The following is a 115343-nucleotide window of genomic DNA, read 5'->3' as shown; positions in this document are numbered from 1 at the left end:
CAATTAAAATTTACCAACTACAGCAGCTTTTCTAACCTCTAAACGCATTACTTTAAACGCATAAGCCAAAGCGCTGGCCAATGTAGCTTTTGTAATGATGTTTGAAAGATCGATACCCAGGTGAACTACAGTTTGTGCAATTTCGGGGCGTATACCGCTAATGATACATTCGGCACCCATAAGCCTGGTGGCGCTTACTGTTTTAATTAAATGCTGCGCAACCAACGAATCTACCGCCGGAACGCCGGAGATATCCAGTATAGCAATGCTTGAGCCGGTTTCTACAATTTCCTGCAACAGGTTTTCCATCACGATCTGTGTGCGTGCGCTATCCAGCGTGCCAATAATAGGTAAGGCCAAAATGCCATCCCATACACGGATAACGGGGGTTGATATCTCGGTGATCTCATCTGTTTGGCGCAGGATCACTTCTTCACGGCCCTTAATAAAGGTTTCGAAGGTTACCACGCTCAGGTTATCCATCAGGCGGTTTATCTTGAGGCTTTCTTTAAACAAGGTCATCGCATCATCGGTGATCTCCTGCTGTAAAACATCAAGCAAAGCTTCTTTTAACGAGAATACAAAGTTACCGGTTTCGCGGGGGCTGAAGCCCTGGCGCGCGCGGGTAATGGCTATGCCGCCCAATATCTCGATCACCGGGCTCCACTCTTCCGACTGCAGATCGGTAAAGTTTTCGCTCGACAAATTGCCCACAAGGGCGTTAATTAACTCTTCGGATTGACTCCTCAGTTCTTCGTTACTGATCAGATCCTCGCGCAAGCCTTCATCAGCAAGCTGGTTTTTCATCCAGAGTTCAAGGATGTTTTTTTTCTTTTTTTGTAGCAATTTGTGAGTGTTAAAGGACATGGTTGAAGGATACAGGTTAAACGCTAAACTATACGGATCAAACTTGTGCAAGTTGAATATTGACGGAAGGTATGAAAGTGTTTTCAGAATAAGAAAATTATTTTATCGGCATAGCTATGCCAAAGTAGCGAAACATGAATAACGTACTATTACTGAGCATTGTGATAGTTAAAAGAAAAATTGAACAATTTGTTTTAATAGAATTAACCTCTTGAGAGTTCGAGTCTCTCTTAGCCCATCATTACAAATTCTAAAAAAAATAATTCCCAATTTGCATTTCTTAATCATAATACATAGATTTGTGATGCATTATAAAACGATGTAATTATATGAACAATACCGAACTATTAAAAGGTACTTTAGGTACGATAATTTTAAAACTGCTGGAGCAAAAGGGGAGGATGTACGGATACGAGATGGTGCAGCAGGTGAAAGAGCTATCGGGCGATAAAGTATTGGTAAAGGAGGGCTCGTTGTACCCGGCGCTGCATAAACTGGTGGCTGATGAGTTGCTAACGGTGGAGGAAGAGTTTATTGGCAAGCGCGTGCGTAAGTATTACAGTTTAACGCCAAAAGGTAAAGTTGCCACTAAAGAATCGGTTGATGAATTGCTGATATTTTTGCAGACCATACACAACCTGATAGCCAACCCGCAATATGGTACAGCTTAACGATGAGCAGGTTGACCTGGTGTTTGAGCGCGTTATTGCCGGCGGCGTTACTGATACCGCTTTGCAAAACGACCTGCTCGACCATTATTGCTGCTTTATTGAGACGGAACTGGACGTAGGCACGAGTTTCGAGGATGCTTATGCGAGGGCATTTATCGCCATTTCCCCAAACGGTGCCGGCGAGATAGAACATGAATTGATACTGATATTAACCTTTAAAAAGATACTGATGATGAAACGTATGATATATGGCTGCGGCTTTTTAGCCATGTTTTGCTTGTCGATGGGTTTGATGTTCCGCTCGGCGCATTGGCCAGGTGTACAGGCCTTAACACTAAGCGGTTTTGTATTTTTGATAATAACGGCTGTGGTGCTGTTATCCAGTTTTGTTAAGCATATAAAAAAGCACCCGGTGCTGTATAACGTCAGGATGTTTACCGGGTTTACGGCCATATTCCTTATTAGCGCGGGCAGCATTTTTAAAGCCCTGCTTTTCCCCGGCTCAAATATACTGGTGCTGGCAGGTATGGTGCTGCTTAACCTGGTGTTTCTGCCTATGTTTTTTTACCATTTATATAAACAGGCGCTGCAAAGCCACCTCAATAATTAACCCTTAACCAACCTTATTATGAAAATTTTTAAACGAATGGCGATTGTCGCCATCGTGCTTTTGGCTGTCTATATTTTTGGCGGCACCTGGCTGCTGCGTTCGCTGGCCGCTACCGAAACTTATCCGGAGGATTCGTTTCTCAATATAGTTAAAACCAAGAAAGCGCTTGTTATTGTAGCGCATGATGATGATGCCATTGGCTGCGCGGGCACCGTGGCCATGCTTGCCAAAAAAGGGTGGGACATACACATGGTTTGTTTTTACAGTACGGTATGGCGCCCGGAAGATAATCCCGTAAGGAAAAAGGAAGTAAAGCAAATGATCGATATTCAGCACCTTTCGGGAGTGGATATGATAAACTTTAACATTCACCGCGCAGGCTTTAAAAAGGAGTTTTGGATGCCTGTGCCATATACTCAATTTGATACCGATATGAAAACCGATTCGCTGAAAACATTAATAGGGCAGGCCATAGACAAATATCAACCCACGGTTATTTTTACTTTAGACGATGTAATTGGAGGCTACGGCCACCCTGAACACGTATTGGTAAGCAGGTGTGTTACTACGGCCTGCAGAGAGCGTAAAACAGTGCCCGGCTTTACGGTACAGCGCATTTACCAGGTGGTATTCCCGCCATCGCAAACGGAATTAACTATCGGGCATAACCCGGCTTATATCACAGCTAAAAAGGTATATAAAGCTACCGGTATGCCCGTTCCAAATGTGCAAGTAAATATTTATGACAATGCCGAACAAAAGAAAAATGTTATGACGGCTTATGTATCGCAGCAGCGCAACATCCGCAAAGTGTTGCCCTGGTATAACTGGTGCCCGTATTGGGTATATTTTAAAATAAACCCTAACGAGTATTTTAGGACGATATTAATTTAACAAGTTAGCATTTGCTGGAAGAATGGCAATGTTAGCAAGCAAAAATGATGTATATCATGTTTATATAAAAAGTACATTCAGTTAATAAATGGCATGTAAATAATTGTTAATTTTGCCCCCTTAAATCCGCAGGCGTTATATGTGCGTATTTATTAACAGTCAGTTATAAACATGGTTATCATTATAATTTTCTTTTTGTGTCATTGGTTTTTGTCACTTTTCTCACAAACGTTCTTCCTGCACAGGTACGCTTCGCATAAAATGTTCCAGATGAACAAATTTTGGGAGCGTGTATTTTATACCATCACCTTCTTGTCGCAAGGTTCATCGTTTTTAAACCCACGTGCATATGCCATTATTCACCGTATGCACCATGCTTACAGTGATACAGAGAAAGACCCGCACTCGCCGCACTTTATTAAGGATGTATGGGGTTTGATGATACAGACCAAAAATATTTACCTGTCATACCGCAACTTTCAAACCGAGCCCGAAGAGCAGTTCAGGGACCGTTACCCAAGCTGGGCTTTTTTAGATAACATTGGCGATATGTGGCTTACACGCATGTTTTTTATCGCTTTTTACATTGCATTCTATATCATCTTTGCCGATCATTGGTGGTTATATCTGTTATTGCCTATCCATTTTTTAATGGGCCCCTTACATGGAGCAATAGTAAACTGGTGCGGCCATAAATACGGTTATTCAAACTTTGATAACAGTGACCATAGCAAAAATTCTATCCCCTTAGACTTTTTGATGTTGGGTGAATTGTTCCAGAACAATCACCACATGAAACCTAACGATGCTAATTTTGCCAAACGCTGGTTTGAGTTTGATCCTACCTACCCGATAATTATCGTTTTACACAAACTGCGCATCATCCGTTTACGTAAGTTGTAAAAAGCAGCTTATGATAACAGCCCTCAAAGTAATTTTCAGTATATTATTTGTTTGGGTTTGTTATACGGTAATTACCACAAGCATTCAAAGCAATTTGTTTAAGGAATGGGATTTTTTAGGCTCCATCCCCTGGATGCGCGCTACACTGTGGGATTTTTATACCAATGTTGCTTTCATATTTGTTTGGGTTTGCTTTAAAGAGAAGAGCATTATTGCTAAGCTCGTTTGGCTGGTACTGCTGGTTTGCTTAGGTAGTATAGCTACCTGTGGCTATATGCTTATCCAGTTATTCAAACTAAAATCCAACGAAGGTTTAACAGAGTTATTTGGTAAAAAAAATGGGTAGCAGTTCACTGATATTTTTGGTTGTTATATGCCTGCTGGCTTGCAGCGGCATTATGGTACTGGTATGGATTTGGGCTTTTAAAATACGCAATGCCGGTGTGGTCGATATTTTTTGGTCATATAATTTTCCGGTTATTGCCTTACTGCTGGTTTTGTTTGCCGATGGTTTTGCACCTCGAACCATATTGGCCTGCTCTATGATAGGTATTGCCGGTTTTAGGCTGGGCACGCATTTAATGGTACGTATTGTGAGCCATATTGATGAGGAGGAAGGCCGTTACCAGCAATTGCGCAAAGAGTGGCAGCCTAACCCCGACAGGGCATTCTTCTGGTTTTTTCAGGCGCAAGCAATATCCAACGTGTTGCTGGCTATACCATTTTTTATCATCGCTATAAATACAGCGCCAAACCTCTCAGTACTTGAATATATTGGCACCGGCATATGGCTGATAGGCTTCTTTGGCGAAGCCATTGCCGACTGGCAATTGAAACAGTTTAAAAAAGACCCTAAAAATAAAGGTGAGGTTTGCGATAAAGGGTTGTGGAATTATTCACGCCACCCCAACTACTTTTTTGAGTGGATGATGTGGCTAAGCTATTTTGTTTTCGCGCTGGCATCGCCGTATGGGTATTTGGCAATTATCAGTCCGGCTATAATTTTGTACCTGCTGCTAAAAGTAACCGGTATCCCGGCAACAGAAGAACAATCGCTACGGTCAAAAGGCGATAAATTCAGGGCTTATCAGAAAACTACGAGCGTGTTTGTGCCGTGGTTTAAAAAGGGATAAACCCTATCTGTACATTTATTAAATATTTCTTCTTAGTACTTCTCTGAATAAGAAAATGCGATTATATTGCATTCTGTTCAATCCATTAAACCAATAATATCGTAAACATGAGTAAATATATAAACCCTGATTATGTGGTACGATAAGTTAGTTGAACAAGATAATGTCCCGGATTTTTTGCTTCGCCAGGGTATACGCAAATTATTAAAGCAACGTTTGGCTGATGAGAATAAAGGTGGTGTTGAAGCTCAGCAAGCCCATTTAATGGATATTATTGCCATGCTGAAGGCTTCACCAATAGCAGTAAACACAGCGGATGCCAATGAGCAGCATTACGAAGTGCCAACTCAATTTTACCAGTATTGCCTGGGTAAAAACTTGAAATACTCATCGGGCTATTGGAAACCGGGTGTTACCGATATTGATACATCGGAAGATGATATGCTGGAGATCACCTGTAACCGCGCAGAGCTGACCAACGGGCAGAATGTATTGGAGCTGGGTTGTGGTTGGGGTTCGCTGTCGTTGTACATGTCGGCAAAGTTCCCGAAGAGCACGTTTACAGTGGTATCCAATTCGCGCACACAAAAACTGCATATTGATGAGCAGGCCAAGCAGCGTGGCATTACAAATCTGACGGTGATAACCGCCGATATGAACACCTTTACCATTGATGAAAAGTTTGACCGTGTGGTATCTGTTGAGATGTTTGAACACATGCGTAATTACCAATTGTTGATGGCTAAGGTGGCATCGTTTTTAAAGCCTGACGGTAAATTGTGGATACACATATTTACCCATAAAGAGTACGCTTACCTGTTTGAGGTGAAGGACGAAACCGACTGGATGAGCAAATACTTTTTTACCGGTGGCATTATGCCGAGCGACGACCTGATGTTCTATTTTAACGATGACCTTGCGGTTGAAAAGCACTGGCATGTGAGCGGCGCACACTATGCCAAAACATCCGAAGCCTGGTTGGTAAATATGGATAAACATAAAGCCGAAATTATGCCCTTGTTCGAGCAAACCTATGGTAAAGATCAGGCTGTAAAATGGTGGGTATACTGGCGCTTATTTTATTTAGCTTGCGCAGAATTATGGAACTATAATGAAGGCAACGAGTGGATAGTCAGCCATTACTTATTCCATAAAACCAAACCATGATCCGTTTAATACTGCTTATATTTTTCTTCCTGCTGTCGTTGCTGGCTGTGTTTAAGGCCCCGGCCTACTATATATGGCTTACAGCTATTGTGGTTACCGAGTACCCACTTATACTGGTTGCTATTACTGCTTTAATTACCCTTTCGGGAATATGGATAGCACCGTATAGGTTAACCGGTAATATTATAGGTATTGTTACCATAGTGATTTACTTATCGCCTGTGGTGCGGGCCTATTGGGTATCAAAAGATGTGAATGAGGATATGAAACGTGCGTTTGCAAACGCATCTTTACCTGTAAACAAAAGTCCTTTTAGTTTTTTAAGCTTGTTTAAAGCAACACATCCTGTTGCATTTAAAACAGTTACATATGCTCAATATCCTGGCGTAAGTTTGACGATGGATTATTACGGAAATACCTTTAGCGCTAAGCAACCTTGTGTTATCATGGTACACGGTGGTTCGTGGAGCAGTGGTGATAGCCAGCAATTACCCGACCTGAATTGGTACCTGGCAGGAAAAGGATATCAGGTAGCCAGCATTAACTACCGCATGGCGCCAAAATATCAAACGCCTGCACCTGTGGAAGATATAGAAAACGCGATAAAGTATCTTTCCGCCCATGCTGTGGAGCTGAACATCGACACAACAAAGTTTGTACTGCTTGGCCGTTCGGCAGGGGCGCAGATAGCTTTGCTGGCAGCTTATACTTTGCAAAACCCGCACATAAAAGGTGTGATAGATTTTTACGGCCCGGCGGATATGGTTTGGGGATATTCTATCCCATCAAATCCGTTAATTATGGATTCACGCAAGGTAATGCGCAATTATATTGGCGGTACATACGAGGTTGTTCCTCAAAAATTTAAGGCCTGTTCGCCTTTGGAGTTTGTGAACAGGCAATCGGTGCCAACGCTTATCATTCATGGCGAGAACGATGTTTTGGTATCGCGCGAGCATAGCAGGCGCCTGGACCTGAGACTTGAAGAATATGGCATACCGCATTACTGGCTAAAATTACCCTGGGCAACCCATGGCTTCGATTTTAATTTGAACGGGCCGGGCGGGCAGCTGTCAACCTACGCCGTTGAAACCTTTTTATATACTGTTACGCAATAGCATGAAAGAAAAAATTGCCATTATAGGTACCGGTATTGCCGGGATGGGCTGCGGCCACTTTTTAAACAGCACCGCCGATATTACCCTTTACGAGCAAAACGATTATATTGGCGGCCACACCAATACGGTTACGCTGTTTGAAGATGGAAAACCCATCTACATGGATACCGGCTTTATGGTGTTCAATTACAAAACTTACCCGAACCTTTGCAAGCTTTTTAAAGAGATAGGCGCGCCCGTTAAAAAAACAGATATGAGCTTTAGCGTGCAGCATACGCCTACAGGCCTGGAATATAATGGCAGTAGCGTAAACCACTTATTCGCGCAGCGGAAGAACATCTTCAGCCCCGGATATATTAAAATGCTGCTGCAGATAGGTCGTTTTAATAAGGAAAGCGTGAAGATACTGGGCGATCCGAAATACGCGGATTGGTCGATAGGGCGGTACATTAAGGAGTTTGGCTACAGCGATGATATGCTGTGGAAATACCTGGTTCCCATGAGCAGCGCGGTGTGGAGCACGCCGATGGAGCAAATGCTGGATTTCCCGGCGGTAACGCTCATCAGGTTCTTTTTAAACCATGGTTTTTTGGGGTTGGATACCCAGCATCAATGGTATACTCCGGTAAACGGCAGCCAGAGCTATCGCGAGATACTGATCAAACCATTCAAGGATAAGATAACTGTAAATAAGAAAGTGCTGCATGTGTCCCGTGAAAATGGTAAAGCCACAGTACATGCTGTTGACGGTACATCCGAAACCTTTGATAAGGTGATCATCGCCACACATGGCGATCAGGCTTTAACGTTGCTAACACAACCAACCGCCGATGAGAAACGCCTGTTATCAACCTTTAAATACCAATACAATAAAGCGGTACTGCATACTGATGAAAGTATTATGCCAAAAGCCAAACTGGCCTGGGCAAGCTGGAACTATCGCATAGAAACAAAGAATGGTAAACCCGTGCCCAGCACCATTTACTGGATGAACAGGCTGCAGGGCGTGAGTGATAAAAAGAATTATTTTGTATCTATTAACCCGCACGATGGGATAGACCCTACGAAGATCATCCGTGAGATAGATTATGAGCATCCGCTGTTTGATGTGCCTGCCATACAGGCCCAGGATAAACTTCACAAACTAAACCACGACGGGCCTGTATATTTTTGCGGCAGTTATTTTAAGTACGGCTTTCACGAAGATGCCTTTGCCAGTGCAGTAAAGCTGTGTTCGCAATTATTGGGAAAACCTGTTTATGATGATAGTGTGGTGTTGCCGGAATTATAGATTACGGCCTGATGCTGTATGTATTATACAATATAAAAGCCACCAATACAATAATCAGCGATACTACAACAACAAAAACAATGATAGAGGAGATCAGTTTTGAAATAGAAATGTAAGAGGTAACGCTAAATAATGAAGGTTGTGCTGTGTTTGAGTTATCCGCCTTTATTTCTTGGCTTGCCGCGTGCATTGCATAGCCTGGCAGCGAATTTGTTTCCTCGGCTACTGCGCAAGAAAATACGAATACCGAAAACAAGCACAATATTATTGATTCTATTATTTTAATATGCTTCATTGTATGATAAGATACTCATGTTTACGCATTTACCATATAAAAGTTTCATTAAACTATAATAAATTTACTTTTTATTAAGCATATGATCTGGCTGAGTAAATACAAAAGGCATATTTGAATCTTACTGATAAAAAAAGCCGTATATTGATTTAAATATCCACCATCAACGGCACTGTATAACCTAAATGAACTCCTGCCTTTATAAAGCTAAAGTAATGCACCATCGCCTTGCACCTAAAGTGCACAGCTTCCATTACGAGGTGTTTATGTTTTATCTTGACCTGGATGAACTTGACATGCTGCACAACAAGCTAAAACTAATGGGCCGTAACAGGTTTAACCTGTTCAACTTTAGAGACAGCGATCATTTACAGCTACCGCGCGAGCGGCCTGATACATCTAAAACCATACGCGAGCACATCGTAACTTATCTTGAAACGCAGGATGTAAATATTGGCGAAGGGCGTATTATGGTGCTCACTAACCTGGCTACATTAGGTTATCAGTTTAATCCGGTGTCATTTTACTTTTGTTATAATGAGGAGGAGCAGTTGGCATGTTCCATTGTTGAGGTATCAAATACCTTCCACGAAATGAAACCCTATTTTTTAAGTTTGGATACCCTTAGTGGGAATACCTTTAAACTAAATACGGCCAAGTATTTTTATGTATCGCCCTTTATTGATATGGATACTAATTTCGATTTTGATTTGCAGGTGCCCGGCGAAAAGCTACAGCTCAAAATTGATGATTATGATAAGGAGGGGAACCGGTTTTTTATCAGTACGTTGAGCGGTGTGCGTAAACCCTTAACCGATGCTAACCTGCTGCTTTATTTTATCAGCTTCCCGCTCATTACAATAAAGGTTATCACGCTCATTCATTGGCAGGCTTTTAAGCTGTGGTTAAAAAAGTTGCCTTATCATAAAAAAACAGATCAAGTTGAATTACAACAGGATGTTTTTAAACCTTATCAACCGAAATAAAAAATCAATATAAATCTTTTATAAAAAAAACTACGTAGATTGTTTATAATTAAGAACCTGTATTATGCCAAATGCGTTAACACTTGTTAAAAAAAATAGCTTTTATCAAGACATTGTAATTAAGTTTTTGTCGAAAATGACCCTGGGACATTTGACATTAACATTGCATGATGGCGACGTCATAACAATTGGCGACGGGGGGAGTAACCTATCGGCAAACATTACAATTAATAACTCCGAGTTTTATAAGCGTTGCATTTTATTTGGCGATATCGGTTTTGGAGAAGCTTATGTTGACGGCCTTTGGGATACGGATAATATCACCAATGTGATCAAATGGTTTTTATTGAATGTAGAGAACGCGCCGGGCCTGTCGGGCAGCAACGTGCAGGGTGCCGCGTTAAACCTGTTAAAAATATACAACAAGCTATCACACTATAAAAGAGCAAATACGGTATCCGGTTCTAAAAAGAACATTTCAGAGCATTACGATCTGAATAATGATTTCTTTGCCAGTTTCCTGGACCCTACCATGACCTACTCTGCAGCATATTTTTATAAAGATGGCTTGAGTTTGGAAGAGGCCCAGCTGGCAAAATACGAACGCCTTTGCAGGCAGCTGCGCCTTAAACCTACCGACCATGTATTGGAGATAGGCAGTGGCTGGGGCGGCAATGCTATTTACATCGCTAAAAACTATGGCTGTAAAGTAACATCATTAACCATAAGCGAGGAGCAGGCCAAGCTTGCCCGCGAACGCGTTACCCAAGCCGGTTTAGATGGCAAGGTAGAGATATTGCTGCGCGATTACCGCGAACTTGAGGGTACTTATGATAAGATCGTTTCGATAGAGATGCTGGAAGCCGTGGGAGATGCTTTTTTAGACGTATATTTCCGTAAGGTAAATACATTGCTTAAAAAGAACGGTTTGTTAGCCATACAGGTAATTACCAGTCCCGATTCGCGCTATGAAAGCCTGCGTAAAGGTGTGGATTGGATACAGAAGCATATATTCCCCGGCTCGTTGCTGCCATCGGTAGCGGCAATTAACGGAGCTATTAACCGCACCAGCGATATGACGCTTGTTGACCTTAAAGACCTTGGCCTGCACTATGCCGAAACCCTCAGGCTTTGGTTTGTACAATTTAATGCCAGCCTTGCCAAAGCCAAAAAATTAGGTTTTGATGATACCTTTGTACGTAAATGGAACTATTACTTATGCTATTGCGAAGCCGCTTTTGCAATGCGCAATATTAACGTAATGCATTTGGTATACACAAGGCCGAATAATACGGAGTGGTAAGCCTATTTCTTTGCGGGTTTTAATTCCCGAAAACGGGTAAATACCAAAAATGCCAGCAGGCACAATACAAAGCCGCATAAGCCATTTAAACGCAGCCCATAATCATTGCCGGGGTCTTTACCATAAACGGTGAGGAAAGCGAACAGGGCGATACCTAAGGTTTGCCCGAATTTTACAAACAAATATTTCACAGCAAAGAACATTCCCTCACGGTTTTCGCCGGTTTTTTCGGCATCTGTTTGGGCTATTTCGGCAAGTATGGCATTGGGCAATATACCCAATGATGCTAATGGAAAAGCAGCACATATTACCAGCGTATAGATCTGTACGTTTGGTGATAAGTTGAACCTCCCTAAAAAGTATATCGCAACGAATATCAGCGCCAGCAACAAAAAAGAGAACAACACAATTGGCTTTTTGCCAAAGCGGATAGACATGAAATTGATAAGCGGGTAAAACAACACAGATACCAAAACCATGGTCCCCATCAATATTCCCCCGCGCGATTCGGGCAGGCCAAGCAATACCTTTATAAAGAACAACAAACCGCTGGATATGATGCTCAGCGCCATGTAGTACGAAAAATCGGATATGAGGTAGTATTTAAAATTGCGGTTAGCAAATGTTGCCCGTATGGCGGGCCACAAAGGCAGATGCGATGGTTTACTATTGGAGTATTTCTTTTCATCAATAAAAAGAACGGGTATCAGCATAATCAGCCCTGCAAAAATGCTCAGTCCCCAAATAGTGTATTGCAGGGCATTGGTACGGTTGGGTACGTTAAATAAGTGTTGTATCAGGTCGGCAAAGTTATTTACCAATGCCGAAAATATAATACCCAATACAAAGCCGATCTGTTGCCACGAGGAGAGTTTTATTTTTTCGGCTGCGGTATCCGTCATCTCGGGCAATAGCGCGTTATATGGGATGATATACGTTGTAGCGGCAATAAAAAAGCCGGCCAGGGTAACCGCTATCCAAACGGCGTTATTCAAACTTTCGGTATGCGTTAGCGGGTAAAAGGTTAGCGAGCAAAATAGTACTGCCGGGATGATGGCCTTCAGCATAAACGGGGTGCGTCGCCCTTTGGGGTTATCGCTTTTATCGCTCAGTTGTGCTAAAAAAGGATCGTAAAAAGCATCTATCATACGGCCCGATGCCGCGATAACCGACATAATGTTTAACACGCCAAATACCATTAGCTGCGGCACAAGCGGCATTAAGCCTGAGTTTGAAGGAGGAAGGTAAAAGTAGGGGAGCATTACGATGATAACATTCGTCATGATACTCCAACCCATCATACCGGCTGCATAGGCAATTTGTTTACGGAAAGGCAGCTTTATGGCAGACATGCCGCAATATGCACAATTAAAGTAAATACTGCCACAGGATATTTTTTTTTGACACGAAACCGAACAATTCTATTAAATATCGGCTTAATTTAGCGGCGCAAAAAACAGATATATTAATTACCGCAACTATAGCAATTAGGCGTTATAGAAAAACAACTGTCCTGAAATATTTGATTACTAATATATTACTAACACTTATTTGAACGGTAATTAACAATAACTTAAACTTTTGTATTGTTATTTGGTTAAACAAGCAATACAATACGCCACCCCTGATAAATGGATAAGAACACTACCGCAATAGAACCTGCACCCAAACAAGACCCGGCCATAAAACGCTGGCTGGTTAGTGTATTTATTGATTTTTATAAGGTTTTCCAGTTTGTAGCCCGGTTTTTCAGAGAAGTTTTCTTTCCGCCTTATGAGTTTAAGGAGGTGATGAAACAGTGCTACGAGGTTGGGGTACGCTCATTGACCATTATATCGGTTACGGCTTTCATTATCGGGGTGATATTCACCAAGCAGTCGCGGCCATCCTTATCAGAGTTTGGGGCAACATCATGGCTGCCGCGTTTGGTATCGATAGCAATTATGCGCGCATTGGCTCCGCTTATTACGGCCATTATTTGCGCGGGTAAAGTAGGATCAAGCATTGGTGCCGAGTTGGGCTCCATGCGTGTTACCGAACAGATAGATGCCATGGAGGTATCGGGCACTAAACCGTTTAAGTATTTAGTGGTTACCCGTGTGCTTGCTACAAGCATTACCGTGCCAATATTGGCAACCTACGCGGGTTTAATAGCACTGATAGGTGGTTATGTGAATGTGGCACAAAACGAAGGCACCAGTTATACCACTTTTATGGAGCAGGTATTTGAACCGCTCAATTTTGTCGATTTTACATCGTCACTGGCAAAATCAATTGTTTTTGGGTTTACTATTGGTGTGGTGGGATGTTACCAGGGCTATAACTCTACCAAGGGTACCGAGGGTGTAGGTAAAGCAGCAAATATGGCGGTGGTTACGGCCATGTTCCTGGTGTTTATTGAAGAGGTTATTATTGTACAGATATTTGGTTGGTTTAGATAGGTTATGAAAAAAGCGAAGGCCGCTATCGATTATAAAAATGCTGTGATCAGCATCAAAGGGTTAACAAAATCTTTTGATGGTAACGCGGTGCTGCGCGGTGTTGACCTTGAACTTTACCAGGGCGAAAACCTGGTTGTGCTTGGCCGTTCGGGCACGGGTAAATCGGTGCTGATAAAGATCATATCGGGCTTAATAAAACCTGATGAGGGTACGGTAAGCCTGTTGGGTAAGGATATGAAAAATATCACCGATAAGGAATTAAATGAGATTCGTACACGGATAGGTTTTTCATTCCAGAACAGTGCCTTGTATGATAGTATGACGGTGCGGAAGAACCTGGAGTTTCCGCTGGTGCGGAACAAAAAGAATTTGAGCCGTGCAGAAATAGATAAGGCCGTTGAGACCGTATTGGAGGCCGTTGGTTTGGAGCAGGCCATTAACCAGATGCCTGCAGAGCTTTCGGGCGGGCAGCGTAAACGTATAGGTATTGCACGTACACTGATATTAAATCCCGAAATTATGCTCTATGATGAGCCTACAGCTGGCCTGGACCCTATAACCTGTATAGAAATTAACAGCCTGATAAATGAGGTTCAGCAGCGTTATAAAACATCGTCAATCATCATTACCCACGATTTGACCTGCGCCAAAGCGACCGGCGACCGGATGGCTATTTTACTGAGCGGTAAGTTTGAGCGGCAGGGTAGTTTTGACGAGGTGTTTAATACGGATGATGACCGGGTTAAACCATTTTTTGATTATAATTTTATTAAATAAAAGACATGGAAAAAGAAGAAAGCAAACGTGCTGTCATTGTTGGGATATTCGTATTTCTCGGCGTGCTCATATTTGTATTAGGTATATTTATATTGGGCGGGCAACAAAAAAGTTTTGAAAAGAACTTTAAAGTGATCGCCATTTTTGATGATGTTGCCGGTTTGAAAAAAGGAAATAACATCTGGTTTTCTGGTGTTAAGGTAGGTACGATCAGTAATATGAAATTTACAGGAGTATCGCAGGTGGAGGTACAAATGTCAATTGATCAGAACATACAGCAATATATCCACCGCAACGCGGGTGTGCGTATCAGTTCGGATGGTTTGATCGGCAATAAGATCATTGTGATAGATGGCGGAAGCCCCCAGGCACCTATTATTGCAGATGGCGATAGGGTACAGACAGAGAAGCTCATGTCTACAGACGATATTATGAAAACCCTGCAACGCAATAACGAAAACCTGCTGGTGATCACTACCGACTTTAAAAACATTAGCAATAACATTGCAAAAGGAAAAGGGCTGGTTGGTGCATTGCTCACAGATTCGGCTATGACATACAAATTCAGGAGCATTGTAACTAACCTGAACGCCACTACCCAAAGCACACAAAAAATGGCGATGGAGCTGAACCGTTTTTCGGATAAGATGAATACCAAAGGCGGCCTGGCAGATAAAATGCTGACGGACACCAGCGTATTTAACCAATTACAGGCATCGGTAGCACAACTTAAAAAAGCTACCACAAACGCGGGTACAATGGTTGAAAACCTGAATCGCGCAAGCAACAAACTCAATACTACTGATAATGCCCTGGGAGTTTTATTAAACGACCCTAAAAGCGCGGCACAGGTAAAAAGTACGTTAGATTACCTGCAACAAAGCTCGATTAAGTTAAATGACGACCTGGAAGCTGTTCAGCACAGTTTTTTATTAAAAGGTATTTTTAAAGATAAAGCCAAAAGAGAAGCCAAAGCCAAAGAAGAAGCCGCAAAAGCTTCGGCACAATAAGGTTAGCTATTAAACTTCGGCAGGCGGGAAGTGCAGGGTAAAAGTAGTACCCTCATTTATAGTTGATGTTACATTAATATCAATGCCATGAAAATCGGCAATTGATTTTACAATAGGCAATCCCAAACCAAAACTTTCCTGCTCCATTGATTGGCGGAACTTTTTAAAGCGGTTAAAAATAAACGAGACCTGCTCTTCGGCAATACCAATGCCGCTGTCTGTTACCTGCACAATTAACCTGTCGGCTTCTTTAAAGCCTTTAATGGTAATATCGCCATTAACTTTATTGTATTTTATGGCGTTGTTTACCAGGTTAAAAAACATGTTGAACAATAAAAACCTGTTTACCTGTTCGAGGGTAAAATCTTCTGCTATCAGTATTTTAAACCCGATGTTTTTTTCTTCAAGCCTGATGGATATTTCCTGGTAAACTGCTTCAACCAGGTTTTTAATGCCAATGGTATCTTCCTTTAAAAACTGTGCGTTCTCAATCTGCGATATCAGTAGCAGGGTTTTGGTAATGCTCTTTAAGCGGTTCAGTATCTTTTGCATTTCCAGCAGGCGTACCTTTACATCGTCGCTAATCTCATCACGGTTAAACATGTTCTCTATCTTTGATTGCAGGATAGAGATAGGGGTCATTAGTTCGTGCGATGCATTTGATATAAACTCACGCTCTTTGTGGAACGCGCCCTCGATAGCCTGTATCATTTCGTGTATACTTTTATCGAGATACTGAAAATCGGAAGTAGTGGTCCGTACCTTTTTATACGAGCCAAAGTTAGGGAACTTGTTTCCTATCAGCTTGGTTTTAATAATGAGGCCCAGCGGTTTTAAAATATAGTTTGAGTAAAAAAGATCGGCCAATATGGTAAGGCATATCATGCCCAGTAAAACCTCTAATGCTATACTTTGTAAGGCAATATTGGTTTCGCCTACGGTATTTACACTTTTGCCCACCTCTAACAGGTAGTTTTTGCCGCCTGCTTTAAACGTATGGCTTAATATACGGTATTCAATGGTATCGCGCTCAACAAGCCGTTTGTGGTTACTTATGGTATCTATACTCAGTGAAGAGTCGGCCTCATCCAAACTAATGTATTCTTCTTTTAGCAGGGTATAACTACCATAACCTTCGCCGTTTTGAATGTAGTAACCAATGCCTTGGCTTTTAATTAACTGCATAACCTTGTCCTGCTGTTTACGCATGCGGTTATCGTTATAGGTTTGGTTAATGTTTTTAATAAGGGTAGGCAACAATAAAACAAACAATATCACTATTACCAGCTTCGAGATGGCATTAAACAGTGTAAGTTTGGTTTGCAGTTTCAAAATACTTAGCTCATTTTAATTTTATAACCCAGGCCGCGTACAGTTTCAAGCCAATCGGGCGGGGCAAAGGCGCTCAGCTTCTTGCGGATGTTTTTAATATGCACATCAATATAATTCGAATCGTAATCATCATTTACCAGGCTGCCCCAAATGTGCTCGCTTAGCTGCGGGCGGGTAAGCGTGCGGTTTTTATTCATGATGAGGTAAGCAATCAGGTCGAACTCTTTTTTGGTAATGGTACTTACCTCGGTACTGTTATGGCTGATGGTGCGGTCGTTCAGGTCTATCACAAAATTGCCTAAGGTTACAATGGTATGCTTTAAACCAAACTTGCGGCGTACAATGGCTTGCATACGGCTTTGCAACTCCAGCATGGAGAAAGGTTTGGGCAAATAATCATCGGCACCGAGGTCAAGGCCTTTAATACGATCGTACACTTCGGCGCGGGCCGTTAATATGATACATGCTGCTTCGGGGTTATGTTTTTTGGCTTCTTTTAACAGGTCTAGGCCTTCATAATCGGGCAGGCCAAGGTCTATCAATATAAAATCGTATAAATTAATAGCTATTTTTTCGGATGCCGTTTTGCCGTTATAACAGATCTCGCAGAGGTAATTGTTAGTCGACAGGAAAATTTCTAACTCCTTTGCCAGTGATTTTTCATCTTCAATGATAAGTACATTCATATCGTGCTTAATAAAAAAGGTAGTAGAAAGTTAAGTTAAAAAACGAGGTATTGGCATTGAACAATGAGCCCTGCACATTTACCGGGATAGAATATTTATAAGCAGCCTCCACAGTGTAATGCGGTCTGTTATAAGCCAGCGGGAACCTGAAGTTGTAGTTCAATGGGTTAAACTGTGTATTTTTTACAGAGTAATCATTAGGCAGTGGCTGTATACCGTGTGGCTTATTAGGGTCTTCTTTATAGTCAAAAAAACCATGTTGGTTGGAGAAATACTCAACAAAGTTTTGTGTGCCAAATATCATGTTAAATGATGGCTCAAAAGTGATATAGTCTTTTTCATCAAAAATGTTAAAGTTGCTTTCAAAGTAATGCGAGTGGCCTATCGAGAGGAAAAAATCATTGCTTTTACCAAATAAATAATCGGCGGTTATGCTGGTTTTAAGCAGGTGCCAATCAAAACTATTTTTAAAATTGATATCATTCGATGAGGCCGATTTAATGATCTGCGCCTTATCATTAAACGAGAAATGGGTGTAGCTTATGGTGCCTTTTATATCGTTGTTAAGCTTATAATTATAGCCGCCACCCACATCAAACTCATCAAAGGCAGGCGGCGAGCCAATCACCTTCCATGCCGAGCCGTATACAAAAAGGCCAAATTTAGTATTGTATATCACATCGGTAGTTAAATACGGATATGTTACAGGGCTTGTACGACCAAAAAAACTGGCATTAGTACCGTAGTTTACCCCTGCTGATACCGATTGTTTTTTTACCGACGTAGCCTGGCCGGTATCGGTAAGCAGATAAATACCTTTTTCATTCGAAACTGCGCCTGCAAATGCCAACCCGGTTAGCGGGCGGCAGGCAACAATAAAGAGTAGTGTTACTAAGTATTTCATAATGGTTTAGGTTTAGTTGTTGTTCCTTCTTATAATATCAGGCGGCCGCTCAACACCTTCAGGGCGCCGTTTACTGCGTGGTTTATTTTTGTTGGATGTATCAGCAGGCGCTATTATTTCGGGCTTTGGCTGGCGTTTGGTTTTGGGTACTTCTTTTATCACACCGCGGTCTAAAACATCCATGCGGTTTTGTGGGGTATGCTTAACTTTTGTGGTATCGTTATTAAAAACAGGCGTGGTAAATAAATTTTGTATACCCGGTGCCAAATCAGGGGCATAGCTACGCACCCCCGGCACAGCGGTATGAGCGTATGACAGGCGTGCTGCTAACAGCAGTGCAATAAAAATATAGGGTAACCGCCTTAACATGCCAAAACAGGAGCGTAAAATTTATTCAAATTATCATCAATTAAATAATGCCACATTATTGTTAACGCTAAAATTACTTAAAAAGCTTATAAATGCACATAGAAAAAACCCGGAGGCCCTGTAAAGGGCACACCGGGTTAACAATCAACTTCACATTTATTTAACTAACGTAATACAACGTTCTTAACAAAAGTACCCGTAGCATCAAATGCAACAGCTATACGGGTGTTATTAGCTGTTATCAAAACAACATAGCCTTGTACTGTACCGGTGCTGCTCTTTTCAACAAATGCCTTGTTGAAAACGTAGGCAGGGTAGGTGCCGGTTAAATATGTACTAACCGTTGCAGGCAAAGCGCTTTGGGCAATGGTGGTATGTTTTTCGGGATGCGGGAATAACTGTACCCTGGTAATAAATGTACCGCCAGATGTAAATGCTGTAGCAAACAAGCCTTTATTGGTGCTGATCACAACATAAGTGGCATCAAAATTTACAGCGGCATGCAGCAGAGTATCTGTTGGGTAGTTGGTAGCAAAATATGTTTTGATGGTTGCCGGCAATGCGGTTACCGCAAGGGTATCATGGTGCTCGCCATCGCGGTTGCCAAAGCAGCCGCCTTTGTGCCAGCCTTTATCATCGTTCAGGTCGTGGCCCTCGCGTTGTTCAAATACCAGTACAAAATTGCCGCTGGCGTCAAACTTTAAGCCAACAGGCTTGCCGTTAAAGTTTATTACTACTGCATAGCTATCAATAGCGCCGGCAGCGGTAGATATTTTAAACGCTTTTTGAAATGTATAACCTGCATAGTTAGCAGTTAAGTAAGTACCTATTGCAGTTGGCAGACTGGCAAAAGTTACCGAATCTTTTTTATCGCCGTTTTTATAACATTTGATTATAAAAATGCCGGTGGTGGTTATAGGTGTAGTTGTTATAGTACCGTTTAAGGCAGTAGTGGCAATGGTGGTTGTGCCCGCGAGGGAAACTTGTATGGCATTGGCAAATGCCGAATCATCAGTACTTGTTAACGATGATTGCTTTTGGCATGATGCCAGAACGGTAAGTGCTGCAAGGCCGCAGAATAACAGGGAGTGGAGTTTGGTTAACTTTTTCATGTGTGTGTTTTTAGGTTATATGAATAATTTGATTAATTGGCTTGTGATTAGATTACGATACAAACCTATTACCGTAACATGAAATGAAAATGAAGAAAGATTTATTTTGAAATAATGCGTTATTTTGATGCATGCCAGCCTCAAAACCCCAACAATTAGATTGGATAAATAACCTGCGGGTAATTGCCTTGTTTGCGGTAGTGATGCTGCACACTACATCGCCCGTGATGGAACAGTTTCATAAAGGGCCGCTATCGCTTTGGTTGGTTGGCGATCTTTATAATTCGCTCACCCGTTTCGCGGTACCTGTTTTTGTAATGATAAGCGGCGCGCTGCTGTTGGGGCGGGAGTACGAATTAGGCGATTTTTTAAAACGCCGGTTAAGCCGTATAATAATACCCTTTCTATTTTGGAGCCTGGTTTATGTAGCCTATATGTTTTATGATGAACAGGTGGATTACAGTGGCGATTGGTGGCTCACTACCAAACAGGTGTTACACTTTTTAAAGTACGAAAGCTCCTACCATTTGTGGTATGTGTATATGCTGATAGGCCTTTACCTTTTCATCCCTATACTAAACAAGTTCATTCGCGCAGCTACCGAAAAAGAGGTGCTTTACTTTTTGCTGGTTTGGTTTGTGGTGATGATGCTGGATCAGCCTTACCTGTCGCGCTTTAAGCCACAGCTTGATCTGCGGTATTTTGAAGGTTTTATCGGTTACCTGGTACTTGGGCATTACCTTGCCAATAAAGATTTTAAAATAAGGTACCTTAAAAGCTGCATGTGGATTTTATTCTTTGCTGCCCTGGGCTTAACCGCGCTTGGCACATACCTGCTGTTTGATCATTACAATGGGATAAGTACACTAATGTACGAACCGCTTAGTCCACCAATAGTGATCATATCAGTGAGTATTTTTATGGTTGCCAGGTTATCAAAGCCAAAGCTACCCGGATTTATGGTTAATATAAGGGATTTTTGCGGGAGATATTCTTACGGAATGTACCTGGGCCATGCCTTGGTTTTGACCTTACTGGATCAATACGCGGGTTTAACCTTTAAATTATTTACGCCAATATTCAGCATTCCCGTAACGGCACTTATTTGTTTTATGTTGACGTCTTTACTGGTTTATTTGGTGAATAAGATCCCGGTTATTGGGAAATGGATATCGGGCTAACGATTTTGTACGATTTTGTTGTTTCTGTTATTTTAATAATATATAATTAATAGTAATGCTGTAAAATATTTTTACCTTGTAATACCTTTTTAGACTATTGTTTTTTTTCTTGGCAGACCATTTCAACCTCAACATGAAGAGAATGCCGAAAATCTTAAAAAGAGTAGGCGATATTACTAACCAACTATTTTATGAAAAAATTATTATTATTAACTGTATTGTTTTTAACGGCTTTTACTTTTAAAAGTAAAGCGCAATTTACTTATTCAACGTTACAAGATACGTATGGGAACTACATCATGTTTGGTTCGCTGTCGTACGATAAAGTTAACGGAACAGCATCAGTTACAGGAATAAATAATGGCTCGGGCTTTTACGAAACAACTTTGATTGTGTGGGCTACCGGCAGTCTGGGCGATTGGGTAGACTTAATTAATGACGCCGCAGCAAATAATCAACAGTCATCAGCAGGTGGATCGTACAATCCCAGCAGTTCTTTTGCCGGTTTTCCGACCAATGAAGTTTGGACACTACATTACGCGTGGGGTGTTATATTAAATGATAATAACTGGTGTTATCAAGAAGTTTTAGAACCGATGTAAGATAAATCAGTTTTTAGTTGTAATGGTCTAAAGTCACCCTTGTTTTTTAAATCCAAGGGTGACTTTTTATGTGTTAATACGCATACTTCCCACCAGCCTCAAAACAACCCAGATCAGGGGCTTTACCAACATATTTAAAGCCAATATCCACACCTTTATCAATAAACTTGCTGCCGGGTTTCAGTTTCATAAAACCGTTATCGGGCAGGCTGCCGTCTTTTTGGCGGGGGGCGGTAAGCAGGGCTTCGTCGGTACTTATAAAGTCATCATCTGTAGCATCTAAATTCAGGTCGAAATAGTTGTTGGCCAGGTCGCACTTGGCTTTGTCAATTTCGGTTAACTCTTTACCGCCTTTGTAGCCCAAGTTATTACGCAGTTTATGGGCATATCCGGGTACATCGGCTTTTACATCATCTAACAGCCTGTTCAGCATGTTAAAGTTATTGCTGTTGCGATAAGCGGTATTGTTATACCAAATATTGCCGTTTACATGATGGTTAGCGTAAAAGCCACTTGCCTTATTGTGCACAGCCAAACAAAATTCGATTGTATTTTGAGGGATAGGATTCGGCAATTCGCTTGCGGGCCTGCGTGCATACCCACCGGCTTTAAAGCCATTACCATCGCCAAGGCTTTTAAAATCGCTGCCAAAGCCGTTATACATGGCCCAGCAATGATCAAATGTGGTTGCTTCGAACGAGTTGATCAGGTCATACCCGTCATCGCTGTTAAACCATGCACGGCAGCCACGGAAAACATTGTTTTTGCTGCCCGGCCTCGGGTGGCAGCCAAAACCATCGGTATTACCGCCACGGCCCGTTTCCGAAAAGTAGTCCCAGTTGCGGTAAGCATCGCAATTCAATATCAGGTTGTTCGATCCGCTTAACAGGTAAAAGCCAATGGCCATGCCATCGTGCATGCTCAGTTGCTCATAAATATTATTATCGCCATGGTTTTCAAAGCACTCGCTTTGGGTATGGCCCTTAATGGTTACCTGTACACCAATTACATCAAAACCTTTCAGGTGGATGTACGACCCCATTTGCATAAAGGCTATTACGCGCTGGTCAGCAGGTTTCACATCAGCATAATCAAAAACAGGCTTCTCTCCCGGAAAGGCGAAGTAATTTAAGTACGCACCGGGTTTTCCGCTTTTATCCAGATAGGTAACACTGGCGTAAATGCCTTGTTTATGTGCTATCTGCGCCTCGCTCATGCGGTAATTGCCGCCGCGTATGTAAACGGTATCGCCGGGGCTAATTGCGGCCTGTGCCTTTTGTATGGTGGCAAAGGGTTTTGCTTTAGTACCCGGATTGTTATCGCTGGCATTTACAGCTACATAATAAGTTGCCGAAAAAGCGAATGTGCATTGTATAATAAAAATGGAAGTAAAAAGAAGTTTTTTGATCATGATATGGTTCAATTCGATTGGTTAGAGCAAACACAGGCAATAATGGTTTAATACGGTTATTGGTATTTTCTATAAAATTAAAGATATTGGCTGATGTTAGGGTTTATTAATAAAAATGATACAATAATATGGATGTGACGCAGTTTCAATTGGAGGCGGTAAAAGATGTAATAGATGCCCAGCAAAAAGTAATTACAGCCTGGGAAGAAGTATTCAGCTCGGTTGAAAGCACAGTTGTTGGCTTGGTGAAAATAAATATCGAACTTAAATTGGTGATCATCCGCCAGCAAGACCCTGATTTTGTGTTACCCCAAAACCTGTATTCTGAAATGGATAACCTGCGGGCCAGTTACCAAAATGGGAGTGTATCGCCGCTGGAGTATTTCCAGGGACTGGATGCGATATTGAACCAGATCGTTATCTGATCTATTTAAACCAAAGTGCAATACAGCCCACAACTTCTTTAATGTAGAGGTCCCATTTGGGTAAAGTATTTACATCGGGTATTAAGCCGCTAAATGAAGGGCGACCACCGGCTAAAAAGTTGCAGGGGTAAGGCTCAACATACAATCCTGCTTTTTTAAAAGTAGCCATGGCCCTGCGCATATGAAAATCGGATGTTACGAGCAGGTATGGTGGCTCAAGGTGGCTGTTTGCCAGTAGGAGCTTAGTAAAAGCGGCATTTTCAATGGTGTTTTTTGATTTGTTTTCTATTAAAACAGCACTATCGGGTATGTTAAATTGTTTGAGCTGACCCTTTACCCAATCACCTTCCACAAAACCGTCTTTTTGGTGCATCAGGCTTGAGTTACCGCTGGTGATGAGGATATGCGATGCTTTGCGGGTTTCAAATAACCGGATGCCCTGTATAAACCTATCGGCGCTGGCATTAAAGTGTCCTGTATCGGGCCCGCCGGGACCAGAAAAGCCACCCAACACAATAACACAACTATAGGTTTTATTTGCAAAAGAACGATTAAAAGGATAACGCCACAGGTTGGCAAACTGATTTAAAAACAGCGGAATAGAAAATAGTAAGAATGTTACCACACTACCTGTTAGGAAACTTTTTTTGAGTTTTTTATTCTTCAGTACCAGGCCTGTTATCAACAGCATTAACACCCAACAAAATGGACTGATGAGGAATGCCAGTATCTTTGAAAAAAAGAAATACATATTTGCTAATATTCTATAAACCAAATATATCGGGGTAAAGCAATGCTGCTTTTAAAATAAAGTTTACCGAATCTGTGGTCCAGATATCACCGTCTTTTACTTTTTGGAGCACTTCTATAGCAGGGCAGGTTACTACTTCTATCTCTTCGGCAGGGTCTGGTTTTTGTACCGAGTTAAACTCTGCGTTGAAAACGATAAAGCCATAAACTACCTGCTTTGTTTTGGTTGGGTTGACGGTTATTTTACCTAATGATATCAATTGCCCGGCGTCAACCTTAATGCCGGTCTCTTCTTCCAGTTCGGCCATTGCCGAACCTAAAATGCCTTTGCCTGGTTGTTCAAGGCCACCTGGCAGGTCGAGCAATATCTGGCCGAGGCCATGTTTATATTGGCGCACTAAAACCACCTCGCTTTTTGCTGTTAACGCCAGTACCATCACCACATCGCCCAAGGGGGCAAGGTAATAGTCGTCCATGATCATGCCTGATGGTAGTTGCACGGTATGGCGCAGTAAAGGGAACCATGGGCTTGGGGATACGTCTTCTTCTTCGAGGATGGTCCAGGGTTTGAGTTTTGACATGGGGTAAAGATAAGTTTTTTCCACCACGTCATTGCGAGGCACGAAGCAATCCTAAACTATACTTTTCGAACTGTTACGGCTTCGATTAGGCATCATCTGGTCGCTCATAGCCGCGACGGGCTTAGTTACTTTTTGTCGCCACAAAAAGTAACCAAAAAAGGCTGTCAGCAGGAGGCTTCTTGCGCACGGGGCCATACCGCACAAGCTGGCAGAACTCGCGGGCTGCAACCTTTTGCCCTGCTGGTGCTCGCTCATGCCCTGCTTCTGCAAAAATTGCTATGCCCTTCCCACCGCACTACCCTACACGTTCTGCCCGCTTTTGGCCGAAGCTTCCCTGCTGACGTCTTCCAATCCTTCATCCCGAACTTGTTTCGGGACCTCACTTGCTAAGTGGCGAACTATCGCTTTTATAACTGTATGATGGGGTGCCGAAACAAGTTCGGCATGACGTTGATTGTTGGGGCCTGCGTTAGCGATAGTAGTGGAAACCCTGCAGCCGCTTCTATCAGCGGCGAGGAGTTGTAGCGGATAGCGCGACCCGATCCTTCATCGGGTAACGCCCAAGATCTTCTCTATACCACTATCCAATTCTCCTCATCCTGCATGATTTTGGAGAAGGCGCTTTTGGCTGGAATATCAAGGTAGGGATAGGTTACTTTGCTGAGATATAAACCCTGTGGGTGTGCGGGGGTGAGTATTTTGGGTGTTTGGTTGTGGATGAGGTAATGTTCGAACTGCTCCACGCTAAGTTTGCCCTGGCCTATCATAATGAGGCGACCTACAATGATGCGCACCATTTTGCTGAGGAAACGGTTGGCAGTGATCTCAAAACGGAACCTGTCGCCTGCCGGGTTTTGATACAGGGTGGCCCGGGCAATGTTGCAGATGGTATGCTCGTTACGGTCGGGACTTTTGCAGAAGGCGCGGTAGTCGGTGTAGCGGGTGAGTAGGGCTACGGCTTGCGCCATTTGTTGCAGGTCCCACTCGGGTTGCAGGTAGAGGGAGCTCAGTCCGCTCAGAAAAGGGTCTTTATAGGTATGAATGTAATAGTTGTAGCTGCGCTCCACGGCATCAAAACGGGCGTGGTATTGTACGTCGGCGGGGATGATATCGAAGATGGCGATATCATCGGGCAGGAGCTTGTTGAGGCGGAAGAGCAGTTCGTCTTGTAGCGGTTTAACTACATCAATGTGGAAGAAAAACTGGCTGGCGTGTACCTGCGCGTCGGTTCGGCCACAGCCGGTAATGGCTGTTTCGGTTTTCAGTATTTTGGTAAGTGCTGCTTCGAGCACCTGCTGCACGTTAATACCATCGGGGTGGCGCTGCCAGCCGCAGTAATTGGCGCCATGGTAGGCAATATGTAAAAAATAGCGCATGGTTTAAAACAAGCTATATTGCGCGGGTTCATCGGCCACATAATCAGCATGCATAATACCGGTAATGTGGTACACGGGTGTTTCTTCGTAGCGCGAGGCCACAATGATACGGGTGTTTTGGGCATGCGCGCTGAAGAGGGTGTGCACCAGTTGAGGGTCGTTATTATCCTTTGATAAGTGGGCCAGCAGCAGGTGACTCATGTGCGCGGGCCTGTGGGTAATGAATAATTCGAGCGCCTGCTTATTGGATAAGTGGCCATGCCCGCCACGGATGCGGTTTTTTAAATGCCATGGGTAGCGACCGTTCTGCAGCATATCATCATCGTAATTGGCCTCTAAAAACGCCGCGTGGCATTGTTTAAAGTGGCTGATGAGATGATCGCATGGTGCGCCGATATCGGTAAATACGCCTACAGTAATACCATTGCAACTGATGTTAAAGCTATGCGGGTGTGCGGCATCATGAAACTTGGGGAAGGCGGTGATGCTCATCTGCCCGATGTACACAGGCTGATAGCCCGTAAAGGTAATGCAGTTATCAATGAACAGGCCGCCACGTTGTTGAGTTTGCGGTGTGATGTAAACGGGGAACTTGTATTTTTTTGCCAGTACTTCTACACCACGAATATGATCGGAATGCTCGTGCGAGATGAAAATGGCTTTTACTTTTTGCATGTTGAGGCCCAGGCGCAGCATACGGCGCTCGGTTTCGCGGCAGCTTATGCCGGCATCAATCAGTACGGCCTCGTGCGCATTGCCCACGTAATAACAATTACCGTTACTGCCCGAATTTAATGATGTAATGTATAGCGACATGCTGGTACAAAGTACGGGGTTTTGCGGGAGAGTTTATTAACAAAATTGTTTTTATAGTCGAGGATTACAGCAAACCGATATTTGTCTATTGTTCGATATTAATTAAAGAAATGATGTTTTTTTGAACAATAATTAACTGTTTTTCTATGTCGCAACAATCTCTTAGTAAATCAGATATCGGTAATAGGTTTTTAGGGAATCGCTCTTCAATAGTATATGATGTATTTTGGAAATCATAATTATTGTAATCAAATTCTTCTCTGCTAATTATTTTGTAAGGGATGTTTTGTAAAGTATTATTTATCGTCTCGCTGTTTCTAAAGTTGTGTACAATTAATGATATTGCTTCAATGTCTGAATCTGACAAAAAATGTTTTGACTTTTCTCGGACACCAATATTTGTAGCGTCAATCAAAATCACTTTACTGAAATTTCTATTTTTATTAAATATTAAAATAGCTGTGCTAACACCTGTGTTATAGAACATTTTTGTTGGAAGCGAAATCACAGCTTCAAGGATGTTTTCTTCAATAATACTTCGTCGCAGAAACTCAGTCTTTCCACTCGCAGACAATATACCAGATGGTACTATTACGGTTGCTCTACCATTGTTTGAAAGGTGGTCTAATATATGAGTTAAGAAAATTATCTCTGAACGGTTGCTTCTGATCTTATTTGCCCAATGGCCTGAGTATTTTAGGTTAGGAATAAGCATTCCGAAAGGAGGATTTGAAATAATGCAGTCAAATTCTAAATTAATTTCCGGAGGACCGTCATTTTGAGTTATCCATAGTATATTGGTAAGCCCCATCATGAAAATCTTAGTTTTTGCTATTTTTAATTGTAAGGAATTTTTAACTGAAGCAAAAAACTGATTTTTTTTTGCGTTCTGGTCCTGTCCTATTTTTGATAAAAACTCACCAGTCCTGGAGTATGGGTCGTAAATTGTTTTAATCTCATTATTGATAGGTGTAACACTTTTAACTAATTGAACCAGATCTTTAGGCGTCGAAAAAGCCGCGCCAATTTTGAAATTTTCTTCTAAAAGTGATTCAAGTAACTCAAAAATATTCACCACATTTTCAGGAGTCCATGTTTGGGGTAAAACCATTTCCCACTCAAGTAACATATTATAAAATTGTCCTTCTGGTAAATTGTTAAAATCGATCATGTTAAGATCCAAAACTTCTGCAGGGATGTCGCTCATTACATCTCTGTAAATTTTAATGAGACTGACTATAGCAAGTTTAGTGTCCTTTGTTTCATTGATTATATGAAAATTAACGCCCGCTTTGTTTTTTAGTAAAAAATTAGCCTTAGAGAGATAATTTAATAATATTAGTAGTAGAAATATTTCAGTTTTTGACCTATCACCAATTCCATCTGCATTTAATCTTTGTAAGTGCTCATGTAATAGGTTATTTAAAGATTTAAGTGTATTTTTCATTTAATTAATTTAACTAAAACGCTGAAATTTTTTAAAATCCATTGCGCTGAACTCACAACCCAATTTGATCTGATTTTATCTTCCTTTTTGGAATTTATATTAATGTTGACGGTTATATTTTCAACATATTGATTCAGATAAACTGGACCTTCATTCCCTTTAATATAATTTTTGTGACTGTCCATGTTAATGAATTAAGCTCCATAAATAACTATCTCGTAGCTGCATCCTTTTAACTATAAGAGATTCCAGCAGATTACTTTCTTTTTTTATTTCCGATATTAAGTTAACACCTAAAAGTTGCTTGTCTAACGTAGGGACTGGTATGCTGAGGCTTTCAATGGCTGATTTGCTGATCGTTGGTATTGTTGTTCCTGTAGTTTTATTTAATAGATAGTCTTTGGCAGGCATTTGATTTAAATACCACATCAAAAAATCTGGAGATATTTTACTTTGATTAACTCTAATAATGAAAAAAGAGGATGAAGCAATAGTTTTTATTGCTGAATTGTGGTATATATATGTAGAAAATTTGAGCCCTTTATTTGCAATTAATATATCACCGCTCAATAATAGGTGGTTATCTATTGATTGAAAAGCATTAGGATTAATTTTAGCTATTTTGTCAATAGGCGCACCATCCGTAATATCTTTAGGCTGTAATACGTTAATTGAACCGTGCGTTTCATCGTTTTCGATTTTCCCTCTAAACGTATATCCGGTTTTTATAATTGCCATTTCCTTTAATAAAATCATACAGTATGTGGTATAGTGTACAAAGATAACTTTCTTGCTCGAGAAATGCAAATCTATATGCTATATAGTGTATTTTTTTAAATGTTTAACCTAACATTTCATAATATTGGTCAGCCCATTTGTTCAAGAATACTTCTCTATGCGGGTTGGATAATCGACCCATTCATTTTTGCTATTGATATAATCGACCGTGATAATGCCAACCTATTTCTGTCGCATCCAACACCTTTAATTATGACCACCGACATTTTTTTGCAGTTATGCCGCACCTACATTTGTTGTGATGAAACGTGTTGCGCTACTCTTGTTAACATTTGCTTACCTGGTATCTGTTACCGGGTTTAAAATAAGCAGTATGACTTGCTTAGGTAAGCTATCATCAATAAAGGCTGGCTATAGGTGGGCTGGTATGCAGGCTAAAACCTGTACCAACATGACCGGATGCTGCAGCCGCACACAACATGTTTTTAAAGTAAATGACGCCCATGTAGGTACTGTATCGCTTTCATTAAACAAGCCATACGCGGGGGGCATTTTACTTTGTTTTTCAGCCGAAAAAGTACTTGACCGGTTATCGCTAAATGTTCAGCAGTATGTTGCCGGGGATAGCGAGCCGGGGCCGCCCGCGTGTATCTACAAACTACAGCACAATTACCGCATTTGATATTGAAATGTACCTGAACATTTAACGCATTTAATTCACCTGTCAATTTTACCATTCAAATTCAAAATATCATGAAAAAGTTATCACATATCGTTGCGTTGGTTATCCTGTTTATTGTTGCTATAGCCACCGGCACATCTGCACAAAATGTTACTACATTTAAAAAAGGCGGCATCTATGCCCAAAATGGAACTCAATTGGGAACTGTTGATAAGGACGATGTTATTAGGAACGCCAAAGGCCAGGCCATGTATTTTATAGACGAGAGCGGCAACGTGGCTAACGAAAAAGGCGAGATACTGGGCAAAGCCAAAAAGAACGGATCGTACTATAAACTCACCGGTGGCAACGTGGTGCTGACTGAAGATAAAAACCATGTACAGTGCGCCATGCTTGACCCTAAGGGCCATAATGTAGGCGCCGACCATAATAACGTTAAACTACATAATTGTGCCATACATTGCGTGGCCTTAATAAAAGCAAAAGAAGCTGATGCCAAGAAACAGACAGACAGCCATAAGCAATAAAACGTTTGCCTCAAATTTGAGAAGCAGGTAGCCGGCTGAACTAACCATTCAGCCGGTTTTTTCTTGTTATTTTGGTTGGAATTGCGTATATTGTAGGAAATGTTAATTGTTGCAATGTTATAAGGTTGCAATGTTGTAAAGTTTTTGAAATACCCACTTTTACCACCTTGCTATTTGGAATAAAGAGAAAAGGAAGAGAGAGTCAAAAGTCAAAAAGAGTGGATTGGAAGATTGCTTCAGATACCATTAATACTCATATTTTTGAAAATTCGAAATTGAACATCCGAAATGCGAAATCAAAATATACCCAAGAATACCCAAGTTTTGAATAAAGTAAAAAGGAGTAAGGAGCAAAGACAGGTGATAGCTGTAGTAGATTGGAATTACGAATTTGATAATCGGTGGATCGGTTTTTAGTTGAAAACACCCAAGAATACCCAAGGTTTTGGGCGAAACACTGGTTTGGTTTTACGAAAATGATAAATGATCGATTTTTATAATTCGGTCAATCAATCATTAAAAGTATACACCGCCTCATGGTGCACCTGGAAGTTAACCGAGCGGGCTATGTTACAGAGTTTATTGGTATCGTAGTGGAGTTTTTCTAAGAGGGCCTCATCTGGTTTGCCGCTTATGGTGATCTCGGGTTTCAGGGTTACTTCGGTAAATTGCCCGCTGCCATCGGGTGTTACAGCCATGGTGCCTTCGGCTTTGTCAATGTAGGCGGTCACTATCACTTTGTTTACCGAGCATAGGTGCAGGTACCAAAGCATGTGGCAGGCAGACAGGGCAGATAGCAGCATTTCTTCGGGGTTATAACGCGTCAGGCTCCCCCGTACCGATACTTCGGAAGTGCCGGGTATTTCGGGCTTACCTGCAACTTGTATAGTATGGTCGCGCTCATAGGCGGTGTAGGCTTTAGTGCCCTGACCGGTATTGCCGGTCCATGTTATGGTGCTGAGGTAATGGTGTTCTTTCATAACTAAATATAGGTTAATTTTACAAATTATAACCATATAACGATGTACCTGGAGCTTTTAACCCACATTAAACGATATGTAACATTAACGGCGGATGAAGAGCTATTACTTTGCGAAAGCCTTGAAGTGATAAGGCTAAAAAAGAAGCAGTTTTTGTTAGAGCCGGGCAAAATGTGCAAGGGTAATTACTTTATTATAAAAGGCTGCATAAGGCAGTACTTTGTTAATGGCAAACTCAATGAGCAGATCATCCAGTTCGGACTGGAAAGCTGGTGGGTGGCCGATCAGGATAGTTTGCTGAACAAGCAGCCCTCCACAATATATATCCAGGCGATAGAGGATACGGAATTGCTGCTGCTGCCCGAAACTAAAAGGGATGAGTTATTTGAACAAATACCCAAGCTGGAGAGCTATTTCAGGATAATGATGCAGAAGGCCTTTGTGGCTTCACAACGGCGGATAGGGTTTATCTTTAACCAAACAGATGAAGAGCGGTACAGGTACTTTGCAGGGCTGTTTCCCGATTTTTTGCAGCGGGTGCCGCAGTATATGCTGGCATCGTACCTTGGGTTTACGCCACAGTTTTTAAGCCGGATAAGGGCCAGGAAGATATAGCACTTTCTTAACCACAGTTCATTTTTTTAGGGTATGATGTTGCTCAACTTTGTATCAACAAAAAACTAAAAAAGATGAACAGGATCAATATCGGGCAGGAAGACCCGGAAGCTTACAAAGCTATTATGGGGTTGGAGAATTACATTGTAAATTCGGGCCTCACCAAAACACACCGCGAACTGATAAAAATACGTGCCTCACAAATTAACGGCTGCGCCTATTGTATTGATATGCACACCCGTGACGCGCGTAAGGCAGGCGAGACCGAGCAACGTATTTATGGCCTCAGCGCCTGGCGCGATACACCCTTTTATGATGAGCAGGAGCGGGCACTGTTAGCGTTAACCGAAGAGGTTACGCTGATTACCGGCCATGTATCAGACGCTACCTATAATGCTGCTGCCGCGGTATTCGATAAGGTTTACCTGGCAAAAATTATTATGGCGATAATTACCATTAACGCCTGGAACAGGCTTGCTATAAGTACCCAAATGCAACCGGCTAAAGGATAAATAAAAAAGGCTGCCTGTTTTAAACAGGCAGCCTTCTAAGGTATTGCAGTTTGTTATTTTTGAATAATGTATGCAGTACCGTTGAACTTGTATGTTCTGGTTTGCGGTATTACAGGGTTTGCACCCGGGAAAACATAGTAAGTAATTTTATAAGGAATACCGATCACTCCATTAGGTATTTTATGCAATAATATAGCCGCCATTGCCTGTTCAACTTCAGCATTAGTCCAGGTTGTTGAAGATGTTGTAGGGGAGGTGTTAAAATCGCCAAAGGAGGCTACGTTACTACGGGCACCAGATGAACCGATAGTAGTATTATCACGTAGCCAGATATAGTCGGGTGCCAGTTTAATAACTGGTATGGTTATATATACAGTAGGATCGGGAACCCAGGTACCTAAAAGTTTAATAAAATTAAGTTTCATTTTAGGAGCCCAGGTAGTTCCATCGAAAGTTAAAGGTAATACTACCTGAGTTGTAGTGCCGTATTTATAGCTTACATAAATAACATCGCCCGCCTTTGCTGTAGCAATAACATTAGGGTCGGTGGTTAAAAATGTATTTAAGATAGATGGGATATTAGCCAGATCACCAGCAGGAGGGGTGCCGCTCAAAAAATAATTATTTGTACCGCGGTTGGCTAAAGCATATTGCGCAGCAGATACGGTATAAATTTTGTTCCATGAACCTCCAAAGTACAAAAACGAATCAGTAGTTGTTATACCTGTAGCAGGGGTAACATTGGTTAACACATATTGGTACGTAATTACTGCTAATTGATTGGTAACAGGGTTAGGGTATTTGTAGCCTAAAAAAGCTATTATGCCTGCATCATTTAACGGTGCGGCCGTATTACCTGCAACGGTATAGTCAGCAGCAACTAAAGTATAAGCATTGTGCGAAAGCAGGTTATCTGCCACCAAAGCGAAACCGCTTGCTAATGGAAAAGTAACAACAGCAGTGGAGCTATCGCCATAGTCGCTGTATTTTGTATTCAATAAGCCGGTTATGCCCGTATTTGCCAGATCAATTGATGCGTAGGTTGTAGGTACGGCAAAGGTAATTGGCGGCTGGGCCGATGGTTGTACATTGCCATCCAATTGCTTATAAATACCGCTCATTGGGTCGCAAGAGCTAATAAATACAACCGTTATAAAGGCCAGTAAGTAATATATATTTTTCATTTTCCTAATTTTAAAAATTGAACGATCAGACTAAATCTATTTAGTAAACTGTTTTACCTAAAGTTAAAACTTAATTTTCAAAGTTGTAGTGTATGTACGGCCTATACCATAATACACGCCTATTGTACCTGCTGTATTTTGCGCAGGTTGAAAGGCTGTACCGTTCTGATCGTAAGCATCTGATAAATAAGTGGTATTGAACAAGTTGTTTACGTTGCCAATAAATGAAGCCTCCAGGCCTGCAAATTTAAATTTGAAAACAGCGTTCAAATCAAACAGGCTATAGTTTGGTAATTTAAAGGGTACATATTCTACCGTGCTTGAAGTAACATTGCTTGGCGAGAAATATGCGGTATAGTTACCATAATAGTTATAGGTAGAGCCAACTTTAAGTTTAGGCGTAACATTCAGGTCGAAACCAAATGAGGCAGTAGTTTGCGCTGCATCGCCAACATTTAAGCCTTGTATGTAAAGCGTGTTTGATGAACCTGTAAATGTTGAGTTGGGTATATCGCTGGTAACAAATACCGGCCCTGCGTTAGTAAGGTAAGTCCATTTTCCTAATGAGAACATACCCCTAAAGCTAAGGTCTTTGCTTTGCCTGTATCTCATATCAAACTCAATACCCTGGTGTAACTCATTTAAACCGGTTAAGTTAATGGTTAACACTTCGGGGGTGCCGGGGTTAGTTACTTGTTTTGGTGCAACCGAGCGGTCTTTATAAGTTGAGCGGTAAAGGTTCAGGTTAGCTGTAAAATCAGCACTTCTAAAGCCATAACCAAACTCGTAACTAAACAATTTTTCGGGAACCGCGTTAGCATTTATCGTATTGTTTTTGTTTAAGAAAACACTTGATACCAGCGGCGGGCGCTGCATGTAGCCAATATTGAAAAATACATTGTTATGGCTGTCTAAATTATAGTTACTGCCACCCTTTACCTGGTAACCCAAAAAGTTAACGTATTTGGTCATCCTGTTCGGGTCGCTGTTGAGGTAGTTAAAATAATCAATACGTTTATTACCTGTATTTGATGCTGCAATTGATGCAAATGCCGAAAGTTTATTGTTGCGTGAATATTCTGCCTGTAAAAACAAACCTTCAGATGCGATATTGAACTGATAGTTATTATTAAACCTGTCGCCAACAACAGCACGGTGGTAAGGGTTATTTAAATCACCTGTTCCCACATTTGTTGTACTGCTCCGTGCATCGTAAACATATTGACCACCCATAAGGTCTTGTATCTGATAATAGTGCTGCCCTTCATAATATCTTAAATCGGCGCCTGCTAAAACATCAATATATTCACCTACTTTCTTTTTTAACGAACTTATTACTCCATATTGCTGGTGATCATTAGCCTGGTTCCTAAAATAGTTTAATGCTGATCCATCAGTACTGGTAAGGTTGTTTTTCTCTAATGCATTAAAGTCAAGCGGGGAGTAAGCATCACCTGTTCTTGGGTATGCGCCCGGCGAGTTAGGGAATAGGCTGGTGTATTGAGATCCTGATCCGCTGGTAACATACCGCGCAGCGCCTGAACCGTAAGAGGCATAAGCAACTGTAGCCAACTCGGTAGATTCATTAATTGTCCAGCTATGGTTCAATGCCGCTAAAGGTTTGTTGTAATAATTTATTTCGCCGCTTTGTACCTGTCCGTTCCAATAACCCCAGTCCGAGCTGTATCGTATTCCTTCGGGCGATGCCTTATAAGTTGATATTTTGTTATAAGTATAACGTTGACCGTGAATTTGAGAAGCTCCTAAAATATTGAACGATAAGCTTTGCGAGTTTGATAACTTTTTAGTTAAGTTAAAATAATAGCTATAGCCTGTGTAATATAAACCATCGGCATTTCCATCACCGGCTCTGCGGGCCAGCAAAAATGAGGTGGCCCAGCCTTTATCTGATAAACCCGATGAAACAGAAACACCTATTTTATTATCACCATAACTTCCTACCGATCCCAGTAATGAGCCACCTGCAACAGCATCGGCATTACGTGTTGTGATAGCTATAGTACCACCCAATGAAGGGGCTGCTACTTTAGATGCACCTAAACCACGTTGCGCCTGTATTTGCGAAGTTACATCAGCCAAACCTGCCCAATCGCTCCAGTAAATTGTGCCCGACTCAACATCATTGGCAGGTATACCGTTAATTAATAATGCAACGTTATTGCTGCTAAAACCACGGATACTAATACGTGCATCGCCAAAACCGCCGCCTGTTCTGGTAGCCATAACACCCGGGGTTTCTTTTAATACCTCCGGAAATTCCTGGCCGGCACCTTTTTCCTCAATATATTCAGCATTAACTGTCGAAACCGCTATCGGCGTTTTCCTGTCTATAACGGGAGCGTTAATAACAACTTCTTTTAATGCGCCCGAATTAGCGTCGAGCATTACATCACCAAGAGCCTTTCCGCCAACAACTACAATTTCTTTAGATACATAACCTATGTAACTAAATACTAAAGTGTTGCTGCCATCGGGTACTTTTAGTTTAAATGAACCCGTTAACGAAGCAGATGCCGCAGTGGTAGTGCCTTTAACAGCAACTGTTGCACCAATTAAAGGCTCCTGAGTTTTTGAATCGAGTAATTTACCCGTAACAAAATTTTGAGCAGAAACTGCTGTTACGGAGAAAATAAGGAGTACTAATGATAGTAAAAATAATTTCATAGTAATGAATTTGGTGATTTTAGAAAAGTCGAAATTAAGATAAGTTTTCGTTTGGATTATTATGAGCGTATTAGTTTTTGATTAAGTGATTGTTAAATATTTGGTAATTATAAAAAAAAATTTCCTATAGTTTAGTTTTTTTTGCGAATAATTCACAAAAAAAAGTTAAAATTGTATTTTTAACGTTACAATAATAAAAAAATGATTTTTTTGTCTGTTCATCCATAATTTTCCGTTAATTAGTATTTTATTGTGACATTTAACATTAAGTTAATAACATTATCATTTATTTGTACCTCATTATATTAAACATATGAAATTTAAACACTTACTTATCTATGCTGCTACGGTATCAGTTTTTATGGTATCCTGTTCTAAAAATCAAGGTGTAGATACTACAAATCTGGCATATACCACCCCACCGGCCCCGGTAGCCGATGATTCAGGTACAAGTACAGTTACCCCTCCGAGTGGCGTAACCGTAGGGGTAGATGCCCCGCCCATATCAGGCGATAACAGCAATATGCTGATGGGGAACCCATCAGGAGCGGGTAGTGTATCTAATGATAACTTTTTGTTAAACCAAGGTTATTATGTAGAAAGCTATAACGCAACCAAGCAAGAGCCAAACTGGGTTTGCTGGCATTTGGATGCTTCTAACATAGGCGGCACAAAACGTACTGACGCGTTTGCGGGATTTGCGGGTTTGCCTACAGGTGTTTTTGCAGTGCAAAGTGATAGCTATGATTATGCAACTTACGGGTTTGACAGGGGGCACAACTGCCCGTCGGCAGATAGAACAAGCTCTACCGATGCTAACAAAGCTACCTTTTTGATGAGCAATATGATACCTCAAGCCCCAAACAATAACCAACAAACATGGGGTAATTTTGAAGATTACTGCCGCTCATTATTAAGTGCCGGAAACGAGATATACATTATAATGGGTAGTTACGGTACTGGTGGTACAGGTTTGAAAGGGCCGTTTAATAGCATTAAATTCGCTAAATACCCTACCGAAAACATTAACGTTCCAAGCAATGTATGGAAGGTGGCTGTTGTATTGCCTGTTGGTAATGGCGATTTGGCCCGTGTAAGTGCCGCTACAAGGGTTATCTCAATAAATACCCCAAATGTTAACAGCATCAACTCCAACTGGAAGAATTATATTGCTACCATGGCTTCGATAGAAACGGCTACAGGCTATACCTTGCTATCGGCATTACCGCAAAGCGTGCATGATGCGTTAAAGAATAAAGTAGATCCTGGTCAGTAATCGGGCGTTGGTTATCAGTAAGATCTATCCCGGCCAAAGGCTAAGGGTGGGTATTTGAAAATTGTAAAGTAAAAGTTTTAATATCTTAATAAAATAGTACATGAAAAAAAAATTACTCTACCTGCTCTATGCGTTATTCTTTACATTAAGCAGTAGCCTTAGTTACGGTCAGGCGTTTACTGCTACCTATGCTTTCGGAAGTGTTACCTCTTCCACAGGACTTACCGACCCTACGCCTGTTCCAACAGCTACCGGGGTTACATTTGGTAGCTTTTCGGCGGTTTTAGTACAGCAGGTGTATACACCATCAGTGGCACCACCCACTAACCCTGGTGCCGGTGGACGTTTTTCTTTTTCAACCTGGCCTCCGGGTGCTACAACCCTTGTAAATACTTTTACCGGCGGTATAGACCTAAATCAATATTACCAGGTAACTATAACTCCTAACAGCGGTACATCGGTTACACTAAGCACTATGACTTTTGATTTTCAAAGATCAAGTACAGGTGTAAGACAATATGCTGTACGGAGCAGCCTTGATAGTTATGGCGCTAATTTGACAGCATCGATCAATCCGGCAAACATCGAGTTAAGTGTTGTTCCTACCAACATATTTCAAAGCACGGATAATCTTACTGTAGCACAAGTAGGCAGTACGGTAACATTTGATGCCACAGCTTTCGCAAACGTGACGGGGCCAATAACGCTGCGTTTTTATGGTTTTAATGCTGAAGGATCGGGCGGTACATTCAGTCTTGATAACGTAGTTATCAATGGAACATCACAAGCTGCTGCGGCCACACCAACGTTAACTGCCACTACAACCCCTTTAACCACTCCTACATCAATAGATTTTGGTACAACACAAACTGTAAGTACAACATCGGCAGCCAAAACCTTTTCGCTATCAGGCACTAATATACCTGCAGGCGGTGTTACATTAAGTGTTGCTGCTCCTTATTCAATTTCGACAGATAACGGTAGTACTTATGGCCTTACCGGGAGCTATACACAAGCCCAAATGGCAAGTGCGCAAACAGTTTCGGTGAAATTTAATGCGCCTGCTACGCCAGGGGCTACAACCGGTACAGTAGCCATAGCCAGCGGTACGGCTACTGCAACAGTAGCATTAACTGGTACTGCTGCCGCCGCGGCCGTGGCAACACTAACAGCCACGCCAACATCATTGGCATTTGGTAATGTTAATCAGGGTGTTCCATCTGTAAAAACATACACATTATCTGGTGCTAACCTGGGGTCAACCAATGCTGTTGTTACAGCTACAGGTGCGTACACTTTATCAAAATCAAATGCGGGGCCATTTACGGCAACGTTAACCTTTACACCTGCAGAACTTACCGCTGCAACGGCGCCAACTGTATATGTACAGTTTAGTCCCGTAGCTACAGGTGCTGCAAACAGTTCAATTACAACCGCCGATGCTGATGTAACCACGTTGCCTACAGTTACAGTAACCGGTACAGGCGTTGTTCCGGTTTTAACGGCAACAACCACACCGGCAACCACACCAACATCAATAGATTTTGGTAACCAAACAACTGCTACAAACGCAACAAAATCGTATGTATTAACAGGTGCAAATATTATTGCAGGCAGTACCACTACCGTGAGCAGTAATAACGCGATATTTACAGTTTCAAAAACAAACGGATCTGGCTATGCATCATCAATAACCTTTACAGCTACTGAAATAGCTGCAGGGCCAACCGTGTATGTGCAGTTCGCGGCGGGAACCCTAGGGCTTACCGGCGCAACTATTACCAACAGTACTACAGGTACAGGTGCTACAAACGCAACTGTTACTGTAACCGGTACATCGGTAGCGGCACCTGTTCCGTTATTCACACTTAATCCAACAAGTTTAACATTTAGCTCGCTTATTAATTCATCGCCGGCATCACAAAGCTATATTATAACGGGGGCTAATATTTCAGGCGCATCAACAATTACAGCTACGGGCCCATATAGCCTATCTAAAACCAGCGGTGGTACCTATACAACATCGTTAACATATACCACTGCCGATTTTCCATCGGGTTCTGGTACGCAAACCGTGTGGGTTAAATTTTCGCCTACTGTAGTAGCTGTTGGCGGAGTTAATAATGGTACAGTAGGTAATGCCACCACAGGCGGTACCACCCAAACCCTTAACTTAAACGGAACAGGTATTGGTATACCTGCACTAACTGTAGCGCCAACAAGTTTAGCATTTAGCCAGATAATTGGTGGAACATCAACTGCGCAAACTTATACTTTAACAGGCGCGTTTATTACCGCAACAAGTACTACTGTTACAGTTGCTGCACCATACTCTATTTCAAAAACAGGTACAGCAGGTACTTATAGCACAAGTTTATCTTATACAACAGCAGAAATGGCAACACCGCAAACTGTATTTGTTGTGTTTAGCCCAACAGTAGTTGCCGTAGGTGGTGTTAACAACGGTAGCGCTTTAAACGTAAGTACAGGCGCTACAAACCAATCGGTTACTTTAACGGGCACCGGTTTGGCAGTGCCAACATTAACCGCTACAACTACACCGGCTACCACGCCAACAACTGTGGCATTTGGTAATCAATCTATCACTGCTACTTCGGCGGGGTTACCATTTACTTTAACAGGTGCAAATATTACAACGGGTTCATCTACTACAGTAACAGTTGCCGCACCGTTTGCAGTATCAAAAACCAGCGTTGGCGGTTACGGCACATCTATCACTTACACTGCCACCGAAATGGCATCCCCGCAAACTGTTTATGTAAACTTTGCGCCGGGTACCAAAGTATTATTTAACGGCGCTGCAACAATAGCAAGCCCGGGCGCAACAAACGCAACTGTAACTTTAAGCGGAACAGGTATTGACCCGCCAAACGTAGCACCAACATTGGCTGCGATAGCCGACCCGGCAGCTGCTTGTTATACTGCAACACCGCAAACTATCGCTTTAAGCGGCATATCACCTGTTGAAAGTTCACAAATTGCGGTTGTTTCTGTAAGTTCAAGTAATCCCGCTTTATTCGCGTCAATAGGTATATTACCTATAAGTGCAACTACTGCCACGCTTACTTACACGTTTGCACCAGGCATAAGCGGCAGTGCGGTTGTAAGTGTTACCGTAAAAGATAACGGCGGCACACTTAATGGCGGTGTTGATACATTTACCCAAACATTTAATGTTACCTTAAATGGATTAGCAACTGTTGATATTACAAGCAGCGCAGGTACTGACCCGATAGAACTGGGGCAAACAGTTACCTTGACTGCCACAGGTGGTGTAAGCTATTTATGGGATGTTACCAATGCAGCTACATCTTCCGATTTTATAAACGGTAATACAGGTGCATCGGTAGTTGTAAAACCGGGCAAAACCATATTTAACCCGCAAGGTTCAGGAGGCACTTATGCAGGTAATGCCGTTTACAAGGTTACAGCATATAATGCTGCTGGTTGCCCAACAACAAAAACTATTACAATTAACACTTATACAGCCCGTAAACTGGTTACCAACAATGTTATTACTCCAAATGGCGATGGTATAAACGATACCTGGAACATTGTAAATATTGAGTTTTATAAAACTAACAATGTTAAGGTGTTTGATAAAGCCGGTAAAATTGTTTTCAGTCAATCAGGATACCTGAACACCTGGGACGGATCATACAACGGTGCACCGTTAACACAAGGCACATACCAATACGTGGTTGACCTTGGCAATGGTACAAAATACACAGGTTATATCAGCATAGTTAGAGACTAATAATAAAAAGAGCAACATGACATTACAAACATATTCATTCAATAAAGTAGGTATTATAGCGGCTTTTTTAGTTGGATCGGCAATGCTGTCGGTAACAGCGGTAAAAGCTCAGGTTAATCCTTTCGGGAGCCAGTATTACCAAAACCAATACCTGTTTAACCCTGCAATGGCAGGGTTAGATGCCGGTTTAAATGTTAACCTGTCTTACAGTAAACAAAGCTTAGGTGTTGATGGGGCGCAAAACATGCAGGCCCTGTCATTAGAGTACCAGGCAAAAAAAGTAGGTTTAGGTTTAAGTGTATATAATAACATTTCGGGTGTTTTCAGAACTACCCGTGCAGTTGTTACCTACGCTTACCATATTGATCTTGGTGGTAATAATCAAAAACTGAGCTTTGGTTTATCAGGCGGTTTTGTAAATCAGCACCTGGAAATGAGCAATGTTATAGGTACCCAAAATGATCCTACACTGGCACACTACAACGATAGTCCAACTTATTTTGATGGCGATTTTGGTGTAGCTTATACCAATAACAACCTGACCATACAAGGCGCTTTGCCTGATTTGAAATCATTGTCGAATGCTAACAGTACCGCTGAACGCGAACTGTTTTTTACATCGGCCAGTTATAAAATTGGTAACAGCGCAGATATAAGCGTTGAGCCAAAAGTAGTTTTCAGGCAAGTACGTGGTTTTGATAAGATAATTGATGCAGGCGCAAACCTTGCGTTTAGTCAGGGCGCATTTAACTTACAAGCCATGTACCATAGCTCTAAAAGCGCTACCTTTGGGTTTGGTTTACACAAAACTCAATATTCAATATTGGCATTTTATACCACCAACACATCATCGTTAAACGCATATAACAATGGTGATGTTGAGGTTAGTTTGAGGTTCAATTTATTGAAAAGCAAATAAATTACGATATTAATTTCTATTTTAAAATGCTTACTCCGGTAAGCATTTTTTATTTTAAGCAAATTATGAAGAAGAGTTTTTTAGTGCCTGTGTTATTAGTGCTGGCGTTAGTACTGCAATCATGGGGTATAATTGGGCACCGTACTGTAGCTAAGATAGCAGAGAACCACCTTACCTCAAAAGCGAAAGAAGAGATAGCAAAGTTATTGGGAAATGAATCATTACCGGATGTAGCTAACTGGGCCGATGAGATACGATCTGATCAGCGGTATAATTTCACCGCGCCCTGGCATTATGTAAATTTACCAGGTGGCTTAACATTTGAGCAATTTAAGCAAGCTGTTATCACCATGCCGGGCGATAATATTTTTAAGGTGATTGTGGATTGCGAACGTACGTTAACGAGTGATAAAAAATCGAAAGTGCAAAAGGCGATGGCACTAAAATACCTGGTACATTTTATTGGTGATCTGCATCAGCCAATGCACATAAGCCATGCTGAAGATAAAGGCGGCAATAGCATTGATATTAATTTTTTTAATGTGAGCGGTAACCTGCATAACCTATGGGATAGCGCATTAATAGAGCATGCCAAAAACAACGATTACAGTAAACTGGCCCAAGCTTATGATACCGCTACGCCCGAACAGATAAACAAATGGCAGGCAGATGATATTATGATATGGCTGTGGGAATCATACCAGATAAGCAGCATTTTATACGAAGAGGTTAAAGATAATAAGGAGTTAGGCGAAGATTATTACCAGGAACATATTGCCATTTTGCAAAAGCAGATAGATAAGGGTGGCATCAGGTTAGCCGGACAGTTGAATGCGATTTTTAAATAATCAGCGTTAAAGAGTAAACTACACAGGATGCGATCAGTATTTGTTTTTATGTTGCTATCGGGATTTTGCCTTTGTGCGAGCGCCCAAACCGTTTATGATAAGTACGTTGATTTTAACGATGCCATTATACAACACCATCCGGATAAGGCTATGGAACTGGGTACCGGAATACTAACCGGCAACGAAAAACTCCCTGCCAAAACACAAACTAAGTTTTACGCCTTTATGGCAAAGCTTTATGAGGATAGCAAACAACCAGACAATGCGATAAAATACTATGAACTGGTTGTTTTGGCTGAGCCCGATTATTATATAGCACATAGGGCATTAGGCTACTTGTACCTGGATAAGGCTAAAGTAGCGCTATTAAGCAGTAATTATGAAATAGCAATACAACACAATAAATGGTTGAAGTTAGCCATACCACACCTGGAAAAAGATGAAGCTTGTAATCCCGATAAGGAAGGGCTTGATATGATAAAAAAATTATATGGGAGCTTAAATGATAAGGAAGGCCTCAAAACTTTAGATACCCGCTTAAAGCAGATGGGCGCCGGGTGTGTTGATCTGCTAACTGATTAGTTACGTGTCGCCTTTCTTCAAACCAAAACCAATGGCTACCTTTGATATAGGATGAAGCATCTTGCCTATTTAAATAAATTTTTCTTCAAATACCGCTGGAAATTGATTCCGGGAGTATTGTTTGTAATCATCAGTAATGTATTTGGCATTTTGCCGGCACAAGTGGTTAGGCTTGCCTTTAATTTGGTTACCGAAAACATAGGCATTTTTCAACTGTTCGATGGCTTTGGCAGGCAGTCTATCGTGTCGGATATATTTGGGTCGAGCTTGTTTTTGTTTGGTGTGCTGGTGCTGGTACTTTCGCTGTTGCGGGGGCTGTTCTTGTTTTTTATGCGGCAAACTATTATTTTAATGTCGCGCCATATTGAGTATGATATGAAGAACGAGATATATACCCATTACCAGGAACTATCGCTCGCCTTTTTCCGTCGCCACAATACCGGCGACCTGATGAACCGCGTTACCGAGGATGTTAGCCGTGTGCGGATGTACCTTGGCCCGGGTATTATGTATGCGATAAATACAGTAACCTTGTTTATGCTGGCCATAGGTGTAATGGTTTCGGTAAATCCCAAACTTGCTTTTTTTTCGCTATTGCCGATGCCCGTACTGGCTTTTACCATATTTTATGTAAACAACATCATCAACTCGCGTAGCGAAAAGATACAACAGCGGCTTTCGGCACTATCAAGCTTTGTACAAGAGAATTTTTCGGGTATCCGTATCATCAAATCATACGTGCGCGAAAACTTTGTGCGTGGCAGTTTTGCAGCCGAAAGCGAAAATTATAAAACACACAGCATGGAGTTGGTGCGCGTGCAGGCCTTGTTTTACCCCATGATGTTGTTGCTGATAGGTTTGAGTAGCATCATCACCATTTACATTGGCGGGGTTGAGGTAATGAAAGGCAATATAACACCGGGTAATATTGCCGAGTTTATTGTGTACCTGGCGCAGTTAACTTTTCCGGTAATATCATTAGGTTGGGTAACATCGCTTACGCAACGTGCGGCGGCATCGCAAAAGCGCATCAATGAGTTTTTAAAAGAGCAGCCCGAAATTATATCGCCAACAAACGATCGCATCGCCGTAAAGGGTAAAATAGAGTTTAAGAATGTTACCTTCAGGTACCCTGAAACAGGCATATTGGCTTTGGATGATGTATCTTTTGTTGCAGAGCCCGGCCAATTGATCGCTATTATTGGCCGTACCGGTTCGGGTAAATCAACTATAGCTAATTTACTGATGCGGATGTACGATACCAATGTAGGGCAGGTGCTGATAGATGATAAACCTGTAGATACCATTAACCTGAACAGCTTCCGGTCGCAGGTAGGTTTTGTACCCCAGGAGGTTTTTCTGTTTAGCGATACCATTGCCAATAATATAGCCTTTAGCGCCGATACACTTAATATGAACGATGTGGAACAAGCTGCAAAAGATGCTGCTGTTTACCAGAATATTATTGAGTTTGAAGAAGGCTTTGCTACCATGATAGGGGAGCGCGGTGTTACCCTTTCGGGCGGGCAAAAGCAGCGCGTATCAATAGCACGGGCTATTTTTAAACAACCACAGGTATTGATATTTGATGATTGCCTGTCGGCTGTTGATACTAAAACTGAAGAGGAAATTTTGAATAACCTTGGCGGGATAATGCAAAACAAAACCAGCATTATTATTGCGCACCGGATATCGACCATAAAAAACGCAGATAAAATTTTAGTGTTAGACCAGGGTAGGATACTGGAGCAAGGCACACATCAACAACTGATGAATGCAAAAGGCGCCTATTTTGAACTGTACGAAAAACAGTTACTTGAAGAACAGGAAGCCCCTTAAAAACAACATTCTGTTATTAAAATGCCTATAATATTGAAGATTTTATAATATTATAACACATTTTATACTTGCACTTTTAAAATTTTTATATATTTATCCCAAACTAATCTTAATTAACGACACTAAAATATGGGAGATTTTGAGAACAGGGAGCGTGAGGAGGTTTTTTCGAAGAAGGTAAGAGCCGGTAAAAGAACATATTTTTTCGATGTGAAAGCCACACGATCAAATGATTATTACGTTACCATAACCGAGAGCAAGAAAAGATTGGAAGATGGCGTTTTTGTTAAACACAAGATATTTTTGTACAAAGAAGACTTTGAAAAATTTGCCGAAGGATTGAAAGATACGGTTGACTATATTAAAGCTAACCAGGAAGTAGTTGAAAAACGCTACGAATACAGTGAGTTTAGCGAAACCGCAAAAGCCGGTGACGATTTTTCGTTCGAGATATAAGTTAAAGTATAAAAAATATATGCCCTGCCTGTAAAGGCGGGGCTTTTTTGTTGGTTATAACAATACCCCATGCATTATGCTTACGGCTATGGTAAAGTAGATAATGAGGCCCGTAACATCAACCAGGGTAGCCACAAATGGGGCCGATGAGGTTGCAGGATCGGCGCCCAGACGTTTGAGCAACAACGGCAGCATAGACCCGGCTAATGAACCCCATAATACTACGCCTATCAGCGCTAAGCCAACGGTAAAGCCAACCAATATCCAATGCGGGCCGTATATGGTCGAAAAAAGCGTCCATGCAAATATCCTGCAAAAACCTATTATGCCTAAAGTTACACCCAGTAACAAGCCCGATATGATCTCGCGGCGCATTACACGCCACCAATCGGCAATGGTAACTTCACCCAATGCCATGGCTTGTATAATCAATGTTGAAGCCTGCGAGCCGCTATTGCCGCCACTTGATATAATAAGCGGTACAAAAAGCGCCAATACTACAGCTTTGGCTATTTGTTTTTCAAAAAAGCCCATGGCCGTAGCGGTAAGCATTTCGCCCAAAAACAAAATGATCAGCCAGCCTACACGTTTTTTTACCAGTTTGAGCAAGGGCATATCCATATAAGGCTCATCCAAAGCTTCGGTACCACCTATCTTTTGAATATCCTCGGTATATTCCTCGTTGGCTAACCACAAAATATCATCAACAGTTACAATACCGAGCAAAATATTTTCATCATCGGTAACAGGTAAAGCGGTGCGGTTGTTCATCCTGAATACATTAATGGCTTCCTGTTGCGGGTCTTTCACGTTAAGTGCTATCAACCGGTTATCCATCAGTGCGCTTACCTTGGTTTCAGGTTCAACCAATAATATTTCACGTATCCGTATATCATCCAGCAAAACACCATTACTGTCTATCACATATAAAACATCAATGGTTTCGGAGTTTTTGCCATATTTACGCAGGTGTTGTAATACACGCGTAACATCCCATGTTTTTTTTACAGTAATATAATCGGGCGTCATCAGGCGGCCTACACTATCTTCTTCGTACCCAAGCAGCATCAGCGCTTCCCGCCTGTCGGCAGCGCTGAGTGTTTGTATCATTGCCTTTACTGCATCACCATGTAACTCACTAAAAAGGGCAGTACGGTCATCGGGTGGGAGCTTGTTGATGATCTCGGCTATTTTGGCCCCCGACAACTTTTTTATCATCCGCTCCTGCGTAGGGAAATCGAGGATACGGAATACGTTTACCGCACGGTTGAGCGATAGTATCTCAATAAATTTAGGGCCATGTTCAGGGAGTTCGTCTATCAGTTGTTCAACGTCAGAAATATTGAGGTTGTTCAGATGTTCACGGAGCAGATCATCATCTTTTTTTTCCAGCAACAATTCTATTTGTTCAACCATTTCTTCCATAAGCCCGTTTTTACATATTTAGCATCGTGATTTTTTCGCTCGCTAATATGGTGAAAGTCCTTTACTTTTTTCGGATTACAAGGCAATAAATTATCTTATCTTTGCGCCAAAATTGCTGTAGTTGCTAAGTTATCGGTTATTGAGTTGTTGCATATCAATTAAGATATGCACCTTCCAAAGAACCAGTAATTTAATAACTCAAATAACTAATAACATAAAAAAAATGGGTTTACAGTGTGGTATAGTAGGTTTGCCAAATGTAGGGAAATCAACACTTTTTAATTGTTTATCAAACGCCAAGGCGCAGGCGGCTAATTTTCCGTTCTGTACCATTGAGCCAAATGTAGGTGTAATTACCGTTCCGGATGAGCGGCTTACCAAACTGGCCGAGCTGGTAAATCCTCAGCGTATTGTGCCAAACGTTATCGAGATAGTTGATATTGCCGGTTTAGTAAAAGGTGCCAGCAAAGGCGAGGGATTAGGTAACCAGTTTTTAGGTAATATACGTGCAACAAATGCCATTATCCACGTTTTGCGTTGCTTTGATGATGATAACGTGATCCACGTTGATGGTTCGGTCGATCCGATCCGTGATAAAGAGATCATTGATACGGAGTTGCAATTAAAGGACCTGGAATCGATAGAAAAGAAAATACAAAAAGTTGCTAAAGGCGCGCAGATAGGCGATAAAGAGCAAAAGAAAGCCTTTGAGGTATTAACTGTTTATAAAAACCATTTGCTATCGGGAAAGTCGGCACGTACCGCCCCGGTTGCCGATGAAGATAAGGAATATGTTGATGACCTTTGGCTGCTTACCGCTAAACCGGTTATGTATGTTTGCAATGTTGAGGAGAAATCGGTAAACACTGGTAACGCTTACGTAGAAAAGGTAAGGGAGGCTGTTAAGGATGAGAACGCGCAGGTGCTGATCATATCGGCACAGATAGAATCTGAAATAGCACAACTGGACTCATATGATGAGCGCCAGATGTTTTTAGATGACCTGGGCTTAAGCGAGTCGGGCGTTACACAGTTAATTAAGGCTGCATACAAGCTTTTAAACCTGGCTACATACTTTACTGCCGGTGTGCAGGAAGTGCGTGCCTGGACAATAACACAAGGTTTTACAGGGCCACAGGCCGCGGGTGTTATCCATACAGATTTTGAGAAAGGCTTTATCCGTGCCGAAGTAATAAAGTATGATGACTTTATCAAATATGGCTCGGAGGCGGCTTGTAAAGAGAATGGCAAACTAAGCGTTGAGGGTAAAACCTACATAGTTGCCGATGGCGACATTATGCACTTTAGGTTTAACGTATAAGAAGAGAAGCAAGAATCAAGACTTTTTAATCTTGGCTCTTGATTCTTACTTCTTGCCTCTAAAAAAGTATATTTGCATATTGCTTCCGTAGTTCAATGGATAGAATTATGGTTTCCGGTACCATCGATATGAGTTCGAATCTCGTCGGGAGCACTAAAAACGCAGTTCTAATGTATTAGGGCTGCGTTTTTTATTTGAGGTAAGATTTGGTGCATTAATATAAATTTAACATAATGGTTTTATTGCCGAAATGTAGCTAAGCCTATTTTTGTTGGCATCATGAGTACAGTAAGCATGCCTGTTTTAAATACGCTGGATGGTTTTGAAAGCATATTTAAAGAAAACTATTCACCACTGTTCAGGTATGTAAACGGACTGATAAAAAACGAAGCTCTTGCAAAGGATGTCCTGTCTGATCTTTTTCTTAATCTTTGGCAGCAAAAAGATCAGCTGCAGATAAACAACTTAAAACCCTACCTTTTCAGAGCTGCAAAATATGGTGCTTTAAAAGCCATTACTGCCAGCAGGCAAACAACCAACCTGCCTGATGATTTGTTCGATATCCCAACGGATACCTATAATCCGTTCGAAAAATTTGTAGCCAAGCAATCGATCAGGATAGTTGAGGATATGATCAATAACCTTTCGCCTTTACGCAAACAGATCATAGAGCTACGTTTGCTTGGACTTAAATATGCTGAAATTGCAGAAGCCCTGGCTATACCTGAAAAAAAAGTGGAGTATAATTTACGCGAGGCAATGGAGCAATTAACCAAAGCAATTAACCACAGCGATTTGGACAAAGCAAGTATTGCCGGTGGTATGTTACTTATCAGCTTGGTGTTTAATATTCTTAACTAACACCCATAGTTTGAGGGATAAGTCGCCTCCTTAAGTCCATTAACAAAAACTTAACAAATACTTAATTATTTCTTTTGGTGGAAAAGCCGGTTGCGTGCTCTTCTACATAAATGAACACAATAAACTGGGAACTTTTAATTAATTACATTAACGGCGATTGTAACGACGCCGAGATGTTACAGGTACAAGAATGGTGCGTCCTACAGCCCGAGCACCGTTACCTGCTTACTTACCTGGAACGCCGCCAGGCACAGTTGCTGCAACCCCTTAAACAAAGCGATATTGAGGAACAGTGGTTGCACCTGTTAAACAGGATGTTTCCGGTTACGGAATCAGTAGCAAGCCCAAAAAGCGGAACTAAACATTACTGGTTTACCGGGTTAGCGGCCAGCCTGTTGCTATGTAGTGTGCTTGGGTGGTTTTATTACAGATCGGCTGCCATAGGTGCCGATAAAATCCAGGTTGTACATACCAATACGATTAACCGTGGTAATGTTACCCTGCCCGATGGTACCATTGTTTACTTAGCCCCAAATTCTGAACTCAGCTTTAAAAACTTTAACGGGCCAAAGCGCGAAGTTAATTTAAACGGTGAAGCGTTTTTTGATGTAAAGCACCTTACCAAAAAACCTTTCATTATTTATACCGGCAATAAGCTATCGGTTACGGTATTAGGTACCTCGTTTAACGTATATGCACGTAAATACATGCCTGCCGAAGTTAAGGTTGCCACCGGCCTTGTTGGTGTTATAACCAACAATAAAACTCATTACTTAAAAGCCGGTCAACAACTCATTGCCAATGCTGATAATAATATAGCTGTTAAAACGGTAGCCGTTAAAGATGCATTGTCCCTGCAAACCGGTACGCTCTTTTTTAACAACAGTAACACAACCGAAATTGCTGTTAAGTTACAGCGCTGGTATAATATAAACGTAAAGGTTTTATCAACCTGCAAAAATGCACGCCGCTTTAGCGGCGAAATGAAAGATACCGGCATTGCCGACCTTTTAAAAGGCCTGCGTTACGCCACCGGTATCAACTACCGATTTGAAACCCCCAACACACTTATACTATTCTGATCTTCATTATGAAACAATCCCTACTTTTTAAATTTAGAAAACCCCTGGGCGTACTACTGCTCATGTGGCTGTGCTCCCTATCCCTATGGGCACAGGTTAAAATGCCCGAGCAGCTGAATTTTCAGCAAAAGCGATTAAATGTTCAAACGATAGCCGAGCGCCTGAAAAGCAAGTATGGCTTTAAGGTATCCTTTGATGCCGAAGTAAATATGTCACAGATAGTAACATTGGCTTCAGAAAATATCTCTTTTGATAACCTTGCACTAACCCTGCAACATGCCGGCATCGGCATTAAAAATATTGATGGCAATATTGTGATCAAAAAGCTTGAGATCATCTCGGTAAGCGGTACAGTAACTTCAGCTACCGATAAAGAGCCTCTGCCGGGCATTACCATAACCGATGCCGGTAAAAAATTCCTCGGTTCTACAGATATTAATGGCAAGTTTTCGATACGCATACCCCGTGCTACAACTGTTAATTTTTCGCTTATCGGGTTTACTTCCCAGGCACAAGCGTATAACAGCAGCGTTATGGGCGTTAATATCGCATTGGTGGTAAGCACTTCGGCATTAAGCGAGGTTGTAGTTACAGCATTGGGTATTAAACGCGAAGAAAAAGCCCTCGGCTATGCCGCAACGGTAATTAAAGGCGAGCAATTAACCGATGCGTTATCGGCCAACTGGACTGATGCCTTATCGGGAAAAGTTGCGGGGCTGAACCTTATACGTTCAAATAGCGGTCCCCTGGGGTCGAGTAAGATCATTTTACGTGGCGAAAATAACCTTACCGGCGATAACGAAGCCTTAATAGTACTTGATGGTGTTGTAATGAACAACAGTAGCGGTAAACGTACAGCTAACCCTGGAGAAGCCGCTTATGGTACCAGCAGCGACAATATGCCTGCTGATTACGGCAGTAATATCGATGACCTGAACCCGGAAGATATTGAAAGTGTAACCGTACTGAAAGGGCCAAGCGCTGCCGCGTTGTATGGGCAGCGGGGAGCCAATGGCGCGGTAGTAATCACCACAAAATCAGGCAATCCAAAACGTAAAGGTTTTGGTGTTAGCATTAATTCAAATACCAATATGCAAAGCGTGAACCGCTGGCCCGATCTTCAATACCAGTACGGGCAAGGTACAGGTGGTGCAAATTATTATTCGTATGGCGCAGGCCCTGACGGGGCGAGCACCAGCGGCACAAGCTCGGCTTACGGGCCAAAGTTTGACGGCCAGATGTTTTACCAGTTTGACCCTGTTACCCAGAAACAAGGGCTAACACGTACACCCTGGGTGCCATATACCGATGCCATTCACCACTATTTTGAAACCGGGCATACATTTACAAACTCCATTAGTGTTGATGGTGGTACTGATAAAACAACAGCCCGTTTTTCGGCAACAAATGTTGTAAATAAGTGGATAGTACCCAACACGGGCTACGATCGCAACACGGTAGCGATGTCGGTAAATTCCAAAGTGAACGATAAGCTTACCATATCATCAAAAGTATCTTACAATAACATGAATAGCGATAATCTGCCCGGTGCGGGTTATGGTAACCAATCTATTATGTATTGGTTTATTTTTTGGCAACCCAATGCTGACCCGAACTGGCTGAGAAACTATTGGAAGTTAGGGCAGGAAAACAGGGTTATAGAATATCCATACAGCTCATTTCCTGAAAACCCATATGCCGTATCTTACGAGTTTATTAATAAAACTAACCGTAACGCCATTACCGGCAACGTATCTGCCAATTATCAAATTACAAAAGCCCTTAGCTTATTGTTAAGAACATCGGTTGATATGAGCTATGAACAGCGCGAGCAAAACCGCCCGTATGATGCAGGTTCAAAGCTGGTGCGTGGTTCATACCGTTCACAAAACATTTACTCTCAAGAAATAACCAGCGACTTTTTACTGCGCTACAACCAAAAAATAACGCATGATATTAAACTAACTACTTCGGTTGGTGGTAGTGTGCTGGCTAATAAATATAATAAAGATGAGGTAAGGGCCGATTCTTTAACCTATCCGGGTATCTATTCGGTATCAAACGCGGCCGGCCCTTTGGTTTATCTTCCGGATAAAAGCAGGTATGCCATCAATAGTTTATATGGTGTGATAGACGGGTCGTACAAAGATTACTTGTACATTGAGTTTACAGGCCGCCAGGATTATACCAGTGTTTTGGCAACACCTTCGCGCCATTCAAACTCGGGATTTTTTTATCCGTCAGTGAGCACAAGCTTTATCCTTTCGGACTTTGCTAAAATGCCTAAAGCTATCACCTACGCAAAATTAAGGGCATCATTTGCCGGGGTTGGCAGCGGCGGTACAACAGCATACATCACATCATATAATTACAGCATCGCAGGGGGAGGTTTGTACCCCGGCGGAGCATTACAGAACCCTACATTACTACCGGATTTTGATTTGAAGCCCTTATTAACCACCACTTATGAGGTTGGTGCCGATGTGCGGTTACTTAAAGACAGGTTGAATTTTGATATTACCTTATATTCCGGCAATACCAAAAACCAGATACTATCACGTATTGTTGATCGCGCTTCGGGCTACGCGCAGGCGCTTACCAATATTGGGCAGGTGAATAACAAAGGCATCGAACTTTCATTAAATGCTACCCCTGTAAAAACAAAAAGCTTTACCTGGACTGTATTCGGTACATTCTCTGCTAACCGTAATAAGATAGCCGAGATAGCAGATAGTTCAGTTGTGTTAAGAACAGGCGCTGTAGGTGGCGGCCAGATTGTTGCTACAGTTGGCGGCAGCATGGGCGATCTGTACGGTAACGGTTACCTGCGCGCACCTGACGGGCAAGTGGTTTATGATGCAACCACGGGCTTTGCCAAATTATCGCCAAACCTGGTTTACCTGGGCAACACAGTGCCTAAATACAAAGTAAGCTGGGGCAGTAATTTTACCTATAAGCAATTCCGTCTTAATGTATTATTCGATGCGCAGCACGGTGCTGTGGCGCACTCGCTGATGAACTATAAAATGGTTGAGCAAGGAAAACTTACCAGCACATTGCCGGGCCGGTATAGTGGTATTATAGGTAATGGTGTAATTCAAAATCCTGATGGAAGCTACCGCCCTAACAATGTACTTACTTACGATGTAGATAATTACTACCGCTCACAAATGGGCTCGGATAACGCCGAAGGCAGTACATTCAGTACTGATTTTATCAAATTCCGCGAAGCAAGGATAGACTACTCTTTACCGGTGAAGTTATTAAGCAAACTGGGTTTACAAAGTGCCAGAATTGGTGTGTATGGCCGCGACCTGTACATCTGGTCGCCCTGGCCAATGTTCGATCCTGAATTTGGTACCCTGAGCGGTACAGATATCGTTACCGGCTTTGAGATAGGCCAATTTCCATCAAGCCGCACACTGGGTATCAACCTAACTGTTGGATTTTAATTTAAGAACAATGAAAAACAAGATATATAAATTCATTTATACCGCAGTTGTACTGATGGCCCTACTGCCATCTTGTACTAAAAACTTTGAGAGCATCAACACTGATCCTATCAATACGCCCAATGCTTTGCCACAGCAATTGCTGGCCCCTGCATTGGTAGCCACAGTAAGTGCCAATATGCTGCGTAACCGTAATTTTAATAACGAGTTAATGCAGGTTACGGTAAGCGAAACAGATGCCGAAGGCACAGTTTTCAGGTACGATTTTCCAAAATCAACATCTGATAACCTATGGAACAACTGGTACCTGCAACTTACCAATTTTAAAGATATCTACAACATATCGAGCCAGCCGCTCAATTTCAATAAATCCTACCAGGGCATATCATTAGTTTGCCAGGCCTGGATCTATTCGCTATTAGCTGATACCTATGGAGATGTGCCTTATTCAGAATCAAACCTGGCACGTGATAGCAGTATATTTAAACCTAAATTTGATGCGCAAAAAGATATTTACGCGGGTATCTTCCAGCAATTGGAAACTGCTAACACCTTGCTTTCTGCCAATGTAGCAATTGTAGCCAGCAGCGATCCTGTTTACAAAGGTAATATCACCAAATGGCGCAAGTTTGGAAACTCACTTTATTTACGCTTACTGTTAAAGCTATCGGCAAAAGCCGATGTTGGCCCTGCCGCTCAGGCCAAAATAGCGCAGATAGTTAATACCAATGCTTCTACATATCCTATCATGACGAGCAATGATGACGCAGCTATATTGCGATGGACAGGCGGTGCATATGTGTCACCTTATCAAACTGTACGTGAACAAGATTGGCGCAGCCCGGCAATAGGTAGTTTCTTTATTGATCACTTGATTACATGGAATGATCCGCGCATCAATATTTCTAATTATGCTACTGCAGGTTTTAACGCCTGGGGTATAGCGCAAGGTTCGGGCGGTTTTTCGGGTGTGGCCAGCGGTTATCCGGCAGGTAGTGGCGATCCTAAAGAATCATATTTTTATTCCAACACTTCGGCGGTAAGTCTTCAAACAAACCAGTTAACAGGCCTGATCATGAATTACAGCGAATTGCAGTTCATACTGGCCGAAGCTGCTGCAAAAAGCTACATCACAGGATCGGCACAAACGTATTGGCAAACCGGTATTTTAAGCGGGCTTGTATTTTGGGTACCTACCTGGCCTAACCCAACAGCTTCGGGTATCCCGGTAACGGCACCTACAATTAACAGCCCCGAATTTCAGACATATTTAACCAATGCGGGGTTGAGCTGGAACGATACGGCGCCACTTGATAGCAAAATGGAAACTATCCATTTACAAAAATACTACGCGCTGTTTTTAGAAGATATGCAGCAATGGTTTGAGTATCGCCGCACAGGCCACCCCGTGCTGCCAAAAGGTGCAGGCTTAAAAAATGGCGGCATTATGCCGGCAAGAATGGTGTACCCGGTATATGTACAATCGGCCAATCCTACCAGTTATAAAAATGCAGTTACCGTGCAAGGGCCCGATCAAATATCAACTCAGGTTTGGTGGCAAAAACCATAATTAAACATTGATCTGTATCAAATAATTAAAAAATGAAAAAAATAACTTTTTACCTGGTATTATCAGTTGTGGTTTTAACCTGGGCAGCCTGTAAAAAAGGCGGTAACTATCCCGGCGGAATAATAAGCCCATATATACCGTTGTATGACCTTCGGAATATTTATAAAGGATCTGACGTTAAACTTACAACTGATGTAATGTATGGTTCCGACCAGATCACGGGTATCGTAGTTTCTGATTATTCCGGAAATAATATGCCTGCCGGAGGATACCTTGTTGTTCAGGACCATCGTCGTTTATCGTTATTAAGAGGTATCGCTATCCCTATCGGAGCAGCGGCTGCTGCCCAATATTCATCGGGCGACTCGGTGTCTGTTACCGTTAACGGCGGCACCCTAACCAGGGCCGATGGCATATTGCAGATAAAAAATATTCCTGCAAGCGCGGTAGTAAAGATATCGAGTGGTAACGCTATTGCACCAAACCGTGTACCCAGCAGTTCGATACTTAATGATCCATCTACGTACGAAAGCACATTGGTTGCAATCGTTAAAGGAGGGTTTGATCCACTACCAACACCCACAGATCATTTTGTGGGAGATAAAACAGTGAATGATGGTTTTGAAAACATTACGCTGCATACCGATACAACTGCAAAGTTTGCCAATACAGCTTTGCCAATAACCGCTAATTTTTACGGCATTGTTTTTACCAAGGCAGCAGCAGATGGAAAACTGACACCGCAGATACGTATGCGAAAAGGCGATGACTCGCAGGTGTTGAGTTCTGTTATCGAAGTAACCTCGATCGTGATCAGCGGTTTTATTAATGACGTTGTAGGTGGCGATGGTAATTACGAATACATTCAGCTATTGGCCACCCGCGATATTGATTTTGCGGTTACCCCATACTCGGTTGTTGTTACCAACAATGCGGGGGCGTCTGTTCCGGCAGGTTACCCTGCAAACGGTTGGGCTACAGGCGGAGGTTCCGCATCGCCTGCAACCATGTTCAGAACCTTTAAATTTAACCTCACTACAGGTACAGCAAAAAAAGGTACTTTCTTTTACGTTGGCGGCGCAGGTAAAGCCATTAACGGCTCTGCATCTACAACTATGACCGCGTCAAACTGGATCAGGGCCTTTGATTACACCAAGGCAGATGGCGACGGCTTTGGCGCCCGTAACGGTGGCTTTTTTGCCAATAGCGGCAATGCCTTCGGTATGGCCGTATTTGAAGGAACAACAGTAACCAAAGATACACAGCCTATTGATGTGGTATTTGTAGGATCAGGGGGGCAGCTGTTTTCGGCAGGGCCGCCGGCTGTGGGCTATAAAATTGCCAATACAGATCTTTATGATGTGATCAATCCAATCACGCTGCAATCTCAGCCGTATTACCGCCAGGGCTCTAATACCTTGTGCTTTGCCTATACTACACCTGCCGATCTGGGCTTTTACTATAAACTTGGCGGTATTTATAACCCGCGTTTGGGTAAATGGGTAAAGGCCCGCACGCAAACCAATATTCAGTTAACCAAGCAATCAACTCTTGATCAGATAGAGGCGGAGTATCCGGCGGGTACTGTGGCTACAAGTCTTAAAAATTAAACAAAGGGCTAATCCAATGAATACACCTAACAAGCTAATAACAAGCGCTCTTGCACTGCTGCTATGCACAGCTCAAATCGCAATGGCACAAACACCCGGCAAAGTGAAAGAAAGCGGGCAGGTATTGTTGCCCAATGGCTGGAAGCTAAGCCCTGCAGGCCGACAGCTACAATTGGGCGATCTGCCACTCAATATGCAGCTTAGTCCTTCAGGTCAGCTGCTTGCTGTTACAAATAACGGGCAAAGCATTCAATCGCTGCAACTGATAGACCCGCAACAGGAAAAGGCGCTTTCTGAAATTGAATTAAAAACGGCTTGGTATGGCCTGGCTTTTAGCGGGGATAATAAAAACCTGTATGTATCGGGCGGTAATGCAAATGTGATATTAGATTTTGACGTAAGCAACCGCAAGTTAAAAACCCCGGATACCATTAAACTGGGGGAGCCCTGGCCAAAAAGCAAGATATGCCCCGCCGGAATTGCGGTAGCAAAAGACGGCTCGCGCTTATATACAGTTACTAAGGAGGATAACAGCATTTACACCGTAGATCTGAAAACCAGGAAAGTAATATCGGCAGTACAATTACCCGAACTTGCATACAGCTGTATATTATCGCCCGATGAAAAAATACTGTATATTTCTGTTTGGGGAAGCGATAAAGTAGTTACGTTCGATACACGTTCTCAAACAATTGCCGGATCGATAACTGTTGGAAATCATCCCAACGAGTTGTTGTTAAATAAAAAAGGGAGCTTGCTATACGTGGCAAACGCAAACGATAATTCAGTTTCGGTAATTAATACGGTTACGGGTAAAGTGTTAGAAACATTATCCGCTACATTATTCCCTACAAAACTTACCGGTTCAACAACAAACGGTTTGACGCTTTCATCAAACGAAAGAACCTTATATATTGCCAATGCCGATAATAATTGCCTTGCCGTATTTGACGTATCGTTGCCGGGTAACAGCAAAAGCATGGGCTTTATCCCGGTAGGCTGGTATCCAACCAATATCAAATTGTTAGGCAATAAAATATTAGTTAGCAATGGTAAAGGCCTTACATCTATGCCAAACCCCCAGGGTCCACAACCCTATTCTAAAGATGATAATAGCGGGGTGCATACCGGCAGTACAGCTAATAACCGTTTGCAATATATCGCGGGCTTATTTAAAGGTACCTTATCAATAATTGATGAGCCTAAAGAACAGGATCTGAAAAATTACACCAAACAGGTGTATGCCAACACGCCTTTTACCAACGATAAAATAATGATGGCCGCCGGCGAAAAGGGTAACCCTATTCCGCGCAAAAAGGGAGAGAAGTCGCCTATTAAGCATGTGTTTTACATCATTAAAGAAAACCGTACCTATGATCAGGTATTGGGTGATGTAAGCAAAGGCAATGGCGATAAATCGCTTTGTTTATTTGGGGAGCGGGTTACACCCAACCAGCACGCTATAGCCGATAACTTTGTGCTGATGGATAATTTTTATGTTGATGCCGAAGTAAGCGCTGATGGGCATAACTGGAGTATGGCTGCTTATGCTACCGATATTGTTGAAAAAACCTGGCCTACTACCTATGGCAACAGGGGAGGCTCTACCAGCTATGAGGGAGGCCGCCCTGCATTGTACCCACGCGATGGTTATATATGGGATTATTGCCAACGCGCCGGGTTAAGTTTTAGGAGCTATGGCGAATTTGGCGAATTTGGCAGAACCAAATATAAAACCTTAGAAGGGCATATGTGCGCCGCCGCGCCGGGGTTTGACCTTGACATAACCGACCAGGTGCGTTACGATGCCTGGGCGCATGATTTCGATTCGCTGGTGGTTGCTAACGCTGTCCCTAATTTAAGCACGGTAAGAATAAGCAACGATCATACCAGCGGGCAAAAGAAAGGGAAGATAAGCCCGATTGCCGCTGTTGCCGACAATGACCTGGCCGTGGGGAGATTTATAGAACATTTATCGCATAGCCCTATCTGGAAAGAATCTGTTGTGTTTATAGTGGAAGATGACGCGCAAAATGGTCCCGACCATATTGATGCGCACCGTTCGCCGGCCTATGTAGTTGGCCCATATGTAAAGCGGAACGCCGTAATACATAGTATGTATTCAACCTCGTCGGTGCTCCGCACCATTGAGTTGATACTTGGTTTACCGCCAATGAGCCAGTATGATGCGGCTGCCTTACCTATGTACGAATGTTTTACTGCCACACCCGATCAAACACCATTTAAGGTTTTACCTGCACAAGTTGATTTGACAACGCGCAATACTGCAACAACCAAAAGCAGCAAACGCTCCGACGGATTTAACTTTAAAAGGGAAGATGCCGCGCCCGATCTGGCACTTAACGAAGTGATATGGAAATCGGTTAAAGGGGAAGACTCTGTTATGCCATCGCCCAAACGCAGCGCATTTGTTATCCCCGAAAAGAAAAAGGAAGATGACGATGATTGATAAAGCGCATGAATAATATCAAGATCCATTGCTTTTATTTGGAATATGAAAAGACCCGATGGCTTATCCATCGGGTCTTTTTAGTGCGAATAAAAAATATTCACCTATAAATCAATTATTTATATTTAATTATATAAATTCTATAGATTTAGTAGAATATATATTCGTATGTTTGTATTGTAATTAAAAACGAACATATCTTGAAACATTGTAAAAACATATCACAATTAACACACCCTTATAAAGGTGGTATGATAATGTGTTGTTGTAGCTGAAGAGACAGCCTTCCGAAATGCGGCTTTGCCGTGAATAACACCGGGTGCAAAACCGGAAATTTTAATAAAAACAACACATTAACCATTTTACATTTATTATCATGTCATCCAGATCAACATTCCCTCAATTCGATATCCTTGAAATATTACTTGAACGCGATTTTGAATTTAAACACTATAAAACCCTGAGGCCTGCAAAAACTGGTTTTGTTATCCCCGGCTTTTCTTTCGCGAAAGATTTTGGCCGTTGGGCTCAGTTTGCAAACGGATCAGAAACCCGCGGGCCCATATTTAATAATCAGTTGTTAAATAAGCCCCTGGTTATCGCTTTTTACTCACATCATTGGGGTAAAAAGGGCCTGGAGCAATTAGTGCACCTGAACAATATACAGCGCGAAGTAAAAGCCAATGGCGGCAACCTGGTAGTAATTAGTCCGGAACGTCCGCAAGCATTGGCCGATGTGGCATGGGAACATAGTTTATCACTCAATTTTTATTTCGATTATAATAATAGCCTTTCCAAACAATTTGGTGTATATGATGAGAAGAGGCCGGTATGGAACCAATTTACGGGTATAGACGAGGATGCCCCGCTATTGGCCACCTATGTGTTAAATACTGCCAAACAGATCACTTATCAGCATATCGACTGGAATTTTGAAAATAATTTCAGTGGGGAGGATGTACTATCGGCAATTTATGAGGCCGGTACTTATAAAAATAACCTGCGTTCGGCTTAATATCCATTTAAGCTATTTTATTTGAATTGATGAGCAGTACTTATCTTGCTTTTGCAATACCGTTCTTTATCATTTTAATGCTGGCGGAATATTATGTGGCTAAAAAACGTAAGCTAAATGCTTTTAACCTTCATAACTCCATCGCTAATGTAAGCATAGGCATAGCCGAAAGATTAACCGATATATTGGTTTCGGGCTCATTCTATTTTTTATATGACTATCTGCAACATCGCTTTGGTATATTCCATATCAAAGCAGGCGTTGTAATTTGGATACTACTTTTACTGCTGACTGACCTCATTTGGTATTGGTATCACCGCCTGGCGCACGAGGTAAACCTGTTTTGGGTGGTACACGTAGTACATCACCAAAGCGAAGAGTTTAACTATACAGTATCGGCGCGAATAACGGTACTGCAAGCCCTCGTGCGCACAGGGTTTTGGTGTATTTTGCCCATCATCGGCTTCCCTGCCTCTATGATCACGGTAATGCTGCTCATCCACGGCCTGTACCCATTTTTTGTACATACCCGCGTTGTTGGTAAACTGGGGATATTAGAAAAATTCATGGTTACCCCATCGCACCACCGCGTACACCATGCCTGTAACGAGCATTACCTGGATAAAAATTACGGAGATGTATTTATTATCTGGGATAAACTCTTTGGTACCTTTGCCGAAGAGGATGAAGAGCCTGTTTACGGCCTTACCAAACAATTGCGCACTTATAGTTTTTTATGGCAGCACTTCCATTTCCTGATTGAGCTTTTCATCACCGTAAAAGCGCAATCCTCATTAAAAAACAAGTTCAAAGTTATTTTCGGCAGCCCAAATCTTATCGACCCTAAGGCACGTGATAAGGCCGAGCGTATCTTCAGCGTAAAGCAAACCAAAGTAAAACTGCACGAAGGCCTTAATAGCTACGTGATATGGCAAATAGTGCTATTAATGATATGTGTAAGCGGGTTTATATTTTTTGAAACACACTTAAGCAATGCTTTTAAATTGCTTTTTACCACGTTTACCATATTGAGCCTTATTAACTGCGGCGCCATTATGGAACAAAAAAAATGGGTGTTTAATGTGGAGTTTTTGAGATTACTGACTATCATCAGTATTGTTTGGCCGTATTGTGCCGGAATACCGCTAAGTACGTTTGCTATCGCGATAAGCTTATTATTGTTGGTGCTGTTTTACAGGACGGTACAAAGTAGGTATTTGGCTGTAGTTTATGCCGATGACCAAAATAGTAAAGCTGTTTTGTAAATTATATTTATATTTAAACATAAATATGATGTTATGAAATACAAGTACCCCCTGTTACTCATTATTATTGGTTCGCTAATTTGGGCTTCGTGTAAAAAAATACCGGGTTACAGTATCGTTCCCGGCAGTAGTACAGGTAACGGAACAAGCACCGGAACCGGCGGGGTAACTAACGGAACTACTTATCATACATCAACAATGTACAATACCGGCCCGGTGCGGGTATTTTCAAAATCGGGCGAAATATTAGATACTGCCATTATAGGCAGGTTTGCCAGGCGCTATTTTACAGGCGGTGGTAGTGGAAGTACTTATTTAAATGGTTATAACGGGCCTAACAAACAGGGCGACTTCTCTATTCAACTGGGTGCCGGTACCGCTGCTTTAATCATGGGAGGCGGTTATATTTCAACAAAAACAAAATTTACGGGCAGCGATATCAGGATGACAACAACCGACTCTATCATTGATCCCTTGTCCGGCAACGATCCTCTTTTTTTATATAATTTTAAAAAGAGCCTTGGCAAATATACACCCACCTACGACATGTTATTTTCCCCCGGTCAGGGTGGTAACCCCTTTAGCTTTACTGTACGCAACTACCTGACCGATTATTACGCAACACAAAGCGGGGCTACGCTACTTTATCCTTTAATATGTGGGACAGTGGCTGTCGATCTTACTGCTCCGGGTGTAACCGGGACGAGTAGTACCGGCTTTATTATAAACAATAAATTTAGCGGAATTGGTAACAATGGTTTAAAAACAGCCGATACCGTAGTGCTCCAGGAGTTTAATGTGGTGCTGGTAAAGTAGGAGAGGATACAACCTTATCAACATTCCCCACCTTGATAACTTCTCTTTTCCCTTTCCGTTCAAAAAACTATCTTTGCCCATGCAAGAAAAAATCATCATTCTTGACTTCGGGTCGCAATTCACGCAACTCATTGCCCGGAGAGTAAGAGAACTCAATATTTACTGCGAGATCCATCCATTCAATAACGTTCCTGAGTTTGACGAAACCGTAAAAGGTATTATCCTTTCAGGTAGTCCGTATTCGGTACGGCAGGCCGATGCACCGCATTTTGATTACAAACGCTATAAGGATCAATTCCCTATTTTGGCAGTTTGCTATGGCGCGCAATACCTGGCACACTTTAATGGTGGCGAGGTACAGGCATCAAGTACCCGCGAATATGGCCGTGCAAATTTGCAATACATAAAGCCCTTTAACCCATTGTTTAAGGATGTGCCTGCAAACTCGCAGGTATGGATGTCGCACGCCGATACCATTGTAAGCATAGCGGATGATTTTGAAGTAATAGCCAGTACAGATTCGGTACGTGTTGCCGCTTACCAGGTTACCGGCTCAAAAACATACGGTATCCAGTTTCACCCGGAGGTAACGCACAGTACCGATGGTAAACAATTGCTGCAAAACTTTTTGGTTGATATTTGCCACTGCGTACAGGATTGGACACCCGACTCATTCGTAGAAACAACAATTGCCGAACTGAAAGCCCAATTAGGTGATGATAAAGTAGTATTAGGTTTATCCGGCGGTGTCGATTCATCGGTTGCAGCCGTATTGCTGCACCACGCCATCGGTAAAAATCTGCATTGCATATTTGTTGATAATGGCTTGCTCCGTAAAGATGAGTTTCAATCGGTATTGGATTCATACCAACACATGGGCCTTAACGTAAAAGGGGTTGATGCTAAACAAAGATTTTACGATGCTTTAGCAGGGTTGTCTGATCCTGAAAAGAAACGCAAAGCTATTGGCCGCGTATTTATTGAAGTATTTGACGATGAAGCTAACCAGCTAACCGATGTAAAATGGTTAGGGCAGGGTACAATTTATCCCGATGTGATCGAGTCGATTTCAGTTAAAGGGCCATCGGCAACCATAAAATCGCACCATAACGTTGGCGGTTTGCCCGATTTTATGAAACTGAAAGTGGTTGAGCCGCTTAAAACTTTGTTTAAAGACGAAGTACGTAAAGTAGGCCGCAGTTTAAAAATAGACCCGAACATACTGGGGCGGCACCCTTTCCCCGGCCCGGGATTAGCTATCCGCATACTTGGCGATGTTACGCCCGAGAAAGTTGCCATTTTACAAGAAGCTGATGCGATATATATAAACAATTTAAAGAGTGCCGGGTTGTACGATAAGGTTTGGCAAGCGGGTACTATATACTTACCTGTACAATCGGTAGGGGTAATGGGCGATGAGCGCACCTACGAAAATGTGGTTTGCTTACGCGCGGTAGAATCATTAGATGGTATGACGGCCGATTGGTGCCATTTACCTTATGATGTGCTGGCCAAAATATCAAACGAGATCATTAACAATGTTAAAGGCATTAACCGCGTAGTTTATGATATCAGCTCTAAGCCACCGGCTACAATCGAGTGGGAATAAATGGTATTTGAGTGTATTGATCTGTGTGGTTATTGGTGCTTGTTCGCCAAAGATCACCCAGACAGTTAAACCCTTGCCTAAGCCGGTGGTGGAAACCAAGCCCGTAAAGCCTGTAACACCACCGGTAATTGCTGCACCGGTTGTTCGCAACATCGCTTTGCTGCTGCCCTTTGATTTGGATAAACTTGATTTTAGCCCATCGGCCAATAGCCAGAATTTAAACCAGGCTGCACTTGCCGCCGATTATTACCAGGGTTTTAAGTTGGCACTCGATTCGCTTACTGCTAAGGGCTATAATTATAAATTACAGGTATTCGATTCGCGCGGCGAAGCGTCAGAAGGGCATAGCCTTGCGCTTAACCCAAAGGTGCGCAGCAGCGATTTGATCGTTGGTCCGGTTTTTCCGGAAATATTGAAAAGCTTTACGGCTACTATGGGGGCATATCCAAAACCCATTGTATCACCACTTTCGCCGGCCTCACCAGCTGATTATAAAGATCCAAATCTCATCACGGCTATGCCGCCTTTAGCCTATCATGCGGTTTATATTGCTAAATACATTACAGAACGCATCAGACCGGTTAAGGTATTCGTGCTAAAATCGGGCTACAGCGAAGAAAATAAGTTTATACTGCCCTTTACGCGTTCGATGGATACCTTAAGTAAAAAGGGGATCACTGTTATATCTATTGTTGTAAGCCGGGGTAATTTAGACATGCTGATACCTCAATTATCCAGATCATCCGAAAACGTATTTATAGTACCCGCAACCGATGAGCCCTTTTTGCTGGTAACATTACGTTCGCTCGAAAAACTTGCGCAAAGCTACCCTGTTACACTTTTTGGTCACCCTAATTGGATAAAAGCGAGCTTTTTACAGACTGAGTTATTGCAGCATCTTAAAACGCACATCACCACATCTGATAGGGTAGATTATAAATCGGCCGCGATCACCGCGTTCATTCGCAGCTACAAAAAGGTTTACCACATTGAGCCGACAGAATACGCGATAAAAGGATTTGATGAAGGCTATTATTTTGGTAACTTGATCAGCACAAACCCTAATGCCTTTAAGCGCCTGGACCAAAACAATTACACAGGTTTACTTAACGATTTTAACTTTAAAAAGTCGGAAGGTAACGGGTGGATAAATACACATGTAAGGATGCTGCAATACCAAAACTTTGATTTGAAACCCATACAATGAAAGCCTTTAATCAATTAAAAACCTTTCATCGTATTTTAGAAGGTTACCGTGCCGATTCACCATTAGGGAAGTTCTTACCTGGCTTTTATCGCCTAAACAAGCAAATGGGCAGTAGTGACAGGCGTGTTGCAAACCGACTCATCTATAATTACTTCCGTTTGGGTAAGGCCATTATTGATGTTGTACCCGAAGAACGCCTGTTTGTTGCTGAGTTTTTGTGTAATACGCAAAGCAACTCTTTCCTCGCTCATTTTAAACCAGAGTGGGAAGCCTGTATCAGCTTTAGTTTGGATGATAAACTCGCTATGGTAAAGCAGGTCTATCCCAACTTTAAACTGGAAGATGTTTTTCCCTGGAGCGCTGCGCTTTCGCCATCTATTGATAAAGAAGCATTTTTAAAATCATTCTTCACCCAGCCCGATCTGTATATCCGTATCCTGAAAGGCTTTGAAACCAAGGTAAAGGCTACATTAACTGATGCCAATATTACCTTCAGGGAAGAAAGCCCCCAATGCCTCGCTTTACCCAATGGCACACGGTTAGAGAATATCTTTACCGATCAGCATTTGTTTGAGGTGCAGGACTTGTCATCACAGCAGACAGCCAATTACTTTAAGCCCAATAAATGGGAACATTGGTGGGATGCCTGTGCCGCTTCGGGTGGGAAAACACTACTACTGCACGAATTGCAGCCTGATTTGAAACTGGTAGTATCTGATATCCGCGAAAGTATATTGGCTAACCTTGATGAACGCTTCCTGAATGCCGGTTTACGTAAATACCAGAAAAAGATACTCGACCTGACTAAAACCGCTGACCCTGAACTGCATAATTATGAGTTTGACGGTATTATATTAGATTCGCCCTGCTCAGGCTCAGGCACCTGGGGCCGAACACCCGAAATGATCAGTCAGTTTGAGGATTATAAGATACAGTCGTTTAAAAACCTGCAGCAAAATATCGTTCCTAATGTTATCAAATACCTAAAGCCGGGTAAACCGCTTATCTATATCACCTGCTCAGCCTTTAAAGCCGAGAATGAGGATATGGTAGAGTTTCTGGTTAAGGAATTAGGTTTTAAATTAGAAGAGCAGGTAACGCTGAAAGGCTATGAACACAGGGCGGATACCATGTTTGTAGCGCGATTGATTAAAAATTAATAATTACGTTATTGCTGATATTTTTTCATTTGCACATTTACTTATCCGCACACTTGCACATTCTACAATCCCGTATTACTCCTAAACAACTTGATCGCTATTGCCAGCAAGATAATGCCAAAAGCTTTCCTTAAAACCTCGAGCCCGGTTTTACCTAAAAGGCGCTCAACGTGATGCGTATTTTTGAGAACGAGGTAAACAAACAAGGTATTAAATACAATGCCGGTAATGATGTTTTCGGTATGATATTGTGATTTGAGCGAGAGCAGGGTTGTCATGGTGCCTGCGCCTGCGATAAGTGGAAAGGCTAATGGTACAATAGATACCGAGGTAATCTCATCGGTAGATGCTTCTTCTTTAAAAAATTTGTGTCCCAATATCATTTCGAGGGCGATGAAGAAGATCACCAATGAACCGGCGATGGCAAAGGATGCAATATCCAACCCAATAATGCTTAATAGCTGATTCCCTAAAAACAAGAATACCACCATTAGTAACAACACCGCCAATGATGCCCGCTCTGCATCAATACGACCCGCCTTACGCTTTAATTCGATAATTACGGGTACAGTACCCACCACATCGATAATAGCGAACAGGATAAGCGTAACCGAGGTGATTTCCTTCAGATCGAAAGCTTGTAAAAAGGTCATGTTGTTTTTTACGTTGATTAAAGTAAAGCTACACAAATAAAGAGCAGATGGCAACATGTGTAAATAATAGATATTATTATATTTACATAACATTTGATACTGACGATTATGAAAAAGGCTGCTGTTTTTATTGCGTTGCTGGTGTGCATTTTTATATATGTACAACAAACCACAACATTTAGTTCATTTTACCTGCTTGAAGGTGGCACCTGGCAAATGAAAACCAGGAAAGGTTATATATGCGAGCGCTGGAAGAAAATAAGTAAAAACGAAATGCAGGGGCAGGGCTTTAGGATTACCGGAACAGATACCCTGATGGAAGAAAAAGTACAATTGATACAACAGGATGATAGCATATATTACATCCCTACGGTTAATAATCAAAATGATGGTAAAGCTGTTTCGTTTAAGCTGGTGAGCTCTATAAATAACGAGTTCATATTTTCAAATCCTACCCATGATTTTCCGCAAAGAGTTGTTTACAAACTGGTATCGCAAGATTCGGTACATGCCTGGATTGACGGACAGATAAACGGCAAATTGGTAAAACAGGATTTTTATTATAAACGGGTTAAATAAAATTGGCCCGTAAAAAAGAAGGCCTCGTGACAAAAATCACGAGGCCTTCTTTTTTACGGATTATTATTATTCGACAAATTTAGGGTTTGGCGGATCGTTCGCATCTGCCGGCTTACCGTGCCTTACATGCGAGTGCTTAATGCTATAGCCAAAGTAAACAGCCATACCAATAGCCATCCAGATAAATAGGCGTAACCAGTTTTCAGTTCCCTCGCTGCCCATCATGGCAAGGCATATCAATGCACCAAGCGGACAAACAATTTGGTATAAAGGTGTTTGGAACGGACGAACCAGGTTAGGGTCGGTTTTACGTAAGATCATTATACCTAAACAAACCAGTACAAATGCGAACAGGGTTCCGATACTTACCATATCACCAACAATACTGTCGGGTATAAAGCCTGCGAATGCCGATACCATGACAAAGAACAACCATTGTGATTTGTATGGTGTACGGAATTTAGGATGCAGTTTTGAGAATATCGGTGGAACCAAACCGTCTGTACTCATAGTATAGAATACACGTGTCTGGCCAAGCAACATCACCAGGATAACTGATGAAAAACCTGCAAGGATAGCCACAGTAACTAATTTAGCTAACCAGCCGTAGCCTGTCATAAACGTATTGATGGCGTAAGTTACAGATGCTTCTTTACCCTGAACTAAAAACTCTTTATAAGGTGCTAAACCGGTTAATACGTGCGAGAACAGGATGTACAATATGGTACAAAATGCCAGCGATATCAAAATGCCTTTTGGCATATCTTTTTGCGGGTTCTTAGCTTCCTGTGCTGCGGTGGATACAGCATCAAAACCAATAAATGCGAAGAATACCACACTTGCGCCACGTAATACACCCAGCCAACCGTGATTGAACAGGCCCGAGTAATGTACAATACCGGTATTGGTTTTCACATCACCGGCGTTTTCCGGGATCATGTATGGCGTGTGATTTGCAGGATTGATAAAGCCCCAACCTAATGCGATGATCATTACTACGATAGCTACCTTGATGATAACAATAACGTTATTTACAATAGCCGATTCTGCAGTACCTTTAATCAGCAACAGCGTGATCATTAATAAGATAAATATAGCAGGCAGGTTAACTATACCACGGGTGCCGTGCTCCAAAGCATACATACCGGTAGTAGTGGTGGATACTTCGAAAGGTGAGTGCGACCAGGCGAAAGGTATGTGGCAGTTAAAAAACGTTTCGAGAAAATTATTGAAGTATTGCGACCAGCCGATAGCTACGGTAGCAGCACCCAAAGCGTATTCCAACACCAAATCCCAACCGATGATCCAGGCAATAAATTCGCCCATGGTGGTGTAAGAATAGGTATATGCAGATCCGGCAATGGGAATCATACTGGCAAACTCTGCATAGCATAACCCTGCAAGGGCACAACCTGCAGCAGCAATAAGGAATGAGATGGTTACAGCAGGTCCGGCGTGTTCTCCTGCGGCAGCTGCCGTTCGTACAAAAATACCGGCGCCGATAATGGCTCCAATACCCAACGCGATAAGCGATCCAACGCCGAGTGTACGTTTTAACGTTTTTTCACCCTCCGCGGCGGCGGCCATTAATTGGGCAATAGGTTTCTTAATAAATAAATTCATCAGTCAGTATGTGTTGTTTAGTTTTAATGTCTTCTCCAAACATAATCAATTTACGTTAAATTAAAAAAGGGATAACATTACTGGAATCCCTTTTTGGTAACAATTTGAATAGTTTTATTGATATTTTACAGTATTTGATTTTGTAATTACAGCAGCGCTCACTTTTATTACTTTAACTGCAGGTTTTGTTGAAACCGCGGCCGGTGGTATTTTGTTACTGTTTAAGTGTGGTGCGATAACCAATGATACAATAGACATCAACTTGATGAGGATGTTCATTGACGGGCCCGAAGTATCTTTAAACGGATCGCCAACGGTATCACCTGTTACCGATGCTTTGTGCGGCTCTGATTTTTTGTAGTACATCTCGCCGTTTATCTCTACACCTTTCTCAAATGATTTTTTAGCATTATCCCATGCACCGCCGGCATTGCTTTGGAAAATACCCATCAACACGCCCGATACGGTAACACCGGCTAACAAACCACCCAATACTTCTGGTCCGAATGCGAAACCGATGATGATTGGAGTAATTAACGCGATCAAACCAGGCGCAACCATTTCACGGATAGATGCCTGGGTTGATATGGCCACACATTTTTCATATTCAGGTTTAGCTTTGTATTCCATAATGCCCGGTATCTCGCGAAACTGGCGGCGAACTTCTTCTACCATTGACATGGCTGCACGGCCCACTGCCGAGATACACAATGCCGAGAAGATGAATGGTATCATACCCCCAACAAATAAACCGGCTAACACATCGGCTTTATAAATATCAATGTGCTCAATACCCGCTACACCTACAAAGGCCGCGAATAATGCCAGCGCGGTTAATGCTGCCGACGCGATAGCAAAACCCTTACCTGTTGCAGCGGTTGTATTACCTACGGCATCCAGGTTATCTGTACGCTCACGCACTTCCGGAGGTAAACCGCTCATTTCGGCAATGCCGCCGGCGTTATCCGCGATAGGGCCAAAGGCGTCAATAGCTAATTGCATGGCTGTAGTAGCCATCATACCTGCCGCGGCTATAGCCACACCGTATAACCCTGCAAAATAGTACGAGCCATAAATACCTGCCGCTAATACAATGATAGGCAACACGGTTGATTCCATGCCGATAGCTAAACCACCAATGATATTAGTAGCATGCCCGGTTGATGACTGACGTATAATGCTCAGCACGGGGCGTTTACCCATAGCGGTATAGTATTCTGTAATGATAGACATTAGGGTGCCTACAGCCAAGCCTACAAGGATGGCGGCAAAAACACCGTCTTTAGTAAAGTGCGATGAACCAACTTTCAACACCCCATTCGCCATATCGCGCGACATGTGGAACTCGCCTGCAGGCAACATCCATTGTACTACAAAATATGTTGCAATGGCTGTTAACACAATAGATGCCCAGTTACCAATGTTCAAGGCATTCTGTACGCTGTCGGTTTCTTTTTTGATGCGAACCATAGCTGCACCGGCTATCGAGAATATTAGGCCTAAGCCTGCAATTACCATGGGTAGCAATACCGGGGCAATGCCGCCAAAAGCATCAGGAGAAATGATCTCGCGACCCAAAACCATAGTAGCCAGCATTGTTGCTACGTATGAGCCAAATAAGTCGGCACCCATACCTGCTACGTCGCCCACGTTATCACCTACGTTATCGGCAATGGTGGCAGGGTTACGCACATCATCTTCGGGGATACCTGCTTCAACTTTACCTACAAGATCGGCGCCTACATCGGCAGCTTTGGTATAGATACCGCCACCCACACGGGCAAACAACGCGATAGACTCGGCACCTAAAGAGAACCCTGCCAAAACATCAAGCGCTTTGGCCATGGCCTCGCCATTTACATCGCCACCCGTGTTTTTAACATATATGGTATAAAAAACAATAAACAACGATCCCAAACCAATAACCGCCAGGCCGGCAACACCAAGGCCCATTACGGTACCACCGGTAAACGATACTTTTAAAGCTTGTGCTAAGCTGGTTTTAGCGGCCTGTGTGGTGCGTACATTTGATTTTGTTGCGATACGCATACCTAAATATCCTGCGAAGGCTGAGAGGAATGCGCCAACCAAAAATGACACCGCGATAATTGGGCTTGACGTATGTACCGTTGTACCCGACCATGCCAGTAATATAGCTGCCAAGGCAACAAAGTAGCCTAATACTTTCCATTCGGCACGCAAAAAAGCCATTGCTCCATCGGCAATATAGCCAGATAGTTCGGTCATGTTGCCATCACCTGCATCTTGCTTTGTTACCCATGCCGATTTGATCAGCATCACTAAAATCCCGACAAGGCCAAATACAGGAATTAAATAAATTAAGTAGGTGTTCAAAAAATCCATATAACGCGTTTAGACTAAAAAATTGGTTTATAATTTTTGATAGAATGGTAAAAATAAGCAGAACAAGTAAATTACCAAATTTAATTTCCTGATTTCGAAGCCGCTTTTTAGTATTTGAATTTAATGCCGCTGTAGCCAAAAGTTTATTTTATGGCTATGGTTATTATTTTTACTATTTAACAAATAAAAGCTTGCCAATATGTTTATGAAATGTGCTTATCATGATAAATTAATTAATCATCAGGCTGTTCGGAGCATATCACACCAATAAATTAATTTTTTTAAATAGATTAGTACCTTAAACCTTATCAGCAAAAATGGAGCAACAAACTCAACCACAAGAAATGAAACGCGAACTGGGCCTTTTAGACGGTACCATGTTGGTTGTAGGATCGATGATCGGTTCAGGTATTTTTATTGTAAGCGCCGATATTATGCGTAATGTAGGCTCGGCAGGTTGGCTGATAGCTGTATGGCTGATTACTGGCTTTATGACATTGACCGCAGCCGTAAGTTATGGCGAACTGAGCGGCATGTTCCCCAAAGCGGGCGGGCAATACATTTACCTGAAAGAAGCTTATAACGAACTCATCGCGTTTTTATATGGATGGAGCTTCTTTGCAGTAATACAAACCGGAACCATTGCGGCGGTAGGTGTAGCATTCTCCAAATTCGCGGCATACATTTTCCCGGCGTTAAGCGAAGATCTTGTACTATTTCAAATAGGCTCATTAAAAATATCGCATGCGCAAGGGGTATCGCTCATTATTATTATACTCCTTACTTTTATCAATACCCGCGGTGTTAAAAGCGGTAAGCTCATTCAAAATACATTTACGCTCACTAAAATACTAAGCCTGTTTGGCTTAATTATCTTCGGTTTAATAGCTATAAAAGGGGATATATGGAATGCTAACTGGACAAACGCCTGGCACATGCACGCCATAAATAAAGATGGTAGTGCAGGCACTCTGGATTATACCATAGGTGCGGCGCTGGGTGCCATAGCAGCGGCAATGGTAGGTTCTATCTTTAGCAGCGACGCATGGAACAATGTGACCTTTATTGCGGGCGAAATGAATAATCCGAAGCGTAATATCGGTTTGAGCTTGTTTTTTGGAACGCTCATCGTAACACTTATTTACGTAATGGCTAATGTGGTTTATATCGGTGTTTTACCGATCCACGATATTGTTGGAGCTGCAAAAGACAGGGTGGCCGTAGCTGCCTCGCAGCAGATATTTGGCAGCGCGGGAACTATTATCATAGCCGTGATGATCATGATATCTACATTCGGTTGCAATAACGGCTTGATCATGTCGGGCGCAAGGGTATATTATACCATGGCTAAAGACGGCCTGTTCTTTAAACGTACAGGTACATTGAATAAGTTTTCGGTTCCCGAGTTTGGCTTGTGGATACAATGTGTTGTGGCTTGTGTGCTTTGTTTAAGCGGTAGCTATGGTAACTTGTTGGATATGATATCGTTGGTGGTAGTAATATTTTACGTATTAACCATTGCCGGCATTTATATTTTGAGAAAGAAAATGCCAAATGCTGAGCGCCCTTATAAAGCCTTTGGTTACCCGGTACTACCTGCTATCTACATCTTAATGGGCATTGCGTTTTGTGTGGTATTGTTGATGTATAAACCGGAGTATTCATGGGGTGGTTTAATTATTGTGTTATTGGGTATCCCAATTTATTTCCTGGCGAAACGTTTTATAAAGGATGAAGAAATTATTACTGCTTAGTTTTTGCTGCCTTGCGGGGTTTGTAAACGCGCAAACACTACAAAATAAGTTAGATTACGCTTTTACCAAGTTACAGCAAGATAGCCAGTGCCGTTATTCATCCTTATCGTTAACTGTTTTAGATGCTAAAACAGGCGAGCCTATATTTTCTGCCAATGGGGATCAGGGGCTTGCAACGGGTTCTACCATGAAGGTGATTACCAGTATTACTGCTTTTAACATTTTGGGTAAAGACTATCAGTTTACTACCGATCTGAATTACAGCGGCACAATAGATGCTGATGGTACCCTTAACGGAAATATTGTAATACGCGGCGGCGGCGACCCAACCCTGGGCAGCTGGCGTTATGAAGCAACAAAAGAACATGCTATTTTAGCTCTCTGGGTTGATGCTATCCGCAAAGCAGGTATAAAACACATTAATGGGCGCATTATTGGCGATGTATCATTATTTGATACACAAGCTATTCCCGATGGTTGGATATGGCAGGACCTGGGAACTTATTATGGCGCAGGCACATCTGCACTTTGCTGGCGAGAAAACCAGTTCGATATTTTTTTACATGCGGGTAGTACACAAGGCAGTCCCGTTACGATGGCGAAGACCGTCCCGGCTATGCCTTACCTCGATTTTAAAACGGAGTTAACCACAGGTGCACCGGGTACAGGCGATCAATCATATTCGTATTTGCCCTTAAATGGAAATACCATGTACCTGCGTGGTACATTTGGGATAGATCGTATAAAAACAAACATATCTGCCGCCGTGCCCGACCCGGCCTTTGATGCCGCTTACCGTTTGACAGATACTTTGAAACGTTTAGGTATCGATGTAACAAGTGATGCACTATCATCAACAACAGCAAGCGAAAAGAAAATGGTTTTAGCTCCTGCCGATAAACTGCTGGTGAGCTATTATTCGCCTAAGCTAAGCCAGATCATTTACTGGCTCAATCAAAAAAGTGTTAACCTTTATGCCGAGCAATTATTAAAAACGATTGCCATAGCATCAGGTAGAAAAGCCTCCACCAACAACGGCATCCTCGCCATGCACGATTTTTGGAAACCACGTGGCATTGATTCACACTCCATGAATATTTATGATGGCTGCGGGCTTTCGCCCGAGGATAGGGTGACCACATCAACTCTGGCGCGTATCCTTCAATCCGCCCATGGCGCGAGCTGGTATCCGGAGTTTTATGAGAGCCTGCCTCTATATAACAATATGAAAATGAAAAGCGGTAGCATTAGCTCGGTACTTTGCTACGCCGGTTTCCACACCACACCCTCAGGCCGCGAGGTTTGCTTTTCTATTATGGTGAATAACTACAGCGGTAAAAGTGCAAGCATCAGGCAAAAAATATTTGATGTGCTGGATGTGTTGAAGGAACATTAAATCACCTCAGCCACCACAAAAGTACTGCCGCCAACAAATACCAGGTCATCAGTATTGGCGGCTTGTTTAGCCGCTTTAAATGCCGATGTAACATCAGCGTAAGCCAAACCCGATAATCCAAAGCTTTGGGCTTTTTGCTTTAAGCTTTCAGCATCCAGTCCACGGGGGATATCCGGACGGCAAAAGTAGTAAATGGCATTTTTTGGAAGCATTGACAGCACTTTGCTGTGGTCTTTATCATTCACCATACCAATAACAAAATGAAGTTGTTTGTATGGCGTGGCAGCGATATTTTTCATTACTTCGGTAATGCCCTCGGGGTTGTGGCCGGTATCGCAAATTACAAGTGGGTTTGTGCTTAATATATCCCATCGCCCACGCAGGCCTGTAAGCGTTTTAACGTGGCTAAGCGCTTCTGAAATATGGGGGGAGTTGATTGTGTAACCCGAAGTGTTTAATAGCCACAAGGCGCTTAAAACAGTCTTTACATTCTTAGCCTGATAAGTGCCAGTGAGATCGAGTTGCAGGTTATGGGTTATGGGTTGTGAGGTATGGTTCAATATCACATCCAAACTTTCGACTTCTGACTTCTGACTCCCGACTTCATCCCTCCATTCTTCCGAAGCAAACAAAATAGGTGCATGCTCCTGTTTTGCTTTCGCGATAAATACATCTGCTACTTCGGCTTGATATTCTCCGATAATTACAGGGACGTTTGGTTTAATGATACCCGCCTTCTCACCGGCTATCAGCGGGAGCGTATCGCCCAACATATTCATGTGGTCCCAACCTATATTGGTAATAACCGATAGGAGCGGTGTGATCACATTGGTTGAATCTAATCTCCCGCCAAGGCCAACTTCTATTATGGCAATATCAACCTTTTCTTTAGCAAAAACATCAAATGCCAAAGCCACCGTCATTTCAAAAAACGAAGGTTGTATCTCATCAAAATCGGCTTTATGATCTTGCACAAAATCTACCACCGTTTGCTCGCTTATCATTTCGCCGTTAACGCGGATACGTTCGCGGAAATCTTTTAAATGGGGGGATGTATATAAGCCGGTTTTGTAGCCCGCTGTTTGCAATATCGCGGCAAGCATGTGCGATGTTGAACCTTTACCATTGGTGCCGCCAACATGTATACTTTTAAATTTATGCTGTGGGTTATCCAATCTCGCGCAAAGCTCGAGCGTATTATCAAGGTCTTTTTTAAAAGCGGATGCTCCTACCCGGGTAAACATAGGGAGTTGAGTGTAGAGGTAATCGAGGGTTTGAGCGTAGGTCATTTGTAATTCGGATTTCGGATGTTCGAGTTCGAATTTTTAATTTTTTGAATATCGTCATTGCGAGGAACGAAGCAATCCTAAACTATTCATTCGCAATAAGTCTGACGAGGTGCTTATGCTAATCCACATTAAACTTCCAGGTCATAGTACCTTTTTGGTTACCCGAAGCCGGGGAGTTTGAACGGAGCTTGGAGTTTCTCAATTCTTTCTCGCATTGTTGTATCTGGTCTAAAGGTGCACGGCTTTTGCGGTTTATTGAAGTTTGTATCACGTTACCGTTCTGGTCAATCACAAAATCAATAATTACAATTCCCGGTACGCGGTGTATATTCTTTACATCCGGCGAACTCACAAATTCCCAATGTGGTAAGTTCAAGCCGTTACCAGATCCACCCGGCCCATAGTTATCACTTTGGTTTGAACCATCGGGACTACCCTGGTTACCCGGTGTACCTGTAGTACCGTCGCCTTGACCGGTGCCCGTATTTTTCATGCCTTTAAATAAGGCACGCTGATCGGGCACGCGCTGTGGCTCGGGTTTTTGAGCTTGCGCGGCACTGCTATTGCTGTTCTTCTTATTGTTTACAACGGGAGCGTCCTCGGCATCCTGGGTAACTACTTTTTGGTCGCTGTTATCTGCCGATGGGGTGTTATTATCCGTTGTATTTACTTTATCGGGTTGTGTTTTATTCGCTTTGTCAGCTTTGGAAGGCTCTTCCAGGCTCATAAAATCGCTGCCCGAACCTTCATCTGTAGTACCGTAATTTACCAGGATACCGCCCGTACCTTCTTCCGGTTTGGGCGGTAGCGAAAAGGTAAGTAAAAAGCACAAAGCAAACAACGCGCCCATAATAACAGCGGTAGCGCCAAATGCCTTTGGATAATTATTTTCTTCGGTATACTGCATCCTGTTATTTAGGCTCGGTAGCCAGTACCAGCTTTATATTTAGTTTCTGCGCGATATCCATTACCGATACCACGTTTTGTATAGCTACAGTACGGTCAACCGATAAAATGATGGTCAATTGTGATGCCACAGTTTTGTATGCGGATAAGGTAGTGTTCAAGTCTTTTTCCTGCACTTCCTTTTTATCAACAAAGTACTTCAACTCTTTACTGATAGCTACATTGATGGTTTTTTTCGAAACTGACTTTCCCGATGCCGATTTTGGCAGCATTAGCTTGATCACGTTGGGGTTGGTAACTGTTGATGCGATCAAAAAGAACAACAGCAAGAAAAACATGATGTCGTTCATGGCCGATGTATGTACTTCGGCGCTACCGCGTTTTTTTCTCCTGGTTAAATTCATTTGCTTGGCTCTTCTAACAGGTCAATAAATTCGATAGCATCGGTTTCCAGTTTCAATATTACCTTATCAACCATAATGTTTAAAATGTTGTATAACACGTAAGCGATGATACCAACCAATAATCCCGCTGCCGATGTTACCATTTTAACGTATAAACCGCCCGATATTACACCCATGCTGATGTTATCTGTTTTTGATATATCATAAAATATCTTAATTACCCCGGCAATGGTACCCAGGAAACCAAACATTGGCGCAATACCTGCCACAATACCAATAATAGGAATATTGCGCTCCAGTTTTGATACTTCAAGCTTGCCAATGTTCTCTACCGCGCCCTCTATATCTTTTATCGGGCGACCAATACGTAACAAGCCTTTTTGCAACATACGGCCAAGAGGCGAATTGCTGTTCTTGCATATCGCGATAGCCGATTCAAGGTTTCCGGTAGTTATACTGGCACGTACCTGTAACATTAGGTTCGATTCGTCTTTTGCTGCCTTGCGAATGGTGAAATAGCGTTCGAAAAATATCACCAGTGCCAATACGGCTAATATCCCGATAGGGATCATCACCCAGCCACCTTTTATTAAAAGATCGCCAAAGCGTAATTCTTCCTGTGGGACCGTTGTTGGCGTAGCAACATGGCTTAAAGTATCAACAATATGTTGTGTGGTATCTGTAATTTGAAGTAGTAAACTCATGGTTTTTTATATGGATATTTTTGTACTCGGATGTCGATAACTGATAAATGGCGCTCTTTCATTATTTTAAGACGATTGGCGTTTGCCGAGTCAGCATTAAAATAAGTGCCAAGGTTGATAAGGTATAATTTATCTGAATTTGGTTTCTTGCGGATCTCGGCCTGTGGATACCCCATTTTTGTGTAACGATGTAACTCTATATTAGCCGATTTTAAATTGGGTAACGATGCCACCACAATGCCAAAAGTATCCACAGCAACACTTGTAGGCACTGATGATGGTGTGATCGTCTTTGTTGCAGGTGTTAGGGCTTTGTTTGTTGTTGTACCTGTATCCGGCTTGTCGGATGCGCTATCATGCTGGGCCTGTAATTTCCTGTTTAAAGAATCGGTAGCCGAGTGTTTATCCAGCGGTTTGGCAGCTACCGGTTTTGGTGGTGCCGCTACAAAACGACTGAACAATTCGGGTTTGTAGTAATATAACGTAATAACGACTATGCCTAATAGAACAATAATGATGGATAAGATTAGCCAGATGTTCATTCCCCTTTTTTCTTCCTCAGTTTCGTATTCCTCTTCCTGTTCTTCAACAACTTCTTCGGGCGGCGTATAAACCGTGTGTACCGGGGGGGTAGTAATATGAATTTCGTCTGCTATATCTACCGGTTGTGGTTCGGGTTCAACAGGTGGTATTGCAGGTTCCACAAAAACAGGGGCTTGTTCTACAACTATTGGTTTTTCAAAAAAAGGCGATTTTGCCGGCGTAGTATCCTCAATAGCTTGTTGCTTGAAAGCACTGCCGCGCTTTAACTTTTCGGCACCTAAGCCATAAAATAATTCATAGCTTTCGTTAAGGCTGCTGGGTTCAAATACAAGTTCGCTGCGCCTTGTTGTAAAGTAACCCATATTGCCCAGTGGAACATTTTTATCAGTTACATCCTCTTTTAGCGAGGTTACAAATTTCTCGATAAAATAGCGTGCCGAAGCTTGCGATATCTGCCTTCTATAGGCTATTAACTCGGCAAGGTCCGTTCCTTCCTGTTCTTCTTTGGTAAACTGCGCACGCAAACTTGGCGGGTAAAATAACTGCTCTTCTTTGTTGTAATAGCCTTCAACGCGGGTGGTGTGGAACGAACCCAATCCCGGCACAACAGCCACTTCATGCTGTTGTAGTAATTCTATAATGTAATCGGCTATATCCATTTGTAAAGTAACAGTGTTGTTTAGGTAACCTTAACAGTTAAAAACGATAACCCAGGCCTCCAAAGATATTAAAACCATAGTTAGGATAATATAACCAGTTTTGATAATTATTGCTTAACAGGTTATTCACTTGTACAAAAATTGATATTTTGTTAGTGGCTTTATATTCAACACCACCGCTCAGGTCAACAAAAGAGGATATTTTTACTACCTGGCTATTGTAACTGTCGTTAGTATTGCCACGGAACATTAACGAACCATTTACGCTGATGAGATTATTGATACGGATAACAGTACCAGCAGTTAACTTAAACGTTGGCAGGTTCCAGGCTTTAGCTTCGGTGGCTAACTGGTAATCTTTAAACTCAACACGACCAAACAGGTCAAAATCCGATGATGGTTTATAATCTAACTCGCCATTAAAGCCGCTTACGCGCGATTTGCCATTATCATATACTACGGTAAAACGGTTGTAACCTTTGGTGAAATCAAAATTGCTCACAAATAGCGGCATATCCTTTACGCTGTTGCGGAAGATACTTGCTTTGAAACCTAAGCCCGGTGCAAGCATACCTTTTAAACCTACGCTCAGGTCTAACTGATCTATCGAGTTTTGGATAGGTACGTTAGCGCCAAGGAATGGATTTGTTTCCGAAAAATCGCGGATAGACGCTTTATTTACATCACCGCTTGCTTCGGCAAAAAGGCGGATGTACTTTGGTACGATCTGCCACTCCAGCCTTGCCGCCGGGAATATGTTGAATTGTGTTTTTGATCCAAACTGGTTAACAATGGTTATACCGGCATCTATCTTATAATTTTCGCCCTGAAATTTAATATAGGGGTTAGCCCTGATGATGTTATTGCTTATTGAGTACAGGCTATCCTTTACATTGGTAAAATCAACCGAGCCGCTTACGCCAACATAAAAATCGCTAATGGTTTGGTTAATATACCCCGATGCGATGATGTTGTTTTCGCTGGCTTTGTAGGCATTGCTGAACATGCTGCCGCCCACTTTTAAGGCGTAGATGAACTGCTTATCTACATCCTTGTAATTCTTAGCCAGTTCCGCTTCTCCCGATAAGGTGCTGAAATGTTGTTTACCTGTATTTAATACCGTTGGCGGGTTCAACTCATCATAACCATAAAAGCTGTTGCCTGTGTACTTGTAATTAATGCGACCGCTCAGCGAGTTTACATCACCAATGCTTTTGCCAAATATGCCTAGGTCTTCTTTATTATAATTCTGCTGCGCCAACGGACCGCTTTGGGCCAGGTGCTTAAACCATGCACCGGCTTGCAGGGCAGGGTCGGCGCCGTTGTTAATGTACACTTCGCCGAATGATGTTTTTAAATTACCTATACCCACTTTTGCATAATTATTATCCAACTCGGTAGCGCTTTCGCGGGGCAGCTTTATGGGGTCGAACTGGCGTATCGAAGTATCTTGTTGCAGGGTTTTATCTAAAGGTTTGTAAGTTAAAGGGGCCTTGAAAGGATCCTGATCTTCCAGATCGGGGTTGCGCCTTATTTTAACGGCATCGGCCAGTACAGGTTTGTATGCTGTGGTTACAATGATCTCTTCGGATAGCGTACCATTATTTTCAACCACAGGAATTATTGGCTTAGCGGGTTTTGCTCCGCCCTTTACCGTATCGGTTAATGATTTTGCCAGGTTGGATACCTTCTTCTCCTGAACGGTTTGCTTTTTTACCGGTGTCTTAGCCGGGACCGGTTTGGTTTTACCTTTTTGCTGCGCATCAGCATTAGCGAAGCAAAGTATAGCTAAAACAGTAATGAGGGTATATTTACAAGTATGTTTCATTATTGCTTAGTTGGTTTGTTATCGTCCTTTTTTACTTCGGGTGCGGGGCTCAGCGCATCCAGTTTAGCTTTCGCTGATGGCAGGATATCATCGTCGGCTTTATAGTTGTCGATGATGCTTTGCAATGTCGCCTTAGCCTGGAAGGTATCCTTTAATCCTACATAATTATCAGCTAACAAAATATAGGTTTTAGCTACCCAATAATCATAGCTTGATAGTTTATTGATGAGATCAAAACATGTTTTTTGCGATGCTTTATAATTGCGTTTGCGGTACTCTACATTAGCAATATTGTATTTAGCCTCGGCCGCGGCTATGGTTTTAGTCCCGCTAACTACTTCGTTCAGTTCTTTTAAACCGGCGGTAGTATCTGCTTTCAGCAAGTAGGCCTTACCGGCGAAAAGGCTGGAGCGGAATTTATCCTCTTCGGATGTTTTGGTGTTTTCTCGCACTAGCTCAACATATTTCAGGGCATCATCCGGCATTTCCATTTCGGCATAGCACAGCATCAGGTTGTTGAGCGCGAAGGTACGGTCGGCCTCATATTCCGAGTTTACTTCCAAACGTTTAAGGAAGGTTACCGCCTCATTATATTTCTTCTGAGCCAGGTATATCTGCGACATACTGATGAGCGACTTTTCGGTATAAGCGCTGGTCCAGTCGTTCAGGATATAGTTATAATCCGGGATGGCTTCATCCGGGCGTTTTAGCGCTACCAAACTTTGGGCCCGCATAAATTTACCCTGTTTATCAAATATCGCTTTAGGGAATTTATCAAAGTAAGCGTTAACTGCCGCAACAGTACCGGCCCAATCGCCACGTAAATACAGGTTATTGGCAGCGGTATTCATAATACTTTCCTGCTCAGCCGAGGTATAGTTACCAATTGGGGTAGTTGCGGCATAAGTGATGAATGTTTGCGCATCACCTTTATCGGTGTATATTTTTTCAATTTGCTTTAAAGCTTGTTTGGCTTCGTCTGTTGACGGGTATTCGGCAACTACACGTTTAAATGATTGTACAGCAACATCATCCTTATCAGCATTATAATCTATCAAACCCATGGTAACCAATGCACGCGGAATGTAGCTGCTGCGTGGATATTTATCTATCAAGGCCATCAATTTAGTTTTAGATGTTTCCCCGTCTGATTTAAGGAAGTAAGCATAACCAATCTCAAAAGCGGCATCATCAGCATAATTTGAGTTAGGAAAAGTACTCAGCAAGCTGTTCATGGTATTGATCCTGGTATCCAAAGCACCCTGTAAACCCTGTATCATACCACGTTGGAATAAAGCATAATCTTCACCCTGCTCATGCGCGGCAATAATGCGGTTGTAATACTCCATCGCTTTTGTATAGCTTTTCAGAACAAAATAGCTATCTGCTACACGGATAGTGGCATCTTTAACGGTGTTCTTATCCTTCTCATCGCCATCTAAAAACTTCTCGAAATAGTTGGCAGCCTTTTTATACTGCTCCCCATTGAAGGCTGCATAGGCCAGTGCATAGTTGGCGTAGTTATAAACCGGCAGGGTTTTGGCTGCAGGGATCTGCAAAAAGTTCTCGAATGATGCGATAGACTCGGTATACTTACGCATCTCGAACATGGCTTCGGCCATCCAATAAGTAGCGTAAGCTGTAATTTTAGGATCGATATTGTACTTGAGCGAACGCATAAATAAACCCTGGGCGTTTTCAAAGGCGCGTTCGTTATAAAACTCAAGTCCGCGGTAATAGGTTACTTTTTGGTAAGCCTCTTTGGCACTCGCGCTCATTGATGGCAACGCTTCCAATATATCTATTGCTTCGCGATAGTTGTGCGAGTTAAGCAACTCTTCGGCAAGTAGGGTTTTAACCTCGTTCAGTTTTGCAGAACGGGGATAAGTATTCAGGTATAGGCGGGTAGCATCTAAAGCCTGGCTGTTAAAATTGAGTTCGTAAGATAGCTTGGCGTATTCGTAAAGAGCGTCTTCTTTCAACTGTGGGTCAAAATCAAGTTTTGAAGCAACCAAAAATGCGCTACGGGCACTTTGTTTATTGTTTGTTTTTAAGAAAACATCGCCAAGGGTATAACTACCATTCTGACTGTATATATCTTTTTTATCAATAAGTTTTTGCAGTTCTTTTGATGCTTTAGGATAATTCGCGATTTTATAATTAGCATAACCTATCTGGTAGCTATCCTGCGTGTTTTGCGTTTTACCAAGGTCCAGGTCCTGGAAACGAGTATAGTAACTAGCCGCGTTTTGATAATCTTTTTTTGCGAAGTACGATGCAGCAACCAAATGCAGCATCTCGGTTTCGTAAAGTTGTTTGGTGCTGTTTAATATCGGGATAGCATAAGTAATCACATCATCATAACGATGATCTAAAAAATATACCGCTGTGATATAGTACGGATAGCTGGCTTCGTATTTCTTGGAGTTTTTAAGCTTTTCGAAGTTAAGCAGGGCAATGCTGTAATCTTTATTCAAATAAGCGATGTATGCAAAATAGTAGGTCGCATCTTCGGTAAAAGGGGATACCTTGTTCTTTACTTCTCCAAAAAGGATCTGTGCATCTTTATAATCGTTCGTCGCGAAAAGCGCATAACCTTTGCGAAACTTGTATTCGGTATTGATAGCGCCGCTCAACTCGCCTGCTTCAACTTTGTTGAACCATACTAATGATGCAGGGTAATCTTCGCGCTGAAAGTATGATTTACCCACCTGGAAAAATGCCAGTTTGGTTAAAGGGTTTTCGGGGTGCTCTTTTATGAATTTTAGCAGTAAACCTTCGGCATCATCATTATTTAATTGCAAAGCGCAAAAGGCTTCGTAATACTGGGCGTTTTCTTTTATTAGCGATAGTTGTGATTCGAAAGCAGGCTGACTGCCGGTGCGGATGGCTGATTTTTCCAACAACCTAAACTGCTCAATAGCTCCTGCATAGGCTCCTTTGTCCATCAGATCGGTGGCGCTGTGGTAAACGCGGTAATAATCAAAAGCCTGATCTTGCTGCGCCGTGGCCTGTAATGATATAAAAAGTACGGATAAGGATATGACGTAGTGTTTTGCTCTGACCATAGATATGCTAATAAACAACGCTGCTAAAATACGTTTTACCAAAAGGCGTAATTAACAATAGTAACTAACACCTGTGGATAACCGCAATTTTAACGAAAGCGTTTTGGAGATGGTATGCGTGTGGAAAAGTTTTGGAATGTTAGTCAATCAATTTTAACAGCGAAACCCCAAGCCCATCGACTGATATGGAATTGTTTGCAACCATTACAACTGCTACATTTTTATCGACGTTAAAAGCCAAAAAGCTCCGGCTGCCACCTGTGCCGCCGTTGTGAAAATAATATTCCGTACTTTTTACTTTGATAATGAACCATCCTAAGCCAACTTTATCTTCCTTATCAAAAGTGACCTGGTGGGTCAGGGTAAATTCTTTAGCGAGTGGGCCGGTGCGTTGCATATTAGCCTTTGTATATAATAACAGGTCATTTATAGTTGAGCGTAATGAACCACATGCTTTTAAAGCATCAAAATCCCAGGGTAAAACTTGTATACCGTCTTTATTGTACACCGAAACAAATCTGTCCGATAGAGCAGGGCTAATATGTTGTACAGTGCTTGCCATGCCCAGCGGTTTGCATATTATATCGGTAACCATTTGCTCAAAGCTTTTGCCGCTTACTTTCTCCAATATCAAACCCAGCAAACCCACACCCATGTTTGAGTAAGAAGAAACTTCACCGGGTTTTGTTACTAAGCTGCATGCCTTCAGATAGTTGAACAACAGGTGTTTATCAAACCTAACGTAGGGGTTTAGTTCATTAAACTTTGATTGGTTATTAAAATCGGGTGGGAGCGATGGCAGCCCCGAAGTATGGTTGCTTAACTGCATCAAGGTTATTTGTTGCAGGTTTTTATTGGAAGCTACAGAATCGGGCAGATATTTGGTAATGGGATCTGTTAATTTTACTTTGCCGGTTAAAACGTAATGTGCCAATAAAGTGGCAGTGAAAGTTTTAGTGATAGAGCCTATCTCAAATAAGGCATTGGCATCAGGAAGTTTAGCATTTCCTTTTGCAGTTTCGCCATAACCGTAATTAGTTATTTTACCTTTATTGAAGATACCGACACTTAACCCTACTGTATTAGGTTTTTGAATATAATGCCTTATGGCAGAGTCTATCCGTTTTTCTAAAACTGTTTGGAGTGGATTGGAGGTTTCTTCAAGTGCTGTTTTATTTGGCTTGAACGGCACAAACTTGAGCATGTCTAACTTGTTTTCTGCGTCTAAATAAAAGTTCAGTTGTAAAGTCGCTTTTTCGAAGGTGAGTTTATAAACGGCTTCGTCATCATCAAACTCGACAAATTCAGCATTGGTTACCTGTCCTAAAGGAAACAGCTTATTGGTGAAAAAGTCTGCAAGCGATTTTTCCGGTGTTTGGGCCCGGTAGTTTTTAGAGCATAGCGTATAAAGTGCCGGGTTATTTTGGGTGTTAATGTAAGTTTTGAGCAGGGTGGCAACCGAATCGGCTTTGTATTTGCTTTGCGCGAAGGAAAAGAACGGGATAATTATAAATGCGAGTGAAGCGATAATTAAGCGAGCCCTCATTGCGTTTGCCCGGCCAGTAAATATAATACCGCCATACGGATCGCCACGCCATTCTCCACCTGGTCAAGAATAATGGATTGCTTGCTGTCGGCTACATCACTGGTTATCTCTACGCCGCGGTTAATAGGGCCGGGGTGCATTACCGTGATCTCTTTATCCAGTGAATCGAGTATTTGTTTATTTAAGCCGTAAAGCATGGTGTACTCACGCAGAGATGGAAAGTACTTAATATCCTGACGCTCTAATTGGATGCGCAGCATGTTGGCTACATCGCACCAGTTAAGCGCCTTTCTTAAATCATGTTCAACTTTTACACCTAATGAGCCGATGTATTTTGGGATAAGGGTAGTAGGCCCGCAAACCATAACCTCGGCACCAAGCTGTTTAAGGCAAAGGATGTTGGACAGGGCCACACGCGAGTGCAATATATCGCCAACAATAACGATTTTTTTGCCGGCTACTTCCCCATATTTTTCGCGGATAGAAAAAGAGTCTAACAAAGCCTGTGTAGGATGCTCATGTGCGCCATCGCCTGCGTTTACTATTTGAGCTTTGATGTGCTTAGACAGGAAGATGCCCGCTCCCGCGTATGGGTGGCGCATAACCACCATATCAACCTTCATGGCCAGGATGTTATTTACGGTATCTATCAGCGTTTCGCCTTTGCTTACTGATGATGACGATGCCGCGAAGTTTATTGTATCTGCCGAAAGGCGTTTTTGTGCAAGTTCGAACGATAAACGGGTACGGGTTGAGTTTTCGAAAAATATATTGGCAATGGTTACATCGCGCAGGGATGGGACCTTTTTTATCGGGCGGTTCAGTACATCTTTAAAAGTATCGGCGGTTTCGAATATGAGTTCGATATCGCGTTTGTTCAGATCTTTGATTCCTAAAAGATGTTTTGTACTGAGAGTATCCATGCGTTGTTTTATTCAATATTGTTTTCCACGCGTCATTGCGAGGTACGAAGCAATCATAAACTATGTATATTGGCAACCTGTCAGTCGAGGATTGCTTCGTACCTCGCAATGACGATTTTTTTATCTACTTCACATCTGATAACAAAACCACCTTATCTTCCCCATCAGTTTCTTTCCAGCTTACCACAACTTTTTGCGATGCGATAGAATCAACCGGTATACCAACATAATCTGCTGTAACGGGTATATGGCGCGAGTACCGCCTGTCAACCAGTACCAGTAGTTCCATTTTTTCGGGGCGGCCAAAGGCCATCATAGCATCCATAGTAGCCCGTATGGTGCGGCCTGTCCACAATACGTCATCCATCAGTATTACCTTTTTGCCTTCAACAATAAAATCAATACGGGTTTGGTTAGGTACCAAAGGTGTTTCGCGGCGGCGGAAATCGTCACGGTAAAAGGTAATATCTAGGTCGCCCTGCAGTATGGTTTTTCCGGGTAATATCTTACGTAATTCTTCGGCAATGCGTTTAGCTAAGTAAATGCCACGCGGCTGTATACCAATGATAACGGAGTTTGAAAAGTCGTTGTGATTTTCAATTAACTGCCTGCATAAACGTTGTATGGTGATTTGAAATTTTTGACCGTCGAGCAAGGTTGGGTTGAGCATCGTTGGGTGGATTTGGGCAAAAATAGGAATTTTTTATTTAGATGTGTGTATTGAGATATGAGTATTGATATTTTTTTAAAGAAATCTCATCTCGTCATTGCGAGGCACGAAGCAATCCTAAACTTTGTATTAGTGGTTTGATGTCGCTAACCTATCTATCGAGGATTGCTTCGTGCCTCGCAATGACGTCGGTTTTAACCACAAAAAAAGCCCCATCGGTAACGATGGGGCTTAAGAGAGAAAATTATTTAAAGCTTATTTTGCTTCTTCTTCAGTTTTTTTAGCTGCTGCTTTTTTGGTTGCTGCCTTAGTTTCGGCACCTTCCATTTGCTCTTTTAATTGAGCAAGCACGCTTAAATCACCTAAAGTTGATTTTTCAACCGAATCTTTCACTTTTTTCACGGCGCTGGTAGCAGTCTTCGCTTCTTTTTTACGAGTTTCAAATTCCTGAACTCTCGCTTCAGAGCGGGCTTCTTCCCAGATACGTGCGTGTGATATAACGATACGTTTGTTTTCTTTGTTAAATTCAATGATTTTGAACTCGCCGGTATCTTCAGCTTTTAAGCTCTTGCCATCTTCTTTAACCATGTGTTTTGTTGGTACGAAACCTTCAACACCATATGGTAAAGCAACAATTGCACCTTTATCAGTTACTTTCAATACTGTACCTTCATGTACCGAATCGATAGTGAAGATAGTTTCGAAAGTATCCCAAGGGTTTTCTTCCAATTGTTTGTGGCCTAAGCTTAATTTGCGGTTTTCAACGTCAAGTTCTAAAACAACTACGTCTAATTTTTCACCAACTTTAGTGAACTCGTTAGGGTGATTGATTTTTTTAGACCATGAAAGATCAGAGATGTGGATCAAACCATCAATACCATCTTCCAATTCAACAAACACACCAAAGTTGGTCATGTTTTTAACTGTAGCTACGTGTGTTGTTCCAACAGCGTAACGATCAGCAGCTTGTTGCCATGGATCAGGAGTTAATTGTTTAACACCTAAGCTCATTTTGCGCTCGTCGCGATCAAGAGTTAATACTTGTGCTTCAACTTCGTCGCCAACTTTCAAGAATTCTTGTGGGTTACGCAGGTTTTGTGACCATGACATTTCTGACACGTGGATCAAACCTTCAACACCCGGGATAATTTCTAAGAAAGCGCCGTAATCAGCAACAGTAACTATGCGGCCCTTAACTTTTGATCCGATCTGAAGATCAGCATCAAGCGATTGCCAAGGGTGTGGAGTTAATTGTTTTAAGCCTAAAGCGATACGTTTTTTCTCGTCATCAAAATCAAGAACAACAACGTTGATCTTCTGATCTAATGCCAATACTTCTTTCGGATGCTCTATGCGGCCCCAAGATATATCGGTAATGTGCAGTAAGCCGTCAACACCACCCAAATCGATGAATACACCGAAGTCGGTAATGTTTTTAACTGTACCTTCCAATACCTGGCCTTTTTCAAGTTTGGCCACGATCTCGGTTTTTTGGTTTTCCAAATCGTCTTCGATCAGCACTTTGTGCGATACCACTACGTTTTTAAACTCGTGGTTGATTTTAACAACTTTGAACTCCATTGTTTTGCCCACATAAACGTCATAATCCCTGATAGGTTTAATGTCGATCTGTGAACCTGGTAAAAAGGCTTCAACGCCCATTATATCTACAATTAAACCACCTTTAGTTCTGCTCTTCACAAAACCTTCAATGATCTCATCGTTATCTAAAGCACTGTTAATACGCTCCCATGATTTTTGAGTTTTTGCACGTTTGCGTGATAATACCAACTGACCGTTAGCATCTTCCTGCGACTCAACAAATACGTCAACTGTGTCACCAACCTTCAGGTCCGGTGTATCACGGAATTCAGACAGAGATACCAAACCATCAGATTTAAAACCAATGTTTAATACTACGTCTTTGTTGTTGATGTTAACTACAACACCTTCAATGATCTCGCCTTTGGTGATAGAGCTGAATGTAACATCGTACATTTTCTCTAAAGCCTCGCGGTCGCTGTCGCTGTAGTTACCAAATTTTTTCTCATCCGCATCCCAATCAAAATCGCCAGGTTCTACTGTAGCGATCGCGGTTGACTTGATCTGTTCGATAGATAACGAATCAGCTTCTGACTCGATCGTCTCTTTCTCTTTAGGTAGAGCGCTTATTGCGCCTAACTCGGCTTCTTTAGCCTTTAGTTCTTTTTCTGCTTCTTGTTTTTTTGCCATTAAATAATTTATCTCCTTTTCCCAATCTAATTGGGACTGCAAAGGTACGGATATATTTTTGACAGATAAAAATAAAATTGAATGTTTATTACCTGATTTATAAGGGTTTTTTCGGAAAATATATACTTAAAGGCAGGCTTAATGTAATTGAATTAACAAAAAGATATTACTGACTTAATTCAGGTGGCTCTCTATATCATTAAAAATGCTCATAAACTCGGGCATTAATAGTACGCGATAGTTTAATACCACATCAGTTAGCATAGCTTCCTGCGTAAGGGTAAATGGGTTGCTCCATACCCGCATACATATCCGTTTCAGGGCATAGGCAACCTGTGTAACATCGGCATATGTTGTAAGGTAGCGGTGCTTTTGAAAATCAGTAAAAAATTTAAAAAAAACAGCAGGATCCGAAAATCTGCAATAAGTTAAAAAACTATGCAGGTGCTCTTGCTTGGTGTGTTGAAGATGGTTGTAAAAAGTATCAACACTTATTTTATTTGTGGTAATGAGGAGGTTGTCCAAAATAAGTTCCAGCGCGATATGTCCCAAAAAGAAAGGTTTTACCGGCGATCCCTCGGTGGCGGGTTTTAACGCTTTTTTTAACTCATGAGAATGATGTTTGAAAAAACCGGAGTTGTGAAAATAACGGTCAACCTCCAAATGGCGTTTCCAGCCATCTAATATCGAATCGACAAAAGGATGCTCATGGCGGTCAAACCTTTCGGGATGGATGTTGCAGGTTTTATCGGCATTTTTGAGCAGGTCGGGCAATACGGTTCCGGTAACGTGATAAGAATCAGTATTGTGCCTGTCGAAATAAAAATGCGATAAGAAATTCATAGCAGCCTCCCTGTTGATAAGGGTTTCAGGTAAGATACGAATATTTTATGAATTACAGATGAAGAAATGTTACGGCACCTGTTTTTGTTCGATTGTTCTATATTTGCGCCTTTATAAATATTGAGATATGAATTTTGTTGAAGAGTTACGCTGGAGAGGCATGTTGCATGATATTATGCCCGGAACTGAAGACCTGCTAAATAAAGGTATGGCATCAGGCTATATTGGTTTTGATCCAACGGCGGATTCGTTGCACGTAGGCAGCCTGGCCCAGATCATGACGCTCATCCATTTTCAGCGTGCAGGCCATAAGCCTTATGCTTTGGTTGGTGGCGCTACCGGTATGGTTGGCGACCCGTCGGGCAAATCGGCTGAGCGGAACCTGCTATCCGAAGATGCTTTACAACATAACCTTAACGGGATAAAGGGCCAGTTAGAAAAATTCCTCGATTTTGAATGCGGTGCCAACAGCGCCAAAATGGTGAACAATTACGATTGGTTTAAGGATTTTACCTTCCTTGATTTTATACGCGATGTAGGTAAACACATTACCGTTAATTATATGATGGCCAAAGATTCGGTTAAAAACCGCATCAGCGGCGATACCGGTATGAGCTTTACCGAGTTTAGCTACCAGCTTGTACAAGGTTATGATTTTTACTACCTGTGGAAACACGAGAATTGTATACTCCAAATGGGCGGCAGCGACCAATGGGGTAATATAGTTACCGGCACCGAGTTTATCCGCCGTAAGGATGCGGGTGAGGCTTATGCTTTAACAACGCAGCTGATCAAAAAATCAGACGGGAGCAAATTCGGCAAAACCGAAGGCGGCAACATTTGGCTTGACCCAGCTAAAACATCGCCATACCAGTTCTACCAGTTTTGGCTGAACGCGAGTGATGACGATGCGAAAAGCTATATACGTATATTTACCTTGTTTGATAAAGAAACCATTGAAGCTTTAGAAGCGGAACACAATACCGCGCCGCATTTACGAGTACTGCAAAAAGCTTTGGCAAAAGATATTACGGTACGCGTGCATGGCGAGGCTGAATATGAAAAGGCCATTAAGTCATCGGAGTTTTTGTTTGGTAGCACGGGCATAGAGTTTTTGAACGAGTTGAATGATGCCGAAGTTATCAGCTTGTTTAGTGGTGTACCCAATTACACTGTAAGCCTGGCCGAATTAACAGGCGGTATTGGTGTGCTTGATTTATTGGCAGTAAAAACAACAGTGTTCCCATCAAAAGGTGAAGCTAAAAAAACCATTCAGGGTGGCGGCGTTTCTATCAATCGGGTAAAAATAGTAGCTGATACAGAGGTCTTTAATGCAAGTAATCTTATCAATAACAAATTCTTGGTAGCACAAAAAGGGAAGAAGAATTATTATTTGATAATTTTGGAATAGATTTTGAAATACGACAAAATGTAATTAAATTTGTTATTATGTCGTATAAGGAAAAGAAATCCAAATCAAATATCGTGGCCGAACCCATGGTAGCCTATGTTACTTCAGGGCATGGCGGTAGTTCTTTTATCGGTATGCTTGGTGGCGCAGCATCTGCCAATGATTGGGATATTTTAAAACTTACCCGGCAGGGTTTAACCAAGCGCGTGTTGTTGGCAATGGCTAAAAGGATATCGCTTACCTTACAGGAGTTTGCCGATATTATGCACATTACCGAGCGTACATTTCAACGTTATGATGATAATGATGTGGTACGCCCTGAATACTCAGAAAAGGCTATTGAGTTGGCCCGCCTTTACGATAGGGGCGAAGAAGTATTTGGTTCGATAGATAAATTTAAAATATGGATGCGTAGCCCGAGCCTGATATTTAAAGGCGATACACCACTATCTTTATTAGATACTTCTTTTGGTTTTGATATGGTGCTTAATGAGTTGGGCCGTATTGAGCACGGTATTTTTGCCTGATGATACTGTACCGCTTAACGCGAAAGATATACGCCCGTGATTTGAGCGGCATAGGGGCCAAAACCTATGGCGGACGATGGAATAACAAAGGTAACGCGATGCTCTACCTGGCATCAAGCCGCTCATTGGCGGTGTTGGAAATTTTGGTACACCTGCAGCCCTCAATTATCCCAGACGATTATTGTATGGTAACTATTGAAGCGCCGGATGATATTGATACCGTAGATGAAAGGATATTACCGAAAAACTGGCAAGGTTTGCCAGCTGCTAACAAGGTTAAACAAATAGGCGATAAATTTCTTCGCGAAAGCAGCAAATTGCTTTTGAAGGTGCCATCGTCAATTATAAAAGAAGAGTTTAATTATTTAGCTAACCCCGCGCATGCAATGGCATCAAAGCTAAAAGTTATCCAGGTCGATCCCTTCAGCTTTGATAGCCGTTTGTTGAATTAAAAGTCGCTTAACAAATCCAGCTTTTTCTGATTGTATTCTTCCTGCGATATCAAACCGTGATCGAACAGGGTTTTTAATTTTTTCAATTTTTCTGTAAGCGGATCAGCTTTTTCTTCAACTACTTCAGGCTTTGCTGCTATAGGTTCAGGCACATGCACCGGCTCTGGTGTGTTTACTACTGGCTGGTAAGCGGTATGTACACCCGGTGTATCAAATTGTACCGCGCCCGACTCGGCACGTTTTTGTTCCAGATCGCGCAGGCGGCGTGCTTCGCGCTCTTCTTCTTTACGTTCCTGGGCTATCTGGTATAGCTTACGGGCCTGTACTTTGGGCAGGTAATCAACACCCATTTCGGCACCATTGGTGGTTTTGCAGCTGAATACAGCCCCAAATATCTCTTCTTTTATTTGTACGTCAATAATGTCTTTCCAAACAAAATCAACAAATTTCATGGACAAGCCAAGGTTTGCCGGGGTGAAAAACAGGATACGCTTGTTGGTAAGTGCAATGCAATCGGGCAGAATGTTTACTACCGGTTTTTTTTGCGCTGCTATATATAAAATTTCTTCACCTGTGGTTATAAGGTCAACCAAACGGGCGTAAACTTTTTCTATCGCTTTAGGGTCCTGCTGGTCGTTCAAAAATTTCTCGATCATTTTTTAGATGCTTTGTGTTGTGGCAAAAATAATAATAATCCCGATAAACAAGGTTGTTATTTAACCAATTAACAGGTTGCAGCCACGGATATCTGAATTATCAAAGCGCCCCAAAATCTCAAATGAGCCATTGGGTTGAACGCGTCCCAGATCTTGCGTGGCAAGGAAGGAGCAGGAGTTGATATTAGCCAGATCGATAATGTTGATGCCGCCGGTTTGGCCATTGGTTAGCGGGGTTATGGGATCGTTGGTATCGCGGGTGATGATCTTCATCCAGGGTGGGCACTCAAAAATGCCATCACCTTTTGAGTATGCTTGCGAGAGTAATTCCGTCATACCGTATTCGGAGTGTATCTTATCTACACCAAAACCGGCACAAAGGGTATTGTGCAATTCTTCGCGTATCATTTCTTTGCGGCGGCCTTTCATCCCCCCGGTTTCCATCACGATCAATTCGGGAAAGATGAATTGGTATTGCTCCACAAAATCGAGCAGGGCAAAGGTTACGCCAATAAGTAAGGTTGGTTTTTTAGTGAGTTGCTGCTTGATGAGCTGGCGATATAATTCTTCGTGATTGTACAAGTAAAACCCGCTATCCGCGTCGTGTGATTGTTTAATTAGATCGTCGGCCATGTACACCAATGATGAGCCCGCGCGCTCCAAATAAGCGGGTAGCAGTGCTAAAACGGTATAGTTTTTAATATCGCCGTAAAACAACTCAAAAGCTTTGCGAAAACTATCTACATACCAGCTTATATCGGTTACGCGGTGGCTGCTGGTTATCATGCCCGTGGTACCACTGCTGGTAAAGGTAAGGTCAACCGGCGCCTCCGAACTTAATACCGGATGGCTTTTAAAAAACTCGATGGGCAAAAAAGGAATCTGGGTAACGTTGATTATCGCGTCAATATCGGTTTTTAAACCTTTTAAAAAATCGCGATAAACAGCGCAGTGTTTTGCCTGCTGACGAAATACCTGCAAAGCGATAGCATTAAATTGCTCATCACTATTGATGGAAAATACAGATTGTTTGCCGGGAGTATTCATCGCCGCAAAGGTAAACAGTTAGGCAATACGGCGAGCTATTTACTAAAAGCCTTTTTTAAATAATATCCCGACAAGGCCGACATGCCCGCCACCAAACCACCAATGATGGCCGTAACTATAAGTAACAGTATCCAATGCGGTAAGTGGAACAGATCGGCAACGCGCTTGGCGAGGATGTAGTTATTGGGTACGCTTTTAAACAGGGCCATAATTATCCACGCGATAAAAATGGCAAAGGAGCCCGACCAAAATGCATGCCGCGATGTTTTGGCAATAAAAAATGCCGACAGGAATGAAATGATAACAATGGCCCACCAGGGCAACACACAACTGGCTATTAGGGTTAAAATAAGTATAATGAAAAATAGCATGTTATTTATTAGTTAGTGTGATGGTTGATTTGATGTGTTGCGCGTTATCGGTGCTGGTGTTTAAAAACAGTAACTCCTTTAACTGTCCATTTTTCCATGTGTCGAAAAAGTTATCGTAAAAATAACTGCCCGGATTACCCGATTCGCCACCGGGGAAGATGCCATAGCCTTTAACTACCGGCCCTAATTGTACCACCATGCGCCATGATGGGCCATGGGTATCACTCAGCGCATTTACAACGCCCGATGTACCGCCGGAAGTAAATGTGCCCGAACCAAAGCCGGGTACTTTACCCAAATGACCAATATATGAGCCTTTTACTGTTGACCATTGCCAGGCTTTACCCAAGGGGCCATGATGCTTTACTAAACTATCAATAGTAGCAGTGAATGTTTTGACAACGAGGTTTTGGCGGGTGTTAAGTTGGTTGGTTCTATCGCGATACCAGCGAGATGTTTTTTGAGTGGTGAGTAATTGTACAGTACGGTAACGATTGGGCCACTTGAGTTGGATATTGAGGTTTTTATTTACCGAAAAATCATCTTGCCAGATGGCATAATATAAGTTAACCCACCAGGTATCAAAAAATGTGGCACCTTCAGAATCAGCATCAAATTGTTTATTCCATTTGCTTATAAGGGCGTAATATTCTTTTTCACGGCCGTTCATTTTTGATGGGTCAAGGTCGGCCAGCAGGGTGGGTAAAATATCCTGTGCGAAGATGCTGTAGTTATCATTTTGCAATACGCGCATACTATCAACAGTGGCGTTATGCATAGTGCGCAGGCGGTCGTTAATGCGTTTGCCCCGGGTATAGCTATCAAAGCGCCAGTTAATGTAATATGGGTAAGTAGCATCGGTTGATGATTGGTTGGCCGAACTTAAAAAGCCTTGCTCCGGATTTTTAGCCAGTGGGTTTTGAGCAGCAGGTATCCAGCCTTGCCATGCATCGGCAGGGTCGCTGCCATCAAGGGTAAACTTACCCTGGTCGGGGTATTTTAGCGGGAACTTACCTGTAGGGCTTATCGCTATATCTTTATCCACATCGGCAAAAATAAAATTTTGGGCAGGTGCCGTCCAATAGGTTAGGGCTTTGCGGTAGTCATCGTAGTTTTTGCCCCGGTTTAAAATGTATAATGTTTTAAACTCCAGCGAACGGTCATGCGCTATCCAGCGTAAGGCATGGCCAACGGGCACTATTTTGGCCGCGTTCATTTTTGGTTTATTGTTTCCGCTTGCATAAACTACCGGGCCAATGTGCGTGTAAATTACGCTATCCATCATGTCGGGCTGGCCGCGCACTTTTATAATTTCGGTACGGCGGGTGGTTGGTACCCATTTGTTATTGTACCAGTATTCTTTTTTGCTGAGATCTTTAAAACGAATTTGGTACCAGTCAAGCACATCGGCATCTACATTGGTTACGCCCCATCCAATTTTTTGGTTATAACCGATAACGATATTTGGCGCGCCGGGGATGGATACGCCATATACATTTACACCGGGCGCGCTTAATTGCGATTGATACCAGATGGACGGATAACTTAACTCCAAATGCGGATCGTTAGCTAAAATAGGGTAGCCATTTGCCGATCTGCTGCCCGCTATAACCCAATTATTGCTGCCAATACCATCTGGCTGCTTTTTGGTTCTTAAGGAATCGGTAGTATAATCGATAAAGCCTTTGGATGGTGTGGGTATTTTTAGCGGATTAAAATCCCATTTGGTGCCAACGGGGATGATCGGGTCATCTTTAAAAGGATGATCGGGAAATAAATCGGCGGTAACCTTAGGGCCAAAGTATTTGAGCGTATTGGTCATCGCGAAATCATCGGAATTACTGGCCAATACTTCCGACATCAGTTTCAATATCAGTGCGCAGTTAATGGGTTTAAAGTCTTCGGGCGCATAATCCAGTAGTTTAAACTCAATGGGGTAATACTTTACAGGCAGCGTATGGATGTAGGCGTTTATGCCATCGCTGTAAGCCAATATCATTTCTTTCACTTTAGGGTCTTTCATGCATTCGGCAAGGGTTTGCTCGGCACCGTAGCCAAGGCCCATGCGGCGGTGGTAGCGATCAAGATCAAGCGCTTTTGGGCCCACAATTTCAGATAATCTGCCCGCTGCCGACCGCGTTTGGATATCCATTTGCCAAAGGCGGTCCTTTGCGGTAACGTAGCCCTGGGCAAAATACAGATCGTGATCGTTTTGGGCGAAGATATGCGGTATCATATTTTCATCGTAACGGATGATGATATCGCCGTTAAGGCCCGTTAATTTTTCAGTCAGTTTGGCCGCGACGTTTTTGCTTTCGGCATTTTGCCAGAAGCCTGTGGCCGGGTTCAAAAATTTACCTAAAGGCGGGATATCGCCAAATTTGGTTTGCAGGGCCCATATTAATACAGTAGTGATGGCAATACAAACAATGGCTTTAGTAAATTTCATTCCGGGAAAATTTGAGATAACTAAGTTAGAAAAAGTATTGCAAAAATTAAGCAAAGCCGGGGTGAGTCAAATAGGCCTTAAGTTTCCGGCAAACATTTCTATGTACCCTAACCTAAATACTTTATTTTAGCATTTTAACAACACACATTATACATGACCGCAATTAAAGCCTGTCTTTTCGATCTCGACGGAGTTATTGTTGATACAGCAGTGTATCATTATAAAGCCTGGAAACAATTGGCAAATAGCCTGGGTTTCGATTTTACGGAGCACCAAAATGAACAATTGAAAGGAGTGAGCCGGGTGCGCTCGTTAGAATTAATATTAGGTTGGGGTGGAGTTACCAAAATCGCTGATGAGCAGCACGAACTGGCTACGCTGAAAAACACCTGGTATGTGGAGATGATAAGCAAAATGACGCCCGCTGAGATACTGCCGGGAGCTAAAGCGTATTTAGAAGAATGCCGCGCGGCGGGTTTGAAGATAGCTTTAGGGTCGGCCAGTAAAAACTCGCCGCTGATATTGGAACGCACCGGGCTGACCAGCCACTTTGATGCCGTGATAGACGGCAACAGCGTAACCAAAGCCAAACCCGATCCCGAAGTATTTTTAAAAGGTGCCGAAGCTTTGGGTGTGCAGCCTAACGAATGCGTGGTTTTTGAAGATGCCGTTGCCGGGATAGCCGCCGCTATTGCGGGAGGGATGAAATCGGTAGGGATAGGCTCGCCGGAATTATTGGGTGATGCTGATGTAGTGGTGACTGGGTTGGATAAGATGACGGTGGGGATGCTTAACACGTTGTAAGGTTGTAAAGTTGGAATGTTGTAAAGTTGAAAATCAACTTCAATACTTTCTTTCAACGATATCAGAGCCACAATAAAAAATTCACACAACTTTACTAAAACGATCAACATTATAACATTCAAATATTACAACATTTTCAACAATACATGCACAAACACATCATCTACCAAATGTTCCCTCGCCTATTCGGCAATATCAATACCACCAATAAATTTTATGGCTCGGTGGAGGAGAATGGCGTTGGTAAACTAAATGATATTAACGATAAGGCCCTTACCGAAATTAAGGCGATGGGTTTTACACATGTGTGGTACACCGGGGTGATAGAGCATGCTACCATGACGGATTACTCGGCCTATGGTATTAAGGTTGACGACCCGGATGTGGTGAAGGGCCGCGCAGGTTCGCCCTATGCTATAAAAGATTATTATGATATTGACCCCGACCTTGCAGTTGATGTACCTAACCGCATGGCGGAGTTTGAGGCTTTGGTGGCCCGCACACACGCCAACAACCTTAAGGTAATTATCGATTTTGTGCCTAACCATATTGCCCGGGGCTATAACTCGGATGCAAAGCCCGATGGCGTGCGTGATTTTGGCGCTGATGATGACCGGATGAAAGCTTTTAGCGCGAAGAATGATTTGTACTATACTCCGGGCAGGCAGTTTTTGGTGCCGGGTGGGTATAACCCGGGGGGAGATGAATTTGTTAGTCCGCTGAAGAACGGTACGTATGATGAAAACCCTGCCCGTGCTACAGGTAATGATGTATTTAGCGCCACGCCAAGTATTAACGATTGGTTTGAAACCATGAAACTGAATTACGGAGTTGACTATTTGGATAATCGTTCCTGCCACTTCGACCCCATACCTCCTGTTTGGCAAAAAATGTACGATATTTTACATTATTGGACGGGTAAAGGTGTTGACGGCTTTCGCTGCGATATGGTGGAGTTGGTGCCTGTTGAGTTTTGGAAGTGGTTGATCCCAAAGCTTAAAGCCGGGCACCCGCATTTGATATTTATTGGCGAGGCTTACGATAGCTCCACTTATCGCACTTATATTTTCAACGGGCATTTTGATTATTTGTATGATAAAGTAGGGCTATACGATGGAATAAAACGTTTGATCCGCAACGAGGGGCATGCCTCTATTTGGGATATTAACCGTTGTGTTTTCCACGAAAGTGCAGACTTTCCTGAACACATGCTCCGCTTTTTAGAAAACCATGACGAGGTGCGCATAGCCGCCCGCGATTTTGCAGGCGACGCTTTTTTAGCTATACCGGGGATGATCATAACGGCAACTTTATCAACAGGGCCGGTAATGATATACTCGGGGCAGGAGGTAGGTGAACCCGCTATTGAGGCCGAGGGTTTCAGTGGTGCCGATGGGCGCACCACTATATTTGATTATTGGGCAATGCCCGAGTTGCAGAAATGGATAAATGGAGGTGAATTTGACAGCGGGGGATTATCGCAACCACAGAAATACCTTCGCAATTTATACAGCAAACTATTAAACATTGCCGGCCAAAACGAAGCCATAACCAAAGGCGCTTTTTACGAACTGATGCTCAATAACCTGAGCGATGGCAAAGGTTTTAACGAACGTACCTACGCCTACCTGCGGTATACCAAAGAGCACCGTATACTGGTGCTGGCCAACTTTAACCGTGAGGAGCGCGATATGCTGGTGCGTTTCCCGTATAGCCTGGTGCAAGCATTAAAAATGGAAGGCGCGGCTGCTTTTGTAGATATGCTGGGCGATAAAGTTTATCATACCATTGATATTAACGATGGCTTGAGCCTAAAAATGCCAGCGGCCAGCGGTTTGTTACTCAGTTTTTAAATAAAGCTATGTTTTGTTTAAATATTTAGAAATTTTTGCCTTGTTTATTGAAAATTTTAGCTAATTTCAATTTTAAAGTAGGAATAGTAATAATTTTTGCTTGCTTTGAAAACTAATTAAAATAGACATAGGATAACAGGTTTATGGAAGAAAAAAAAGATCCGAAAGCTTCGGCAGAAAAAGCTAAAGTTGTTGAAGCGGATGTTATTGCGGTTGAGATAGTGGAACCTGAAGTGATACAACACTTAAATAACCCCGTTGTAGGTTTAAAACCCATTGTAAAAAAGTACCTGGGCGAGGTGCAAAAGGTAACACAGGATAACAATAGGTTCTACTTTACTGACCATGATGCCAAAGTTGAGGTTGTAGTTGTAACCGATGATATTATACGGGTACGACTTGCCCCGCATGGTGTTTTTTTAGAAGAATTTAGTTACGCCGTAAATAACCTCGATCATCGTGTGTCGGTATTTTCGCTGCATGAAGATGAGGATGAGTACCGCGTATCAACCAATACGGTGAATTGCCACATCAGCAAGAAAGACTTTCTCATTTCTTTCTCGGATAACGAAAACCACGTAACCAACAGTGATGCCGCCCCCATGCACTGGGAAGAGAACGTTGCCTTTGGTGGTTACTACGTTTTTTGTACCAAAACCTGCCAGCCAAGCGAAAGCTTTTTTGGCTTAGGCGATAAGGCTACCGAGCTGAACCTGAAAGGCAAACGCCTGCAAAACTGGAATACAGATGCCTATTCTTTTGCAAAAGACCAGGATCCGTTATACAGGAGCATTCCTTTTTATATCAGCCTTACGGAGGGTATTTCTCACGGTATTTTCTTTGATAATACGTTTAAATCGCACTTTGATTTTGGTGCCGAAGATAAAACCAAAACCAGCTTCTGGGCCGATGGCGGTGAACTGCAATACTATTACATTCACGGCCCGCACATGATGGACGTGGTAAAACGCTACCATAGCCTTACCGGCACACACCCTATGCCGCCACTTTGGGCATTGGGTTACCAGCAATGCAGGTGGAGCTACTATCCTGAATCTAAAGTAAGAGAGATTACGGATGGTTTCCGAAAAAACAAGATACCATGCGATGCCATTTACCTGGACATTGATTACATGGATGGTTACCGCTGCTTTACCTGGAACCGCAAGTTTTTCCCTGATCCTAAAAAGATGATCCGCGACCTGAATGATAAAGGGTTTAAAACCGTGGTTATTATTGACCCGGGTATCCGTGTGGATGATAATTATGGTGTGTTTAAAGAAGGTAAAGAGAAAAAATACTTCTGTCGCCGCAGCGATGATTACTTTATGGAGGGCCACGTTTGGCCGGGCCGTTGCCAGTTTCCCGATTTTACAAACCCCGAAGTACGCGAATGGTGGGGTGGTTTGTTTGATGAATTAGTACAGCTTGGCGTTGCCGGTGTTTGGAATGATATGAATGAGCCTGCCGTGTTTGGCGCGGGCACCTTCCCGGATGATGTTCGTCATCAGTACGACGGGCACCGCGGGTCGCACCGTAAGGCACACAATGTTTACGGTATGCAAATGGTACGCGCCACGTACGAAGGGTTGCGTAAGCTGATGAAAAATAAGCGCCCGTTTACCATTACCCGAGCCGGCTACTCTGGCCTGCAGCGCTACGCCTGCGTTTGGACAGGAGATAATGTAGCATCGTGGGAACACCTGAAATTGGGTAACATACAATGTCAGCGGCTTTCTATTTCGGGGGTGTCTTTCTGCGGTACAGATATTGGCGGTTTTAGCGGTGAGCCTGATGGCGAGTTGTTTACCCGCTGGATACAATTGGGTGTGTTCTCACCGTTTATGCGGGCACATTCCGCGGGCGATACCCGCGAGCGTGAGCCATGGAGTTTTGGGGAACCATTTACCAGCATTAACCGTAAATTTATTGAGTTGCGGTACCGCCTGATGCCTTATTTTTATTCGGCGTTTTGGGAGCATCACCGTTATGGTTTCCCTATATTAAGGCCATTGGTAATGCATGAGCAGGAGGTGGAGATCAATCACTACCGCCAGGATGAGTTTACCTTTGGTGATAAGATATTGGTTTGCCCGGTAATGGAGCAGGGGCAAAAGAAACGCACTGTTTACCTGCCTAAAGGCGATTGGTACCACTACTGGACACATGAAAAGCTAAAGGGAGGCGCTGAACTGGTGGTAGATACACCGTTAGACTCGATGCCGATTTTTGTAAAAGCCGGTTCGGTAATACCCGAAAGCCCGGTGATGCAATACGTAGGCGAGCAGCAAATAGAAGAACTATTGTTCCAGGTATATTATTCAAATTACGAGGTAAACTCGTTCTTCTTTGAAGATTACGGCGAAACTTTTGCCTATGAGCAGGATATTTACATGGAGAAAAAGTTTGTTGTGAACGGTGATGATGACAGCATGACCATTACGCAATCTATCGAGGGCTTGTACACCCCGCGCTACGAAAACTACGAAATGAAGATAATTGGCCTGCCGTTTAAACCATCTAAGGTATTGGTAGACAATAAGCAGATCATCAAAACAACGATTGATGAATTAGAGCGCTACCGCTTTAAAGCGAACAAGAACTTCAGGATGATACAGATATTTAAATAGTTATTAATTGAATCGATTAGATTGCCCGGCCGCTGAAATCGGTCGGGCTTTTTTGTGCTTTTCACCCTTTGTACTACCGTGATTAAACGGTAAAAATTCGGTGTTTTAACTGATTGGGTGTTCACAAATTGCACCTACCTTTAACCTGAGTTAATGATAAATGTATTAGTTTAATTAAGGCGAGTTAAGCCCGGCATTCCGCGACGATGCCGGGCTTTTTTGCATTGTTTACAATATCATCAACCCAAACAACTTTACTTAGTTGCTGTTTATCAATAAACATCAAGCTATGAAAACCGACCCTAAAGATTCCAAAGATAAAAAGCCCGAAGACAGTAAACGGGAAAAGGAAACCGAGTCAGGCAAGTCTGAATATGATGATACTGTTGATTATAAAAATGATGATGAAACAGATATTGATAAGGATGAATATTTTGAAAAGTAAGCCTTTCCCTGGTACATTAGTTTAATTACAGTGGTAATTAATAGTTAAGTAAAATTAATTATCAATTAAGTATAACCATTTTATTTTTCTTCTCGTATAACTACTCACCCGGTTAATTATAAGCACAATAGCAGCCGGTTAGTAAATACGAAAAGGAAATGAAAAAGGGATTTTTACTGCTCATCTGCTGCATGGTTGCAGCGTTGTTAGCCAAGGCTCAGGATAATGTTTACTCACAGTTTTTTAATGCGCCCATATATTTAAACCCGGCGCTTAATGGCCAGTTTGATGGCGATTTAAGGATTACGGCAAATTACCGCAACCAATGGAGCAGTGTAGGTAATCTCAACTACATGAATGCCTCGGTTGATTATAACATCCCTAAGTTTAACGGTGGTGTAGGGTTGATGTTTAACCGCAGCAATGAAGGAGCCGCCGCTTTTGTAAAAAATTCAATTGCAGGTGTGTATTCATATAGTATCGGGTCTGATGATTACACGTTATCATTCGGCCTGCAGGCAGGTATTACCAACCGCCAGGTTGATTATGGTAAATTGATATTTGGTGATCAGATTGACCCACGTTTAGGTTATATGCCCGGCTCAAGCAGCAATGCCGAAACACCCGGTTATAACAGCAAATACTATTTTGATTCGGGCTTTGGCATTAACCTGGTAACAGGCAATATTATGGTTGGCGGCGCCGTGCAACACTTAAACAGGCCCGATCAATCGTTTACCGGTACACCATCAGCAGTGCCTATGCGTTTTACCGCGCATGCCAGCTACCGTATCGATCTGAACCCGTATGATAATGTTGACGATATCGAAAAATCGTACATTATCCCTTCTGTTGTAATGTACAAGCAGGATTATGCCAATACCATTAGCGGTGGTTTTGAGTATAAACGTAAAAATATTAGCGCAGGTTTATGGTACCGTACAGATAACCAGGGTGGCAGCAACGCCATTGTAGTATCCTTAGTGTTCGATCTGATATTTAACCGCGATACCGGCGAGAAAATGAAATTTGGTTTAAGTCATGACGCATCTACATCAAAAATAGGTTATTCAAATACCAGCGGTACTACCGAAGGAAGTTTAAGCTACCAAACGCCCATGACGCGTGAACAGGACTACCGTTATTCGGGTGGCCCACGCTGCTACCATTTTTATTAATAATTTGATGGTGTGAGGGGCTTCAGTTTATTTGGGGTATTTGTACATTTATGGTATGAATATTAAAACAGAACTACTGGTTACCGCCGATGCAGAGATAAAACGCGAACATTACCGCACAAGCATCCGCTCGGCCGGACAAACTATTTATGCCGATGAGCCTTTAAGTAATAACGGCACTGATACCGGGATGAACCCGCACAGCCTGCTATTATCAAGTCTGGGCGCATGTACGGCCATTACACTGCGCATGTATGCCGATCGTAAAATGTGGCCTGTTGAAGAAATAGCGGTACACCTGGAGTTTTTTAAAACCAACGAAGGTACTTTGATAGACAGGAAAATAAGCTTTAAAGGCAATATTACCGATGAGCAGCACCAGCGTTTGATACAGATAGCCAACTCGTGCCCTATACACAAAGTGCTTACAGGGCATATAGACGTAACTACAAGTTGATAACTAATTCATTAAGCCTTTTACAAATATTTTAACAAGCAACAGGCGTTTTTGATGTATCTCTTCCATTTGGTCCAATTTAGGGAAATGGATCTTTTTTTGCGAAAAGCTCCTTACCCGTACGCCATGCAAGGCATCCAATAGCAGATCAACGATAGCTTTAGGGTCGTCAACAGGTTTTATTACTCCTTTTTTTACCTCGTTGGTAATGCAATTGCTTAATTGCTCTATCTCTGCTTCATGTAGCTGGCCTATAATTTCCCAGATGGCATCGGGCAGGTTTTGCTCATTAAGACGGAAGAAATCAAAAAAATTATAGTTCTTTAATATAAACTCGTTCTTATTGGTAAGCTGTGTAATAAACGCCTCTTCAAGGCTCGGAAAATCGGTACCTGATTTTATAACCTTTAAGTGATCGTTGGCCAGTTTCTGCATAACGGCAACGTAAAGCTGACTTTTATCCGGAAAGTAATAGTATAACAACGCTTTAGACATGGATACATCGCCCGCTATTTCATTCATGGTGGTTTTTGAGTAACCGTAATGCAAAAAGCGGTTATAAGCCGATTCTAAGATCTTCTCTTTTTTAATATCCTGTGGGTCGATTGCAATACTCATTATCGGGGTTTAATAGTATTTATAACAACTGTATGCGCTTAAAGTTGTACATAGCAGTGTCAGTTTTACTTTTTGAACAATTTAATCAAAAGTTCTGTTATTAAAACGTTGAATATACTAAAACGTATATACGTGTACAAATAACATTTTAAAATAGTGTGCTGATTGCCAATTAAATACGGGCTGATGGTTTTGAAGTTTACAAATATTTCAAAAACATGGTTAGTTTCACAAAAAAATACATTGCAAAGTGTTAAATTTACACTTAGTAATTACTTAATTTAAATTGCATTAAATCAAATTAATATGATAATTATTGCCGATGGCGGTTCAACCAAAACTAATTGGTGTTTAGTTACCGATGAAGGAAAAAAGGTACTGTTTAATACAGAAGGCTACAACCCTTACTTTTCGAGTACAGAGTACATTATTCTATCGTTAAAAGATCAGCTACCAACCGATTTGGATATTGCCAATATAAGCGAGGTAAACTACTACGGCGCAGGTTGCTCTGTTGCCGAAAGGCAGAAGATTGTTGAAGATGCGATGAAAGTTGTTTTTTTTAAGGCTAAAATTAATATAGGCCATGATCTGTTAGCCGCGGCACGTGCGGTTTTAGGTGTTAGCGAAGGTTTTGCCGCTATTTTAGGCACCGGTACCAATACCTGTATTTATAACGGAAAAGAGATTGTACAAAACATTGACTCATTAGCTTACATTTTAGGCGATGAAGGAAGTGGCTGCTATATCGGTAAGAAACTATTGGGCGATTATGTGCGGGGCTACATGCCGGAAACGGTGCGTGCTAACTTTTGGGAAACCTTTAAGCTTACGCCCGATGATGTGATAGAGAATGTTTATACCAAACCATTGGCAAATCGTTTTTGTGCCGGTTTTAGCAAGTTTGTTTATGATAATACGGTAAACATTGAGTATAGCCGCAACCTGGTTAAAAGCTCGTTCGATGATTTTTTCCGTAACCTGGTAACACATTATCCTAATTATCAAAAATACACCTTTAACTGTATCGGCTCTGTGGGCTACAGTTTCAGGAATATTTTAGAAGAAGTAGTGCTGGAGAATGGTATGGTGATGGGTAATATTATCCGGTCGCCTATAGATAACCTCGTGAAATACCATTTGGAATTGGCCCCTGGTAAATAGCTGAGTAGTGAGCTTGCCCGGTAAATAGCGATGGGTTGTAAACTCATCGCTATTTATTATTTAAGTGGATTGTAAGTGCTTAATAGCTGGTTTCCTTTTTCACTATTAACCAACTTATTCCTCATTCATATCATTCTGAAATATCTTGTTATACTTTCGCCTGTCAAATTTGTATAGCTTGGCCGCACGATATGATACCCCTTTTTGCTTTTCGTCCAGTTCTTTCAAAAAGCCGTAACTCAACATTTTTTTGCGGAAGTTACGCTTATCCAGTTTTTTATTCAGTATAGCCTCATACAGTAGTTGTAACTGTGTGAGTGTGAATTTTTCGGGCAAAAGCTCAAAAGCTATGGGCTGGTAACTTAAACGCCGGCGCAGCTTTTGAATGCTGGTCTCAAATATGTCGCTATGGTCAAAACCAAGCCTTGGCAAATCATTAATAGGGTGCCAGAATGCTTTTTTTGCGTATTGAGTTACAGGCTTTACTTCCTTTTTGCCGTTAATGCGGATCAGGGCATAATATGCAACGGTAATAACCCGGCCCAAAGGGTGGCGGTTAACATCGCCAAAAGTATGGAACTGTTCCATGTGCAATTCGCGCCAGCCGGTAAGTTCGTATAAAATTCGTGTTGCAGCACTTTCAATACCCTCGTCGTTTTCAACCAGGTTACCGGGTAGGGCCCACCAGTCTTTAAATGGGTCTTCAGCACGTTCGATGAGTAATATTTTCAATTCGCCTGCTTCGAAACCGAATATTACGCAATCGATAGAAAATGCGGAATCAAATTTAGGTAAGCCTGTTTCCAAATGATTTGTTATTATTTAATAGGAAATAAATATAGGCTGTTTTTTGTTCAAAAAAAATAAAAAATAAATTAAGATAGTGTAAAAATTACACAGTATCTTTGCAGCTTCTTTAAAGCCTATATTTACATGCAGAATATCCGGAAAATTGCAGTTTTAACTTCGGGTGGCGATGCGCCGGGAATGAACCCCTGCATACGTGCCGTAGTACGTACTGCTATTTTTAACAACAAACAGGTTATTGGCGTTAGGCAGGGTTACCAGGGGCTTATCGATAACGATATGTACGATATGCACACCCGCTCCGTTAGTAATATATTGGCCCAGGGCGGAACTATATTAAAAACCGCACGCTGTATGCCTTTTAAAACCGACGAAGGGCAGGATATAGCTTACCGTAACCTTAAAGAAAGGGAAGTTGATGCCCTGGTAGTTATTGGAGGCGATGGTACTTTTACCGGGGCCCTGCGCTTTTCAAAGAGATTTCCGGATATTGCTGTAATTGGAGTACCCGGCACTATTGATAACGATTTATACGGCTCTGATTATACATTAGGTTTTGATACAGCCTGTAACACAGTTATTGAGGCTATTGATAAAATACGTGACACCGCCGACTCGCATGACCGTTTGTTCTTTATTGAAGTGATGGGTCGCGATTCGGGATGTATAGCTTTACGTACCGGTATTGCCGGTGGGGCAGAGGCCATTATGCTGCCCGAAACAGAAACAGCCTTAGATGATCTGATACGTGACCTGGAAAGCTCGCCTAACAAATCATCAAGCATTGTTATTGTTGCCGAGGGTGATCATCATGGTGGTGCGTATGATATTGCCAAGATAGTTAAAGACCGTATCCGTTCATATCATACCAAAGTTACTATATTAGGGCACCTGCAACGTGGGGGCAGCCCAAGCAGTTTCGATCGTATTTTGGGTAGCCGTATGGGATATGCAGCAGTGAATGCATTATTGCGTGGTGAAACTCAAAAAATGGTGGGGCTAAGAGGTAATCATATAGAAACTACCAGTTTGGAAGAAGCGCTCACTAATCATGAGTTTAAACTGGAAGACGACTTGATGGAAATGATTAAAATATTATCCATATAGATAAAAATGATCGCAGTGGTATACAGTGGTTCAAATTATGCTGAATGGCGCTTAGCCATAAGGGATAAAACCATCGCGACATTTAAAACACAGGGTATTAACCCGTATTTTAACGATGAGAAGTTTATAACACAACTGCTCAACAAAAACATTAACCTGATACACCACGCCGAAGAGATAAAGAAGATCTATTTCTTTACGGCAGGTGCCTCATCTCCCGAAAGGGTAGCAACAGTGTCAAATGCGCTGTCGGCTTTCTTTAAAAATGCTAAAATATTAGTTGAACATGATATCTTAGCGGCCGCAATCGCATCCTGCAAAGAACGGAAAGGAATCGTGTGCATTTTAGGCAGCGGATCGAATGCGGGATACTATGACGGCAAAAGGGTAAAGCGTAATAACTATGGCTTAGGCTATGTTCTGGCTGATGAAGGATCGGCAAATTGGCTGGGCCGGATGTTACTGAAAAACTACATGTACGATACGCTGCCGGATAAGATGGTTAAAAAGTTTGAAAAGCGTTACGAGTACGATCGCAGGCAGTTGCTGGATAAAGTGTACCGTAACCCTCAGCCGGCTTTGTTTTTAAGTTCGTTTACCGAATTTTTTGCAGAGAACAAAGATGATGAGTATATGAAAAACCTGGTAAAAACAGGCTTCAGGAGTTTTTTTGCTACCTACGTAGTGAAAATACGCAAAGAAGAACCGGATGCACCGGTTTATTTTGTAGGATCGGTAGCGGCAACGTTTCAGGATTATTTACGCGAAACCGCGGCCGAATTTGATATAACCATAACGAACATTATTAAAGAACCTATAAACAATTTATTAAGCTACTATTCAAATAAAAATTAAATAAAAATCATGAAAATAGGAATTAACGGATTTGGCCGTATTGGCCGTTTAGCTTTCAGAGCGGCTATTGAAAGGCCTGATATTGAAATTGTTGGAATTAATGACCTTGTAGAGCCGGATTATATGGCTTACATGCTAAAATATGACTCTACCCACGGACAGTTTAAAGGTACTATCGCTGTTGAAGGCGGTCACCTTGTTGTAAATGGAAAAACCATACGCGTTACTGCCGAGAGAGACCCTGCTAACCTGAAATGGAATGAAGTTGGTGCAGAAGTTATCATCGAATCAACAGGTTTGTTCTTAACCATAGAATCAGCTCAGAAACATATTGACGCCGGTGCTAAAAAAGTAGTAATGAGCGCCCCTGCTAAAGATGATACCCCGACATTTGTTATGGGTGTTAACCACAAGCTGTTAAAAGCTACCGATACCATTGTATCTAACGCATCATGTACTACTAACTGTTTAGCTCCAATAGCTAAGGTGTTGAATGATAAATTCGGTATCGAAGAAGGTTTGATGAGCACCATCCACGCGGTAACTGCTACACAAAAAACAGTAGATAGCCCATCGGCTAAAGACTGGAGAGGTGGCCGTGGCGCTTACCAAAACATCATCCCTTCATCAACAGGCGCGGCTAAAGCTGTTGGTTTGGTGTTGCCTGAATTGAAAGGTAAACTGACAGGTATGAGCTTCCGTGTTCCGGTTGCTGACGTTTCTGTTGTTGACTTAACCGTTCGCTTGAAAACTCCTGCTACTTATGAGCAGATCAAACAAGCGATGAAAGATGCTTCTGAAGGCGAACTGAAAGGTATCCTTGGTTACACAGAAGATGAAGTAGTATCAGAAGATTTTAAAGGCGATACCCGCACCTCTATATTTGATGCCAAAGCAGGTATTTCGTTAAGCGATACCTTCGCTAAGGTAGTATCATGGTATGATAACGAGTGGGGCTACTCAAACAAACTGATCGACATGGTTCAGGAAGTTGGTAAGCTGTAAAGCTATCCAGATATTGAAATAAAAAAGCCGGTTTGTAGCCGGCTTTTTTATTGGGTTCGAATCCCAGCGGGATCACAAAGCTTACAAATTATACAAACTATTTGATGTATAACATCTGTCCAGGCAGATCAAAATATACATCGCCCAATCTGGATAAAATGTAACTCCCCATTAAAATATTGCCTATTCCGGTTATACCCGATTTTGATGTATACAATTTAAGTTTGGGGGTATCTATTACAATTTTGTTATTTAAGCTTATTGATTTTGCAGAAACAGTGAAACCAGTTATAAGCTCACGTGTCATGGTTCTATTATCGGGTGCTATTGGTGTTTTATTAGGAAAATACTGTAACAAGTTATTGTCTTGCACAGCAATTGCACCCCAGTCAACAGAGTTACCCCCACAACCTAAATCGATCATTGTTTTTTTTACGAGTGTAACTTTATCAGTAATCCTAAAGCTAACATTCATATAAGGAAATCCTCCTTTATATTCAATGGGAATATCCATTGCATTTTTAGGCTTTTTAAAAAATTTTGGTTTATGAAAAACCACATAGCCTTTTTTGTAATTTATCTCAAAAATATATTTTGCAAGAAAACTACTACCTAACATTGCGTCTGCTTTGTTGTTTAAAGTAATCCTGCGAATATCAAATACATCGATATTGTTAATTGTGTGGTTTGTTCTGTGTATAGTTAATTGAATATTCCTTTTCCTAAAATTGTTTTGCCGCTCTATAAACTTTATCCTTTTGGCACGCACCGAGCCCGAATCCAGGTAATACTTTTTGTCAATTAATCCGCTCGACCGTGCAAAGGATGAATCTAAATATAGATTATCACCTGCACCGCTATCAAAAATTAAATTAGCCTTGATCCCATTAATTGCACCGTTGATCATGATCCAATTTTTATTGACCATTTCAAATTTTATAGTATCACTATTAAAAGTGATAGATGATACAGGCCGGTGTCGGGATGTTTTTGTTTCTGATGCCTGGTTACAAGAATAAAAGGATATAACGGCCAATAATAAAGCAATGATTAAAGATGGTGGCGATTTAATTTTCATATAAAATTTAATTAAGATTTTAATGCTTGGTTACTTATGAGTTATTTTTCATAGTTCATGTATTGACAAGCGATAACTTACAACCACTTCGCAAACCACTCCACCGCCATAGCCAACTGCCTTGGCACCGCACGATGCGGTTGATTCGGCTCAATATCCATCTTCAATTTATCCGATGCGCCAACAGCACCATACGCTACCTGTGCTGATGCGAAAGCGATTTTGGCACCCGGCAACGGGCAATTGTTATCCTTCTCGGTACTCAATATCAATAAAGGCCTTGGGGCAATGAGCCGTAACATCGAAGGGCAATCAAACTCGTCGGTAATGCCGGGTACAACCTTGTCCCATAATGCTTTTACATTGCGCTGGTTCAGCGCGGTATCGCCCAGGTCTTTAGCTGCCTGCAATTGTGCGGCTTGTATGGTATGCGCGCGGCCTTGCCAGCGGTTATTCTCCAGGCTCCATTTAAAGCTTTGGGCCGCAATATCGGGTGCTACAACTTTAATGCGACTATCCGTTGCGGCAGCCATCCAGGCCTGTATACCACCCATAGATATACCGCCCATACCTATGCGGTTGGCTTGTACATCGGGCCGGGTAACCAAATAGTCGGTCAATCGCCACAGGTCGTAAACAGTATCCCAAAAAAAAAGGTGGGTTTGCTTAGCCGGGTCGGTATTGTGCCATGCAGCGGTAACAGCATCAACATACTCCTTTGAACCATGCGCCCCGCCGGGAATGCGTGCCCCATGAAAACGGGCATCAATGCTTACTCCCATAATGCCGCGCTTTACTAAGGCCAGCAATACGCTCTTAACATCTTTATCTTCCTTTTTTCCACCCGTACCGTGCATAAATATTACTACCGGGAATGCCTTTGCACCCTGCGTTACGGGTTTATAAATAATCAAGGGTACCTGTTCATCCTTTTCGGTATAAATGCTACCCGTCTCAATAATAACCGAGTCTGTTACCGTAGTTTGAAATGAAGGCTTAGGGGCAACCCTTGGCCTGTCTACTATCTTTTTAAAATCGGCAACTACCTTGGCGGGAGCGGGGTATTGCTCCTGAGCGAAAAGCGCCCTTGCCGAAAAAAGCAATAACAAGCTTAGTGTAAGTTTGTATCTTGACATATATCTACAATATCAATATGTGCAAGATTTGACAAATTTAAAAATTTGTCAAATCTTATTATACTATACCCGCTTTAATACAACGGCGCCCAAAGGCGGTACGGTCAGTTCAAGCGAGTTTTTCTTCCATTGCCATTCTATAGCTTCGGTTTTCATGGGTTTAGCATTGGTAAAGCCGGCGCCGTAAAAATGCTTATCGTCCGAGTTGAATATCTCTGTCCATGTACCGGCTGTTGGTACGCCAATGCGATAGCTATGGCGGGTTACAGGTGTCATGTTCAATATAATCACCAATTCATCTTTAGCATCGTAACCACGGCGGCAGTATACCAGTATCGAGTCGTCGGCATTACCGCCGTCTATCCACTCAAAACCATCCCACGAAAAATTCTTTTCATACAAAGCCGGTTCGCCGGTGTACAGGTGGTTAAGCGCTTTTACAGTTTCCTGGATACCCCGGTGCGGCGCGTATTCCAACAAATGCCAGTCGAGTGATTTCTTGTAATCCCACTCCTCGCTCTGGCCAAATTCGGCTCCCATAAACAATAGTTTGGTACCGCTATGGGTAAACATATAACTGTACAGCAGGCGTAGGTTGGCAAATTGCTGCCAGTCATCGCCCGGCATTTTGCGCAGTAACGAACGCTTGCCATAAACCACCTCATCATGCGAAAGCGGCAGCATAAAGTTTTCGGTAAAGGCGTATATGGTGCTGAAGGTAATTTGGCCGTGGTGGTATTTGCGGTTTATCGGATCTTCTTTAAAATACTTCAGGCTATCGTTCATCCAGCCCATCATCCATTTCATGCCAAAGCCCAGTCCGCCTTTAAAAGTAGGGTAGCTTACGCCTGTAAATGACGTTGATTCCTCGGCAATGGTTTGCACATCGGGGAAGTAGCTATACACTGTTTCGTTAAATTCCTTTAGCAGTGATATAGCTTCGAGGTTATGGTTACCGCCAAACACGTTAGGTTCCCATTCACCATGCTTGCGCGAGTAATCAAGGTATAACATCGATGCTACGGCATCAACACGCAAGCCATCGATATGGTAGCGATCAAGCCAAAATAACGCGTTGCTGATCAAAAATGCCCTTACCTCATTACGCCCGTAGTTAAATATGTATGATTTCCAATCCGGGTGAAAGCCCTTGCGTACATCAGCATGCTCATACAGGTGTGTGCCATCAAAATTATATAGCCCGTGCGCATCGCCGGGGAAGTGGGATGGTACCCAATCCAATATCACACCAATACCCGCCTTGTGGAACTCCTCAATCAAAAACATTAGGTCCTGCGGTGAGCCATAACGGGTTGATGCGGCAAAGAACCCCACGATCTGGTATCCCCAACTTGGGTAAAACGGGTGTTCCATTATCGGCATCAGCTCCACATGGGTAAAGCTCATTTCTTTTACGTAAGGCACCAGTTTGGCTGCCATATCGCGGTAACCCAAAAACTGGTCGGGGTCTTCAGGGCCACGTGCCCATGATCCAAAGTGTAGTTCATAAACGCTCCATGGCTGATTAAGCGCGTTGTTCTTTTTACGGTTCTTCATCCAGTCCTGGTCCTGCCACTCATAGTAAGTGTGGGTTACAATGGATGCTGTGCGTGGTGGCTCTTCCCAGCGTAAGGCAAAGGGGTCACTTTTCTCTAAGTCTTCACCTGTGGATGATTTGATATAGTATTTATAAGTTTCACCATCGCCAATGTTGGGGATAAAACCTTCCCAGATGCCAGAGCCATCCCAGCGGACGAACAATTGGTGCGAACCACGGTTCCAGCCATTAAAGTTGGCTATTACCGATACATATTGTGCATTTGGTGCCCATACGGCAAAATATACACCTACCACACCTTTATAAGTAACTACTTGTGCACCAAGTTTTTCGTATAATTTGTAGTGCTTGCCGCTTTTAAACAAGGCAATGTCAAAATCGGTAAACAGGGTATATGCCTCAACCGGGTTTAGTGCAGTTGTTACTGCTTTACCGACTGATTTTGCAACTGTTGCTTTAACAGGTGTGTTTTTGGCAGGGGCCTTCACTTTCTTCTCAGCTTTGGCAGCCGGTTCGGTTTCAGGGGTGTTTTTGGGGGTGGTCGGTTTTTTAGCCATGGTAACAGGGGGTATTATTGTGGCACAAGTTAGTTAATATTGGTTGAATAGTTTAATGCGATTTCGGATGTTCGATTTCGGATTTATCTTTATTCTTTGCTCATTATTCCTTTATCCAAGAAAAGCAGGTAAAAACAGGTATCCCTCCACCATGTCATGGCGAGCGATAGCGTGGCCATCACTGAGAAAGGTCTCGAATTATATTCATCAGCGCCCTGTCTTAGTGATTGCCACGTCGGCCCGATAGAAGGC

100 protein-coding genes and 1 tRNA gene are annotated in these 115343 nt (G+C 42.3%); 58 read left to right on the top strand and 43 right to left on the bottom strand.

What is annotated here, in order from left to right; translation table 11 throughout:
• Nucleotides 1-3: 3 nt before the first annotated feature.
• Entirely contained in the window at nt 4-867 is an 864-nt protein-coding gene (locus KXQ82_RS13110; protein WP_219488851.1) for an STAS domain-containing protein, read from the bottom strand.
• A gap of 329 nt (nt 868-1196) precedes the next feature.
• Between KXQ82_RS13110 and KXQ82_RS13105 the strand changes: the two genes are divergently transcribed.
• From KXQ82_RS13105 to KXQ82_RS13065, 9 genes are all read left to right on the top strand, one after another.
• Nucleotides 1197-1538 carry a PadR family transcriptional regulator gene (locus KXQ82_RS13105; protein ID WP_219488850.1) on the top strand — a complete coding sequence of 114 codons (342 nt, stop codon included), beginning with the start codon at nt 1197-1199 and terminating at the stop codon, nt 1536-1538.
• On the top strand, nt 1525-2148 hold the full coding sequence (locus tag KXQ82_RS13100; protein WP_219488849.1) for a hypothetical protein: 624 nt from the start codon (nt 1525-1527) through the stop codon (nt 2146-2148). Before KXQ82_RS13105 ends, KXQ82_RS13100 begins: the two co-directional genes overlap by 14 nt.
• 18 nt (nt 2149-2166) lie before the next feature.
• Complete coding sequence (locus tag KXQ82_RS13095; RefSeq protein ID WP_219488848.1) at nt 2167-3042, top strand: PIG-L deacetylase family protein; 876 nt, start codon at nt 2167-2169, stop codon at nt 3040-3042.
• A gap of 171 nt (nt 3043-3213) precedes the next feature.
• A complete protein-coding gene (locus tag KXQ82_RS13090; protein ID WP_219488847.1) occupies nt 3214-3945 on the top strand; it encodes an acyl-CoA desaturase in 732 nt (243 codons plus the stop codon).
• A 10-nt stretch (nt 3946-3955) separates the two neighbouring features.
• Complete coding sequence (locus tag KXQ82_RS13085; RefSeq protein ID WP_219488846.1) at nt 3956-4291, top strand: DUF1475 family protein; 336 nt, start codon at nt 3956-3958, stop codon at nt 4289-4291.
• Complete coding sequence (locus KXQ82_RS13080; RefSeq protein WP_219488845.1) at nt 4284-5078, top strand: DUF1295 domain-containing protein; 795 nt, start codon at nt 4284-4286, stop codon at nt 5076-5078. The genes KXQ82_RS13085 and KXQ82_RS13080 overlap by 8 nt, the downstream gene beginning before the upstream one ends.
• Nucleotides 5079-5210: 132 nt before the next feature.
• Complete coding sequence (locus tag KXQ82_RS13075; protein WP_219488844.1) at nt 5211-6245, top strand: SAM-dependent methyltransferase; 1035 nt, start codon at nt 5211-5213, stop codon at nt 6243-6245.
• The gene (locus KXQ82_RS13070; RefSeq protein ID WP_219488843.1) at nt 6242-7363 is read left to right on the top strand and encodes an alpha/beta hydrolase; all 1122 of its coding nucleotides are present in this window, start codon (nt 6242-6244) and stop codon (nt 7361-7363) included. Before KXQ82_RS13075 ends, KXQ82_RS13070 begins: the two co-directional genes overlap by 4 nt.
• 1 nt (nt 7364) lies before the next feature.
• Nucleotides 7365-8654, top strand: coding sequence for an NAD(P)/FAD-dependent oxidoreductase (locus KXQ82_RS13065; protein WP_219488842.1), 1290 nt, complete (start codon nt 7365-7367; stop codon nt 8652-8654).
• A gap of 1 nt (nt 8655) precedes the next feature.
• On the opposite strand, the gene KXQ82_RS13060 is transcribed toward KXQ82_RS13065, so the two are convergent.
• The gene (locus KXQ82_RS13060) at nt 8656-8949 is read right to left on the bottom strand and encodes a hypothetical protein (RefSeq protein WP_219488841.1); all 294 of its coding nucleotides are present in this window, start codon (nt 8947-8949) and stop codon (nt 8656-8658) included.
• Nucleotides 8950-9134: 185 nt separating this feature from the next.
• Between KXQ82_RS13060 and KXQ82_RS13055 the strand changes: the two genes are divergently transcribed.
• On the top strand, nt 9135-9935 hold the full coding sequence (locus KXQ82_RS13055) for a DUF1365 domain-containing protein (protein ID WP_219488840.1): 801 nt from the start codon (nt 9135-9137) through the stop codon (nt 9933-9935).
• A 136-nt stretch (nt 9936-10071) separates the two neighbouring features.
• Complete coding sequence (locus tag KXQ82_RS13050; RefSeq protein WP_255563653.1) at nt 10072-11238, top strand: SAM-dependent methyltransferase; 1167 nt, start codon at nt 10072-10074, stop codon at nt 11236-11238.
• Between the two features lie 2 nt (nt 11239-11240).
• Here KXQ82_RS13050 and KXQ82_RS13045 read toward each other — a convergent pair whose 3' ends face one another.
• The gene (locus tag KXQ82_RS13045) at nt 11241-12590 is read right to left on the bottom strand and encodes an MFS transporter (RefSeq protein ID WP_219488838.1); all 1350 of its coding nucleotides are present in this window, start codon (nt 12588-12590) and stop codon (nt 11241-11243) included.
• Between the two features lie 279 nt (nt 12591-12869).
• Here KXQ82_RS13045 and KXQ82_RS13040 point away from each other — a divergent pair, with 279 nt between their 5' ends.
• Genes KXQ82_RS13040 through KXQ82_RS13030 form a run of 3 tightly spaced genes read left to right on the top strand, consistent with a single transcriptional unit; the run spans nt 12870 to nt 15466 of the window.
• Nucleotides 12870-13679 (top strand): MlaE family ABC transporter permease, encoded by an 810-nt coding sequence (locus KXQ82_RS13040; RefSeq protein ID WP_219488837.1) that lies wholly within the window; start codon nt 12870-12872, stop codon nt 13677-13679.
• A gap of 3 nt (nt 13680-13682) precedes the next feature.
• Nucleotides 13683-14456, top strand: a complete 774-nt coding sequence (locus KXQ82_RS13035) for an ABC transporter ATP-binding protein (RefSeq protein WP_219488836.1) — start codon at nt 13683-13685, stop codon at nt 14454-14456.
• 5 nt (nt 14457-14461) lie between these two features.
• Complete coding sequence (locus KXQ82_RS13030; protein ID WP_219488835.1) at nt 14462-15466, top strand: MlaD family protein; 1005 nt, start codon at nt 14462-14464, stop codon at nt 15464-15466.
• Nucleotides 15467-15475: 9 nt separating this feature from the next.
• Here the strand turns inward: KXQ82_RS13030 and KXQ82_RS13025 are convergent, their stop codons facing one another.
• The 5 genes from KXQ82_RS13025 to KXQ82_RS13005 form a co-directional block, all read right to left on the bottom strand.
• Nucleotides 15476-16798, bottom strand: a complete 1323-nt coding sequence (locus tag KXQ82_RS13025; RefSeq protein ID WP_219488834.1) for a sensor histidine kinase — start codon at nt 16796-16798, stop codon at nt 15476-15478.
• A 5-nt stretch (nt 16799-16803) separates the two neighbouring features.
• Nucleotides 16804-17484: a response regulator transcription factor gene (locus KXQ82_RS13020; protein ID WP_219488833.1), complete on the bottom strand. Its 681-nt coding sequence runs from the start codon at nt 17482-17484 to the stop codon at nt 16804-16806.
• 7 nt (nt 17485-17491) lie between these two features.
• A complete protein-coding gene (locus KXQ82_RS13015) occupies nt 17492-18388 on the bottom strand; it encodes a hypothetical protein (protein WP_219488832.1) in 897 nt (298 codons plus the stop codon).
• Nucleotides 18389-18400: 12 nt separating this feature from the next.
• The gene (locus KXQ82_RS13010) at nt 18401-18757 is read right to left on the bottom strand and encodes a hypothetical protein (RefSeq protein ID WP_219488831.1); all 357 of its coding nucleotides are present in this window, start codon (nt 18755-18757) and stop codon (nt 18401-18403) included.
• Between the two features lie 164 nt (nt 18758-18921).
• Nucleotides 18922-19869 (bottom strand): PepSY-like domain-containing protein, encoded by a 948-nt coding sequence (locus KXQ82_RS13005; protein ID WP_219488830.1) that lies wholly within the window; start codon nt 19867-19869, stop codon nt 18922-18924.
• 131 nt (nt 19870-20000) lie between these two features.
• On the opposite strand from KXQ82_RS13005, the gene KXQ82_RS13000 reads away from it, so the two are divergent.
• Nucleotides 20001-21050: an acyltransferase gene (locus KXQ82_RS13000; protein ID WP_219488829.1), complete on the top strand. Its 1050-nt coding sequence runs from the start codon at nt 20001-20003 to the stop codon at nt 21048-21050.
• A gap of 191 nt (nt 21051-21241) precedes the next feature.
• Complete coding sequence (locus tag KXQ82_RS12995) at nt 21242-21652, top strand: hypothetical protein (RefSeq protein ID WP_219488828.1); 411 nt, start codon at nt 21242-21244, stop codon at nt 21650-21652.
• Nucleotides 21653-21725: 73 nt separating this feature from the next.
• Here the strand turns inward: KXQ82_RS12995 and KXQ82_RS12990 are convergent, their stop codons facing one another.
• A complete protein-coding gene (locus KXQ82_RS12990; protein WP_219488827.1) occupies nt 21726-23063 on the bottom strand; it encodes a right-handed parallel beta-helix repeat-containing protein in 1338 nt (445 codons plus the stop codon).
• A gap of 128 nt (nt 23064-23191) precedes the next feature.
• Between KXQ82_RS12990 and KXQ82_RS12985 the strand changes: the two genes are divergently transcribed.
• Complete coding sequence (locus KXQ82_RS12985) at nt 23192-23488, top strand: hypothetical protein (RefSeq protein WP_219488826.1); 297 nt, start codon at nt 23192-23194, stop codon at nt 23486-23488.
• Nucleotide 23489: 1 nt separating this feature from the next.
• Here the strand turns inward: KXQ82_RS12985 and KXQ82_RS12980 are convergent, their stop codons facing one another.
• From KXQ82_RS12980 to KXQ82_RS12955, 6 genes are all read right to left on the bottom strand, one after another.
• Nucleotides 23490-24239 (bottom strand): YdcF family protein, encoded by a 750-nt coding sequence (locus tag KXQ82_RS12980; protein ID WP_219488825.1) that lies wholly within the window; start codon nt 24237-24239, stop codon nt 23490-23492.
• Nucleotides 24240-24252: 13 nt separating this feature from the next.
• Nucleotides 24253-24819, bottom strand: coding sequence for an NUDIX hydrolase (locus KXQ82_RS12975; RefSeq protein ID WP_219488824.1), 567 nt, complete (start codon nt 24817-24819; stop codon nt 24253-24255).
• A 572-nt stretch (nt 24820-25391) separates the two neighbouring features.
• Nucleotides 25392-26195, bottom strand: coding sequence for a tRNA pseudouridine(38-40) synthase TruA (gene truA, locus KXQ82_RS12970; protein ID WP_219488823.1), 804 nt, complete (start codon nt 26193-26195; stop codon nt 25392-25394).
• A 3-nt stretch (nt 26196-26198) separates the two neighbouring features.
• Nucleotides 26199-27011 carry an MBL fold metallo-hydrolase gene (locus KXQ82_RS12965; RefSeq protein ID WP_219488822.1) on the bottom strand — a complete coding sequence of 271 codons (813 nt, stop codon included), beginning with the start codon at nt 27009-27011 and terminating at the stop codon, nt 26199-26201.
• Between the two features lie 85 nt (nt 27012-27096).
• Nucleotides 27097-28458: an HsdM family class I SAM-dependent methyltransferase gene (locus tag KXQ82_RS12960; RefSeq protein WP_219488821.1), complete on the bottom strand. Its 1362-nt coding sequence runs from the start codon at nt 28456-28458 to the stop codon at nt 27097-27099.
• Between the two features lie 186 nt (nt 28459-28644).
• On the bottom strand, nt 28645-29214 hold the full coding sequence (locus KXQ82_RS12955) for a restriction endonuclease subunit S (RefSeq protein ID WP_219488820.1): 570 nt from the start codon (nt 29212-29214) through the stop codon (nt 28645-28647).
• A 283-nt stretch (nt 29215-29497) separates the two neighbouring features.
• Here KXQ82_RS12955 and KXQ82_RS12950 point away from each other — a divergent pair, with 283 nt between their 5' ends.
• The gene (locus KXQ82_RS12950) at nt 29498-29878 is read left to right on the top strand and encodes an HYC_CC_PP family protein (RefSeq protein WP_219488819.1); all 381 of its coding nucleotides are present in this window, start codon (nt 29498-29500) and stop codon (nt 29876-29878) included.
• Between the two features lie 71 nt (nt 29879-29949).
• A complete protein-coding gene (locus KXQ82_RS12945; protein ID WP_219488818.1) occupies nt 29950-30405 on the top strand; it encodes a DUF3659 domain-containing protein in 456 nt (151 codons plus the stop codon).
• Between the two features lie 509 nt (nt 30406-30914).
• On the opposite strand, the gene KXQ82_RS12940 is transcribed toward KXQ82_RS12945, so the two are convergent.
• Complete coding sequence (locus tag KXQ82_RS12940; protein WP_255563652.1) at nt 30915-31385, bottom strand: OsmC family protein; 471 nt, start codon at nt 31383-31385, stop codon at nt 30915-30917.
• 42 nt (nt 31386-31427) lie between these two features.
• Here KXQ82_RS12940 and KXQ82_RS12935 point away from each other — a divergent pair, with 42 nt between their 5' ends.
• On the top strand, nt 31428-32000 hold the full coding sequence (locus KXQ82_RS12935; protein WP_219488816.1) for a Crp/Fnr family transcriptional regulator: 573 nt from the start codon (nt 31428-31430) through the stop codon (nt 31998-32000).
• A 74-nt stretch (nt 32001-32074) separates the two neighbouring features.
• The gene (locus KXQ82_RS12930) at nt 32075-32512 is read left to right on the top strand and encodes a carboxymuconolactone decarboxylase family protein (RefSeq protein WP_219488815.1); all 438 of its coding nucleotides are present in this window, start codon (nt 32075-32077) and stop codon (nt 32510-32512) included.
• 53 nt (nt 32513-32565) lie between these two features.
• Here the strand turns inward: KXQ82_RS12930 and KXQ82_RS12925 are convergent, their stop codons facing one another.
• Together KXQ82_RS12925 and KXQ82_RS12920 are read right to left on the bottom strand one after the other, a co-directional pair.
• Nucleotides 32566-33696, bottom strand: coding sequence for a hypothetical protein (locus tag KXQ82_RS12925; RefSeq protein WP_219488814.1), 1131 nt, complete (start codon nt 33694-33696; stop codon nt 32566-32568).
• 63 nt (nt 33697-33759) lie between these two features.
• Nucleotides 33760-36381 carry a TonB-dependent receptor gene (locus tag KXQ82_RS12920; protein WP_219488813.1) on the bottom strand — a complete coding sequence of 874 codons (2622 nt, stop codon included), beginning with the start codon at nt 36379-36381 and terminating at the stop codon, nt 33760-33762.
• A gap of 313 nt (nt 36382-36694) precedes the next feature.
• Between KXQ82_RS12920 and KXQ82_RS12915 the strand changes: the two genes are divergently transcribed.
• The 7 genes from KXQ82_RS12915 (at nt 36695) to KXQ82_RS12885 (ending at nt 46079) form a co-directional block, all read left to right on the top strand.
• Complete coding sequence (locus KXQ82_RS12915; RefSeq protein WP_219488812.1) at nt 36695-37657, top strand: DNA/RNA non-specific endonuclease; 963 nt, start codon at nt 36695-36697, stop codon at nt 37655-37657.
• A gap of 100 nt (nt 37658-37757) precedes the next feature.
• Nucleotides 37758-41435 carry a T9SS type B sorting domain-containing protein gene (locus tag KXQ82_RS12910; RefSeq protein ID WP_219488811.1) on the top strand — a complete coding sequence of 1226 codons (3678 nt, stop codon included), beginning with the start codon at nt 37758-37760 and terminating at the stop codon, nt 41433-41435.
• Between the two features lie 16 nt (nt 41436-41451).
• Entirely contained in the window at nt 41452-42354 is a 903-nt protein-coding gene (locus KXQ82_RS12905; RefSeq protein WP_219488810.1) for a PorP/SprF family type IX secretion system membrane protein, read from the top strand.
• Between the two features lie 65 nt (nt 42355-42419).
• A complete protein-coding gene (locus KXQ82_RS12900) occupies nt 42420-43202 on the top strand; it encodes a S1/P1 nuclease (protein WP_219488809.1) in 783 nt (260 codons plus the stop codon).
• Nucleotides 43203-43229: 27 nt separating this feature from the next.
• A complete protein-coding gene (locus KXQ82_RS12895; protein WP_219488808.1) occupies nt 43230-43784 on the top strand; it encodes a tetratricopeptide repeat protein in 555 nt (184 codons plus the stop codon).
• A 51-nt stretch (nt 43785-43835) separates the two neighbouring features.
• Nucleotides 43836-45623, top strand: coding sequence for an ABC transporter ATP-binding protein (locus tag KXQ82_RS12890; RefSeq protein WP_219488807.1), 1788 nt, complete (start codon nt 43836-43838; stop codon nt 45621-45623).
• A 129-nt stretch (nt 45624-45752) separates the two neighbouring features.
• Nucleotides 45753-46079, top strand: coding sequence for a DUF3276 family protein (locus tag KXQ82_RS12885; protein ID WP_219488806.1), 327 nt, complete (start codon nt 45753-45755; stop codon nt 46077-46079).
• Between the two features lie 54 nt (nt 46080-46133).
• On the opposite strand, the gene mgtE is transcribed toward KXQ82_RS12885, so the two are convergent.
• Complete coding sequence (mgtE, locus tag KXQ82_RS12880) at nt 46134-47504, bottom strand: magnesium transporter (RefSeq protein ID WP_219488805.1); 1371 nt, start codon at nt 47502-47504, stop codon at nt 46134-46136.
• A gap of 223 nt (nt 47505-47727) precedes the next feature.
• On the opposite strand from mgtE, the gene ychF reads away from it, so the two are divergent.
• The 14 genes from ychF to KXQ82_RS12810 all read left to right on the top strand — a co-directional run bounded on the left by ychF (nt 47728) and on the right by KXQ82_RS12810 (nt 66942).
• Entirely contained in the window at nt 47728-48825 is a 1098-nt protein-coding gene (ychF, locus tag KXQ82_RS12875; protein WP_219488804.1) for a redox-regulated ATPase YchF, read from the top strand.
• An 81-nt stretch (nt 48826-48906) separates the two neighbouring features.
• Nucleotides 48907-48978, top strand: a tRNA-Arg gene (locus KXQ82_RS12870).
• Between the two features lie 126 nt (nt 48979-49104).
• Complete coding sequence (locus KXQ82_RS12865) at nt 49105-49686, top strand: RNA polymerase sigma factor (RefSeq protein ID WP_219488803.1); 582 nt, start codon at nt 49105-49107, stop codon at nt 49684-49686.
• A gap of 110 nt (nt 49687-49796) precedes the next feature.
• A complete protein-coding gene (locus KXQ82_RS12860) occupies nt 49797-50768 on the top strand; it encodes a FecR family protein (RefSeq protein ID WP_219488802.1) in 972 nt (323 codons plus the stop codon).
• An 8-nt stretch (nt 50769-50776) separates the two neighbouring features.
• Nucleotides 50777-54220, top strand: a complete 3444-nt coding sequence (locus KXQ82_RS12855; RefSeq protein ID WP_255563651.1) for a SusC/RagA family TonB-linked outer membrane protein — start codon at nt 50777-50779, stop codon at nt 54218-54220.
• 10 nt (nt 54221-54230) lie between these two features.
• Entirely contained in the window at nt 54231-55790 is a 1560-nt protein-coding gene (locus tag KXQ82_RS12850; RefSeq protein ID WP_219488801.1) for a SusD/RagB family nutrient-binding outer membrane lipoprotein, read from the top strand.
• 32 nt (nt 55791-55822) lie between these two features.
• Complete coding sequence (locus tag KXQ82_RS12845) at nt 55823-57400, top strand: DUF5689 domain-containing protein (RefSeq protein WP_219488800.1); 1578 nt, start codon at nt 55823-55825, stop codon at nt 57398-57400.
• Between the two features lie 16 nt (nt 57401-57416).
• The gene (locus tag KXQ82_RS12840) at nt 57417-59870 is read left to right on the top strand and encodes a bifunctional YncE family protein/alkaline phosphatase family protein (protein ID WP_219488799.1); all 2454 of its coding nucleotides are present in this window, start codon (nt 57417-57419) and stop codon (nt 59868-59870) included.
• A gap of 376 nt (nt 59871-60246) precedes the next feature.
• Entirely contained in the window at nt 60247-60885 is a 639-nt protein-coding gene (locus KXQ82_RS12835; RefSeq protein ID WP_219488798.1) for a peroxiredoxin family protein, read from the top strand.
• Nucleotides 60886-60914: 29 nt separating this feature from the next.
• A complete protein-coding gene (locus tag KXQ82_RS12830; RefSeq protein ID WP_219488797.1) occupies nt 60915-62150 on the top strand; it encodes a sterol desaturase family protein in 1236 nt (411 codons plus the stop codon).
• A gap of 33 nt (nt 62151-62183) precedes the next feature.
• Nucleotides 62184-62966, top strand: coding sequence for a hypothetical protein (locus KXQ82_RS12825; protein ID WP_219488796.1), 783 nt, complete (start codon nt 62184-62186; stop codon nt 62964-62966).
• A gap of 79 nt (nt 62967-63045) precedes the next feature.
• A complete protein-coding gene (guaA, locus tag KXQ82_RS12820) occupies nt 63046-64575 on the top strand; it encodes a glutamine-hydrolyzing GMP synthase (protein WP_219488795.1) in 1530 nt (509 codons plus the stop codon).
• Complete coding sequence (locus tag KXQ82_RS12815) at nt 64532-65782, top strand: ABC transporter substrate-binding protein (RefSeq protein WP_219488794.1); 1251 nt, start codon at nt 64532-64534, stop codon at nt 65780-65782. Before guaA ends, KXQ82_RS12815 begins: the two co-directional genes overlap by 44 nt.
• Nucleotides 65779-66942: an RsmB/NOP family class I SAM-dependent RNA methyltransferase gene (locus tag KXQ82_RS12810; RefSeq protein WP_219488793.1), complete on the top strand. Its 1164-nt coding sequence runs from the start codon at nt 65779-65781 to the stop codon at nt 66940-66942. The genes KXQ82_RS12815 and KXQ82_RS12810 overlap by 4 nt, the downstream gene beginning before the upstream one ends.
• A 62-nt stretch (nt 66943-67004) precedes the next feature.
• Here the strand turns inward: KXQ82_RS12810 and KXQ82_RS12805 are convergent, their stop codons facing one another.
• Nucleotides 67005-67595 (bottom strand): MarC family protein, encoded by a 591-nt coding sequence (locus KXQ82_RS12805; RefSeq protein WP_219488792.1) that lies wholly within the window; start codon nt 67593-67595, stop codon nt 67005-67007.
• A 108-nt stretch (nt 67596-67703) separates the two neighbouring features.
• On the opposite strand from KXQ82_RS12805, the gene KXQ82_RS12800 reads away from it, so the two are divergent.
• Entirely contained in the window at nt 67704-68174 is a 471-nt protein-coding gene (locus tag KXQ82_RS12800) for a DUF6265 family protein (protein WP_219488791.1), read from the top strand.
• A gap of 66 nt (nt 68175-68240) precedes the next feature.
• Here the strand turns inward: KXQ82_RS12800 and KXQ82_RS12795 are convergent, their stop codons facing one another.
• Together KXQ82_RS12795 and KXQ82_RS12790 are read right to left on the bottom strand one after the other, a co-directional pair.
• Nucleotides 68241-69797 carry an amino acid permease gene (locus KXQ82_RS12795; RefSeq protein ID WP_219488790.1) on the bottom strand — a complete coding sequence of 519 codons (1557 nt, stop codon included), beginning with the start codon at nt 69795-69797 and terminating at the stop codon, nt 68241-68243.
• Nucleotides 69798-69911: 114 nt separating this feature from the next.
• Entirely contained in the window at nt 69912-72161 is a 2250-nt protein-coding gene (locus KXQ82_RS12790; protein WP_219488789.1) for a sodium-translocating pyrophosphatase, read from the bottom strand.
• A gap of 317 nt (nt 72162-72478) precedes the next feature.
• Here KXQ82_RS12790 and KXQ82_RS12785 point away from each other — a divergent pair, with 317 nt between their 5' ends.
• Together KXQ82_RS12785 and dacB are read left to right on the top strand one after the other, a co-directional pair.
• The gene (locus KXQ82_RS12785) at nt 72479-73915 is read left to right on the top strand and encodes an APC family permease (RefSeq protein ID WP_255563650.1); all 1437 of its coding nucleotides are present in this window, start codon (nt 72479-72481) and stop codon (nt 73913-73915) included.
• A complete protein-coding gene (dacB, locus tag KXQ82_RS12780; protein WP_219488788.1) occupies nt 73893-75311 on the top strand; it encodes a D-alanyl-D-alanine carboxypeptidase/D-alanyl-D-alanine endopeptidase in 1419 nt (472 codons plus the stop codon). The genes KXQ82_RS12785 and dacB overlap by 23 nt, the downstream gene beginning before the upstream one ends.
• On the opposite strand, the gene KXQ82_RS12775 is transcribed toward dacB, so the two are convergent.
• The 12 genes from KXQ82_RS12775 to KXQ82_RS12720 form a co-directional block, all read right to left on the bottom strand.
• The gene (locus KXQ82_RS12775; protein WP_219488787.1) at nt 75308-76600 is read right to left on the bottom strand and encodes a bifunctional folylpolyglutamate synthase/dihydrofolate synthase; all 1293 of its coding nucleotides are present in this window, start codon (nt 76598-76600) and stop codon (nt 75308-75310) included. The genes dacB and KXQ82_RS12775 overlap by 4 nt on opposite strands.
• Before the next feature lie 118 nt (nt 76601-76718).
• Nucleotides 76719-77507: an energy transducer TonB gene (locus tag KXQ82_RS12770; RefSeq protein WP_219488786.1), complete on the bottom strand. Its 789-nt coding sequence runs from the start codon at nt 77505-77507 to the stop codon at nt 76719-76721.
• Nucleotides 77508-77511: 4 nt separating this feature from the next.
• The gene (locus tag KXQ82_RS12765; protein WP_219488785.1) at nt 77512-77910 is read right to left on the bottom strand and encodes an ExbD/TolR family protein; all 399 of its coding nucleotides are present in this window, start codon (nt 77908-77910) and stop codon (nt 77512-77514) included.
• Nucleotides 77907-78614, bottom strand: a complete 708-nt coding sequence (locus KXQ82_RS12760) for a MotA/TolQ/ExbB proton channel family protein (protein ID WP_219488784.1) — start codon at nt 78612-78614, stop codon at nt 77907-77909. Before KXQ82_RS12760 ends, KXQ82_RS12765 begins: the two co-directional genes overlap by 4 nt.
• The gene (locus KXQ82_RS12755; protein WP_219488783.1) at nt 78611-79816 is read right to left on the bottom strand and encodes an HU domain-containing protein; all 1206 of its coding nucleotides are present in this window, start codon (nt 79814-79816) and stop codon (nt 78611-78613) included. The genes KXQ82_RS12760 and KXQ82_RS12755 overlap by 4 nt, the downstream gene beginning before the upstream one ends.
• A gap of 37 nt (nt 79817-79853) precedes the next feature.
• The gene (locus KXQ82_RS12750) at nt 79854-81644 is read right to left on the bottom strand and encodes a TonB-dependent receptor (RefSeq protein WP_219488782.1); all 1791 of its coding nucleotides are present in this window, start codon (nt 81642-81644) and stop codon (nt 79854-79856) included.
• Complete coding sequence (locus tag KXQ82_RS12745; RefSeq protein ID WP_219488781.1) at nt 81644-84712, bottom strand: tetratricopeptide repeat protein; 3069 nt, start codon at nt 84710-84712, stop codon at nt 81644-81646. The genes KXQ82_RS12750 and KXQ82_RS12745 overlap by 1 nt, the downstream gene beginning before the upstream one ends.
• A gap of 139 nt (nt 84713-84851) precedes the next feature.
• Complete coding sequence (locus tag KXQ82_RS12740) at nt 84852-86258, bottom strand: serine hydrolase domain-containing protein (protein WP_219488780.1); 1407 nt, start codon at nt 86256-86258, stop codon at nt 84852-84854.
• Nucleotides 86255-87181, bottom strand: coding sequence for an aspartate carbamoyltransferase catalytic subunit (locus KXQ82_RS12735; protein ID WP_219488779.1), 927 nt, complete (start codon nt 87179-87181; stop codon nt 86255-86257). The genes KXQ82_RS12740 and KXQ82_RS12735 overlap by 4 nt, the downstream gene beginning before the upstream one ends.
• Nucleotides 87182-87305: 124 nt before the next feature.
• A complete protein-coding gene (pyrR, locus tag KXQ82_RS12730; RefSeq protein WP_219488778.1) occupies nt 87306-87851 on the bottom strand; it encodes a bifunctional pyr operon transcriptional regulator/uracil phosphoribosyltransferase PyrR in 546 nt (181 codons plus the stop codon).
• A gap of 255 nt (nt 87852-88106) precedes the next feature.
• Nucleotides 88107-90083 carry a 30S ribosomal protein S1 gene (rpsA, locus tag KXQ82_RS12725; RefSeq protein ID WP_219488777.1) on the bottom strand — a complete coding sequence of 659 codons (1977 nt, stop codon included), beginning with the start codon at nt 90081-90083 and terminating at the stop codon, nt 88107-88109.
• A 174-nt stretch (nt 90084-90257) separates the two neighbouring features.
• On the bottom strand, nt 90258-90926 hold the full coding sequence (locus KXQ82_RS12720) for a hypothetical protein (protein ID WP_219488776.1): 669 nt from the start codon (nt 90924-90926) through the stop codon (nt 90258-90260).
• 127 nt (nt 90927-91053) lie between these two features.
• Between KXQ82_RS12720 and tyrS the strand changes: the two genes are divergently transcribed.
• From tyrS to KXQ82_RS12705, 3 genes are read left to right on the top strand one after another with little or no spacing between them, the layout of a single operon-like run.
• Nucleotides 91054-92337, top strand: a complete 1284-nt coding sequence (gene tyrS / locus KXQ82_RS12715) for a tyrosine--tRNA ligase (protein WP_219488775.1) — start codon at nt 91054-91056, stop codon at nt 92335-92337.
• 38 nt (nt 92338-92375) lie between these two features.
• Nucleotides 92376-92864, top strand: a complete 489-nt coding sequence (locus tag KXQ82_RS12710; RefSeq protein ID WP_219488774.1) for an Xre family toxin-antitoxin system antitoxin — start codon at nt 92376-92378, stop codon at nt 92862-92864.
• Nucleotides 92864-93316 carry an RES family NAD+ phosphorylase gene (locus KXQ82_RS12705; RefSeq protein ID WP_219488773.1) on the top strand — a complete coding sequence of 151 codons (453 nt, stop codon included), beginning with the start codon at nt 92864-92866 and terminating at the stop codon, nt 93314-93316. The genes KXQ82_RS12710 and KXQ82_RS12705 overlap by 1 nt, the downstream gene beginning before the upstream one ends.
• Here the strand turns inward: KXQ82_RS12705 and KXQ82_RS12700 are convergent.
• The 4 genes from KXQ82_RS12700 to KXQ82_RS12685 are packed head-to-tail and all read right to left on the bottom strand — an operon-like array spanning nt 93313 to nt 97839.
• Nucleotides 93313-93972: a PH domain-containing protein gene (locus tag KXQ82_RS12700; RefSeq protein WP_219488772.1), complete on the bottom strand. Its 660-nt coding sequence runs from the start codon at nt 93970-93972 to the stop codon at nt 93313-93315. The two genes, KXQ82_RS12705 and KXQ82_RS12700, sit on opposite strands and share 4 nt — an antisense overlap.
• A gap of 60 nt (nt 93973-94032) precedes the next feature.
• Nucleotides 94033-95019: a LuxE/PaaK family acyltransferase gene (locus KXQ82_RS12695; RefSeq protein ID WP_219488771.1), complete on the bottom strand. Its 987-nt coding sequence runs from the start codon at nt 95017-95019 to the stop codon at nt 94033-94035.
• Nucleotides 95020-95054: 35 nt separating this feature from the next.
• The gene (locus KXQ82_RS12690) at nt 95055-95390 is read right to left on the bottom strand and encodes a hypothetical protein (RefSeq protein WP_219488770.1); all 336 of its coding nucleotides are present in this window, start codon (nt 95388-95390) and stop codon (nt 95055-95057) included.
• Between the two features lies 1 nt (nt 95391).
• Nucleotides 95392-97839 (bottom strand): penicillin acylase family protein, encoded by a 2448-nt coding sequence (locus KXQ82_RS12685; protein WP_219488769.1) that lies wholly within the window; start codon nt 97837-97839, stop codon nt 95392-95394.
• 153 nt (nt 97840-97992) lie between these two features.
• Between KXQ82_RS12685 and pgmB the strand changes: the two genes are divergently transcribed.
• From pgmB to KXQ82_RS12655, 6 genes are all read left to right on the top strand, one after another.
• Nucleotides 97993-98643, top strand: coding sequence for a beta-phosphoglucomutase (pgmB, locus tag KXQ82_RS12680; RefSeq protein ID WP_219488768.1), 651 nt, complete (start codon nt 97993-97995; stop codon nt 98641-98643).
• Nucleotides 98644-98813: 170 nt separating this feature from the next.
• Complete coding sequence (locus KXQ82_RS12675; RefSeq protein ID WP_255563649.1) at nt 98814-100496, top strand: alpha-amylase family protein; 1683 nt, start codon at nt 98814-98816, stop codon at nt 100494-100496.
• 143 nt (nt 100497-100639) lie between these two features.
• Nucleotides 100640-103126 (top strand): glycoside hydrolase family 31 protein, encoded by a 2487-nt coding sequence (locus KXQ82_RS12670; protein WP_255563648.1) that lies wholly within the window; start codon nt 100640-100642, stop codon nt 103124-103126.
• Between the two features lie 289 nt (nt 103127-103415).
• Nucleotides 103416-103571: a hypothetical protein gene (locus KXQ82_RS12665; protein WP_219488766.1), complete on the top strand. Its 156-nt coding sequence runs from the start codon at nt 103416-103418 to the stop codon at nt 103569-103571.
• 158 nt (nt 103572-103729) lie between these two features.
• Complete coding sequence (locus KXQ82_RS12660; RefSeq protein ID WP_219488765.1) at nt 103730-104749, top strand: PorP/SprF family type IX secretion system membrane protein; 1020 nt, start codon at nt 103730-103732, stop codon at nt 104747-104749.
• A 55-nt stretch (nt 104750-104804) separates the two neighbouring features.
• The gene (locus KXQ82_RS12655; protein ID WP_219488764.1) at nt 104805-105206 is read left to right on the top strand and encodes an OsmC family protein; all 402 of its coding nucleotides are present in this window, start codon (nt 104805-104807) and stop codon (nt 105204-105206) included.
• 3 nt (nt 105207-105209) lie between these two features.
• On the opposite strand, the gene KXQ82_RS12650 is transcribed toward KXQ82_RS12655, so the two are convergent.
• A complete protein-coding gene (locus KXQ82_RS12650; protein WP_219488763.1) occupies nt 105210-105824 on the bottom strand; it encodes a TetR/AcrR family transcriptional regulator in 615 nt (204 codons plus the stop codon).
• Between the two features lie 306 nt (nt 105825-106130).
• On the opposite strand from KXQ82_RS12650, the gene KXQ82_RS12645 reads away from it, so the two are divergent.
• Nucleotides 106131-106988, top strand: coding sequence for an N-acetylglucosamine kinase (locus KXQ82_RS12645; RefSeq protein ID WP_219488762.1), 858 nt, complete (start codon nt 106131-106133; stop codon nt 106986-106988).
• Nucleotides 106989-107102: 114 nt separating this feature from the next.
• On the opposite strand, the gene KXQ82_RS12640 is transcribed toward KXQ82_RS12645, so the two are convergent.
• Nucleotides 107103-107795 (bottom strand): NUDIX hydrolase, encoded by a 693-nt coding sequence (locus tag KXQ82_RS12640; protein ID WP_219488761.1) that lies wholly within the window; start codon nt 107793-107795, stop codon nt 107103-107105.
• A gap of 126 nt (nt 107796-107921) precedes the next feature.
• Between KXQ82_RS12640 and pfkA the strand changes: the two genes are divergently transcribed.
• Genes pfkA through gap form a run of 3 tightly spaced genes read left to right on the top strand, consistent with a single transcriptional unit; the run spans nt 107922 to nt 110762 of the window.
• On the top strand, nt 107922-108902 hold the full coding sequence (gene pfkA, locus KXQ82_RS12635; RefSeq protein WP_219488760.1) for a 6-phosphofructokinase: 981 nt from the start codon (nt 107922-107924) through the stop codon (nt 108900-108902).
• 6 nt (nt 108903-108908) lie between these two features.
• Nucleotides 108909-109757, top strand: coding sequence for a hypothetical protein (locus tag KXQ82_RS12630; RefSeq protein ID WP_219488759.1), 849 nt, complete (start codon nt 108909-108911; stop codon nt 109755-109757).
• A 9-nt stretch (nt 109758-109766) separates the two neighbouring features.
• Nucleotides 109767-110762, top strand: a complete 996-nt coding sequence (gap, locus tag KXQ82_RS12625) for a type I glyceraldehyde-3-phosphate dehydrogenase (RefSeq protein ID WP_219488758.1) — start codon at nt 109767-109769, stop codon at nt 110760-110762.
• Between the two features lie 97 nt (nt 110763-110859).
• Here the strand turns inward: gap and KXQ82_RS12620 are convergent, their stop codons facing one another.
• The 3 genes from KXQ82_RS12620 to glgB form a co-directional block, all read right to left on the bottom strand.
• Nucleotides 110860-111840: a hypothetical protein gene (locus KXQ82_RS12620; RefSeq protein ID WP_219488757.1), complete on the bottom strand. Its 981-nt coding sequence runs from the start codon at nt 111838-111840 to the stop codon at nt 110860-110862.
• Nucleotides 111841-111917: 77 nt separating this feature from the next.
• Nucleotides 111918-112976, bottom strand: a complete 1059-nt coding sequence (locus KXQ82_RS12615) for an alpha/beta hydrolase family protein (protein ID WP_219488756.1) — start codon at nt 112974-112976, stop codon at nt 111918-111920.
• A gap of 63 nt (nt 112977-113039) precedes the next feature.
• Nucleotides 113040-115091 (bottom strand): 1,4-alpha-glucan branching protein GlgB, encoded by a 2052-nt coding sequence (glgB, locus tag KXQ82_RS12610; protein WP_219488755.1) that lies wholly within the window; start codon nt 115089-115091, stop codon nt 113040-113042.
• Nucleotides 115092-115343 lie beyond the last annotated feature (252 nt).

The organism is Mucilaginibacter rivuli (assembly GCF_019391655.1).
Taxonomy (GTDB): domain Bacteria; phylum Bacteroidota; class Bacteroidia; order Sphingobacteriales; family Sphingobacteriaceae; genus Mucilaginibacter; species Mucilaginibacter rivuli.
The sequence above is the reverse complement of the archived record's forward strand: the minus strand, read 5'-3'. Positions and strand labels throughout refer to the sequence as shown.

What these genes read in the sequence shown, in the direction of transcription:
- KXQ82_RS13110 (WP_219488851.1), bottom strand. Translation starts at nt 867, where the DNA reads ATGTCCTTTAACACTCACAAATTGCTACAAAAAAAGAAAAAAAACATC.
- KXQ82_RS13105 (WP_219488850.1), top strand. Translation starts at nt 1,197, where the DNA reads ATGAACAATACCGAACTATTAAAAGGTACTTTAGGTACGATAATTTTA.
- KXQ82_RS13100 (WP_219488849.1), top strand. Translation starts at nt 1,525, where the DNA reads ATGGTACAGCTTAACGATGAGCAGGTTGACCTGGTGTTTGAGCGCGTT.
- KXQ82_RS13095 (WP_219488848.1), top strand. Translation starts at nt 2,167, where the DNA reads ATGAAAATTTTTAAACGAATGGCGATTGTCGCCATCGTGCTTTTGGCT.
- KXQ82_RS13090 (WP_219488847.1), top strand. Translation starts at nt 3,214, where the DNA reads ATGGTTATCATTATAATTTTCTTTTTGTGTCATTGGTTTTTGTCACTT.
- KXQ82_RS13085 (WP_219488846.1), top strand. Translation starts at nt 3,956, where the DNA reads ATGATAACAGCCCTCAAAGTAATTTTCAGTATATTATTTGTTTGGGTT.
- KXQ82_RS13080 (WP_219488845.1), top strand. Translation starts at nt 4,284, where the DNA reads ATGGGTAGCAGTTCACTGATATTTTTGGTTGTTATATGCCTGCTGGCT.
- KXQ82_RS13075 (WP_219488844.1), top strand. Translation starts at nt 5,211, where the DNA reads ATGTGGTACGATAAGTTAGTTGAACAAGATAATGTCCCGGATTTTTTG.
- KXQ82_RS13070 (WP_219488843.1), top strand. Translation starts at nt 6,242, where the DNA reads ATGATCCGTTTAATACTGCTTATATTTTTCTTCCTGCTGTCGTTGCTG.
- KXQ82_RS13065 (WP_219488842.1), top strand. Translation starts at nt 7,365, where the DNA reads ATGAAAGAAAAAATTGCCATTATAGGTACCGGTATTGCCGGGATGGGC.
- KXQ82_RS13060 (WP_219488841.1), bottom strand. Translation starts at nt 8,949, where the DNA reads ATGAAGCATATTAAAATAATAGAATCAATAATATTGTGCTTGTTTTCG.
- KXQ82_RS13055 (WP_219488840.1), top strand. Translation starts at nt 9,135, where the DNA reads ATGAACTCCTGCCTTTATAAAGCTAAAGTAATGCACCATCGCCTTGCA.
- KXQ82_RS13050 (WP_255563653.1), top strand. Translation starts at nt 10,072, where the DNA reads ATGACCCTGGGACATTTGACATTAACATTGCATGATGGCGACGTCATA.
- KXQ82_RS13045 (WP_219488838.1), bottom strand. Translation starts at nt 12,590, where the DNA reads ATGTCTGCCATAAAGCTGCCTTTCCGTAAACAAATTGCCTATGCAGCC.
- KXQ82_RS13040 (WP_219488837.1), top strand. Translation starts at nt 12,870, where the DNA reads ATGGATAAGAACACTACCGCAATAGAACCTGCACCCAAACAAGACCCG.
- KXQ82_RS13035 (WP_219488836.1), top strand. Translation starts at nt 13,683, where the DNA reads ATGAAAAAAGCGAAGGCCGCTATCGATTATAAAAATGCTGTGATCAGC.
- KXQ82_RS13030 (WP_219488835.1), top strand. Translation starts at nt 14,462, where the DNA reads ATGGAAAAAGAAGAAAGCAAACGTGCTGTCATTGTTGGGATATTCGTA.
- KXQ82_RS13020 (WP_219488833.1), bottom strand. Translation starts at nt 17,484, where the DNA reads ATGAATGTACTTATCATTGAAGATGAAAAATCACTGGCAAAGGAGTTA.
- KXQ82_RS13015 (WP_219488832.1), bottom strand. Translation starts at nt 18,388, where the DNA reads ATGAAATACTTAGTAACACTACTCTTTATTGTTGCCTGCCGCCCGCTA.
- KXQ82_RS13010 (WP_219488831.1), bottom strand. Translation starts at nt 18,757, where the DNA reads ATGTTAAGGCGGTTACCCTATATTTTTATTGCACTGCTGTTAGCAGCA.
- KXQ82_RS13005 (WP_219488830.1), bottom strand. Translation starts at nt 19,869, where the DNA reads ATGAAAAAGTTAACCAAACTCCACTCCCTGTTATTCTGCGGCCTTGCA.
- KXQ82_RS13000 (WP_219488829.1), top strand. Translation starts at nt 20,001, where the DNA reads ATGCCAGCCTCAAAACCCCAACAATTAGATTGGATAAATAACCTGCGG.
- KXQ82_RS12995 (WP_219488828.1), top strand. Translation starts at nt 21,242, where the DNA reads ATGAAAAAATTATTATTATTAACTGTATTGTTTTTAACGGCTTTTACT.
- KXQ82_RS12990 (WP_219488827.1), bottom strand. Translation starts at nt 23,063, where the DNA reads ATGATCAAAAAACTTCTTTTTACTTCCATTTTTATTATACAATGCACA.
- KXQ82_RS12985 (WP_219488826.1), top strand. Translation starts at nt 23,192, where the DNA reads ATGGATGTGACGCAGTTTCAATTGGAGGCGGTAAAAGATGTAATAGAT.
- KXQ82_RS12980 (WP_219488825.1), bottom strand. Translation starts at nt 24,239, where the DNA reads ATGTATTTCTTTTTTTCAAAGATACTGGCATTCCTCATCAGTCCATTT.
- KXQ82_RS12975 (WP_219488824.1), bottom strand. Translation starts at nt 24,819, where the DNA reads ATGTCAAAACTCAAACCCTGGACCATCCTCGAAGAAGAAGACGTATCC.
- truA (WP_219488823.1), bottom strand. Translation starts at nt 26,195, where the DNA reads ATGCGCTATTTTTTACATATTGCCTACCATGGCGCCAATTACTGCGGC.
- KXQ82_RS12965 (WP_219488822.1), bottom strand. Translation starts at nt 27,011, where the DNA reads ATGTCGCTATACATTACATCATTAAATTCGGGCAGTAACGGTAATTGT.
- KXQ82_RS12960 (WP_219488821.1), bottom strand. Translation starts at nt 28,458, where the DNA reads ATGAAAAATACACTTAAATCTTTAAATAACCTATTACATGAGCACTTA.
- KXQ82_RS12955 (WP_219488820.1), bottom strand. Translation starts at nt 29,214, where the DNA reads ATGATTTTATTAAAGGAAATGGCAATTATAAAAACCGGATATACGTTT.
- KXQ82_RS12950 (WP_219488819.1), top strand. Translation starts at nt 29,498, where the DNA reads ATGAAACGTGTTGCGCTACTCTTGTTAACATTTGCTTACCTGGTATCT.
- KXQ82_RS12945 (WP_219488818.1), top strand. Translation starts at nt 29,950, where the DNA reads ATGAAAAAGTTATCACATATCGTTGCGTTGGTTATCCTGTTTATTGTT.
- KXQ82_RS12940 (WP_255563652.1), bottom strand. Translation starts at nt 31,385, where the DNA reads ATGAAAGAACACCATTACCTCAGCACCATAACATGGACCGGCAATACC.
- KXQ82_RS12935 (WP_219488816.1), top strand. Translation starts at nt 31,428, where the DNA reads ATGTACCTGGAGCTTTTAACCCACATTAAACGATATGTAACATTAACG.
- KXQ82_RS12930 (WP_219488815.1), top strand. Translation starts at nt 32,075, where the DNA reads ATGAACAGGATCAATATCGGGCAGGAAGACCCGGAAGCTTACAAAGCT.
- KXQ82_RS12925 (WP_219488814.1), bottom strand. Translation starts at nt 33,696, where the DNA reads ATGAAAAATATATATTACTTACTGGCCTTTATAACGGTTGTATTTATT.
- KXQ82_RS12920 (WP_219488813.1), bottom strand. Translation starts at nt 36,381, where the DNA reads ATGAAATTATTTTTACTATCATTAGTACTCCTTATTTTCTCCGTAACA.
- KXQ82_RS12915 (WP_219488812.1), top strand. Translation starts at nt 36,695, where the DNA reads ATGAAATTTAAACACTTACTTATCTATGCTGCTACGGTATCAGTTTTT.
- KXQ82_RS12910 (WP_219488811.1), top strand. Translation starts at nt 37,758, where the DNA reads ATGAAAAAAAAATTACTCTACCTGCTCTATGCGTTATTCTTTACATTA.
- KXQ82_RS12905 (WP_219488810.1), top strand. Translation starts at nt 41,452, where the DNA reads ATGACATTACAAACATATTCATTCAATAAAGTAGGTATTATAGCGGCT.
- KXQ82_RS12900 (WP_219488809.1), top strand. Translation starts at nt 42,420, where the DNA reads ATGAAGAAGAGTTTTTTAGTGCCTGTGTTATTAGTGCTGGCGTTAGTA.
- KXQ82_RS12895 (WP_219488808.1), top strand. Translation starts at nt 43,230, where the DNA reads ATGCGATCAGTATTTGTTTTTATGTTGCTATCGGGATTTTGCCTTTGT.
- KXQ82_RS12890 (WP_219488807.1), top strand. Translation starts at nt 43,836, where the DNA reads ATGAAGCATCTTGCCTATTTAAATAAATTTTTCTTCAAATACCGCTGG.
- KXQ82_RS12885 (WP_219488806.1), top strand. Translation starts at nt 45,753, where the DNA reads ATGGGAGATTTTGAGAACAGGGAGCGTGAGGAGGTTTTTTCGAAGAAG.
- mgtE (WP_219488805.1), bottom strand. Translation starts at nt 47,504, where the DNA reads ATGGAAGAAATGGTTGAACAAATAGAATTGTTGCTGGAAAAAAAAGAT.
- ychF (WP_219488804.1), top strand. Translation starts at nt 47,728, where the DNA reads ATGGGTTTACAGTGTGGTATAGTAGGTTTGCCAAATGTAGGGAAATCA.
- KXQ82_RS12865 (WP_219488803.1), top strand. Translation starts at nt 49,105, where the DNA reads ATGAGTACAGTAAGCATGCCTGTTTTAAATACGCTGGATGGTTTTGAA.
- KXQ82_RS12860 (WP_219488802.1), top strand. Translation starts at nt 49,797, where the DNA reads ATGAACACAATAAACTGGGAACTTTTAATTAATTACATTAACGGCGAT.
- KXQ82_RS12855 (WP_255563651.1), top strand. Translation starts at nt 50,777, where the DNA reads ATGAAACAATCCCTACTTTTTAAATTTAGAAAACCCCTGGGCGTACTA.
- KXQ82_RS12850 (WP_219488801.1), top strand. Translation starts at nt 54,231, where the DNA reads ATGAAAAACAAGATATATAAATTCATTTATACCGCAGTTGTACTGATG.
- KXQ82_RS12845 (WP_219488800.1), top strand. Translation starts at nt 55,823, where the DNA reads ATGAAAAAAATAACTTTTTACCTGGTATTATCAGTTGTGGTTTTAACC.
- KXQ82_RS12840 (WP_219488799.1), top strand. Translation starts at nt 57,417, where the DNA reads ATGAATACACCTAACAAGCTAATAACAAGCGCTCTTGCACTGCTGCTA.
- KXQ82_RS12835 (WP_219488798.1), top strand. Translation starts at nt 60,247, where the DNA reads ATGTCATCCAGATCAACATTCCCTCAATTCGATATCCTTGAAATATTA.
- KXQ82_RS12830 (WP_219488797.1), top strand. Translation starts at nt 60,915, where the DNA reads ATGAGCAGTACTTATCTTGCTTTTGCAATACCGTTCTTTATCATTTTA.
- KXQ82_RS12825 (WP_219488796.1), top strand. Translation starts at nt 62,184, where the DNA reads ATGAAATACAAGTACCCCCTGTTACTCATTATTATTGGTTCGCTAATT.
- guaA (WP_219488795.1), top strand. Translation starts at nt 63,046, where the DNA reads ATGCAAGAAAAAATCATCATTCTTGACTTCGGGTCGCAATTCACGCAA.
- KXQ82_RS12815 (WP_219488794.1), top strand. Translation starts at nt 64,532, where the DNA reads ATGATATCAGCTCTAAGCCACCGGCTACAATCGAGTGGGAATAAATGG.
- KXQ82_RS12810 (WP_219488793.1), top strand. Translation starts at nt 65,779, where the DNA reads ATGAAAGCCTTTAATCAATTAAAAACCTTTCATCGTATTTTAGAAGGT.
- KXQ82_RS12805 (WP_219488792.1), bottom strand. Translation starts at nt 67,595, where the DNA reads ATGACCTTTTTACAAGCTTTCGATCTGAAGGAAATCACCTCGGTTACG.
- KXQ82_RS12800 (WP_219488791.1), top strand. Translation starts at nt 67,704, where the DNA reads ATGAAAAAGGCTGCTGTTTTTATTGCGTTGCTGGTGTGCATTTTTATA.
- KXQ82_RS12795 (WP_219488790.1), bottom strand. Translation starts at nt 69,797, where the DNA reads ATGAATTTATTTATTAAGAAACCTATTGCCCAATTAATGGCCGCCGCC.
- KXQ82_RS12790 (WP_219488789.1), bottom strand. Translation starts at nt 72,161, where the DNA reads ATGGATTTTTTGAACACCTACTTAATTTATTTAATTCCTGTATTTGGC.
- KXQ82_RS12785 (WP_255563650.1), top strand. Translation starts at nt 72,479, where the DNA reads ATGGAGCAACAAACTCAACCACAAGAAATGAAACGCGAACTGGGCCTT.
- dacB (WP_219488788.1), top strand. Translation starts at nt 73,893, where the DNA reads ATGAAGAAATTATTACTGCTTAGTTTTTGCTGCCTTGCGGGGTTTGTA.
- KXQ82_RS12775 (WP_219488787.1), bottom strand. Translation starts at nt 76,600, where the DNA reads ATGACCTACGCTCAAACCCTCGATTACCTCTACACTCAACTCCCTATG.
- KXQ82_RS12770 (WP_219488786.1), bottom strand. Translation starts at nt 77,507, where the DNA reads ATGCAGTATACCGAAGAAAATAATTATCCAAAGGCATTTGGCGCTACC.
- KXQ82_RS12765 (WP_219488785.1), bottom strand. Translation starts at nt 77,910, where the DNA reads ATGAATTTAACCAGGAGAAAAAAACGCGGTAGCGCCGAAGTACATACA.
- KXQ82_RS12760 (WP_219488784.1), bottom strand. Translation starts at nt 78,614, where the DNA reads ATGAGTTTACTACTTCAAATTACAGATACCACACAACATATTGTTGAT.
- KXQ82_RS12755 (WP_219488783.1), bottom strand. Translation starts at nt 79,816, where the DNA reads ATGGATATAGCCGATTACATTATAGAATTACTACAACAGCATGAAGTG.
- KXQ82_RS12750 (WP_219488782.1), bottom strand. Translation starts at nt 81,644, where the DNA reads ATGAAACATACTTGTAAATATACCCTCATTACTGTTTTAGCTATACTT.
- KXQ82_RS12745 (WP_219488781.1), bottom strand. Translation starts at nt 84,712, where the DNA reads ATGGTCAGAGCAAAACACTACGTCATATCCTTATCCGTACTTTTTATA.
- KXQ82_RS12740 (WP_219488780.1), bottom strand. Translation starts at nt 86,258, where the DNA reads ATGAGGGCTCGCTTAATTATCGCTTCACTCGCATTTATAATTATCCCG.
- KXQ82_RS12735 (WP_219488779.1), bottom strand. Translation starts at nt 87,181, where the DNA reads ATGGATACTCTCAGTACAAAACATCTTTTAGGAATCAAAGATCTGAAC.
- pyrR (WP_219488778.1), bottom strand. Translation starts at nt 87,851, where the DNA reads ATGCTCAACCCAACCTTGCTCGACGGTCAAAAATTTCAAATCACCATA.
- rpsA (WP_219488777.1), bottom strand. Translation starts at nt 90,083, where the DNA reads ATGGCAAAAAAACAAGAAGCAGAAAAAGAACTAAAGGCTAAAGAAGCC.
- KXQ82_RS12720 (WP_219488776.1), bottom strand. Translation starts at nt 90,926, where the DNA reads ATGAATTTCTTATCGCATTTTTATTTCGACAGGCACAATACTGATTCT.
- tyrS (WP_219488775.1), top strand. Translation starts at nt 91,054, where the DNA reads ATGAATTTTGTTGAAGAGTTACGCTGGAGAGGCATGTTGCATGATATT.
- KXQ82_RS12710 (WP_219488774.1), top strand. Translation starts at nt 92,376, where the DNA reads ATGTCGTATAAGGAAAAGAAATCCAAATCAAATATCGTGGCCGAACCC.
- KXQ82_RS12705 (WP_219488773.1), top strand. Translation starts at nt 92,864, where the DNA reads ATGATACTGTACCGCTTAACGCGAAAGATATACGCCCGTGATTTGAGC.
- KXQ82_RS12700 (WP_219488772.1), bottom strand. Translation starts at nt 93,972, where the DNA reads ATGATCGAGAAATTTTTGAACGACCAGCAGGACCCTAAAGCGATAGAA.
- KXQ82_RS12695 (WP_219488771.1), bottom strand. Translation starts at nt 95,019, where the DNA reads ATGAATACTCCCGGCAAACAATCTGTATTTTCCATCAATAGTGATGAG.
- KXQ82_RS12690 (WP_219488770.1), bottom strand. Translation starts at nt 95,390, where the DNA reads ATGCTATTTTTCATTATACTTATTTTAACCCTAATAGCCAGTTGTGTG.
- KXQ82_RS12685 (WP_219488769.1), bottom strand. Translation starts at nt 97,839, where the DNA reads ATGAAATTTACTAAAGCCATTGTTTGTATTGCCATCACTACTGTATTA.
- pgmB (WP_219488768.1), top strand. Translation starts at nt 97,993, where the DNA reads ATGACCGCAATTAAAGCCTGTCTTTTCGATCTCGACGGAGTTATTGTT.
- KXQ82_RS12675 (WP_255563649.1), top strand. Translation starts at nt 98,814, where the DNA reads ATGTTCCCTCGCCTATTCGGCAATATCAATACCACCAATAAATTTTAT.
- KXQ82_RS12670 (WP_255563648.1), top strand. Translation starts at nt 100,640, where the DNA reads ATGGAAGAAAAAAAAGATCCGAAAGCTTCGGCAGAAAAAGCTAAAGTT.
- KXQ82_RS12665 (WP_219488766.1), top strand. Translation starts at nt 103,416, where the DNA reads ATGAAAACCGACCCTAAAGATTCCAAAGATAAAAAGCCCGAAGACAGT.
- KXQ82_RS12660 (WP_219488765.1), top strand. Translation starts at nt 103,730, where the DNA reads ATGAAAAAGGGATTTTTACTGCTCATCTGCTGCATGGTTGCAGCGTTG.
- KXQ82_RS12655 (WP_219488764.1), top strand. Translation starts at nt 104,805, where the DNA reads ATGAATATTAAAACAGAACTACTGGTTACCGCCGATGCAGAGATAAAA.
- KXQ82_RS12650 (WP_219488763.1), bottom strand. Translation starts at nt 105,824, where the DNA reads ATGAGTATTGCAATCGACCCACAGGATATTAAAAAAGAGAAGATCTTA.
- KXQ82_RS12645 (WP_219488762.1), top strand. Translation starts at nt 106,131, where the DNA reads ATGATAATTATTGCCGATGGCGGTTCAACCAAAACTAATTGGTGTTTA.
- pfkA (WP_219488760.1), top strand. Translation starts at nt 107,922, where the DNA reads ATGCAGAATATCCGGAAAATTGCAGTTTTAACTTCGGGTGGCGATGCG.
- KXQ82_RS12630 (WP_219488759.1), top strand. Translation starts at nt 108,909, where the DNA reads ATGATCGCAGTGGTATACAGTGGTTCAAATTATGCTGAATGGCGCTTA.
- gap (WP_219488758.1), top strand. Translation starts at nt 109,767, where the DNA reads ATGAAAATAGGAATTAACGGATTTGGCCGTATTGGCCGTTTAGCTTTC.
- KXQ82_RS12620 (WP_219488757.1), bottom strand. Translation starts at nt 111,840, where the DNA reads ATGAAAATTAAATCGCCACCATCTTTAATCATTGCTTTATTATTGGCC.
- KXQ82_RS12615 (WP_219488756.1), bottom strand. Translation starts at nt 112,976, where the DNA reads ATGTCAAGATACAAACTTACACTAAGCTTGTTATTGCTTTTTTCGGCA.
- glgB (WP_219488755.1), bottom strand. Translation starts at nt 115,091, where the DNA reads ATGGCTAAAAAACCGACCACCCCCAAAAACACCCCTGAAACCGAACCG.